This window comes from Cognatundibacterium rugosum (genome assembly GCF_014284365.1).
GTDB classification, from domain to species: domain Bacteria; phylum Pseudomonadota; class Gammaproteobacteria; order Burkholderiales; family Burkholderiaceae_D; genus Undibacterium; species Undibacterium rugosum.
On sequence record NZ_JACOGG010000016.1, the window covers coordinates 1 to 82,838 of the forward strand.

70 protein-coding genes, 5 tRNA genes and 2 riboswitches are annotated in these 82,838 nt (G+C 51.3%); of the genes, 30 read left to right on the plus strand and 45 right to left on the minus strand.

Annotated elements, in window-relative coordinates; all coding sequences use genetic code 11:
* Window positions 1-199: 199 nt before the first annotated feature.
* From lon to H8K47_RS14250, 7 genes are all read right to left on the minus strand, one after another.
* Entirely contained in the window at window positions 200-2,605 is a 2,406-nt protein-coding gene (gene lon / locus H8K47_RS14220; RefSeq protein ID WP_186882074.1) for an endopeptidase La, read from the minus strand.
* A gap of 228 nt (window positions 2,606-2,833) precedes the next feature.
* Window positions 2,834-4,099 carry an ATP-dependent Clp protease ATP-binding subunit ClpX gene (gene clpX, locus H8K47_RS14225; RefSeq protein WP_186882075.1) on the minus strand — a complete coding sequence of 422 codons (1,266 nt, stop codon included), beginning with the start codon at window positions 4,097-4,099 and terminating at the stop codon, window positions 2,834-2,836.
* Between the two features lie 175 nt (window positions 4,100-4,274).
* Window positions 4,275-4,901, minus strand: a complete 627-nt coding sequence (clpP, locus tag H8K47_RS14230; RefSeq protein WP_329604175.1) for an ATP-dependent Clp endopeptidase proteolytic subunit ClpP — start codon at window positions 4,899-4,901, stop codon at window positions 4,275-4,277.
* A 16-nt stretch (window positions 4,902-4,917) separates the two neighbouring features.
* Complete coding sequence (tig, locus tag H8K47_RS14235; protein WP_186882076.1) at window positions 4,918-6,267, minus strand: trigger factor; 1,350 nt, start codon at window positions 6,265-6,267, stop codon at window positions 4,918-4,920.
* A gap of 28 nt (window positions 6,268-6,295) precedes the next feature.
* Window positions 6,296-6,382, minus strand: a tRNA-Leu gene (locus tag H8K47_RS14240).
* A 234-nt stretch (window positions 6,383-6,616) separates the two neighbouring features.
* Window positions 6,617-9,706, minus strand: coding sequence for an efflux RND transporter permease subunit (locus H8K47_RS14245; RefSeq protein ID WP_186882077.1), 3,090 nt, complete (start codon window positions 9,704-9,706; stop codon window positions 6,617-6,619).
* On the minus strand, window positions 9,703-10,839 hold the full coding sequence (locus H8K47_RS14250) for an efflux RND transporter periplasmic adaptor subunit (protein WP_186882078.1): 1,137 nt from the start codon (window positions 10,837-10,839) through the stop codon (window positions 9,703-9,705). Before H8K47_RS14250 ends, H8K47_RS14245 begins: the two co-directional genes overlap by 4 nt.
* Window positions 10,840-11,211: 372 nt before the next feature.
* Here H8K47_RS14250 and hpnC point away from each other — a divergent pair, with 372 nt between their 5' ends.
* From hpnC to H8K47_RS14265, 3 genes are all read left to right on the plus strand, one after another.
* Window positions 11,212-12,021, plus strand: a complete 810-nt coding sequence (hpnC, locus tag H8K47_RS14255) for a squalene synthase HpnC (RefSeq protein ID WP_186882079.1) — start codon at window positions 11,212-11,214, stop codon at window positions 12,019-12,021.
* 118 nt (window positions 12,022-12,139) lie between these two features.
* A complete protein-coding gene (locus tag H8K47_RS14260; RefSeq protein ID WP_186882080.1) occupies window positions 12,140-12,337 on the plus strand; it encodes a hypothetical protein in 198 nt (65 codons plus the stop codon).
* A 32-nt stretch (window positions 12,338-12,369) separates the two neighbouring features.
* On the plus strand, window positions 12,370-13,074 hold the full coding sequence (locus H8K47_RS14265) for a M24 family metallopeptidase (RefSeq protein ID WP_186882081.1): 705 nt from the start codon (window positions 12,370-12,372) through the stop codon (window positions 13,072-13,074).
* Window positions 13,075-13,142: 68 nt separating this feature from the next.
* Here the strand turns inward: H8K47_RS14265 and H8K47_RS14270 are convergent, their stop codons facing one another.
* Window positions 13,143-14,018, minus strand: a complete 876-nt coding sequence (locus H8K47_RS14270) for a hypothetical protein (RefSeq protein ID WP_186882082.1) — start codon at window positions 14,016-14,018, stop codon at window positions 13,143-13,145.
* 248 nt (window positions 14,019-14,266) lie between these two features.
* Here H8K47_RS14270 and hpnD point away from each other — a divergent pair, with 248 nt between their 5' ends.
* Both hpnD and hpnE read left to right on the plus strand, forming a co-directional pair.
* Entirely contained in the window at window positions 14,267-15,100 is an 834-nt protein-coding gene (gene hpnD / locus H8K47_RS14275; RefSeq protein WP_186882083.1) for a presqualene diphosphate synthase HpnD, read from the plus strand.
* Window positions 15,093-16,445, plus strand: coding sequence for a hydroxysqualene dehydroxylase HpnE (hpnE, locus tag H8K47_RS14280; protein ID WP_329604176.1), 1,353 nt, complete (start codon window positions 15,093-15,095; stop codon window positions 16,443-16,445). Before hpnD ends, hpnE begins: the two co-directional genes overlap by 8 nt.
* Before the next feature lie 5 nt (window positions 16,446-16,450).
* Here hpnE and radA read toward each other — a convergent pair whose 3' ends face one another.
* Complete coding sequence (gene radA, locus H8K47_RS14285) at window positions 16,451-17,827, minus strand: DNA repair protein RadA (protein ID WP_186882084.1); 1,377 nt, start codon at window positions 17,825-17,827, stop codon at window positions 16,451-16,453.
* Window positions 17,828-17,975: 148 nt separating this feature from the next.
* Here radA and lplT point away from each other — a divergent pair, with 148 nt between their 5' ends.
* Entirely contained in the window at window positions 17,976-19,238 is a 1,263-nt protein-coding gene (lplT, locus tag H8K47_RS14290) for a lysophospholipid transporter LplT (RefSeq protein WP_186882085.1), read from the plus strand.
* On the opposite strand, the gene H8K47_RS14295 is transcribed toward lplT, so the two are convergent.
* From H8K47_RS14295 to tsaB, 4 genes are read right to left on the minus strand one after another with little or no spacing between them, the layout of a single operon-like run.
* Window positions 19,235-20,287, minus strand: coding sequence for a DUF1853 family protein (locus H8K47_RS14295; RefSeq protein WP_186882086.1), 1,053 nt, complete (start codon window positions 20,285-20,287; stop codon window positions 19,235-19,237). The genes lplT and H8K47_RS14295 overlap by 4 nt on opposite strands.
* On the minus strand, window positions 20,288-21,133 hold the full coding sequence (locus H8K47_RS14300) for a uracil-DNA glycosylase (RefSeq protein WP_186882130.1): 846 nt from the start codon (window positions 21,131-21,133) through the stop codon (window positions 20,288-20,290). It abuts the gene before it with no gap.
* Window positions 21,134-21,135: 2 nt separating this feature from the next.
* The gene (gene rimI, locus H8K47_RS14305) at window positions 21,136-21,594 is read right to left on the minus strand and encodes a ribosomal protein S18-alanine N-acetyltransferase (RefSeq protein WP_186882087.1); all 459 of its coding nucleotides are present in this window, start codon (window positions 21,592-21,594) and stop codon (window positions 21,136-21,138) included.
* Window position 21,595: 1 nt separating this feature from the next.
* Window positions 21,596-22,288, minus strand: coding sequence for a tRNA (adenosine(37)-N6)-threonylcarbamoyltransferase complex dimerization subunit type 1 TsaB (tsaB, locus tag H8K47_RS14310; RefSeq protein WP_186882088.1), 693 nt, complete (start codon window positions 22,286-22,288; stop codon window positions 21,596-21,598).
* Window positions 22,289-22,371: 83 nt separating this feature from the next.
* Here tsaB and H8K47_RS14315 point away from each other — a divergent pair, with 83 nt between their 5' ends.
* Window positions 22,372-22,776: a thioredoxin family protein gene (locus H8K47_RS14315; protein ID WP_186882089.1), complete on the plus strand. Its 405-nt coding sequence runs from the start codon at window positions 22,372-22,374 to the stop codon at window positions 22,774-22,776.
* 99 nt (window positions 22,777-22,875) lie between these two features.
* Here the strand turns inward: H8K47_RS14315 and H8K47_RS14320 are convergent.
* The 6 genes from H8K47_RS14320 to H8K47_RS14345 all read right to left on the minus strand — a co-directional run bounded on the left by H8K47_RS14320 (window position 22,876) and on the right by H8K47_RS14345 (window position 27,222).
* A tRNA-Arg gene (locus H8K47_RS14320) sits at window positions 22,876-22,952 on the minus strand.
* A gap of 142 nt (window positions 22,953-23,094) precedes the next feature.
* Window positions 23,095-23,171 (minus strand) — tRNA-Arg (locus tag H8K47_RS14325).
* Between the two features lie 142 nt (window positions 23,172-23,313).
* A tRNA-Arg gene (locus H8K47_RS14330) sits at window positions 23,314-23,390 on the minus strand.
* A gap of 57 nt (window positions 23,391-23,447) precedes the next feature.
* A complete protein-coding gene (locus H8K47_RS14335) occupies window positions 23,448-25,322 on the minus strand; it encodes a potassium transporter Kup (RefSeq protein WP_408057903.1) in 1,875 nt (624 codons plus the stop codon).
* A gap of 442 nt (window positions 25,323-25,764) precedes the next feature.
* A tRNA-Ser gene (locus H8K47_RS14340) sits at window positions 25,765-25,856 on the minus strand.
* A gap of 115 nt (window positions 25,857-25,971) precedes the next feature.
* Complete coding sequence (locus H8K47_RS14345; RefSeq protein ID WP_162021791.1) at window positions 25,972-27,222, minus strand: aspartate kinase; 1,251 nt, start codon at window positions 27,220-27,222, stop codon at window positions 25,972-25,974.
* Between the two features lie 146 nt (window positions 27,223-27,368).
* Here H8K47_RS14345 and H8K47_RS14350 point away from each other — a divergent pair, with 146 nt between their 5' ends.
* Window positions 27,369-27,632 carry a hypothetical protein gene (locus H8K47_RS14350; RefSeq protein WP_186882090.1) on the plus strand — a complete coding sequence of 88 codons (264 nt, stop codon included), beginning with the start codon at window positions 27,369-27,371 and terminating at the stop codon, window positions 27,630-27,632.
* A 102-nt stretch (window positions 27,633-27,734) separates the two neighbouring features.
* Here H8K47_RS14350 and H8K47_RS14355 read toward each other — a convergent pair whose 3' ends face one another.
* From H8K47_RS14355 to H8K47_RS14365, 3 genes are all read right to left on the minus strand, one after another.
* A complete protein-coding gene (locus H8K47_RS14355; protein WP_186882091.1) occupies window positions 27,735-28,304 on the minus strand; it encodes a DUF1415 domain-containing protein in 570 nt (189 codons plus the stop codon).
* A gap of 184 nt (window positions 28,305-28,488) precedes the next feature.
* Window positions 28,489-30,075, minus strand: coding sequence for a malate synthase A (gene aceB / locus H8K47_RS14360; protein WP_186882092.1), 1,587 nt, complete (start codon window positions 30,073-30,075; stop codon window positions 28,489-28,491).
* A gap of 87 nt (window positions 30,076-30,162) precedes the next feature.
* Window positions 30,163-30,840: a haloacid dehalogenase type II gene (locus tag H8K47_RS14365; RefSeq protein WP_186882093.1), complete on the minus strand. Its 678-nt coding sequence runs from the start codon at window positions 30,838-30,840 to the stop codon at window positions 30,163-30,165.
* Between the two features lie 320 nt (window positions 30,841-31,160).
* Between H8K47_RS14365 and H8K47_RS14370 the strand changes: the two genes are divergently transcribed.
* Window positions 31,161-32,066: a LysR family transcriptional regulator gene (locus H8K47_RS14370; protein WP_186882094.1), complete on the plus strand. Its 906-nt coding sequence runs from the start codon at window positions 31,161-31,163 to the stop codon at window positions 32,064-32,066.
* A gap of 102 nt (window positions 32,067-32,168) precedes the next feature.
* Here the strand turns inward: H8K47_RS14370 and H8K47_RS18510 are convergent, their stop codons facing one another.
* The 3 genes from H8K47_RS18510 to H8K47_RS14385 form a co-directional block, all read right to left on the minus strand.
* Window positions 32,169-33,881: a methyl-accepting chemotaxis protein gene (locus tag H8K47_RS18510; RefSeq protein ID WP_268977682.1), complete on the minus strand. Its 1,713-nt coding sequence runs from the start codon at window positions 33,879-33,881 to the stop codon at window positions 32,169-32,171.
* Window positions 33,882-34,218: 337 nt separating this feature from the next.
* Window positions 34,219-34,422, minus strand: coding sequence for a cold-shock protein (locus H8K47_RS14380; RefSeq protein ID WP_162021796.1), 204 nt, complete (start codon window positions 34,420-34,422; stop codon window positions 34,219-34,221).
* A 283-nt stretch (window positions 34,423-34,705) separates the two neighbouring features.
* Complete coding sequence (locus H8K47_RS14385; protein ID WP_186882095.1) at window positions 34,706-35,173, minus strand: thioesterase family protein; 468 nt, start codon at window positions 35,171-35,173, stop codon at window positions 34,706-34,708.
* A 156-nt stretch (window positions 35,174-35,329) separates the two neighbouring features.
* Here H8K47_RS14385 and H8K47_RS14390 point away from each other — a divergent pair, with 156 nt between their 5' ends.
* Together H8K47_RS14390 and H8K47_RS14395 are read left to right on the plus strand one after the other, a co-directional pair.
* Complete coding sequence (locus H8K47_RS14390; RefSeq protein WP_186882096.1) at window positions 35,330-35,770, plus strand: hypothetical protein; 441 nt, start codon at window positions 35,330-35,332, stop codon at window positions 35,768-35,770.
* On the plus strand, window positions 35,767-36,837 hold the full coding sequence (locus H8K47_RS14395; RefSeq protein WP_230405257.1) for a CapA family protein: 1,071 nt from the start codon (window positions 35,767-35,769) through the stop codon (window positions 36,835-36,837). The genes H8K47_RS14390 and H8K47_RS14395 overlap by 4 nt, the downstream gene beginning before the upstream one ends.
* Here the strand turns inward: H8K47_RS14395 and H8K47_RS14400 are convergent.
* Window positions 36,782-37,102 carry a 2Fe-2S iron-sulfur cluster-binding protein gene (locus H8K47_RS14400; RefSeq protein ID WP_186882097.1) on the minus strand — a complete coding sequence of 107 codons (321 nt, stop codon included), beginning with the start codon at window positions 37,100-37,102 and terminating at the stop codon, window positions 36,782-36,784. The genes H8K47_RS14395 and H8K47_RS14400 overlap by 56 nt on opposite strands.
* Window positions 37,103-37,254: 152 nt before the next feature.
* On the opposite strand from H8K47_RS14400, the gene H8K47_RS14405 reads away from it, so the two are divergent.
* Window positions 37,255-37,608, plus strand: coding sequence for a hypothetical protein (locus H8K47_RS14405; protein ID WP_186882098.1), 354 nt, complete (start codon window positions 37,255-37,257; stop codon window positions 37,606-37,608).
* 53 nt (window positions 37,609-37,661) lie between these two features.
* Here H8K47_RS14405 and H8K47_RS14410 read toward each other — a convergent pair whose 3' ends face one another.
* From H8K47_RS14410 to H8K47_RS14420, 3 genes are all read right to left on the minus strand, one after another.
* Complete coding sequence (locus tag H8K47_RS14410; protein WP_162021800.1) at window positions 37,662-37,958, minus strand: SCP2 sterol-binding domain-containing protein; 297 nt, start codon at window positions 37,956-37,958, stop codon at window positions 37,662-37,664.
* A 94-nt stretch (window positions 37,959-38,052) separates the two neighbouring features.
* The gene (locus H8K47_RS14415; protein ID WP_186882099.1) at window positions 38,053-38,706 is read right to left on the minus strand and encodes a class I SAM-dependent methyltransferase; all 654 of its coding nucleotides are present in this window, start codon (window positions 38,704-38,706) and stop codon (window positions 38,053-38,055) included.
* An 11-nt stretch (window positions 38,707-38,717) separates the two neighbouring features.
* On the minus strand, window positions 38,718-39,659 hold the full coding sequence (locus H8K47_RS14420; RefSeq protein ID WP_162021802.1) for a CysB family HTH-type transcriptional regulator: 942 nt from the start codon (window positions 39,657-39,659) through the stop codon (window positions 38,718-38,720).
* Between the two features lie 353 nt (window positions 39,660-40,012).
* On the opposite strand from H8K47_RS14420, the gene H8K47_RS14425 reads away from it, so the two are divergent.
* Window positions 40,013-42,184: a patatin-like phospholipase family protein gene (locus H8K47_RS14425; protein WP_186882100.1), complete on the plus strand. Its 2,172-nt coding sequence runs from the start codon at window positions 40,013-40,015 to the stop codon at window positions 42,182-42,184.
* A 95-nt stretch (window positions 42,185-42,279) separates the two neighbouring features.
* Here the strand turns inward: H8K47_RS14425 and H8K47_RS14430 are convergent, their stop codons facing one another.
* Window positions 42,280-43,263 (minus strand): fumarylacetoacetate hydrolase family protein, encoded by a 984-nt coding sequence (locus H8K47_RS14430; protein ID WP_186882101.1) that lies wholly within the window; start codon window positions 43,261-43,263, stop codon window positions 42,280-42,282.
* A gap of 298 nt (window positions 43,264-43,561) precedes the next feature.
* On the opposite strand from H8K47_RS14430, the gene H8K47_RS14435 reads away from it, so the two are divergent.
* A complete protein-coding gene (locus tag H8K47_RS14435) occupies window positions 43,562-45,391 on the plus strand; it encodes a DUF885 domain-containing protein (RefSeq protein WP_186882102.1) in 1,830 nt (609 codons plus the stop codon).
* A gap of 220 nt (window positions 45,392-45,611) precedes the next feature.
* Window positions 45,612-46,493, plus strand: a complete 882-nt coding sequence (locus tag H8K47_RS14440) for an HDOD domain-containing protein (protein WP_186882103.1) — start codon at window positions 45,612-45,614, stop codon at window positions 46,491-46,493.
* Between the two features lie 87 nt (window positions 46,494-46,580).
* On the opposite strand, the gene H8K47_RS14445 is transcribed toward H8K47_RS14440, so the two are convergent.
* The 7 genes from H8K47_RS14445 to prpB all read right to left on the minus strand — a co-directional run bounded on the left by H8K47_RS14445 (window position 46,581) and on the right by prpB (window position 56,065).
* Window positions 46,581-47,177: a hypothetical protein gene (locus H8K47_RS14445; protein ID WP_186882104.1), complete on the minus strand. Its 597-nt coding sequence runs from the start codon at window positions 47,175-47,177 to the stop codon at window positions 46,581-46,583.
* A gap of 113 nt (window positions 47,178-47,290) precedes the next feature.
* The gene (locus tag H8K47_RS14450) at window positions 47,291-49,249 is read right to left on the minus strand and encodes a propionate--CoA ligase (protein ID WP_186882134.1); all 1,959 of its coding nucleotides are present in this window, start codon (window positions 49,247-49,249) and stop codon (window positions 47,291-47,293) included.
* An 83-nt stretch (window positions 49,250-49,332) separates the two neighbouring features.
* The gene (gene prpF / locus H8K47_RS14455) at window positions 49,333-50,517 is read right to left on the minus strand and encodes a 2-methylaconitate cis-trans isomerase PrpF (RefSeq protein WP_186882105.1); all 1,185 of its coding nucleotides are present in this window, start codon (window positions 50,515-50,517) and stop codon (window positions 49,333-49,335) included.
* A gap of 333 nt (window positions 50,518-50,850) precedes the next feature.
* On the minus strand, window positions 50,851-53,442 hold the full coding sequence (gene acnD / locus H8K47_RS14460) for a Fe/S-dependent 2-methylisocitrate dehydratase AcnD (protein WP_186882106.1): 2,592 nt from the start codon (window positions 53,440-53,442) through the stop codon (window positions 50,851-50,853).
* 13 nt (window positions 53,443-53,455) lie between these two features.
* The gene (locus H8K47_RS14465; RefSeq protein WP_186882107.1) at window positions 53,456-53,935 is read right to left on the minus strand and encodes a GNAT family N-acetyltransferase; all 480 of its coding nucleotides are present in this window, start codon (window positions 53,933-53,935) and stop codon (window positions 53,456-53,458) included.
* A 15-nt stretch (window positions 53,936-53,950) separates the two neighbouring features.
* Window positions 53,951-55,105, minus strand: coding sequence for a bifunctional 2-methylcitrate synthase/citrate synthase (gene prpC / locus H8K47_RS14470; protein ID WP_162021812.1), 1,155 nt, complete (start codon window positions 55,103-55,105; stop codon window positions 53,951-53,953).
* Between the two features lie 69 nt (window positions 55,106-55,174).
* On the minus strand, window positions 55,175-56,065 hold the full coding sequence (prpB, locus tag H8K47_RS14475; RefSeq protein ID WP_186882108.1) for a methylisocitrate lyase: 891 nt from the start codon (window positions 56,063-56,065) through the stop codon (window positions 55,175-55,177).
* A 317-nt stretch (window positions 56,066-56,382) separates the two neighbouring features.
* Between prpB and prpR the strand changes: the two genes are divergently transcribed.
* The 8 genes from prpR (at window position 56,383) to phnE (ending at window position 63,622) form a co-directional block, all read left to right on the plus strand.
* On the plus strand, window positions 56,383-58,005 hold the full coding sequence (prpR, locus tag H8K47_RS14480; protein WP_186882109.1) for a propionate catabolism operon regulatory protein PrpR: 1,623 nt from the start codon (window positions 56,383-56,385) through the stop codon (window positions 58,003-58,005).
* A gap of 94 nt (window positions 58,006-58,099) precedes the next feature.
* Window positions 58,100-58,465, plus strand: coding sequence for a response regulator transcription factor (locus tag H8K47_RS14485; RefSeq protein ID WP_186882110.1), 366 nt, complete (start codon window positions 58,100-58,102; stop codon window positions 58,463-58,465).
* Window positions 58,462-59,076, plus strand: a complete 615-nt coding sequence (locus H8K47_RS14490) for a chemotaxis protein CheX (RefSeq protein ID WP_186882111.1) — start codon at window positions 58,462-58,464, stop codon at window positions 59,074-59,076. Before H8K47_RS14485 ends, H8K47_RS14490 begins: the two co-directional genes overlap by 4 nt.
* Window positions 59,076-60,071 carry a GGDEF domain-containing protein gene (locus H8K47_RS14495; protein ID WP_186882112.1) on the plus strand — a complete coding sequence of 332 codons (996 nt, stop codon included), beginning with the start codon at window positions 59,076-59,078 and terminating at the stop codon, window positions 60,069-60,071. The genes H8K47_RS14490 and H8K47_RS14495 overlap by 1 nt, the downstream gene beginning before the upstream one ends.
* A gap of 200 nt (window positions 60,072-60,271) precedes the next feature.
* Window positions 60,272-61,105: a putative selenate ABC transporter substrate-binding protein gene (locus tag H8K47_RS14500; protein WP_230405263.1), complete on the plus strand. Its 834-nt coding sequence runs from the start codon at window positions 60,272-60,274 to the stop codon at window positions 61,103-61,105.
* The gene (locus H8K47_RS14505; RefSeq protein ID WP_186882114.1) at window positions 61,105-61,971 is read left to right on the plus strand and encodes a phosphonate ABC transporter ATP-binding protein; all 867 of its coding nucleotides are present in this window, start codon (window positions 61,105-61,107) and stop codon (window positions 61,969-61,971) included. Before H8K47_RS14500 ends, H8K47_RS14505 begins: the two co-directional genes overlap by 1 nt.
* An 8-nt stretch (window positions 61,972-61,979) precedes the next feature.
* Complete coding sequence (locus H8K47_RS14510; RefSeq protein ID WP_329604177.1) at window positions 61,980-62,828, plus strand: PhnE/PtxC family ABC transporter permease; 849 nt, start codon at window positions 61,980-61,982, stop codon at window positions 62,826-62,828.
* Entirely contained in the window at window positions 62,825-63,622 is a 798-nt protein-coding gene (gene phnE / locus H8K47_RS14515) for a phosphonate ABC transporter, permease protein PhnE (RefSeq protein ID WP_186882115.1), read from the plus strand. The genes H8K47_RS14510 and phnE overlap by 4 nt, the downstream gene beginning before the upstream one ends.
* A gap of 93 nt (window positions 63,623-63,715) precedes the next feature.
* Here the strand turns inward: phnE and H8K47_RS14520 are convergent, their stop codons facing one another.
* On the minus strand, window positions 63,716-65,092 hold the full coding sequence (locus H8K47_RS14520; RefSeq protein WP_186882116.1) for a choice-of-anchor X domain-containing protein: 1,377 nt from the start codon (window positions 65,090-65,092) through the stop codon (window positions 63,716-63,718).
* Window positions 65,082-65,966 carry a hypothetical protein gene (locus H8K47_RS14525; protein WP_230410219.1) on the minus strand — a complete coding sequence of 295 codons (885 nt, stop codon included), beginning with the start codon at window positions 65,964-65,966 and terminating at the stop codon, window positions 65,082-65,084. Before H8K47_RS14525 ends, H8K47_RS14520 begins: the two co-directional genes overlap by 11 nt.
* 466 nt (window positions 65,967-66,432) lie before the next feature.
* Between H8K47_RS14525 and H8K47_RS14530 the strand changes: the two genes are divergently transcribed.
* The 4 genes from H8K47_RS14530 (at window position 66,433) to H8K47_RS14545 (ending at window position 70,402) form a co-directional block, all read left to right on the plus strand.
* Complete coding sequence (locus H8K47_RS14530; RefSeq protein WP_186882117.1) at window positions 66,433-66,984, plus strand: lipocalin family protein; 552 nt, start codon at window positions 66,433-66,435, stop codon at window positions 66,982-66,984.
* A gap of 136 nt (window positions 66,985-67,120) precedes the next feature.
* Window positions 67,121-67,930: a mechanosensitive ion channel family protein gene (locus H8K47_RS14535; protein ID WP_186882118.1), complete on the plus strand. Its 810-nt coding sequence runs from the start codon at window positions 67,121-67,123 to the stop codon at window positions 67,928-67,930.
* A 148-nt stretch (window positions 67,931-68,078) separates the two neighbouring features.
* The gene (locus H8K47_RS14540; protein WP_186882119.1) at window positions 68,079-69,764 is read left to right on the plus strand and encodes a hypothetical protein; all 1,686 of its coding nucleotides are present in this window, start codon (window positions 68,079-68,081) and stop codon (window positions 69,762-69,764) included.
* Between the two features lie 176 nt (window positions 69,765-69,940).
* Window positions 69,941-70,402, plus strand: coding sequence for a cache domain-containing protein (locus H8K47_RS14545; RefSeq protein WP_186882120.1), 462 nt, complete (start codon window positions 69,941-69,943; stop codon window positions 70,400-70,402).
* Between the two features lie 142 nt (window positions 70,403-70,544).
* Here the strand turns inward: H8K47_RS14545 and gcvP are convergent, their stop codons facing one another.
* From gcvP to H8K47_RS14565, 4 genes are all read right to left on the minus strand, one after another.
* Window positions 70,545-73,424 carry an aminomethyl-transferring glycine dehydrogenase gene (gene gcvP / locus H8K47_RS14550; protein WP_186882121.1) on the minus strand — a complete coding sequence of 960 codons (2,880 nt, stop codon included), beginning with the start codon at window positions 73,422-73,424 and terminating at the stop codon, window positions 70,545-70,547.
* 133 nt (window positions 73,425-73,557) lie between these two features.
* Entirely contained in the window at window positions 73,558-73,935 is a 378-nt protein-coding gene (gcvH, locus tag H8K47_RS14555) for a glycine cleavage system protein GcvH (protein WP_186882122.1), read from the minus strand.
* 88 nt (window positions 73,936-74,023) lie between these two features.
* The gene (gene gcvT, locus H8K47_RS14560; protein WP_186882137.1) at window positions 74,024-75,154 is read right to left on the minus strand and encodes a glycine cleavage system aminomethyltransferase GcvT; all 1,131 of its coding nucleotides are present in this window, start codon (window positions 75,152-75,154) and stop codon (window positions 74,024-74,026) included.
* Between the two features lie 66 nt (window positions 75,155-75,220).
* A riboswitch (glycine riboswitch) is annotated at window positions 75,221-75,334 on the minus strand.
* A gap of 10 nt (window positions 75,335-75,344) precedes the next feature.
* Window positions 75,345-75,433, minus strand: a riboswitch (glycine riboswitch).
* 227 nt (window positions 75,434-75,660) lie between these two features.
* Window positions 75,661-77,055 (minus strand): DUF2799 domain-containing protein, encoded by a 1,395-nt coding sequence (locus tag H8K47_RS14565; RefSeq protein ID WP_186882123.1) that lies wholly within the window; start codon window positions 77,053-77,055, stop codon window positions 75,661-75,663.
* A gap of 152 nt (window positions 77,056-77,207) precedes the next feature.
* On the opposite strand from H8K47_RS14565, the gene H8K47_RS14570 reads away from it, so the two are divergent.
* The 3 genes from H8K47_RS14570 to H8K47_RS14580 all read left to right on the plus strand — a co-directional run bounded on the left by H8K47_RS14570 (window position 77,208) and on the right by H8K47_RS14580 (window position 81,216).
* Window positions 77,208-79,040: an ABC transporter transmembrane domain-containing protein gene (locus H8K47_RS14570; protein WP_186882124.1), complete on the plus strand. Its 1,833-nt coding sequence runs from the start codon at window positions 77,208-77,210 to the stop codon at window positions 79,038-79,040.
* A gap of 67 nt (window positions 79,041-79,107) precedes the next feature.
* Window positions 79,108-79,482, plus strand: coding sequence for a VOC family protein (locus H8K47_RS14575; RefSeq protein ID WP_186882125.1), 375 nt, complete (start codon window positions 79,108-79,110; stop codon window positions 79,480-79,482).
* Window positions 79,483-79,755: 273 nt separating this feature from the next.
* Complete coding sequence (locus H8K47_RS14580; RefSeq protein ID WP_186882126.1) at window positions 79,756-81,216, plus strand: transglycosylase SLT domain-containing protein; 1,461 nt, start codon at window positions 79,756-79,758, stop codon at window positions 81,214-81,216.
* A 61-nt stretch (window positions 81,217-81,277) separates the two neighbouring features.
* On the opposite strand, the gene H8K47_RS14585 is transcribed toward H8K47_RS14580, so the two are convergent.
* A complete protein-coding gene (locus H8K47_RS14585; RefSeq protein WP_186882127.1) occupies window positions 81,278-82,525 on the minus strand; it encodes a tetratricopeptide repeat protein in 1,248 nt (415 codons plus the stop codon).
* A gap of 186 nt (window positions 82,526-82,711) precedes the next feature.
* Window positions 82,712-82,838, minus strand: a 127-nt coding sequence (locus tag H8K47_RS18435; RefSeq protein ID WP_408057904.1) for an ExbD/TolR family protein, incomplete at its 5' end; no start/stop codon positions are given.

Consider the following 82,838-nt stretch of genomic DNA (forward strand, 5'->3'; position numbering starts at 1 on the left):
AGAGCGCAGCCAGCGTTCTCCTGCAGATAGTACTCAACAACCTGTACTTTGAATTGCTTTGTATATTTACTCATGAAAACACCCCAAAAGTATGGACGGGTGTCCAACTTTTGGGGTGCAGTTCACTATCCAGGGCGTTTTTTATTACAAGAACCTCAACAAAACTTACCCTCAACGGTATTGAGGGGCTTACATATCATCAATGCTTCACGACGCCAGACTCAACCGGTGTCGGTGCAGAGGATGAGGCAAGTGCAACCTCCTCGTCCGACAAGGCAACCGGCTGACGTTCCAAAGCGATTTCCAGAACACGATCTATCCAACGCACTGGAATAATTTCCAGTTTGTTTTTGACATTATCCGGAATCTCGGTCAGATCCTTGGCATTTTCTTCCGGGATCAACACCGTTTTAATACCACCACGGTGCGCCGCCAGCAGTTTTTCTTTCAAACCACCAATTGGCAACACCTCACCGCGCAACGTGATCTCGCCCGTCATCGCCACATCCGCGCGGACTGGAATACCGGTGAACACAGATACCAGAGCTGTCGTCATCGCGATACCGGCAGAAGGACCGTCTTTCGGCGTAGCTCCTTCCGGCACGTGAATATGAATATCCGACTTCTCAAACACATCCGCCTTGATACCCAGACGCTTAGCCCGGCTACGCACCACTGTACGCGCTGCCTCTATCGACTCTTTCATCACATCACCCAGAGTACCGGTACGTATCACACCACCTTTGCCCGGCATGGAGACAGCTTCGATCGTCAGCAAGTCACCACCAACTTCAGTCCAGGCCAAACCAACTACCTGACCTACCTGATTCTCCTTGACTGCCACACCAAAATCATAGCGACGCACGCCCAGATATTTATCCAGATTTTTAGAAGTGATCGTTGCTTTTTTCTCGGTCTTCTTCAAGAGCAGCATTTTGACTACTTTGCGACAAATCTTGGAAATTTCACGCTCAAGTGAACGCACACCGGCCTCACGGGTGTAGTAGCGGATAATGTCGCGGATCGCACTTTCAGCCACACTGATTTCCTCCTCTTTCAAGCCATTATTCTTGACTTGCTTAGGTAGCAGATAGCGTTGCGCGATGCTGGTTTTCTCATCTTCAGTATAGCCTGACAGGCGTATTACCTCCATTCGGTCCAGCAAAGCTGGCGGAATATTATAAGAATTCGAGGTCGCAACAAACATCACATCCGACAGGTCGAAATCCACTTCTATGTAATGGTCAGAGAAAGTGTGATTCTGCTCCGGATCCAACACTTCCAACAATGCTGAAGATGGATCACCACGGAAATCAGCACCCATCTTATCCACTTCATCCAACAGGAAAAGCGGATTGCGCACCCCAACCTTGGACAGGCTTTGCAGGATTTTTCCTGGCATAGAACCTATGTAAGTACGGCGATGCCCCCGGATCTCAGCCTCATCCCGGACACCACCCAAGGCCATACGCACAAACTTGCGATTCGTCGCACGCGCAATGGACTGGCCCAGCGAAGTCTTACCCACTCCAGGAGGACCAACCAGGCACAAAATAGGTGCTTTGAGCTTGTCAACACGCTGTTGAACCGCGAGATACTCGAGGATGCGCTCTTTAACCTTATCGAGTCCATAGTGCTCATCTTCCAACACCTTCTCAGCATTGCTCAGATCATTATTCACCTTGGATTTCTTTTTCCAAGGCAAACCAACGATGGTGTCGATATAGTTGCGCACGACGGTCGCTTCAGCCGACATCGGCGACATCATTTTCAGTTTTTTAAGCTCAGCCTGCGCCTTTTCACGCGCCTCTTTCGGCATCTTGGCAGCGATGATCTTTTTCTCAAGTTCATCGATGTCCGCGCCCTCATCACCCTCGCCCAACTCCTTCTGGATCGCCTTGACCTGCTCATTCAGGTAGTACTCACGCTGCGACTTCTCCATTTGGCGCTTAACGCGACCACGGATACGTTTTTCAACCTGCAGGATGTCGAGTTCCCCTTCGAGCTGACCTAACAAGTGCTCCAGGCGCTTACCGACACTAAAGATCTCAAGTATGACTTGCTTCTGTTCCAGCTTGAGCGGCAGGTGCGCAGCGATCGTGTCAGCCAGGCGCCCGGCATCATCTATCCCGGATAAGGAGGCGAGGATTTCAGGAGGAATTTTTTTATTCAGTTTCACATACTGATCAAACTGCTGGACGATAGCGCGACGCATGGCCTCGACCTCAGAATCATCCTCTTCATCGGATTCCACTGGCAGCAAATCAGCACTGAAATGCGATTCAGAATCATGGATCTGACTGATTCTTGCGCGCTGGCTGCCTTCGACCAGCACTTTGACTGTGCCATCCGGCAGCTTTAGCATCTGCAGAATATTGGCAACACAGCCAATCTCGTAAATATCATCGGCAGACGGTTCATCTTTAGCGGCAGCTTTCTGCGCCGCCAGCATGATACTTTTACCTTGATCCATCGCAGCTTCCAAAGCCTTGATAGACTTAGGGCGGCCTACAAATAAAGGTATGACCATATGAGGAAATACAACCACGTCACGCAATGGCAGTAACGGCAATTGAGTTTGCCCGGTAATCAGAGTAGTCGTCATGGCGCACCTTTCAAAAATACTGGTTAACAATGTTGGCGCACAAGGCTAAAACACAAGCCCACCATCAAAAAAAAAAAATAAAAAAAGCCACGCAGAGCAGTCTCCGGGTAGCTTTACGATTGAAGCCCTTGATTTAAATACATTCTACTGTGAAACGGAAAATCCCGCTGCAAACAAACAAAAAAGGGGAGTTAGCTCCCCTTTTTTGCAACAACTGTGACGCGCAGATCAGGCGCCGGCAACTTTGGCCTGCTCATGATAAATCAACAAAGGTTTAGCGCCATTGACGATGGTGTTTTCATCAATCACTACCTTCTCCACATTCTGATGGCTAGGCAAGTCATACATGATATCCAACAGCGCATGCTCAAGAATAGAACGCAAACCACGCGCACCAGTCTTACGTGCAATCGCTTTCTTGGCAATCGCCTGCAACGCAGCAGGACGAATCTCGAGCTCCGTACCTTCCATCTCCAGCAGTTTCGCATACTGCTTAATCAGTGCATTCTTAGGCTCAACCAGAATCTGAATCAGCGCCTCTTCAGTCAGCTCGTTGAGCGTCGCAATCACCGGCAAACGGCCAATTAACTCAGGAATCAGGCCAAACTTGATCAAATCCTGCGCTTCCACGTCCTGCAAAATTTCGCTGGCTGACTGATCACTCTGACTCTTCACGCTGGCCGCAAAGCCGATACTGCTACGCTCAGAGCGATCCGAAATAATTTTCGCCAGGCCATCAAACGCACCGCCACAAATAAACATAATATTGGTGGTATCGATCTGGATGAAGTCCTGATTCGGATGCTTTCGGCCACCCTGCGGGGGCACCGAAGCCATGGTACCCTCAACCAGTTTCAGCAAAGCCTGCTGCACACCCTCACCTGACACATCGCGGGTGATGGAAGGGTTATCCGATTTGCGCGAAATCTTATCGATTTCATCAATATAAACAATACCTTTTTGCGCCTTTTCAACTTCATAATTGCAATTTTGCAGCAATTTCTGAATGATATTTTCGACGTCTTCACCCACATAACCGGCCTCGGTCAGTGTAGTCGCATCCGCAATCACAAACGGCACATTCAGCATACGCGCCAGGGTCTGCGCCAACAGAGTCTTACCCGACCCGGTAGGACCAACCAAAAGGATGTTACTTTTGGCGAGCTCAACATCATCCTTTTTACCCAGATGCTTGAGGCGCTTGTAATGGTTGTAGACAGCAACAGCTAAAATCCGCTTTGCATGCTCCTGACCAATCACGTACTGATCCAGCAGGCTGGTGATTTCTTTTGGCGTGGGCAATTCGGTCTTTGCATTCGCAATATTATCGACCTCAGATACCTCATCACGGATGATATCGTTGCACAGATCTATGCATTCATCACAAATGAATACAGAAGGCCCGGCAATCAGCTTTTTCACCTCATGTTGGCTCTTGCCACAGAAAGAGCAGTAGAGCAGTTTTTCACCACTGGAGGATTTTTTATCGGGCATGGTACGAATAGAAAATAATCAAAATTAAAGAGGCTGAACGGATTGCATATTACCCGTAAAAAGCTATTTCGTCACCGAAACATCACTACTGAATGGGGCAGACTCCGCATTTTCCATTCCATAATAAAAAACGCCCGAACCTGAGAGGAACGGGCGCTTACACAACTCGTAGAAATCAGGCGCGGTGAGTAAGGACTTTATCGATCAAACCGTATTCTACCGCCGCATCTGCTGACATGAAATTATCTCGGTCAGTGTCTTTGGCTATTTGCTCAAGACTACGTCCTGTCTTTTCTGCCAGAATTCCATTCAGACGCTCACGCAGATAAAGAATTTCTCTGGCCTGAATCTCAATATCTGAAGCCTGGCCCTGAGCGCCGCCCAAAGGCTGGTGTATCATAATACGTGAGTTTGGCAAGGAAAAACGCTTACCTTTTGCGCCGGCAGCAAGCAGAAAGGCACCCATCGAAGCCGCCATGCCAGTACATAGCGTGGACACATCCGGCTTGATAAACTGCATCGTGTCATAGATCGCCATACCGGCCGAAACCGAACCACCCGGCGAGTTAATATAAAGTGAAATATCTTTTTCAGGATTTTCACTTTCCAAAAACAGCAACTGAGCCACCACCAGATTGGCAGTCTGATCATTGACCGGACCAACCAAGAATATGACACGTTCTTTCAGCAGACGCGAGTAAATGTCATACGACCGTTCACCACGTCCACTCTGCTCTACCACCATAGGCACCATGCCCAGCATATTTGTATCCAACGCCGAATTACGGATGATGCCTGTCATGTGATTTCCTTTTAAATTAAGCCTGAGCGTTATTACCCATCAGTTCGTCGAAAGGCAATTGCTTATCAGCGACCTTGGCTTTACCTAAAACGTAGTTAACGACGTTTTCTTCTAAAACAAGGGCTTCCACTTCTGCCAGACGATTACGATCACTGTAGTAATATTTTACTACTTGCTGAGGATCTTCGTAGCTCTGCGCGAAATCTTCAACCTGCGCTTTGATCTGGTCTGCAGTTGCCTGCAAGCTGTTGGTTTTTACCAGTTCAGCCAGAATCAGACCCAGACGTACGCGGCGCTCTGCCTGTGCAGTGAACAACTCTTTAGGAAATGGAACGTCTTTAACATTCATGCCACGCTGAGCCATATCCTGACGTGTCATTTCAGCCAGACGCTCGGTATCCTGAGCAACCAGAGATTGTGGCACATCAAAGCTCACCGCTTTAACCAGTGCATCCATGACGCTTTCTTTGGTTTTCGCTTTTACGCGGCCACGCACTTCACGCTCCAGATTTTCTTTGATGTCAGAGCGCATTTTTTCGATGTTGCCATCTTCCACACCCAACATTTTAGCGAAATCTGCATCAACTTCCGGCAGATGTGCCCATTCAATTTTGGATACAGTGATTGTGAACTCTGCAGTTTTACCAGCAACATCTTTGCCATGGTAATCTTCTGGGAAGGCCAGCGGGAAAGTTTTGGATTCGCCAGCTTTCAGACCCAGCGTTGCAGCTTCAAACTCAGGCAACATGCGGCCTTCGCCTAATACAAACACAAAGCCTTCAGCTTTACCGCCAGCGAATTCAACGCCATCGATCTTGCCAACGAAATCGACTGTTACACGGTCACCGTTTTGTGCGGACTGATCTGCGCCACCGTCACCATGTGCGCCCTGCTCGCCTTTGACATGGAAATGTACGCGTTGCTTACGCAGAATATCGATCGTTTTATCGATTTCAGCATGAGTCACGTCGGATTTAACTTGCTCAACTTCTGCACCGGACAAGTCGCCAATAACGATTTCCGGATACACTTCAAAAGTTGCATCGAATGCCACTTCACCCTCAGCAACACCTTCGCCAGCTTTTGGCGCGATGCTAGGGTAACCTGCTACGCGCAGATTATTTTCATTCGCAGCCAGCGCGAATGCCTGGCCTACTTTATCGTTCAGGACTTCAGTCTCTACCTGATAGCCATATTGCGCAGCCACCATTTTCATCGGGACTTTACCAGCGCGGAAGCCAGGCGCTTTTGCTGTACGGGCACGCACTTTCAAACGCTTTTCAACTTCTGATTTCACATCAGCGATAGGAAAAGAAATCGTGAGGCGGCGCTCCAATTTATCTAAAGTTTCGACTGCAGTTGCCATGAAAATCGTCCAAATAGTAAAAATTCTGTGGTGCGAGGAGGGGGACTCGAACCCCCACACCATTGCTGGCGTCAGGACCTAAACCTGGTGCGTCTACCAATTTCGCCATCCTCGCGGGATGAGTTAAGTTACATACCGACACAAAAATCTTGCATCAGCAAAAAAGCAAAGGGCGACCCGAACTTCAAGCGTCGCCCAAAACTAATGCATGTGGCATTACAACTCCAGCCCGATATTGTACTGGATTTTGTATTGCCGTGTCTTATTTTTTAAAGCATTTTAAAAAAAACGCGGCAAATCAATGCTAACGCGCTGATTTGCCGCGCACGCATGCGCAGATCAAGTTGGTTCAGGTCGGTTTTTTGACCCGGAACCAGATTGCATAGAGAGCTGGCAAGAACAACAAAGTTAAGGCCGTTGCGATAATCAGCCCGCCCATAATCGCGACCGCCATTGGCCCCCAGAACACTGACCTGGACAAAGGTATCATCGCCAACACTGCCGCTGCAGCCGTCAGAATAATCGGACGGAAGCGGCGTACGGCAGACTCAACGATCGCGTCCCAGGCTGGCACACCCTCCTGTATATCGTGTTCAATCTGATCGATCAGAATGACCGAGTTACGAATAATCATGCCAAACAAAGCAATCACGCCGAGCTGCGCCACAAAGCCGAACGGACGATGCAACAGCAGCAAAGCCATGGCTGCACCCGCCACACCCAGCGGACCAGTCAGGAACACCAGCAAAGAACGTGAGAAGCTATGCAGCTGCAACATCAACAAGGTGAAGATGATAAAGATCACCAGTGGCACATTCGCCGCGATAGATTGCTGCGCCTTACCACTGTCCGCTGCCGCACCAGCCAGCTCAACCTTATAACCTGCCGGCAAAGCCGCCTGCAAATCTTTGAGTTTAGGCGCAATCTGTGAAGACACTGTAGGCCCCTGTATACCATCGGCCACATCAGATTGCACCGTGACTGCCCACTCACGCCCCTCACGCCACACCACACCCGGCTCCCAGACCAGACCAATTTTCGCCAGTTGAGATAAAGGAACCGCTTTACCGGCTGCAGTTGGCACATTCACCACGCGCAACGCCTCGATGGTTGCAGCTTCATTCACAGGCTGACGCACTACCATGTCGATCAGCTTATTACCATCACGGAACTGCCCCACCGTCGTACCAGACAATACCGTATTGGTGACCCGCATAACAGCTTGCGACGTGACACCCAGTGCCCGCAATTTATCCTGATCGAGATCGATGCGTATCACTTTGACCGACTCATTCCAGTTGTCGTTGACGCCGACCGTGTTTGGATTGGCGCGCATGACTTCCTTGACCTGATCAGCGATTTCACGCACTTTCGCAACCTCCAGGCCCGTCACACGGAATTGCACCGGATATGGAACCGGTGGCCCATTCGGTAACAACTTCACACGTCCTCGCACTTCCGGAAATTCAGTCTTAAATGCATCGACAATTTTCAGGCGCAGGGCCTCCCTCGTCTTCAAATCTTTAGGCAACACCACAATCTGCGACACGTTTGTTTGCGGGAAAATCTGATCCAGCGGCAGGTAGAAGCGCGGACTGCCGGTGCCGACATAACTGGTCACACTCTCCACCCCATCCTGTTTTTGTATGAAGGCTTCAAATTTCTTAACTTGCGCCTCAGTAGCCTTGAATGCGGATCCCTCCGGCAACCACATTTCAACCATCAATTCCGGGCGACTGGAATCGGGGAAGAATTGTTGTTCAATAAATTTAAAACCAAACACGCCCAGGCCAAATACACCGAGCGAAACCATGATGGTCGTTTTACGCCATTCCACACACCAGTTAACAACCCGTCTGAAGCGACTGTAAAACGGACTGTCAAAAATTTCGTGTGAGTGATCGCCAATCGCATGCGCCTTGGTTTTCAGCAGCAGGTAGCCAAGATATGGCGTAAACAGCACAGCTGCCAGCCAGGAAATCACCAGCGCCAGCGCATTTACAGAAAACATAGAGAAGGTATATTCACCGGCAGCAGATTTCGCCAGGCCGATAGGCAGGAAACCAGCCGCGGTAATCAACGTGCCCGTCAGCATAGGCATCGCTGTCGACGTATAGGCAAACGTAGCTGCATCAAATCGGGAAAAGCCCTCCTCCATTTTGCGCACCATCATCTCAACCGCGATGATCGCATCATCCACCAGCAAACCCAGCGCGATAATCAAAGCACCCAGCGAAATCTTATGCAAATCAATATCCAGAATATGCATGAACAGGAAGGTAATCGCGAGCACCAGTGGTATCGTCAGCCCCACCACCAGACCAGGCCAGATATCCAGCCGCAGCGGCTTGGTATGCAAGCCAAGCGACAGGAAGCTGACGGCTAACACAATCACCACTGCCTCGATCAAGGTGTGTACAAACTCGCCCACCGACGCCTTCACCGCATCCGGTTGATTCGTGACCTGCTCCAATTCGATACCGACCGGCAGTTTGGCTTTCAGATTACCCACCTCAGCCTGCAAATTCTTACCCAGATCAATAATATTGCCGCCTTTCTCCATCGAAATCCCAAGGCCGACCACTTCTTTTCCATTGAAGCGCATCTTGTCTTGCGGCGGATTTTTATACTCGCGTTTGACGGTGGCAAAATCGCCAAGGCGGAAGGTAGTTCCATTCGCACGCAATTGCAGATTTTCCAGATCCTTGACGGTCATCAGCGCACCGGACACTCTGACCTGCAGGTTATCCGTGGAAGTGGTTAACACCCCGGTACCTTCGACACCGTTCTGAGAATTTATCTGCGAAACAATCGCATCAAATGACACGCCCAGCTGGGCAAATTTCTGATGCGAAAAAACGATATTAATCTTTTCATCCTGCACACCAAACAGCTCCACCTTGGAAACCGAAGGAATACGCAGGAACTGCTGACGTACAAAATCAGCATATTCTTTTACCTCTTCATAGGTAAAACCATCACCCGACAACGCAAAGATGGACCCATAGGTATCACCAAATTCGTCATTAAAAAATGGCCCGATCACACCGGCAGGTAAAGTGGATTTAATATCCCCGATTTTTTTACGCACCTGATACCAGGCCTGCGGCGTTTCCTTAGGCGGCGTAGATTCACGCAATTGCAGGATGATGACGGTTTCACCTGGCTTGGAATAGCTGCGGATTTTGTCTATGTAAGGTGTTTCCTGCAGCTTTTTTTCCAACTTATCCGTGACCTGATCCGCCATCTGTAAAGCGGATGCACCCGGCCAGATCGCACGTACTACCATGGCACGGAAAGTAAAAGGCGGATCTTCATCCTGCCCCAGCTTACTGTAACTAAAAATGCCGCCCAGCAGCAGCACCACGATCAGATATCGGGTCAGCGGAATATGCTCCAGTGCCCAACGTGATAAGTTAAATCCCCTGGATGAACTCATTTAGCCACTCCTGCCGATGCGGCGCCAGCGTCAACCGTGTTCACAGGTTTAGCAACAGCACCCAGAATGCTGACTTTCTGACCTGGCTTTAACAAGTTAACGCCAGCAGTGACTACGGCCTGTCCTTTAGTAATGCCATTTGCGATGATGACCGTTTCGCCGGAAGTGCCTCCCAGTTGCACTGGCACCAGCTTCGCCACACCGTCCTGCACTACCCAAACAGAGCTCACCCCTTTTTCCTGAAACAGTGCAGTCATCGGTAAACGAATCACGTCCCGTTCAGAACCGGTACGCAAACTTACGGTTGCCGTCATCCCCAGGCGTACATCCTGCACATCGGCAGGCAAGCTGATTTTTGCCAGATAGGTGCGGGTCGCAGGATCCGCCAGCGGCGATAATTCACGGATTTTTCCGGCAATCGCCTTCCCGCTATCGGCCCATAAGCGGATCTGTATGTCGCTGAACTGCTTAATTGCATTAATCGCGTTTTCCGGAATACCAACCACCACATCCATCGCGCCCGACTGAGCAACCCTGACCACTGGTGTACCTGCCGCCACAACCTGTCCGATCTCGGCCTCCAGTGCGGTCACCACCCCATCGATATCCGCCACCAGACTGGTGTAGGAAGACTGATTTAACTGGTTTTTATAGGCTGCCTGCGCCTGCTCAAACGTCGCCTGAGCAGCTTTATAGGCGACTTCTTTGCTACCTAACACAGAAGCAGCAACAAAATTTTTAGTACGTAATTCCTGGTAACGTTTTAATTCAGCAGCAGCCAGATCGCGATTGCTTTCCGCAGATGTCAGCGCAGCCTTGGCCTGCATCTGGGCCAGCGCAATGTCCTGAGGATCCAGCTGCATCAGCACCTGACCACGTTTAACGGCGGTACCCAGCTCCACTTTTCTTGCCAGAATTTTACCTGGAACACGAAAACCCAATCTGGATTCAATATGCGGCCTCACCTCGCCAGATAACTCCAGCGACGCAGAGCTATCACTGACACCTGCGACAATGACGCGGACAGGGCGTATTACCTCTACCTTTTCAGGCGCTTTAGAGCAGGCCCCCAGTCCCAGCGCGGCAGTCAGGGCAAGAGCAATCGGCAAGCGCAGAGGTGCGTAGCCTTTCATGAGATTTGGTTTTTCTGGTGTTAACACTGGAATTTTCCTTTACTATGCTGGCTGAATGACGCACCTGTATCAAAATAACAAGGTAACTTATTTATAGGACTTACGCAAAGCTGTCCCGGCAAGACCAAAGCCTGTCGGGGTGGTAGAAGACATCGTTGGTAAGCGATGCCCCTTACTCCAGCAGGCGACATATTGCCTGACACCCTGGCTACACTCTGGCGGCGCAGGTAGTACGAACTGCGAGACAGGGAACCATCACACCACAGGGCAATTTTGCGTAAACTTCAAATTACTGACTCAAAGGTTAGTTATTATATGTATCCCACTTGTCTTTGCCAATGACTTTTCAGTCATTAAAAAATATCGCACACCATGTCTGTTGATCATTACGAGAATTTTCCTGTTGCATCACTGCTAATGCCCGCGCACTTGCGACCGGCGGTACAGGCTATTTATGCATTTGCGCGTCATGCTGATGACATCGCCGACGAGGGTAACTACTCCTCTGACTGGCGCTTACAACGCTTGCAAGAACTGGATGAGGACCTGGACCGCCTGCAGCATGGCGGGACGTGCAACCACCCACTGGTAAGCGCCTTAGTGCCTCATATACTGAAACACAGATTGCCCGTACCAGCCTTGCGCGACTTACTCTCCGCATTCAGTCAGGACGTGATCAAGAAACGTTACCAGGATTTCTTTGAGCTCAGCGATTATTGCGCGCGCTCTGCCAATCCGGTAGGCAGACTGATGTTGCATCTGTATCAGCACGTGAGCCCACTGAATTTGCAGCAATCCGATGCGATTTGCAGTGCTTTGCAATTGATTAATTTCTGGCAGGATGTTGCCATCGATTGGGATAAAGACCGCATCTACCTGCCGCTGGACGACATGGGCAGATTTCAGGTTTCTGAGTCAGATATACAAACACAGAATGTCAATGAGTCCTGGCAAGCTTTATTGCGCTTTCAGGCACGGCGCGCGCGCGAGATGCTGTTGGCTGGCAGTCCGCTATGCAAGGCATTGGGTGGCCGGATAGGCTGGGAATTGCGTTTCGTCGTTCAGGGCGGTTTATTAATACTTGAACGCATAGAGCAAGCTAACTGTGATATTTTCCGGCGCCGGCCAGTCATCAAAAAAGCAGATTTCCCTCTGCTAGCCTGGCGCGCGCTGCGTATGTAATACATCTCAGCCTGACTTTACGAACACAATGCACCAACTTGACAGGCAAATCTTGCTGTTCATCATCATTCAGTGCACACTATCTTACCAAGCAAATTACACGCTAAGAAAGCCATCAATGAAAACCACGATTCAACGCCTGACCCTGCTCGCCTGTGGTCTTATCGCACTCAATGGATGCACCGTTATTGCGATTGCGGATGCTGCAGTCTCCACTACAGTCAAAGTAGGCAGTGCGGTCGTAGGCACTGCTGTTGATGTGACTGCAGCCGGAGTGAAAGCGGTCACGAACAGCAACGAAAAACCCGCTAAATAAGCCCCTCTACTCAGCCCTCCCTCTTCAGCGCCATGCCAAGTGAACAAAACATCGCCAGGCAACGAACCGTGCAAAACGCGGCCAGGTCTGCAATGGCGGCGCTGACTGCGCTGATAGACGCCGGCGACAGTGAGCAAACGATCGCTGACAAGGCAAAAAATTTATTGCGGCAGCAAGGCTATACAGACACCTGGTATTACGATTGCCACGCGCTGGTATTGCTGGGTTCACGCAGTTGCATGTCGGTTTCGGGGAAAACCTACCAAGCGCAGACTGAGCCTGTTGGTCAAACCAATCTGATCACGGTTGATCTGAGTCCGCTTGATGAAGAATGCTGGGGTGATTTTGCACGTTCCTTTGTAGTGGAAAACGGCAGAGTCATTTCCCAACCTCAGTCACTGGAGTTTCAGAATGGGCTGCGCTTTGTACAAGCCATGCAGACTCACCTGCTGCGCATCGCACGCCCCGATTACACGTTCGGCCAGTTATTTGACTGGGCCAATTTACGCATCAGACAAAGCGGCTTCGTGAATCTCGATTATCGTAACAATGTCGGCCACAGCATCGCAACGTCGAGAGAAAACCGACAGTTTATTGAGGCGAACAATGAAGCCCCGCTTTCATCGGTTGATTTTTTTAGTTTTGAACCCTTTGTGCGCCTGAAAGGTGGGCATTGGGGTTTCAAGCACGAAGGAATTTTTTTCTTCAATCAAGCCGGACTACTGGAAGAACTCTGAAGCCTTCCCTCAAAAAAAAGCAGTTGCGCTGGCAACTGCTCCTTCTTTACCCGGCCAGTGACCTGGTTTTACACGCAATTAACAATGATATTTGTTGCAGCCGGATTGCTCATACTGACGGTACCAGTCGGATTTTGAATCGTGCACGTCTGCCCCGTTGGCTGCGTATCCACCTTCACTGAGTAGGCTGTACCATCCAGCAAACTCCAGTTGAAGTAATAAATACCGATTGCGCTCACCAGTCGCTGATCCACTTTGCTACCGAATGTGTTCGACAAAGTCAGTGAAGAACCTGCATTCAAGCCCTTGACCGTAAAGCCGACCGGTACTGCCGGAACGCAGCTAACGCCAATATTGGCGGCGGCGTCTGGCGTGGTATTGTCGGCAGTTCCCGTGCCGTTCGACACCGTGCAATACCGAGCTGCAGGCGGAATAGAAACCGTGACTACATATGGCTTACCATGTGCAACATATTTACCTGCGAGTTGAAAAGCACCATTGGCAGAAACGATTTCCACGTAATCCTGCAAGGTATTTTTAACTGTGTCTGTTGTATTGGTGTTCAGCGTCAAATTACCCCCATCTGGCAGACCGCTGAGAGTACCTTTTAACTGCACATTTGGTACGCAAGTGACAGCAACCGAATTATTGACGCCTTCCCCGCTCATTTTTCCAGTGCCGCCAGCGATATTGCAGTTAACGTATTTAGGCTGCGCAGCTGCAGTAATCGAATAGCTCGCATTACTGGCAACATCAAAAGCGAAAGTCCCGTCAGCAGTCAAGGTCTTAAAAAAACCGCGCTCATTCTGCAGAGTCAGACTATTTGTACCACTTGTCCCCAAACCGGTCACCGTGCCACCAATTGATGTGTAGACAAAACCACCACATCCTGCCAATACAATACTGAGGCCACACGCCATGCCAAAAAATTTCGTTTTTTTCAAGATCTTCATCCAGATGAGTAAAATTGGTGAAAACACGCCTGACAAGATGAGAGGCATATGACTTTTTACAGCCCGATATTATACGTTCTATATGAATTTGGTCGAATAATTCTACAAACTAGCTGTAAGTGCTACTAAAAGTACCGGCTAATCTTCCAGAATCAGCAGTTCGCGTTTGTTGTTCTGTTTGCAGTTTGCTAGGATAGCGGCTTTATCCGGCATTGTGCCGACTACTTACCCGATACAGCATGTCTCCTGACGAATATTGCCAGCAAAAAGCGGCGCAAAGTGGCTCCAGTTTTTATTACAGCTTCCTGTTCTTACCGACAGAGCGCCGGCATGCAATCACCGCCTTATATGCATTCTGCCGCGAGGTCGATGACGTGGTCGACGAAAGCACAGACGACATGGTGGCCAGATCCAAACTCAGTTGGTGGCGCAAAGAACTGCAAGCCATGCTGGATCAGCAACCGACACATCCGGTCACCAAAGCATTGCTCCCACACATGGCGACCTATCAACTGGATAGCAAGCATCTGTTTGCCATCATCGATGGCATGGAAATGGATCTGAATCAGACCCGTTATCTGGATTTTGCTGGCCTGCAAACCTATTGCTGGCATGTTGCGGGGGTCGTCGGTGTACTGTCCGCCAGCATTTTCGGCATCACCCATCCACAGACCAAAGAATTTGCTGAGAAACTGGGGCTCGCCTTCCAGATGACTAATATCATTCGCGATGTGGGTGAAGATGCACGTAAAGGCCGCATCTATCTTCCTGTGAATGAATTGCAGGAATTTAAAGTCACCGCCGCTGACATACTCAATGCCAGACATAGCGCACAATTCGAGGCGCTGATGCAGTTTCAGTACGAGCGCGCGCAAAGGCTGTATGACGAGGCATTTGCCCTGCTACCGCCACAAGACCGCAAGGCGCAACGAACTGGCCTGATCATGGCGGCGATTTATCGTGCCTTACTGATAGAAATCCAGCGTGATGGCTTCCATGTGCTCACACAACGCATTTCACTGACGCCAATCCGTAAGCTCTGGCTGGCCTGGAAAACCTATATCCGTGGCTGATTCCACACTTCAGATCGCCGTGATAGGCGCAGGCTGGGCCGGTTGCAGCGCCGCGGTCAAGCTGACGCAGGCCGGACATACAGTATGCCTGCTGGAGGCCAGTGCCCATGCCGGCGGACGCGCGCGACGTGTTGACCTGCAGGACTATGCACTGGATAACGGCCAGCACATCCTGCTAGGCGCTTATCGTGACAGTCTGGCCCTCATGCGTGAACTGGGGCTGCATCCTGAGCAATTGTTCAAAAGACTGCCGCTGCAAATGATTTATCCGCCAGCGACTGACGGTATGCATTTTCTGGCATCTGGCTGGCCTGCCCCCCTGCATCTGTTGATGGCATTGTGGCGCGCGCGCGGCCTGAGCCGCGAAGACAAACAGGCGCTGGCACGCTTCTCGACAACAGCGCGCTGGATGAACTGGCAGCTACACCAGGATTGCAGCGCAGAAGAATTACTGGTTCGCTTTGAGCAAACACCGCGCTTAACCGAGTTGATGTGGAATCCCTTATGTGTCGCGGCACTGAACACGCCGCCAGCACTGGCTTCGGCGCAAGTGTTTTTGAATGTGCTCAGAGATAGCCTGGGTGCGAGTCGCAGCGCTTCCGACATGCTGCTGCCGGTGCGCGATCTGGGTAGCTTATTGCCTCAGGCTGCGATCGACTACCTCGATAGCAGAGCAGCAGAAATCCGCCTCTCTTGTCCTGTGCGACAAATTCAGAAGTCAGACAACGGCAAATGGACATTACATACAGGCGCAGGCAGCGTCTGTCTGGCAGACCAGGTGGTGATTGCAACTGACAGTAAGAACGCAGCGCGCCTGCTGAACCCGCTGACAGGGCCAGAATTCAGGTCGATACCCGATTACGACTATGCGGCCATCACTACAATTTATTTGCAATATGGACCGGAAATACGCCTGGAGCGTGCCATGTTTGCATTACGCGAACTGCCAGAGCGCGCGCATTGGGGGCAGTTTGTATTTGATCGCGGTCAGTTACATGCTGAACAGGCGGGCTTGCTGGCAGTCGTGATCAGCGCGCCAACCAAGACGCTGGAACTGACGCACGAAGAGCTTGCAACACAAGTCGCACTCCAGTTGGCTGAATCACTGCAAAACCCGGCGTTACAGCAGCCAGTCTGGTTCCAAATCATCACAGAAAAGCGCGCAACCTATCTGTGTCGCCCGAATTTGAACAGACCGGACAACCGCAGTACTGTGCCTGGCATTTATCTGGCCGGCGACTACACGGCTGGCGATTATCCTGCGACCTTAGAAGCTGCCGTCCGCAGCGGGATAGCAGCAGCACACCTGCTCATTGCTGATGCAAAAAAACGCATCAGGAATTAATCAGTTCACAGATCATCCAGATCACGGATTTTGCTCATGGCCTCGTCAATACGGTCAACGCTGATGATCCTCAACCCCTCAATGCCTTGTTTAGGCGCATTTGCTTTTGGAATCATCGCCACAGTGAAGCCCAGTTTTGCGGCTTCGCGCAAACGCTCCTGGCCACGCGGTGCAGGTCGGATTTCACCGGCCAGTCCGACCTCACCAAACACCACCAGATGACGCGGCAAAGGCTTATTCCGCATCGACGAGTTGATCGCCAGCAGCACAGCCAGATCGGCCGCTGGCTCGGCAATCTTCACGCCTCCCACCGCATTGATAAACACGTCCTGATCAAAAGCTGCCACTCCGGCATGTCTGTGCAATACTGCCAATAACATCGCCAGCCGGTTTTGCTCCAGACCGACGGACAAGCGACGTGCATTCGGCGCATGCGAACTGTCAACCAAGGCCTGAATTTCCACCAGCAAGGGCCGGGTTCCCTCCTGTGTCACCATCACACAAGAACCGGCGACCTGGGTATCATGCTGGGACAAGAACAGAGCTGAGGGGTTGGAGACACCACGCAAACCGCGTTCGCTCATGGCGAACACGCCCAGCTCATTGACTGCACCGAAACGGTTTTTGATCGCACGCACCAGTCGGAAGCTGGAGTGCGTATCGCCCTCAAAATACAAGACCGTGTCAACGATATGTTCCAGCACACGCGGCCCGGCCAAAGCGCCCTCTTTGGTCACATGCCCGACCAGAATCATAGTGACATTCATGGTTTTCGCGACACGCGTCAGTTGTGCTGCACATTCACGCACTTGAGCTACTGAACCCGGTGCAGAACTCAATGCATCCGAATACAGCGTCTGTATCGAGTCGATCACCACCACCTGGGGCTGATGATCCGATAAAGTATTGAGGATTTTTTCGAGCTGAATTTCGGCCTGTAAGGCCAGCCCTGCCGTTTCTATACCCAGCCTGTGCGCACGCAAGGCAATCTGGGCACCGGATTCCTCACCGCTCACGTATAAAACTTTTTTCGAGCGTGCCAAGTTGGCCAGGGCTTGTAATAGCAACGTGGATTTACCTATGCCCGGATCGCCACCGATTAATACCACACCGCCCGGAACCAGGCCACCTCCCAGTACGCGGTCAAACTCTTCAATACTGGTGCTGAAACGCGGCACGTCGGCTGCCTCAATATCCGACAAATTGAGTACAGGCGCGGTCTGCGCCAGACTTTGCGGTTTCGCCGAGTAACGGTTGCCAGCACTTTCAACCAAGGTTTCCACCAGCGTGTTCCACTGCCCACAGGATGGACACTGTCCGGCCCATTTATTGACGACACCACCGCACTCGGTACAGGTGTAATTGGTCTTCGCTTTTGCCATATATTTTGCTGTAACTTTCAGGATTCCCGAATAAACACTGATATTTTAACCAGTATTGAATAATTCGCCTGCGCTATTTCAGCCGATGCTACAGATTTTCATGGTATAAAGCAGACCGATAACACTTTGTAACAGGCACATAACAAGCATGAAACGCGGTTTCTATACGATTATGGCGGCGCAGTTTTTTTCTTCGCTCGCCGACAATGCGCTGCTAATCGCCTCTATGGCATTACTGATCTCCATGCAAGCCCCGGGCTGGATGACGCCCTTGCTCAAATTGTTTTTCGTTCTGTCTTACGTCATCCTGGCCGCATTTGTCGGTGCATTTGCAGATGCACTGCCTAAGGGCAAAGTGATGTTCATTACCAACCTGATTAAGATAGCCGGCTGTACGCTGATGTTCTTTCATGTGCATCCATTAATTGCGTATGCGGTAGTCGGATTTGGTGCTGCGGCATACTCACCCGCAAAGTACGGCATCCTGACCGAACTGCTGCCCGCCGAAAAACTGGTGGCTGCAAATGGCTGGATTGAGGGCTTAACCGTTTCTTCCATCATTTTGGGGACTGTACTGGGAGGCGCCCTAGTGACGCCACATGTGTCAGCGACCTTACTGAACTTTGACTTTCCATTCATCGACTTTCCTATCTCCACACCGACTGAAGCAGCGCTTTGCGTGATTACTGCATTTTATGTCGTTGCGGCCTTGTTTAATCTGCGCATCCCTGACACCGGTGCTTGCTACGAACACCAAAAGACTAATCCGTTTCAGTTGGTGGCAGATTTTGCACAATGCTTTACCACCCTGTGGCGCGATAAGCTGGGACAGATTTCTTTAGCCGTCACCACCCTGTTTTGGGGAGCCGGTGCGACACTTCAGTTTATTGTATTGAAATGGGCCGAAGAATCGCTGCAAATGCCACTCAATAAAGCGGCGGTATTGCAAGGGGTGGTGGCAATCGGAATTGCGATTGGCGCGGTAGCAGCAGCACGTTTCATCCCCCTGAAGAAGTCTCTGAGCGTAATGCCTCTGGGTGTCGCAATGGGCCTGGTGGTTACCACCATGATTTTTGTTCACAACGTCGTCATCGCTTACCCGCTGCTGATATTGGTTGGCGCCCTGGCCGGTTTTTTTGTCGTACCGATGAATGCCTTGTTACAGCATCGTGGTCATGTATTGATGAGTGCCGGGCACTCCATCGCGGTTCAGAATTTCAATGAAAACCTGTCGGTACTGGTCATGCTGGGCTTATATGCTTTGATGGTGTCACTGAATCTGCATGTAAAAACCGTCATCGTCTTATTCGGCTTATTTGTCGCTGGCACCATGCTGCTGGTGATGAAGCAACATGCGGCAAATCAACGAGAATTTGATTCGCTCTCACTGATAGGCGAACACAAGCACTAATTCCCGCTCCGCACCGACTCGGTCCATGCTGGCATGCCTGAGTCGATGCCGGCTTCAGGCTGAGCTACGACCCCATCCCGTTCAAAACGAAGAGTGCGCGCAGTTGCGGCACGCTCTGTCCAGTTATCCGGAACCACGAAGCCACGCTCGTACTCCCAAGCATAACCAGCCGCATCACGCCTGAGTTTAGCCAACATCAGAGGTGCATCAGAAAGCGCAAATTGCGTACTGATCATCTCGATGACATCCACACCACAGACCGATCGTGCAGCGTCAACCCTGGCGGGTGCCAGCCACTCCAGGCGATCCAGCAAACAGCCTTCCCAGGCTGCTTGATGGCGCAATTCCTGTAATGTCCAGATTTTCCCCTTGCAGTGATCTGGCGCCACACCCGGGAGTGGCAACAAACAATGCGAGTCTGCCTCGCGGTAAAACAACCAGCCTTTAATCAGCGCACCGACCTGATCCGGTGCCTGCCCCAGCTTTACCACAGCCTGAGGCTGCTGCCCGAGGCGCATTTGACTGTGAATAATTTTATGCATCTTGGCACCCAGACTGTCTGCCAGATTGGGGCCCAGATAATCATACACATCCGGCTGCTGCCCATCACTGTCGCTTGTGGCGGGATGAAATAAATAAAATTTAGTTGCCAGCTCACAGTGTGTCCAGCGCGTGCCTTCTGGAATCAGGAAATCAAACTCCCCTATTGTTCGGCCTTGTGCATCATGGATCTGCAAGCCACGCCTTGAACCTGGAAACACCAGCTGAAAATAAGCATGCAGCAGATTTTCCGCATACAAGCCCAGGCGACGCGTTGCTGGTCCGACAAGCAAGCTCTTGAAAGTTTGAGGTGCGTCGACGATACGCCGGATATCTGACAGCAGATCCCGCTCCGATAAAAAAGCAGCGCTTACATCCGCACCATACCAACACGCCTCTGAACTCAATAAATGCGGAGAAGTCAGCAACCAGATCAACGCACGCAAATCTGGATCAGCAACATCTCCCCAGTCTGCGTGAAAAGCTTGCTGAAATTGGATCGCGGTCATTCAGCTCTGCTGCATGACTTGCATCGCCATGCACAAGTCCTGCCAGGCCTTACTTTTATCCAGCGGTTTTCTAAGTAAGTAGGCGGGATGATAAGTCGCAATCAGCGGTACGCCCTCAAACGCATGCTGTTTAGCGCGCAACTGTGCAACCGGCGTATTCATATCCAAGCCCAACAAAGCAACTGCGGCAGTCTTGCCAAGCGCCACGATCACCTGCGGCTGTATCAGCGCAATCTGTCGTCGCAAATACGGCAGACAGGCAGCAATCTCTTCTGCACTGGGCGGTCTGTCCTTGCCCGCATCGTCGGTCGGTCTGCATTTAACGACGTTAGCAATATAAGCGCGCTGTCCACGCTGAACGCCAAGCGCTTTCAGCATATTGTCCAGCAATTGACCGGCTGCGCCGACAAAGGGTTGACCCTGAATATTTTCGTTGTAACCCGGGCCTTCGCCGACAAACAGCCATGGCGCACGCTGGTCACCAACGCCAAACACTGTTTGCTGACGACCTGCACACAAACCACAGGCACGGCAACCAGCAACCGTCTGCTGCAATTCAGCCCAATCCATTTGCAATACTGGCGTAGTCAGCACATCAGTCGCTGTCGCCATGGCATCACGCGTCGTCTGTTGCAGCGCCAAACTGATCTCAGCGTCGACACCAGCATCTGCATCCGCTGACGTGGCAACGGCAAGGCTAACATCCGCTACGTCCTGCGTCTGCATATGGAGCAGTCCGGTATGCACAACTGCCTCAGGCGCTGTTGCGTTCACACTGACCGGTAACCAGACTGGTCCCAGCCCCATTTCATTCAAATATTTTATTTGCAACAGCGAACTGGTCATGTTCACGTCTGACTCCTGCGCATAACAATCGCATCTTCGCGCGTATTTTGCTGCGCCGGATAATACGCTTTCCTGCGACCTATCTCGACAAAGCCAGCCTGCTGATACACGTGAATAGCACGCAGATTACTGACGCGGACCTCCAGCAACACGGACCCCATACCAGCCTGTACAGCGTGACTGAATATATGATCCAACATCTGACGTGCCAGACCTCGGCCTTGATAGGCACTCGCTACCGTTATATTCAGCAAATGCAGCTCATCCACTACTTCCATCACGACGCAATAAGCAATGATGTTTGCATCCGTATCGCGCAGGCAAAATGCATCATATCCACTGGTAAACGAGTCTGTAAAATTTCCACGCGTCCAGGGATGGGGGTGCAAGTGCTCTTCAATGGGCAACAGACTATCCACATCCGCCAAGCTCAGGCGGGAAAGCGCGTATTGCGACACCATCTCAGACCTGCCCCTTCAATGCCCGCTCCGCAGTAGTGAGGGCAATTTTATTACGAAGATACAAAGGTTGTGCCTGCGTGGCGGGTTGTGCCAGGCCATGCTTCAGATCCTGCAATGCCAGTTCCGCCACTTCACGTGCATGCGGCATCACAGACAGTACCGGATAAGGAAAACCATCTGGTACCTGAATACCATTGCCGGCCACCACAGCGACGGCGCCCAGCGAAGCACAGCGACCTGCCAACTCCCCCTCTTCCAGACGCAATAATTCAGGCTGAGCCGTTACACTCAGTACACCATTTACATTTCGGTACTGCGCCCAGTAAACTTCCCCCATGCGCGCATCAAGCAGACACACCAATTCGCTGTCTGGTGCATGACTGCTGGCAGCCTGCGCCATGGCACGCAAACTCACCACCGGCAGCACGGGTAAATCGGCCGCAAAGGCCATGCCCTGAACAATTCCGCAAGCGGTACGAATTCCGGTGAAGGCACCTGGACCACAGCCAAATGCCAGCGCATCACATTCGCTCAGTTGTACGCCAGCCTCTGCCAACAAACTCTGCAATGCGGGTATGATGCCTTTCGAATGCGTTTCTACGCCTGATAATTCACGGATAAAGCGGCCACGCGCGCTGATAATTGCGGCTGACGCAAACTCTGTTGAGGTTTCTATTGCTAAAATCGTAGTCATACGCTTATTTTACTGTGTCCGGGCGGCGCAGGTGGGAATTTCAAGCCTGCGCTAGCCCCGAATTATTTTCCGAAACCATACCCATGCAAGAACTCAAGGATTTACCAACCCAAATTCGACAATCGCGCTGGCTGGTTGCCTGCCTGTGCGCTGCCTGGTGCGATACCTGCAATGCCTATCGCACGCAATTTGACGAGCTGGCAAAAAAGCACCCCGATAAATGCTTTGCATGGATAGACATAGAAGATGATGCCCATCTGGTCGATGAAGTCGAGATTGAAAATTTCCCCACCCTACTCATACAGGTAGATAGCAACGTGGAATTTCTCGGCACGATGTTGCCCGATACCGTGCAACTGCACCGGCTGCTGAGCTCCATCGCCAGTGAACTGCAACCTGACCAGATCAGATCCTACAAGCGCAGCTCCCTGAATCAGAGTGCCCCCGACCACTGGAACCTGAAGCAACTGATACTGGATCAAGAGTAAGCAGATCTCCCCCTAGTCGAACTCGCACGGGGGGAGATTCCCTGAATATAAACTCAGAAACGAAAAAAGGGACTAGATTTGCATCTAGTCCCTTGAATCTGGTGCGGCTGGCAGGAATCGAACCCACGACCCCTTGGTTCGTAGCCAAGTACTCTATCCAGCTGAGCTACAGCCGCGAAGACAAAGAGTATAGCACGATGCTGAGCTCAATTACCAGCCCCAGCACCCAAAATTCAGAAAATCCACCCCTACCATATACAAGCCCAGTGCGCAGCACAACGAAAAAAGGGACTAGATTTTCATCTAGTCCCTTGAATCTGGTGCGGCTGGCAGGAATCGAACCCACGACCCCTTGGTTCGTAGCCAAGTACTCTATCCAGCTGAGCTACAGCCGCGAAGACAAAGAGTATAGCACGATGCTAAGCTCAATTACCAGCCCCAGCACCCAAAATTCAGAAAATCCACCCCTACTACATACAAGCCCAGTGCACAGCACAACGAAAAAAGGGGTTAGATTTTCATCTAACCCCTTGAATCTGGTGCGGCTGGCAGGAATCGAACCCACGACCCCTTGGTTCGTAGCCAAGTACTCTATCCAGCTGAGCTACAGCCGCGTAAGCCGTGATTATAGCAAAGACCCTCACGAAAAGTAAGTCTTTGCACCAACTAATTTAGATTTCGACCTGCGCACCTACTTCGATAACACGGTTGCTTGGGATCTGATAATAATCCGCTGCATCACGTGCATTGCGCGACATCGCCACAAACAAGCCCTCACGCCATGCTGCCATACCACTGCCAGGACTGGAGATAATCGTCTGGCGGGAGATAAAATACGAGGTCTCCATAGGCTCAAACGTCAAACCATGTTGAGCACATAATTCCAGCGCAGCAGGAATATCCGGTTCATTTTTAAAGCCATAAAACACATCAACCTGATAGCAGGCGTTACCCAAGCTGGTGACCTTCACGCGCTCAGAAAATGGCACCCATGGGATTTCACGGTTATACAGGGTCAGGAACACCACGCGTTCATGCAGGATTTTATTGTGCGAGAGATTGTGTAATAAGGCATGCGGCACACCATCCGCCTCACCGCGCAAGAACACAGCCGTACCATATACCCGCGTTGGTGGCGACACAAATAAGGATTGCAAAAACTCTTCTAGCGGGATCGCATGCTTTTTCAGATTGTCAAACACCAGCTCACGCCCACGCTTCCAGGTCACCATCACCGTGAACATCACAATACCCAATACCACCGGGAACCAACCACCGTGGAAGAACTTAAGCGCATTAGCCGAGAACAAAGCTAAATCGATGAACAGGAAAAAGCCTGTAGCCAAAATACACAGCAACAAATTATATTTCCAGCCGTAGCGAATCACAAAGAATGTCAACAGTGAAGTCACCAGCATCGTGCCCGTCACAGCAATACCATAGGCCGATGCGAGATTGGAAGAAGATCCAAAACCCACCACAGCAGCGACCACAACAATCAGCTGCATCCAGTTCACAGCCGGAATATAAATCTGACCGATTTCTTTCGCTGATGTGTGCATGATTTCCATGCGTGGCAAAATCCCAAGAGAAATTGCCTGCTTAGTCATGGAAAAAGTGCCAGAAATCGTCGCCTGGGAGGCAATCACCGTCGCCACAGCAGACAAGGCCACCAGAGGATAAATACTCCAGGCACCCAATTGCTGATAAAACGGGTTTTCCGCAGTCGCAGGATTAGACAGCAACAATGCACCCTGCCCCAGGTAATTCAAAGCCAGCGCCGGAAATACCGCAACAAACCAGGCGAATCGTATTGGTTGACGGCCGAAATGCCCCATATCTGCATACAAGGCCTCAGCACCGGTAAATGCCAGCACAACCGCAGCAAGCGCAGGGAAAGCCAGATGATAATTTCCCATGAATTGCAGCGCGTAAACCGGATTCAACGCTGCCAGTATCTGTGGCATCTTCAGAATGTTGTACACACCCATCGCGGCTAATGCAGCAAACCAGATGACCATAATAGGTCCAAACCATTTACCTATCCCGGCAGTTCCTTTGTATTGAACCGCATACAGCAAAATCAGCACAACCAGCGTAATTGGCACCACAAACGGTTGGAATGCTGGTGTCGCCACTTCCAAGCCCTCTATCGCAGAAAGCACTGAAATTGCAGGGGTAATGACCCCATCCCCATAAAACAGTGCGGCACCAAACAAACCCAGCACAAACAGGGTGAAATGCCACTTCGATTTTTTACCGACCGATTCCAGTGCCATCGCCGTCAAGGCCATGATGCCGCCCTCGCCGCGGTTATCCGCTCGCAAGATCAAGGTCACATATTTCAGAGCAACAATGATGATGAGCCCCCACAAAATTAAGGAGACCACACCAAATAGATTTGCTTCCGTGAGGGGGATTCCATGCTCTTTCGAAAACATCTCTTTCATCGTATAGAGCGGGCTGGTGCCGATATCACCATAAACAATACCGATTGCAGCCAGCGTCAATCCAGCCATGCTGCTTTTTGCGTGTTGATTTTCCAATTGCGTACCTTGTAATTATTGGTGCATTGCACAATAGGTGATTCCGGTTTGAAATTCAATAGTACAGAATAAAAAAACAAATATATGAAATATTTACGCAACACTGCAAGAAATTAACTTTACTTTTACATCTGGTAAGCAGCCTAAGCCTGAGGCTGAGATGAGATCAGGATGTAAGCGCTGCACCGGCAACAGCACTAAGCCAGAAACATGCAGGGATTCACACCTTCACAGGCATCATTGATGAACGCAACAATACATTCCTGAGGATTTAAAATCACAATGAATTCAAAAACAGTTGGCAATGCCGGACCTAACTCTGTGCGAATGACTACATACTCAGAGCAAGATGAGGAGAGGAGGAATTTAAGATGACGAAAAAAGAAGGTAGCCAGCAATACAAATAAAAATGCCCGCATCAGCGGGCATTTTTACGAATCACTGGCGGAGACGGTGAGATTCGAACTCACGATCCAGGTTACCCCAGATGCTTCCTTAGCAGGGAAGTGCCTTCGGCCACTCGGCCACGTCTCCACACTATCACTACAAAGCTGGCGCCTTGCAGCAATCGAGAGCAAGATAATATCTGCTACACCGCTTTTGGTCAACTAGCTGTCAACACAAAAACAAGTTTTTTTGCAAACGTGGATCAGGCGCTTTCCAGTTCAAATGCTTTATGCAGAGCACGCACTGCCAATTCCATGTACTTCTCATCGATCAACACCGAGATTTTGATTTCCGAAGTCGAAATCATCTGGATATTGATACCCTCTTCCGACAAGGTGCGGAACATTTGCGATGCGATACCTACGTGGCTGCGCATACCAACGCCCACCACAGACACTTTAGATACCTTGGAATCACCAACAATGCTGGTTGCACCAATGTGCTCTTTGACACTACCCTCCAGTACCTGCATCGCTTTCGCATATTCATTGCGCGGCACAGTGAACGTAAAGTCTGTCTTTCCTTCGACTGACTGGTTTTGGATAATCATATCCACTTCGATATTGGCGTCAGCAACTGGCCCCAGGATCTGATAGGCGATGCCTGGGCGATCAGGTACGCACAGTACAGTGATTTTTGCTTCATCACGATTAAATGCGATGCCAGTGATGGTAGCTTGTTCCATATTTGTATCTTCCTCAAACGAAATCAGTGTGCCGGAAGTTGCTTCCTCTTCCAGCGGCATTAATGGATCCGTCAGCGACGACAGAACGCGGGTAGGCATACGATAATTGCCTGCAAATTCGACCGAGCGGATTTGCAGTACTTTGGAGCCCAGCGATGCCATTTCCAGCATCTCTTCAAATGTCACAGTATTGAGACGACGCGCCTCAGTCACAACACGCGGATCAGTCGTGTAGACACCGTCTACATCGGTATAGATCAGGCATTCTTTTGCCTGCAGTGCTGCAGCAACTGCGACCGCTGAAGTATCCGAACCACCACGACCCAGCGTCGTAATATTGCCCTTCTCATCCACGCCCTGAAAGCCGGTAATAATCACTACCTTGCCCGCATCCAGATCTGCCTTGACTTTGGCATCGTCGATGGATGCAATGCGCGCCTTGGTATGGGCGGAATCAGTTTTAATAGCGACTTGCCAGCCAGCATAAGAGACTGCCTGCTTGCCGATAGCCTGCAAGGCCAGCGCCAGCAATCCTACCGATACCTGCTCACCGGTGGAGGCGATCATATCGAGTTCACGCGGATCAGGCTGTGCATTGAGTTCTTTCGCCAGACCTAACAGACGATTGGTTTCGCCGGACATAGCTGACGGCACCACGACTATCTGGTGACCGGCATCATGCCATTTGGCGACGCGCTTGGCGACGTTCTTGATGCGTTCAGTTGAACCCATCGAAGTACCGCCGTATTTGTGGACGATTAAAGCCATAGATATAGAAGACGTAAGGGTGAAAAATGAGGTAGAACAACCCCTTACTCTACATGCTGCCCTGCAAAATAACAAGGCAATCAAAAGCAAATTTTCTTAAGTTATTCGTTCAACGCATACTGTTTTTTCGAATTTTCTACAGAAATATGGCAGAAAAGTTCATTTTCCAAAGAGGAAACTATGCATTTGGTGCGGCGCAGTGCGTGCTTACTCAAATCAGTGATAACAATAAGGCAAAAAGAAAAACAGGAAATGCAGGCAAGCACACGCGATTTGCATACATTAATCGCTTTAGCACAGTCAGAATGCCGCATCTTTTTGAGGGAAAGCAGAAACAATTGCTCGCCCATAGCCTCAGCGAGCAGTTCAACGGATATCCGGACAGTAGCCCTGCTCCATATTACTTTTAAGTATATTTATATAAATAATTTATTGAAAGCTATGTGCACCGTTGTGCCGCTGTTCCACAGATGCACTGACTTTTTTACTTACATCAGTGCTAATTTGAGTGCTTACTTACTTTTTGGCTGATCGGCAAACATCTCATGCCAACCCTCGTGACCAAGTTTGCGCATGGCGTCCATATTGCGTTCGTAAATCTCGTCTGCGTCGGGAAATGCTTCAACTGCCTTATCAATACTGTCTTCGCGCAATAAATGCAGGGTGGGATAAGGTGAACGATTAGTATAGTTTTCTATATCTCCGACTTCGCTATCCGCAAACTGGTAATCGGGGTGGAAATTCGCAATTTGCAAAATACCAGCCAAATCCAGCTCTTCCAGTAAGGCATCTGCCACATCCAGAAAATCATTGAAATCCATGAAATCCTGCAAAACATCGGGACAAATCAGCAAGGTAGTTTCGATTTTGTCCGGATTCGCTTCCGCCAGCACCTCCAGTTCGCGGCGCAAGTCTTCGACCAAGTCCTGCTCGGTCTTGGCCTCGCTCACCACATAGCGGATTTGCTGCTTCACATGCACAGCTTTAGCGAAAGGACAAAGATTCAACCCGATAACGGCTTTTTCCATCCAGTTGATGGTTTGAGCAATCATAGATTCCTGAGTGACGGGCAAAGTAGACATAGACTATATTCCTGAAAAATAAGCGCGCAAGCATAGCACAGCACCCTGCCGGTTTTCCTGGTATCTGCACCTGATTTTGGGGTAACTTAGATTATGCTCCGCCCTGCTGCAAAAAACAAAAAGCGACACCATCAAAATGGCATCGCTCTTCGCTACATCAACAACACAACTGAGATAGAACGAATCAGATTTCTTCGTACAATGGCAGCGTGAGGAATTCCGCAAAATCACCGGACGTCGACATTTCCTCAAAAATCTGCGCTGCACGGTCATAGGTTGCACCGTCGCCAGCAACCGTCTTCACCTTGCTTAATTCTTCCGGGATCATCGCGCGCACCATTTCTGCCGTGACCTTGCGACCATCCTCGAGCTTGCCTTTGGTAGAACGTATCCATTGCCAGACTTGCGAACGGCTGATTTCTGCAGTTGCCGCATCTTCCATCAGATTGTGGATAGGCACGCAACCGTTACCTGCCAGCCAGGCACCCAGATAGTGAATGCCAACATTGATGTTATAACGCAGGCCAGCTTCCGTGATCGGGGTTTCAGGCTGGAAGTTCAGCAAATCCTTGGCGGATACTTCCACATCCGGACGCTGCTTGGAAATCTGATTCGGCGCATCACCCAGTACTTTTTTGAATTCAGTCATCGCCAGCTCAACCAGACCAGGATGCGCCACCCAGCCACCATCATAGCCGTCCGTCGCATCACGTGCCTTGTCGTTGCGCACACCACCCATCGCAACTTCATTTTTTTCCGGATCATTTTTAATCGGAATCAAAGCAGCCATACCACCGATCGCAGGTGCATTACGCTTGTGGCAAGTCTTCAGCAAGAGCAAGGCGTAAGAACGCATGAAAGGCGCAGTCATGGTCACTTTGGCACGGTCCGCCAGGCAAAAGTCCTGGTCGTTTTTGAATTTTTTGATGCAAGAGAAAATGTAATCCCAGCGCCCTGCATTCAGACCCGAGCTATGCTCGCGCAGCTCATACAGAATCTCATCCATTTCAAACGCAGCAACGATGGTTTCTATCAGCACTGTCGCCTTGATGGTGCCTTGAGGAATCCCAATTTCATTTTGTGCCATGACAAAAATATCATTCCACAAACGCGCTTCCAGGTGGGATTCCATTTTCGGCAGATAGAAATACGGTCCTGCACCGCGTGCCAGCTGCTCTTTCGCGTTATGAAACAAGAACAATGCAAAGTCAAAAATACCACCGGAAATACGCTGACCATCGACCAGCACATGTTTTTCATCGAGATGCCAGCCACGTGGACGCACAACCAGCGTGGCAATTTGATCGTTTAACTGATAAGACTTTCCGTTCTGCTCCAGGCTGATCGTGCGACGCACTGCATCGCGCATATTGATCTGACCCTGCAGTTGATTGTCCCAATTCGGTGTATTCGAATCTTCAAAATCTGTCATGTAACTGTCAGCTCCGGAATTGAGCGCATTAATGACCATTTTGCGTTCCACCGGACCGGTAATTTCTACCCGACGACATTCCAAGGCCTGAGGAATCGGTGCAATTTTCCAATCACCTTCACGAATGTGGCGGGTCTCAGCCAAAAAGTCTGGCCGCTCACCGGCGTCCATACGCTTGGCACGCGCAACCCGCGCTGCCAGCAATTCCTGCCGACGCGGCTCAAATGCGCGGCTCAGTTTTGCGACCAGTGCCAATGCTTCCGGGGTCAGGATTTGTTCGTAACCTGGCTTGATTGCTCCGGTAATCTCCATACCTTGTGGCAATATCAACTGACTCATCGTGCTCTCCATAAAAAGAAACGCATTGAACGCGACTCAATGCAATAAACAAGGAAAATAAAATTCAAGACATCACAGCAAATTTAATCACTGCGATGTTTCAAGAAAATGTAAGACATCGCTCAAAGTACGACCCGTGCCATGTGGCATCACCCCCAACTCTTCCAGTGGCACATGATCGCGATTGACCCAGAAGGTGGTGTAACCAAACCAGGTAGCACAACAGACATCCCAGGCATTACTCGAAACAAACAACATATTTTTTGCCGGCACGCCAAACATATCCGGACCCAGCTGATAAGCTTCCGGCGCCGTTTTATAGACTTTCACAGCATCAACCGAGAGCAGGTGCTGAAATAAACCTTGCATACCAGCGTGCTCAGTCACCGCCTGTAACATCTGCGGCGTGCCATTGGACAAAATCGCCAGCTTATAAGCCTTGTCCCGCAAGACCTGCAGCACATCCTTGTTTTCAGGAAAAGCACTCAGTCTTGCATACTGACCCATTAATGCATTTTGTGCATCCAGATCCAAGTTCAACCCCAAATAACGGCACGTGAATATCAGTGCATCCTGGGTCACTTCCCAAAATGGCTTATACATACAACACATAGTACGCAATTGAGTGTACTCAATCTGTTTCCTGCGCCACAATTGCGCAAGCTGTTTCCCATAGCCGGGAAACAACTTCTCTGCGAGTTCAGTGACCGAATACACATCAAACAATGTGCCGTAGGCATCAAACGCAATTGCATGTATCGCCATCACCTTACCTCTGCATACCGTTTTGATCAGGAAACTACAGAGTATATTCAATTAAAATAAACATAAATAAGAGATTTATCACTTTATCTTTTACTTTTTCGCAAAAATAAAAGATGAAATAGCGTATATTCGGTCGATAAATACGGCAAACAGGACAAAACTGCCTATAAGTGCGCATAGTCGCACCATGGGCAAATGCAAAAGCGAAGGGACGCGCCTATGCAAAAAAAAATACATCCGTCCATTAACCCGATCAGATCATACCGAAGATTGCTTACGTGCTAAATCAACAATAAAACTCTTTGGGGGAATGATTCTTCATGGATCAATTTAAACAAATCAGCACCTTTGCTGAGGTCGCTGTTCGCGGTAGCCTGTCGGCAGCGGCCAGAGCAGAAGGTGTGGCGCCAGCCATGATTAGCCGTCGTCTGGATGCATTGGAGGAAAGATTAGGCGTCAAATTATTACAAAGAACCACGCGCAAAATAGCGCTGACCAATGAAGGCAGTTCGTTTCTGGAGGACTGTCAGCGGATCTTATCGGAACTAGAAGAAGCAGAATCATCTGTTGCTGAACGAAATTCCAGCGCCAGCGGCATACTGACGATTTCAGCACCAGCCGGTTTTGGACGACAGCATGTGGCGCCACTCATTCCAGATTTCTTGAGCCAGCATCAGCAATTAAATTTAACATTGAGCCTGAATGACCGCGTAGTAGACCTGATCGGTGAAGGTGTGGACGTGGCGATACGAATAGCCGCCTTATCAGACTCCAGCCTGATAGGTGTCAAACTGGCCGACAATAAGCGGGTCGTGGTGGCAGCACCCGCTTATGTGCGACGCCACGGCGCACCGAAAACGCTGGATGAACTCAGCAATCATAATTGTCTGGCCTTCAGTAGCGACGGCAGCCAGCGCGGTTGGACTTTCCGTCAAAACGGGAAAAATGTGACCATTAAAGTTGAAGGCAATATGGTCTGTAATGATGGAGAAGTACTGCATGATTGGGCGATATCCGGACAAGGCCTGGCATGGCGCTCTATGTGGGAAGTAGGTACGGAAATTGAATCCGGCAAACTGGTCACAGTACTGGATGAATATACTGCGCCTGGCAATGATATTTATGCCATTTTTGCACAGCGACGCCACCTCCCCTTACGGATACGCGCTTTTGTTGATTATTTGCGCCAAGCCTATAGCGCTTCCGATTATTGGAAAAAAGGCTGAATCCGGTCCATACGCCATCGCTCAAAATAAAAGCAGGGAGCACGTCACCGACGCACTCCCTGTTTTATCTGAGGGATGAACCGCCACCGGCAGACATTCACATCAAAACTCTTCCCATTCATCAGCTCGTGGCTTACTGACTTTGGCAGCAGACTTTGCTGCAGAGGCGGGAGCAATCAATTGTGAGCGGACAGGTGAAGATGCAGGTTTAACTTTCGCCGGAGCAGCTTTCACCACAGGCTGAGCAGCCAGGCCTTCGTATTGAGAACTTCCCGCTTCCAGCTTAAAGATGCCGACAGCCTGATTCAGATTGCTGGCCTGATCACGCATACTGCCGGCAGCGGCAGCGGCCTGCTCCACCAAAGCTGCATTTTGCTGAGTCGCCTCATCCATCTTGGTAATGGCCTGATTGACCTGCTGAATTCCTTCTCGTTGCTCCTCACTGGCGGCGGTAATTTCAGCCATGATGTCGGCCACACTCTTGATCGATACTACAATCTCGTTCATGGTTTTACCTGCATCATCGACCAGACGTGCCCCCTCTTCTACCTTATCCACCGAATTCGCGATCAATTCTTTAATTTCTTTTGCAGCATTCGCGGAGCGCTGCGCCAGACTCCTGACTTCACTGGCGACCACTGCAAAACCACGTCCCTGCTCACCTGCACGCGCTGCTTCAACAGCAGCATTCAGCGCCAGAATATTGGTTTGGAAAGCAATGCCGTCAATGACTGCAATGATGTCCACAATCTTGCTTGAACTTTCTTTAATCGAAGACATTGTGTGCACAACATCACCGACTACCTTACCACCTTTGGAGGCAACATCGGAAGCTGTCAGCGCCAGTGTATTGGCCTGACGTGCGTTATCCGCATTTTGTTGCACGGTAGAAGTCAGCTCTTCCATTGATGAGGCAGTTTCCTGCAGGCTGGCTGCCTGTTGCTCAGTGCGAGAGGATAAATCCATATTGCCAGATGCAATCTCATCCGAAGATACCGCGATGGAACCGCTGCTCTGACGCACCATTGTGACCGTCTGCACCAGGCTTTGGCGCATGTTTTCAAGGCCGGAAATGAGCTCTCCCATTTCATCCTTAGATTCCGGTTTCAATTGCCGGGTCAGATCACCGTCACCGATAGCCCGGAACTGGCGCAGAGTCTGATGCAAAGGATGAGAAATAGCGCGCAATAAAAAATGAGCTGAAATAAACACCGCAATCAGGCCACCCACGACACCAAACACATCGATCCAGACAAACCATTTGAAAGCAGTCTGGCTTTGTAAATAATTTTTTTCAGATGTTTTTAGTTGTAGTTCATTTAACTCTGAAATTTTGTCGGAATAAGCAGAGAATAATTTTGCAACGATCGTCATGTTGATGCGATCCGCTTCGTCACGATTGCCTGCCCTTATCGCCTCGGTCATTTTCTGATGTGCTTCGTTAAGGTACTGATCACGTACAGCAACCACCTGGTCTGACAATTTCTTTTCTTCCTCATCCTGAGGGAGTGCCAGATATCGCTTAAATGCTTCATCCGATTTCGTTTTGAAGTCTTCAGAGCGCTTTAACGTTGCTGCTAAGTCAGGAGCGTCCGGATGTGCGATAGCGCGGTCTATCGCGGTACGCGACCGCAACAGATCAACCCGGGATTGCTGAAGTGCGTCAACGGATGGTAATTGATTGGTGAAAATCTCTTCGATGATGGCATTGCTGTTCTTCACACCAACGACACCCATAGCACCACCAATCGCCAGCATGATGGCCATAAAGGACATGGTACCGATCAGCCGCATTCTGATAGTCAGATTCAACATTATTCCCTCACCTAATTAATTCCGGAGCACAATTGACAGAGGATACAAATTTTTCGCAGCACAAGCTTGATCCCCAACAATGACTGACACAATTTCCTGGTTAAATGCTGACACGCATATCCTGTCACAGTATCTGATGACATTGCGATTCGCATCTGTCTGGCACGTCTCCTAGCGTCACTGCAGATTTTACCCGAGAGAAATGTGTAATTTGAGGCAAAATCAATTTTGTTAAAAAATGTTGTTTTCTGACGAATATCTTTTAGCAGGCAAAAAAAATCCCCGACGAATCGGGGATTTTTATCAGCTTGGCTTTACTCCGCCATCAAGCTCTGAATTACAGAGGCTGGATGTTGGAAGCTTGCTTACCTTTAGGGCCTGTAGTTACTTCGAAAGAAACGCGTTGGTTTTCTTTCAAAGATTTGAAGCCGGAAGATACGATTGCGGAGAAATGTGCGAACAAATCTTCGCCGCCTTCGTCTGGAGTAATGAAACCAAAACCTTTAGAATCATTGAACCATTTAACAATACCTGTTGCCATTACAATTTCCTATTTCAGTGAATTTGGGCAGTTGCCCGATAGATCGTTTCAACCTCAGTAAGAAATGACAGACTGATACTGCAAAACCACTTTGAATCTCAACGACGATCTGATTATACGCACAAAATCTGAGTGGAAGTAAAATAAAATCTGAGTTTTCTGCATTTATCTGGCTTTTTTGAGGAATTTATCAAAGTTCCGTCTGATCTATAACGCACATTAAGCAAAATACCACACTCTTCAACGTGCAATCAGCACGAGATGCCAGCCCACCGCAGACAACTCAGGCTCGGCCATGCAACATAAATGCTGCTGCTCCGGTCGCAATTCTCTCCCCTTCCTCATTGCGCAATTCCATCAATACGTTCGCCACCCGCTTCCCCAGCCGCGTCACCTCCGCACTCGCAATGAATGCACGGCCTTTACCCGGTTTCAGATAATCGATGCGTAAATCGATGGTACTCATCAATCCAAATTCACGTATTTGCGCATGGGCATCTTCGCGCGGCTGGGTCTGCGCCAGCTTTAACAAAATAGCGACCCCAGCCACACTGTCCAACACCGACGCAATAACCCCGCCATGCAACATACCCTGAGCAAAATTCCCCAATAAGTCATCACGCATTGCAAGTCTTAATTCTGGTCTGTCGCTGGTAAAGCTCCGCACCTGCAATCCGATCAACTTGCAAAATGGTATGGCCTGCTCCACCACTTGCTTCAACAAAGACTGAAATTCAGGATTTTGCGACATATCATTTGCCATATTTGCTCACTCAGTAATTAGTCAATCGTTTAATTTGCTCAATTGAGGTTACATTAATTGCTTATTCCACACAATCTTTCCATCGCACTAATGTTTGTGCTATTTTCAATATCTGACCAGATAATTAAAATGAAAATGATGCAAATGATTGCCACCCAAATACAACGACACTCTCCTACACTGGCTGGCATTTTCGTCTTACTAAACGCACTGCCCGTTTCGGCGCTGAACACCAGCCCCGCCAAAGAGCCGCTACTTGCATGCTTTGTCACCTATGCCGGCAGTACCGAAGTGATAGAAACCGGCCTAAGTGCAAACCCTTACCAGATCGAGGCCAAAGATATCCAGGGACGCTTTCGCTTTAAGCCAGTGATGATTGGTGAGCAAGGGCATATCCGTTACATCAAAATTTATGCCTATTTCCAAACCAGTAAAACAGATTTACCTATCCATCAGGCAAGTTACTTCCCACCATTCCGGCGTAGCAAACAGGCTTATCTGCTGACCCCATACAATGCACTCTATGCGGGCGAGGTTGAGCGTGAACTGCAATATCACTGCACATTAAAGAATATAGCATCATGATTCCATTCATTTCCGGCGTCGCGATGCGCGCTATTCACATCACTTTTTTAGTCACGGCGATATTGTTGAGCAGTACTGTCAGTGCTGCAGAAAACGAAGCTAAAGTCAGCCTCTTGTTTGCAGGTGACGTGGTACTCGATGGTCAGCCCGGAAAGTGGATAGCAAGAGGTAAAGATCCATTTTCCGCATTTGCCGCTATTTTTGCCTCGACCGATATCCGGATTGCCAATCTTGAGTGTGTCGTTGCCAAAGAAGGCCAGGCGGCAGATAAGAACTTTACCTTCCGCGCAGAGCCGGAAAGCCTGAGCGTATTGAAGCGCCACGTCGATGCAGTATCGATCGCAAATAATCATTCCGGAGACTTTGGACGCGCAGCATTTTCTGAAATGCTGACGCATTTACAAACAAATCAGATTCAGTACTTTGGCGGTGGAAATAATCTGAGCGAGGCACACCGCCCCCTCATCATAGAACGCAAGGGCTTGCGCATTGCGCTGCTAGGCTATAACGAATTTATGCCACGCAGTTTTGAGGCGGGTGCAGCATCCGCAGGAATAGCCTGGAGTGAAGACGAACAATTGCTACTCGACATACAACAGGCAAGGAACGCCTATAAAGCGGATCTGGTCATCCCTTTCATGCATTGGGGCTGGGAAAATGAACTGCACTCTAATCAACGCCAGCAACTCCTCGCAAAAAAAATGATCGATGCGGGTGCGGATGCAGTGATAGGCGGGCACCCACATGTACTGCAAGAGACCGCCGTCTATAAAGGTAAGCCGATCATTTACAGCATAGGGAATTTTATGATCGATGCGCTGGACAATGACGCGCAAACGCTGGGTTGGGTGATACGGCTGGAGCTGGATAAACAGGGAGTGACAGTATGGGATAGCCGCATTGCCAAAATCAGCAATGATGGGATACCCGAGCCGCAAGCCCGGCAGTCAAGTGCCTGCTGGGTGCGCGGCGATAAGCAGAGCAGACTTTGCAGCAATGCCGATTCCATGTTCAGCCCGGCTCAGATACGACATGCAGGCGCTTCGCCAAAGGCTGCAGCAAACTAAGATCAGAACTCGCTACGGTTACACAGGGCAGTATCCAGCCATCCTGCTTCTCTTCCAGACTCAGTCCTGGCCACTCTATGGTAAATCGATACTGCCCATGCAGGGATTGACACAAACAAGCACGGCATGTGCCATTGCGACAGGAACTAGGCAGACTGATGCCCTGTTCCTGCGCATTTTCCAAGACAGTCTTATCAGGCTGTAGTTCACAGCAAATCCCACCTGGCACGAGCATGAGCTGATACTTAACATTATTTTTCGTCATAGTTTCCGTGCTCACATTGCGTTTAGAAACCAATACAGCTAAAACGACTAAAACCTACAAAATTTGCCGCCTGGCCTAAAGTGTCGCCTCTGCGCATGATCAGGAAACTCTGATACTGCACCAGAGCGACCAACATATCAGGAGACCGTCGTATGAGCACCATCAACCAGCCTGCAACTGATAGCGTCACGAATACGCCAGAACGCAGAAATCACTCCTCAACACAACTACGCTTAGTTGAACTGGACCCCAGGCTCGCAATCGCGGGAGAAATCATAGGCGATTACTTGCTATTGCCAGACATACAGTCGGTCGGCAGCATGCGCGAATGCTGCCCCTTCTGTGGTGACGAACCTTTACAGTTACACCTGCGCTACCGCCACGTCAAGCGCTCACACCTATTCTGTAACCGCTGCCATCGCTGCTACGACGCACTGCATCCGGACGGCAGTTCTGCTATCGCCAACTACGCACTGCTCACTATCCCGTCTGTGACAACGCCATAAAAAAACGCGGCATGACAGCCGCGTTTTTTCTGCTACCTTGGCTTGCTGTCCGATTACACGACAGTTTGCAAACGCATCGCGATACCCATATCGCCGGATACTTTGAGTTTGCCCATCATAAAGCCATTCATAGGATTAAGCTGGCCAGTCAGTAAAGCACCCAGATCCGCCAGTGCGATGGTTATCGTACAAGCTGCATCCTTGTTTTCATTCGACACCGTATTCGGTGTGGCGCTCGCATCAACAAATACCACGCCATCACTGCCGCAATCAAATTTCAACGTTGCGTTCAACCCGCTATCATCGCCTACTTTAGTACGAATTGCTTCTGTGCATGCTTGCAAGTCCATGTCTGCTGCTCCGAGAGTTAAAAAACGGATTGCAATGTAGCATGCATTCCCTTCGAGGAACAATACTAGAACTGGTAAGCCAACAAATACCCGATTAACGCAATACGCAACTCAGCATCCAGTAGTACTCATTGCGATAAATACGGATGTCGCGCGCAACCGCTGCAAACTTTTTACGCATATAGCTATCTGTCGGGAAATTTTTGATAACTTCTACCCGGCTGCCATCCGGCATGGTGTGAATATGAAAGGTATTGCCTTCCAGGTCAGTACGCGCCACAGGCAAAGTGTCGCCTTCCACTTCATTATCATCAATCAATATCAACGTACTGCCACTGCCTATTGCCGCACACCATTGCTTCAAGAGCTTAGTCTGATCTTCACGCTTAACATGCGACCATAAAAATCCTGCGAACGCCGCGCTATAGCGTCCTGCAGCGGCAACCGGCAGCGCAAATGCATCGGCAAGCGCAAATTCTACGTTATCGTTATCAAATTCCTTGGTTTGCGCGATTTCCAGCAATTCAGGACAAAAATCGGTTGCGTGTACGGATTCGGCGAAGTCCGCGATTTGCTGGGTCCAATAACCGGTACCGCAAGCCAGTTCCAGCACCTTTTGCCCCATCAGCATCTCACAGACGCGCTCTTCCATCTCTTCGAGATCACCTTCACGCTCTTCAATCGCGTAGTCCTGCTCCAGAACCGGAGCACGTTGTGCGTAATAGTCGCGCAACTTCAAATCAGTCATGTTATTTCCGTTTATAAATCGTAAGTATCTTTATTGCCCTGCATCACACTATCGACCATTTTCCGGTTTAAGGTGGGGTTAAGCAATTCGATAAAAGTGTAGACATAGCTGCGCAGATAAGCACCCTGCTTGATCGCAACACGTGACACATTCATCCCGAACAAATGCCCGACCGGCACTGCGCGTAAGCTCTTATCGCGTTCTGCATCGAAAGCCATACCGGCGATAATGCCTATTCCCATACCAAGCTCGACATAGGTCTTAATCACATCAGCATCAATCGCTTCAAGCAAAATATCAGGTTTCAGATTTCTGATCTGAAATGCATGATCAATCTTGCTGCGACCGGCAAAGGCCGCATCGTAAGTCACCAACGGATAATGGGCGATATCTTCCAGCGTAATATTCTTCAGTTTCAGTAAAGGATGCTCCAGCGGCAACACCAGCACATGCTCCCACTGATAGCAAGGCAAGGAAATTAAACCATCGTAGCCAGCAATTGACTCCGTCGCGATCACCAGATCCGCCTGATCGCGCATGACCATATCAGCGATCTGCTTAGGATTTCCTTGCAACAAGGAAAGCCTGACCTTGGGATATTTCTGCATGAAAGCCTGCACCACTTTAGGCAAGGCATAGCGTGCCTGCGTATGGGTGGTAGCAATCGTAAAACTGCCACTATCCTGCGCCGCATACTCCTTACCGATACGTTTCAGACCATCAATTTCCTGCATGATCAGCTCAACCGACTTCAGCACCGCCCGGCCAGGCTCAGTCAAACCGCGAATACGCTTACCGTGGCGCGTAAAAATATCCACACCCAGCTCTTCTTCCAATTCAATAATCGCTTTGGAAACACCGGGTTGTGAGGTAAACAAGGCTTTTGCTGCCTCAGTCAGATTAAAATTCTGACGGACAGCTTCACGTACAAAGCGTAGTTGATGTAAATTCATGAATGACAATATTCTGTGAAAGTGGCGCAGACAGTCGCGGCATTCGCCAAGCTCTCAGGAAAAAATCTGCCATCAATAGCAGGTAGTTATCCCGAAAGACCCTTGCCACTAAAAACAATTCGCACCATCATGGGCTGCAATCAGCTGAACTAGCTTATGCCGCTAACCTTTAGTAAAACTGAATTGATATACTACCAGCAGTATATAGAGACCTAGAAAAGAATTCCATGCTCAAATTTCACTTCGCACCTAAGTTACGCAAGAAACTTAGCTTTTACTCTGCTCTGAGCCTCTTATTCTCGCTATTTATTCACGACCCTGCCCTTGCACAGTCGGTGACAGACAAGCCTGCAATGTCCAAATCACCCAAAATTTGTGTAGTGCTATCCGGTGGCGGAGCACGCGGCTTCGCCCATATTGGCGTACTCAAGCAATTGGAAGCCATGCATATCCCCATAGACTGCATCGCAGGTACCAGCATGGGAGCTGTCATTGGTGGCCTGTATGCATCAGGCATCCCGGCCACAGAAATTGAAAAACGCCTGGAAAAACTGAAACTCAATGACATTGCCCTGGATCGCATAGACCGGCGCCAGCTACCACAAAGCGTACGTGAAGAAGATGAGCAATATCCGCTCGGCGCCACGCTGGGTCTGAGCGAAAACGGGGTAAGGCTGCCAAGCGGCGTGGTGCAAGCCAGTCAGTTTCAGGAACTGATACAGAACTGGACCTCACATCTGGCACCTGACATCAAATTCGACCAATTACCCATTCCCTTCCGGGCGGTCGCAACCGATCTCGAAACCGGTCAAATGGTGGTATTCGACAAAGGCGCACTGCATAAAGCGATACGCGCCAGCATGGCTGCGCCCGGCGTCTTTGCCCCAACTGAAATCGACGGCCGCTTGTTATCGGATGGTGGACTAGTGCGCAACCTGCCGGTAGACATCGCCAGAGACATGGGGGCGGACGTGATTATCGCGGTCAATATCGGCACCCCGCTAATGCCTCGCAAACAGTTACAAACACTGTTTAATGTGAGTCAGCAAATGGTCAATATCCTGACCGAACAAAACGTGAATGCGCAGAAAGCCAGCTTAAAGGAAAGCGACATTTTGATCGAGCCTAACTTGGGTAACATCGGTTTCCTGGACTTTGGACGCTCCAAAGAAGCCACAGAAATAGGTCAAGCGGCAGCCCTGCAATTGCAAACCAAACTGGCCGGCCTGGCCTTACCGGATCAGGCGTATCGGGTCGCGCAAAACAAACGTGAGAATCCTCAACTGCCACCAATACAAATCAGCTTTATCGAGATTGACAACAATACCGCCATTCCCGAAGCCGACATCCGGCGCCTGATAGGATTTGAAATCGGCAGCTTTTACAATGCAGAAGAAGTGAATGCCAAGCTGGCTGCACTGGGCACAACCAGAGAATTTGATAATCTAAGTCATGAGCTGGTACAAAAAGACCAACGCTATGGCATACGGATACAGGCCAATGGAAAAAACTGGGGCCCGCATTTTCTGCGTTTTGGTCTGGCCTTATCCAGCGGTTTTGATGGTGCGGGCGGCTACCGCCTACAAGTCGGACATCGCCGCCCCTGGCTGACCGAGGGCGGATTGGAATGGCGTAATGATGTGGAGCTTGGTAACACACTCAAGTTCCGTACCGAACTGCGCCAACCCTTGTTTGAACGCGAAGGCAGTTATCTGCTGCCCTTTGCCCAGGTCAGCGAAAATACAGTCAACTTTTACAAAGACAATGTACGACTCGCTGAATACAGTCTGCGCGCCCAAAAAGCTGGTGTCGAAGTCGCGTACCGGCTGGGCAATCTGGGCACGCTGGGCGAAGCCCGTTTAGGCTTGAATTACAACCGTTACAGTATTATTCCAAAGCTGGGCGGCGTGCTCACGTCAAACGGCGTGGATATTACCAGCTCAATCGACAGCTTGCCTAGCGCAAGTATCCAACAGTATGGACTCAAAACCGGTGTCGTGATCGATCAGCTCAGCGACCCCAGCTTTCCGCGTGAAGGCTATAAAGTGGATACGGGTCTGTTCCTTGGCATGGACCGTTCGCGCGACAGCTACCAAGAGTTCAACCTCGATACAGTCTGGGCCAAAAGTTACGGCAGCCACAGCCTGAATCTGAAATTCAGCGCAGCCGGACTCTTTCAGAAAAACGACAACAAGATACGCGGCATCGGTTCTATGCTGGGTGGTTTCCAGCGCTTGTCTGCCTATCAGCAAGACCAGTTCCTGGGCAATTACATGCTATATGGCAGCGCCACCTATCTGCTACGCGCCATCAATTTTGAAATGGCGGGACAAAGCCTGTTCTTTGGATCTTCACTGGAAATGGGCAATGTCTGGAATGAAAAGAAAGAGATTTCCGTCAACTCGCTGCGTAAAAGCCTGAGCGTGTTTGGCGGCGTCAACAGCTTTATGGGCCCCATCTATCTGGGCTTTGCGATAGGCCAGAATGGCGCACGCACGGTATTTTTCCAGTTAGGACGCCAGTAAAGCCTGTTGAATTGATGCGATAAAAAGAGCCCGAATCTTTGCGCAGATTCGGGCTATTGACTAAGACTGACGGCTTACCTGACATAGGGCTGCAATTAATCCGGTTCAACCAGACTTTGATCAATCGCACCAAAGATAGATTTACCATTTTTATCCAGCATTTCTATCTTAATGCTGTCGCCATACTGCATAAACGGCGTGATAGCTTCACCGGTTGCGATCATCTCCAGCGCACGCTTTTCAGCAATACAGCTATAACCTTTGCCAGCATCCTTATTGGATACGGTTCCCGACCCGATGATGGTACCGGCACGCGCGCGGCGGGTTTTACATAAATGCGTAATCAGTTGCGGGAAAGAGAAAGCCATGTCGATACCGGCATTTGGCTGGCCAACCAGATTTCCATTCCAGCTCGATCGCAGTGCCAGATGTACTTTGCCATCACGCCAGGCGTCGCCTAATTCGTCAGGCGTCACTGCCACCGGAGAGAAACTGGAGGCTGGCTTCGATTGAAAAAAGCCAAAACCCTTCGCCAGTTCTGCAGGGATCAGATTGCGCAATGAGACATCATTGACCAGCATGAGTAAGCGGATATGCTCAGCCGCCCTGTCGGGGCTGACGCCCATCGGCACATCGTCAGTGATGATCGCTATTTCACTTTCAAAATCAATGCCCCATTCGACAGCCCCCAGCACGATGTCATCACAAGGCCCGATGAAATCATCACTGCCGCCCTGATACATCAGCGGATCATGCCAGAAGCTTTCAGGCATTTCGGCCTGGCGCGCTTTTCTGACCAGCTCCACATGATTCACGTAAGCGGAACCATCGGCCCACTGAAATGCGCGTGGCAGAGGCGCCATGCACTGATGCGGCTGAAAATCAAAGCTATAGGCGACTTTACCTGCATTCAAACGCTGATACAGCTCTTCCAGTTGTGGCGCCATGAATTGCCAGTCATCCAGCACGCGTTGCAAAGTCGGCGCTATGCCATTGGCGATGCAGGCCGTTTTCAGGTCGCGTGAAACCACGATTAATTGTCCGTCACGGGACCCGTCTTTTAAGCTCGCTAACTTCATATTTCCTCTGTACAGTCAGGTTTGCCGCATTGTACCTGATCAGCCACGCTGGCTGCGATAGGCCCAAACCGCAGATTTTTCTTCAGCAGTGAACTATGCAAGCCCGGCGCACTCCAAGCAGCTCAGACGGCAAGCCAGCAGGTCTGCACAGCGAAGCCGGATTTCTCAAGTCCTTGTGTATCCATCTGGTACTCCTGCCTTAAAATGACAGCATAGTCCGCGCAGCTGAACTTTTTCCTGCAGCGGATATTGATCCAATCGACGTGACATTTAGTGAAAGCTTATTGTGAATAAATCCATGCGCACTTTACGCATTTTGCCCGCCCTTTTGCTGGGACTGGGAGTACTCAACACTGCCTATAGTCTGCCTGCCGCAGCCCAAAGCAACACCACGCTGAGCAGTAAATCTGCCAGCCCAAAACAAAAATTACTGGCACTGGCAGATCGCTACTATGTCGCAAGTGCTGAATTCAATCCGCTGGAAGCGACTTACCATGGCGATGCCGGCTATGACGATAAATTACCGATGACCTTAAAGCCTGAAGTACGTGCGCGTCAGATCGCATTTTGGAAAAACATGGTCAAAGAGCTCAAGGCCTTACCTGTCGGCCAGTTATCCGGACAAGACCGTGTGACTTACGACATCCTGCTGCATGAGCTGGACGGCAATCTGTCGCTGGCAGCCTACCCTGACTATTTACTGCCCATCAATCAAATGGACAGCATTCCGCTGACACTCGCGCATTTTGGCAGTGGTCAAAGCGCGCAACCGCTGAATACTCCGGCACAATACGACGCTTATCTGAGCCGTATCGCGCAATTGCCAGACTGGCTGAATCAGGCCACCAGCAATATGCGGACAGGTAAAAAGCGCCACATCACGCTACCGATGGCATTAGTGAACGCTTTACTGCCACAGTTTAAACAACTGGCTTCCGGCAAAGTCGAAGATCATCCTTACTACCTGCCGATTATCAATCTACCAGCCAGCTTCGCTGACGCCGATAAGACCCGCCTGCGCGAAGCCTATCAACGTGAAATCACACAAAAAACCCTGCCAGCGTTAAAGGAGTTTTATCAATTCCTGCATGATGATTATTTGCCTTCGGCCCGCCCAAGCACGGGCTGGGGCGCACTACCTAACGGCGCCGCCTGGTATCGCGCGTGGGTCGCGGAACAAACCACCACTAACCTGACGCCGGAACAAATTCACGCCATCGGCCTCAAAGAAGTCGCGCGAATTCAAAGTGAATATGCGATTCTTGGGCCTAAACTGGGCTATCACGGTGATGCGCAAGGCTTACCAGGCTGGATGGAAACGCAAACCACTTATCGCACGTTTAAAACCGAAAAAGAAATTCTGGATGCCTATAAAGCGATCGATCAGGAAATCCGCAAACATCTGCCTACCTATTTCGGCAAAATCCCGAAAGCGCCACTGGAAATCCGCCCTGAGCCTGAAATCAGCCGCGAAACTGCATCCGATCACTACACCTCACCCGCATTGGACGGTTCGCGTCCCGGCGTGTTCTGGGCCGTCATCAATAATCCTGCAGATTATGCAAGTACCGGCATGAAAACCCTTTATCTGCACGAAGGACAACCCGGACATCACTTCCACCTGGCCAGCCTGCAGGAACTGGATGTGCCTAAATTCCGTCGTGTCGGTGGAAATGTCGCCTACACCGAAGGCTGGGCGCTGTATGCAGAAACCCTGGGGAAAGAAATGGGTCTGTTCGCCAATGACCCGCCAGCTTACTACGGTCATCTGAGCGATGAAATGTTGCGCGCTACACGTCTGGTGGTCGATACCGGCATGCATGCCAAGGGCTGGAGCCGTGAACAGGGTATTAAGTATTTGCAACAGACCCTGGGCTATACTGAAGCTGCCTCACGTCAGGCGATAGAGCGTTATATGGCCTGGCCAGGTCAGGCACTCGGTTACAAAATAGGATCGCTGAAAATCATGGAATTGCGCCATCTGGCTGAAGCTGAATTGGGGCAGCGCTTTGATCTGCGCCAGTTCCATGATGCGATTTTGAGCGATGGCACGCTACCTTTATCGCTATTAGAGACTAAAATGCGAAAATGGATTACTGAACAGAAATCTGTTAACGCAAACAAATAAGTTCCATTTTTGCAACTCACTGATTTGCCTTTCTGCTCACGACCGGATTTTCCGGTCGTTTTCTGGTACAAGCCGCACTGCCTGATTGACCTGAGAGACTAAGTCAAGCAGAATGAAACCCTATTGGGCGGCGTTGCCTATTTGCATTATTTTTCTTTTTTGAACTATTTTATGTAAGTGCAATGCCTAAGCCATCATGAACTCACAGTGAAATTCTGCGATGAACCGACAAAAAGCACTCAAATGCATCGTTGAGCAGGCCCACAAGGGTGACCTGGTCTTTCCAGCCAATGTAGCCGCCTCTCTGAAGCTGCAGCAAACGCTGGACGATCCGGATTGTTCTGTCGATACGGCAAGCAAACTGGTCCTCAATGAACCGCTGTTGGCTGCAAAAGTAGTGGCGATTGCCAATTCCGCCGCGTACAACCGCGGTGGCGATGTCACCAATGTCAAAGCAGCTATCAACCGGCTCGGTTTCAAGACACTGCTGGCAATCGTGTCCAGCCTGATCGTACGCCAGTTGGCCGGATCGAGCAAAGACAAAGCGATCCAGGCAAAAACGCAAAGCCTGTGGGAACACACGGCCCAAGTCGCCGCCTTGTCTCAGGTGATCGCGCGCCGTATTACGCGGCTAGACCCGGACACCGCCATGTTTGCCGGCATCGTCCATGAGGTCGGTAATTTTTATTTGCTGTCCCAGGCAGAAGAATTTCCGTCTTTGCTGGAACCAGACACATTTGGCGTCGGCGAAGTCGATGACGAATTACCTGAATTTGAAGATACCTTGGTCGACCTGGAATCCTCCGAAGCCATCATCGGTCGCGCTGTGATACAGAAACTCTGCCTGCCCGGCTCCGTGGTCCAGGCCTTGGAATCAATGTGGTACGGCTTACGTGCTATGCCACCCGAAACCCTGGGTGATACCCTGTTACTGGCCAATGAGCTGGCCGCAACAAAATCACCGCTGGACTTCAATTCCTATGCAGAGTCTGAACGCTTTACATCGGAAATTGATTTCGTCGTCGGCGATGGCACACTCAACAGCATACTGGAAGAATCAGACGAAGAATTACGTACCTTGACTTCTGCATTGCTGGCCTGACGCGCAACGATCATACCCACGACAAGAATCCCCTGTCAGCGCTGCTGCACAGGGGATTTTTTTGCCTGGTTCGATACGGACTTATTTCTATGTCAGACTGACTTCGGTCAGCCAGCGCCCCTCGCTGATATGATGTGTGACTTGTCCTATACGATGCGCACCATCAAACCGGCGACCGCAGCCTCTTAACACCAATAGCCCGCCGGGTTGCGCCGCGATACTGCCACTGCACTGTACCTGACCGGAAACACTGAATTCGCTTTGTGCAGGTTCGCCTGGCCGCAACTGCAGCGTTAAATCTGCCGCCAGCAACGATTCACCCATGATCAGCACCAGCTCAGACTGCTCCGACGCGCTTGGATACAGCACTTGCGCAATCTGGCATTGCAGCTCCAGCGTAGGCGGCAGATTTGGCTGGAGACGCAAACGCAGGCTGAGTATCTGTCCAGATAAACGTAACTGATTCAGTCCACCCGGCCCCAGCCCCAACTCTATCGCCGAACCTGGCAACAGTAACTTTTGAGTCGACGGCACGAGTGCACTATCCAACACCATACTGGCACTGGCCCGGCCATCCGCTTGCAGTTGCAACTCTATAGTCAGGCAGCGTATCGCTTCAGGCAGCGGCTGCGCATTGACCGCTATCGTAAAACTGACCAGTTGTGATAAATCGACAGACTGCATACCTTAGGGCTTTCTGAAATCAGGGTTAACGTGAGATGCCCACATCCTACATCATTAACAATCAGGCCCGGCATTACCGGGCCTGATTCTAACTTACCCCGAGAAAAATGCATTTAGCGTGGGCTGGCCAGCGCTGCCTGTATCTGGGTCAGTGAAGACGGATCTTCTATCGTGGTCAGATCCCCGGCATCCCGCCCCTCACAAATTGCCTGTATAGAGCGGCGCAATAATTTGCCAGAGCGGGTTTTGGGCAGGCTATTTACAAAATGCACGCGGGCCGGACGCGCCACCGCACCCAACTGCTTATCGACCACGGCCATCACCTCAGCCTCCAGTGCACGTTTTTCAGCCTCCCCCGGATATAACTCCGGCCTCTTCAAAATCGCAAACGCAACCGCGACCTGGCCTTTGAGCTTATCTTCGACCCCAACCACGGCCACCTCAGAAATTTGTGCATGACTAGACACGCTCTCTTCGATTTCACGCGTACCTAAGCGATGCCCCGCGACGTTAATCACATCATCAGTGCGTCCGAGTATGAAGAAATAGCCATCGGCATCGCGTATGCCCCAGTCAAAGGTCGAATACAGTTGCTCATGCGCGAACTGACTCCAATAGGTATTTACAAAACGTGCATCGTCACCAAATACGGTCTGCATACAGCCGGGCGGCAGCGGCCCGCGTATTGCCACCACGCCTTTTTCATTGGCGGCACATTCCTGTCCGGTAGACTCATTGATGATGCGTACATCATAGCCATACATGGGGACGCCGGGGCTGCCGAGCCGGGTCTCTTTATGCTCCACGCCACGTGCAATTGACAGGATGGGCCAGCCAGTTTCGGTCTGCCAGTAATTATCAATAATCGGCACGCCGAGTTCAGTGGCGATCCAGCTGGAAGTGGTTTCGTCCAGCGGCTCACCGGCCAGATACAGAGCTTTTAGCGAAGACAAGTCATGCTGCTTCATCAGTTCAGGCGGATGCTTTTTGAGTACGCGAATCGCGGTAGGCGCAGAGAACATGCGGCTCACACGATGACGCGCCACGATACTCCACCAGATGCCGGCATCCGGCCGTATCGGCGTGCCTTCATACATGATGGTCGCCATGCCGGCGATCAGCGGGCCATACACGATGTAAGAATGGCCAACCACCCAGCCTATATCCGAGGTGGCAAAATACACCTCACCCGGATTTCCGCAAAAAATATGCTTCATCGAGGCCGCCAGCGCCACCGCATAACCGCCCACATCGCGTTGCACACCTTTAGGCTTACCGGTAGTGCCCGAGGTGTATAACACATAGGACATCGCATTCGATTCCAGCCAGGTCACGGGCACCTGCGCTGTCAGATGTTGTTCACGCGATGCGGCATAATCCACATCACGCCCAGCCACCAGTTGCATCGGCTCCAGCCCGCGATCCACCAAGAGGACGTGGGCGGGCTGATGGCTGGCGGCAGCAATCGCCTCGTCTAACAGAGGTTTATACGGCACCGCTTTGCCGGCGCGCATACCCGCATCGGCAGACACGATCAGCACCGGCTGCGCATCATCTATACGGGTCGCCAGACTTTTCGCAGCAAAGCCACCAAACACCACGGAATGCACGGCACCAATACGGGCGCAGGCCAACATCGCAAATGCAGCCTCAGCAATCATGGGCATATAAATCAACACCCGATCCCCTTGCTTCACACCCAGACTCTGCATGATGGCGGCCATGCGCTGTACTTCGCGATGCAAGTCAGCGAAGCTATACACCTGCTCCTGACCAGTCTCAGTAGAAATCGCTATCAGCGCGGGCTGATCAGCTTGGGTACTTAACCAACGGTCTACAGCGTTATGGCAGAGATTGGTTTCACCGCCGACAAACCAGCGTGCAAACGGTGGGTGACTGTGATCCAGCACCTCAGTGTAAGGCTTATGCCAGTCGATGAGTTGCGCTTGCTGATCCCAGAATTGGGCTGGTTGCTGCAGAGATGCCTGATAAAAATCCTGATAGTTCATGATGTCTCCAGTCTGATTGCGTAAATGCTGCTGTTTTTGATTTTTGTGTTTTCTGTCTGTCAGTTTGGTGTAAGCGAATAAAAAAAACGCTGCCGTTTTAAGGGGCAGCGTTGTTTAACTTAGTGCTTGCGTCATCCATGATGGCGTCAGAAAGTGTCACCGGGAATTCTGACCCAGCCTTCCATCAACACGCGCGCGCTGCGGCTCATGATGGCTTTTTTTACTACCCATACACCATCCACCTGAGTCGCTTCGGCACCCACACGCAGCGTGCCGGATGGATGACCAAAGCGCACGGCGCTGCGCTTGCCGCCACCAGCTGCCAGATTCACCAGTGTGCTGGGAATCGCGGCTGCAGTACCAATCGCGACCGCCGCCGTCCCCATCATCGCATGATGCAATTTGCCCATAGACAGCGCACGCACCGACAAATCGATATCGCTGGCGCTGACTGACTTACCGCTGGACGACACATAATCCAGTGGAGCCGCCACGAAGGCGACTTTAGGTGTGTGTTGACGTTTGGCCGCCTCATCGGGATGCGAGATCAGCCCCATACGCACAGCGCCATAGGCGCGTATGGTTTCAAACTTAGCCAGTGCTGCCGCATCGCTGTTAATCGCTTCCTGCAATTCTGCACCGCTGTACCCGAGCTGTTCTGCCTTGATGAAAATAGTAGGAATACCAGCATTGATCATGGTCGCCTGCAAAGCCCCTACACCCGGCACATCCAGCGTATCGACCAGATTCCCGGTTGGGAACATGGCACCGCCGCCACCCTCTTCCTCGGCGGCAGGGTCCATAAATTCCAACTGCACTTCAGCAGCCGGAAAGGTCACGCCATCGAGTTCAAAGTCGCCGGTTTCCTGCACTTCACCATTCGTGACCGGAACATGCGCAATAATGGTTTTACTGATATTGGCCTGCCAGATGCGCACTACGGCAATACCATTCTGTGGCACCTGATCAACCAGACCCATTTGGATAGCACACGCCCCAACCGCGGCCGACAAATTGCCACAATTACCGCTCCAGTCGACAAAGGCCTTGTCTATGGCGACCTGACCAAACAGGTAATCCACATCATGGTCTGGCTGGCTACTCTTCGCCAGTAGCACCGTTTTAGAGGTACTGGAAGTCGCACCGCCCATGCCATCAATTTGCTTACCATATGGATCGGGGCTGCCGATCACACGCAACAACACGGCATCACGCGCCGGGCCCGGCTGCTGCGCCGCTTCGGGCAAATCCTGCACCCGGAAAAACACACCTTTACTGGTGCCACCACGCATATAAATAGCGGGGATTTTAATTTGAGCCGGATAAGTCATACTTCGTCCATTTCTGTTGAATACCTGACTGAGATTAAACACGCTGAAAAGCGCTAAACACGGAGACACAGAGAACAAGGAAAACTGCAGGAGCTAACACATCAGATTCATCCAGCTTTTCTCTGTGTCTCACCCCCTCTGTACTCTCTGTGTTAAATCAGCCCATCACATCAGCTTTTCGCTGTCTCCAGAAAATTCTGGGAAAGCGTTTAACACAGAGGCACAGAGAACAAAGAGAAATGCAGGAGCAAGCACATCAAATTTGTATCGCTTTTCTCTGTGTCTCACTCCCTCTGTACTCTCTGTGTTAAATCAGCCCATCAAATCATCACATCAGCTTTTCGTCGCTTCCAGGAAATCCTGGGCAAAGCGTTGCAACACGCCACCGGCTTCGTAGATAGAGACTTCTTCTGCGGTATCCAGACGGCAGGTGACCGGCACTTCCAGGTGTTCGCCATTTTTGCGATGGATATGCAGGATCAGGCTGGTACGCGGTGTGCGGGCACCAGTCACGTCATAGGTTTCTGTACCATCCAATCCCAATGTAAGGCGATTCACCCCCGGCTTGAACTCCAGCGGCAACACACCCATACCAATCAGATTGGTGCGGTGTATGCGCTCAAAGCCTTCTGCCACAATCACTTCCACACCGGCCAGACGTACGCCTTTGGCAGCCCAGTCACGTGAAGATCCCTGACCGTAATCCGCACCGGCGATGATTATCAACGGCTGCTTACGCTCCATATAGGTTTCTATCGCTTCCCACATGCGTGTAACCTTGCCTTCCGGTTCGATACGGGCCAGCGAGCCGGCCTTCACCTTACCTTCTGCATCGCGCACCATCTCGTTCTTCAGAGTGGGATTAGCAAAGGTCGCACGTTGCGCCGTCAGGTGATCGCCGCGATGGGTCGCATAGGAATTGAAATCCTCTTCCGGCAAACCCATTTTGGCCAGATATTCACCCGCCGCACTGTTCAGCATGATGGCGTTTGAAGGCGATAAGTGATCGGTCGTGATATTGTCACCCAGCACAGCTAGCGCGCGCATGCCACGCATCGTGCGTTCACCGGCCAACGCACCTTCCCAGTAAGGTGGACGGCGAATATAGGTCGATTGTGCACGCCAATCATACAGTGGCGGTACACTGGCGGCCTGCTCAGTGGAGATCGCGAACATCGGTTCATACACCTTGCGGAACATTTCAGGTTTGACGCTGGATTTCACAATCGCATCGATTTCTTCATCCTGAGGCCAGATGTCTTGCAGACGGATTTCTTTGCCATCCACCACAGCCAACACATCTTTTTCTATATCAAAGCGGATAGTACCTGCGATCGCATAGGCCACGACCAGGGGTGGCGAGGCCAGGAAAGCCTGTTTCGCATAAGGATGGATACGGCCATCAAAATTGCGGTTACCGGATAACACAGCCGTGGCGTACAAATCGCGCTCTATGATTTCCTGCTGTATCACCGGATCCAAAGCACCCGACATCCCATTGCACGAGGTACACGCATAAGCGACCACACCAAAGCCCAGTTTTTCCAGCTCAGGCATCAGGCCTGCTTCTTCCAGGTACAGGGTAACGGCTTTGGAGCCCGGTGCTAAAGAAGATTTGACCCAAGGCTGACGGACCAGACCCAGGCGATTGGCGTTACGCGCCAACAGGCCAGCAGCAATCACATTGCGTGGATTGGAGGTGTTAGTGCAGCTGGTGATCGCAGCAATAATCACTGCGCCATCCGGCATCTGGCCAGGTACATCCTGCCACGCTGCGGCTATCCCTTTGGCAGCCAGATCAGCAGTCGCAACCCGCGCATGCGGATTGGATGGGCCGGCCATATTGCGTACAACGCTGGACAAATCAAACTTCAGCACGCGTTCATATTCGGCATCAACCAGGCTATCCGACCACAGGCCAGCGGTCTTGGCATAGGTTTCCACCAGCGCGACCTGTTCTTCACTGCGACCGGTCAGTTTCAGATAATTGATGGTCTGCTCATCGATGCTGAACATCGCTGCGGTGGCGCCGTATTCCGGCGCCATATTGGAAATCGTGGCGCGGTCACCCAGTGTCAGCGCAGCGGCACCGCTACCATAAAATTCGAGGTAAGCGCCGACCACTTTGGACTGACGCAGGAATTCTGTGAGTGCCAGCACCACGTCGGTTGCAGTAATGCCAGGCTGAGGCTTGCCGCTCAATTCAACCCCGATAATATCCGGCAAACGCATCCAGGATGCACGGCCCAGCATCACATTTTCCGCTTCCAGACCACCGACACCGATCGCGATGACACCCAGTGCATCTACGTGTGGTGTATGGCTGTCAGTACCTACCAGGGTATCCGGGAATGCGATGCCGTTCTGCGCATGGATCACCGGCGACATGCGTTCCAGATTGATCTGATGCATGATGCCGTTACCTGGCGGGATGACATCGACGTTTTTGAATGCCAGCTTAGTCCAGTTAATGAAGTGGAAGCGGTCTTCATTGCGACGGTCTTCGATTGCACGGTTTTTTTCAAACGCCTGAGGATCAAAGCCACCGCATTCAACCGCCAGCGAGTGATCGACGATCAGCTGCACCGGCACCACAGGATTCACCTGAGCCGGATCACCGCCCTGCTCTGCAATTGCATCACGCAGACCGGCCAGATCGACCAGAGCGGTCTGACCCAGGATATCGTGGCACACGACACGGGCCGGAAACCAGGGAAAATCCAGCTCACGCTTGCGCTCTATCAGCTGCTTTAAAGAATCGTTGAGTGTCGCAGGATCACAGCGACGTACCAGATTTTCTGCCAGTACACGTGAGGTGTAAGGCAGTCTGGCATAGGCACCTGGCTGTATCGCTTCGACTGCCGCACGGGCATCGAAATAGTCCAGCTGCGTGCCGGACAGATGTTGACGAAATTGGCTATTCATAGGTTTTTCTTTCTCATGACAACGCGAGTTTAAATCCCTTGTGACTGGCAACAAATCCGAGGCTGCCGTAAAACCGGTGCGCCTCCTGTCTTTGTTTATCACTGGTCAGCTGCACCAGGCGGCAACCACGCTCACGCGCTTGCGTGATTGCCTGCTGCATCAGCCAGCGGCCTATGCCCTGACCACGCAATGCACTGCTGACCCGCACACTTTCTATCAGCGCGCGCCAGGCACCGCGCCGGCTCAGGCCAGGTATGAAAGTCAGCTGCAACATCGCGATGACTTCCCCTTCCTGCCCTTGCAGTTCGGCCACCAGCAATAACTGGTTAGCGTCCTGATCGATGGCCTGGAAGGCCTGCACATAGCAAGCCTGATCCGGGTCGCCGTGATCGCGGTTTTTACCCAGCACATCGTCGGCAATCAGCGCCAGCAACCCTGGCAGATCAGATTGCCGCGCACGCCGGCACAGCAAAGCAGGTACGTCAGAATTCACGAGGTCTCCGGATGATTACTGACGCTCGCTGATAGGAACGAATTTCAAATCTTCCGGCCCCACATAGTTGGCGCTAGGACGAATGATCTTATTATCGATACGCTGTTCAATGATATGTGCTGCCCAGCCTGAGGTACGGGCAATCACAAACAATGGTGTAAACATCGCAGTCGGCACACCCATCATGTGGTAGGACACGGCAGAGAACCAGTCCAGATTCGGGAACATTTTTTTGATATCCCACATGACCGTTTCCAGACGTTCTGCGATATCAAACATTTTGGTGGAACCCGCTTCTTCCGATAACTGGCGCGCGACTTCTTTAATCACTTTGTTACGCGGATCAGAAATGGTGTACACAGGGTGACCGAAACCGATCACCACTTCTTTATTTTCCACGCGCTTCTTGATGTCTGCTTCGGCCTCATCAGGATTGTCATAGCGCTTCTGGATTTCAAATGCGACTTCATTCGCACCGCCATGCTTAGGACCACGCAAGGCACCGATCGCACCAGTGATGGCAGAATGCATATCCGAGCCTGTGCCAGAAATTACACGACCAGTGAAAGTCGAGGCGTTGAATTCGTGTTCTGCATACAGGATCAGCGAAGTATGCATCGCCTTGACCCAGGATTCGGACGGTGCCACACCGTGCAACAAATGCAGGAAGTGACCACCAATGGATTCGTCATCGGTTTCTACATCGATCCGCTTGCCGTTATGGCTGAAGTGGTACCAGTACAGCAGCATGGAGCCCAGCGACGCCATCAGACGGTCAGCGATATCGCGTGCACCCGGCGTGTTGTGATCATCTTTTTCTGGCAAGGCACAACCCAGTGCGGAGACGCCGGTACGCATCACGTCCATAGGATGAGATGCTGCTGGCAGGCATTCCAGCACGGCCATCACACTGACTGGCAAACCACGCAGGGCTTTGAGCTTGGCCTTATAGGCTTTCAGTTCAGCGGCGGTCGGCAGTTTGCCGTGTACCAGCAAATGGGCGATTTCTTCAAACTCACAGGCATCTGCCACATCCAGAATATCGTAACCACGGTAATGCAGATCATTTCCGGTTTTACCTACGGTACACAGCGCGGTATTGCCTGCGGTGACGCCGGACAGGGCAACTGATTTTTTTGGTTTGAACGTTGGGTTATCTTGAGTACTCATGCTGATCTCCAGTCGGTTTTTATCTGATTGAATTAGTTTTGGCTGTAAGGTTTATTTTGCCTGCTGCGCTTATTTTGCTTTTTGCTGTGCAAACAAGGCATCGAGCTTTTGTTCAAAATCGTGGTAGTTAATGCGTTCGTACAATTCCATGCGGGTTTGCATGGTGTCGACTACCTGCTGCTGGGTGCCGTCGCGGCGGATCGCGTGATAGACATTTTCAGCGGCTTTGTTCATCGCACGGAATGCGGACAAGGGATACAACACCAGGCCCACATCCGCCGATTTCAATTCCTCGACGGTGTACAGCGGTGTGGCGCCAAATTCCGTGATGTTGGCCAGAATAGGTACTTTCACCGCATTGGCGAATTGTTTGTACATATCGAGCTGGGTAATCGCTTCCGGGAAAATCATGTCAGCACCCGCTTCCACACAAGCCAGCGCACGGTCTATCGCGGCTTCCAGACCTTCCACTGCGAGCGCATCGGTGCGTGCCATGATGACGAAGTTTTCATCAGTACGCGCATCAACCGCAGCCTTAACGCGATCGACCATCTCTTGTTTGGACACGATTTCCTTGCCCGGCCTATGGCCGCAACGCTTGGCACCCACCTGGTCTTCGATATGCATGGCGGCAGCGCCAAATTTGATCATGGACTTCACAGTACGTGCGACATTGAAGGCGGAAGAACCGAAACCGGTATCCACATCCACCAGCAAAGGCAAATCGCACACATCGGTAATACGACGCACATCGGTCAGCACATCATCCAGATTCGAAATACCCAGATCCGGCAAACCGAGTGAACCGGCAGCAACACCGCCACCGGACAGATATATCGCTTTGAAACCGGCACGTTTCGCCAGCAAAGCATGATTGGCATTGATGGCACCGACTACCTGCAACGGGGACTCTTCTTGCATCGCCTTGCGGAAGGCGGCTCCTGCGGAATATTGACTCATCTGGTTTCTCTCAGTGACCGGCGTGATGCCACAGCCGGATGTTGTTGAACAAGTGTAGCCACTCCATTGCAAAGCCTGTGCCAGTCCAGATGGCACAGCGGCTCTGTCAGCCCCAGCTTAGGCGTGAAGCAATAAAAATCAAGCACTTAGCGAGCAGATTTGCGCCAGATCAGATGACAGACAGCATGACAAGTTCCACTATTTGCCCCATAATTGCGTTTCAATGAAACACTAAATGAAACAACGAAACAAGCATTGAAACATATGGATGTAACAGCTGACTGCACGCAACAGCCCAAACGAAAGATGAACTCCACATGAAATATCCAGCCGCCAGCCGCGACCAGGAAAAACCGGTGATCTGGACCGTCTCGATCTCGCGCCTGTTTGATATGTTTCGCGACATCATGGTCGAGTACGATGCCAATGCCGATATCGTGCCGCTGCAGATGGGCTTTGAAGATGCGGTACAGCACATACGGGAACGCCTGCTGACGGTACGCTGCGACGCCGTGATCGCCGCTGGCTCCAACGGTGCTTATCTGAAAAGCAGGCTGCCAGTACCGGTCGTGATTGCTAAGGCCAGTGGCTTCGACCTAATGCAGGCGCTGGCCCGGGCGCGCCGTGTTTCACCGGAAATCGGCCTGATTACTTACCAGGAAACCATGCCTGAACTGGCCGAATTCAAAACGACGTTTGGGTTTCAGATTGCGCAACGCACTTATGTGACCGAAGAGGATGCACGCGCCCAAATCAGCGAACTGAAGGCGGCTGGCATCAAAGCCATCGTCGGCGCCGGTTTGATTACCGATTTATCTGAAGAGGCCGGGCTGACCGGCATCTTTATGTACTCAGCAACCTCGATCCGGCAAGCGTTCAATGACGCGCTCGAAATTGCACGCCTGACCCGGCTGGAAAGCAGCCGAGGCCGCAATCATGCAGCCGCAGACGCACTCAAGGCGCGCCACAGCCTGAATGACTTGCGTGGCGACTCGGCCGCGATGCAGGCCACCCGGCGCGCCGTCAGCCTGTTTGCGCGCTCCCCCGCCACCGTATTAATTCAGGGTGAAACCGGCACCGGCAAAGAACTAGCCGCACAAGCCATGCACAGAGAGAGCCCGCGTGCGCGCCAGCCCTTTGTCGCCATTAACTGCGGTGCGATCGCAGAAAACCTGCTCGAGTCTGAATTATTCGGCTATGAAGAAGGCGCTTTCACCGGCTCAAAACGGGGTGGCCATGCAGGTCTGTTTGAAACCGCGCATCGCGGCACCCTGTTTCTGGATGAAATCGGTGAAATGCCACTTCAGTTGCAGACCCGGCTATTACGTGTACTGGAAGAACGTGAAGTCGTGCGGGTAGGCGGTGTACGACCAGTACCGGTAGATGTGCGCATCATCAGCGCCACCCATTGCGATCTGGAGCAGCGTGTCGCTCAAGGCCAATTCCGCGCCGACCTGTTTTACCGGCTGGCCGTATTACGCATGAACATGCCCGCATTACGCGAGCGGCCAGAGGATGTGCTGCCGCTTGCAGTCTGGTGTCTTAAACACGCGTTGGCCGCAATGGGTGCGCGCCCACACGTGAATCTGCATGCAGAAATGCTGAGTTGTCAGTCTTTGCTGAATGCCTATCACTGGCCAGGCAATGTGCGCGAAATGCGCAATATGATGGAGCGCCTCGCTTTATTTCTGGCAGCCGAGCCATTGCAGGCATTAAGCCCACATTTCATTCAGGAAATTTTGCCGGAAATTTCAGTAAAGAAACAATCTTTAACCTTAGTGACGACCACAAATATGGCAACATCTGACAGCAATACGACAGATAAAATTTCCATAGAGAAAGCATTGAACATGTTCCAGCAAAACCGTGAAGCCACTGCAGCCTATCTGGGTATCAGCAGAACCACTTTATGGCGAAAATTGAAATCACCGGACAAATGAAAGATTGTATCTTTTCGTCACAATTTTACATACACTGTAAGGTAAAATGCCGCGTGGAATCTTACTTAACGGCAAATCAAACTTAGTACTCACTATGAAAAAATTACTCATTGTTGACGATAGCAAAGTATCTCGTATGGTCATTCGTGCTCATATCAAAGCCGTTCAGCCGGACTGGGAGTTTCTGGAAGCCGCAACGGGTGAAGAAGCCTTGAAAATTGTTGACGAAGCTAAGCCGGATTTCTGTACTATGGATATCAACATGCCCGGCATGCTGGGTACAGATGCTGCCGAGCAGATATTGGACAAACACCCGCATATGCGCATCGCCATTTTCTCGGCTAATGTTCAAGATATGATGCAGACCAGAGCCAATTCGATAGGCTCCATATTTGTCGCTAAACCAGTTACAGAAAAATCGATTGCCATCGTACTCAATTACTTTGCGAGCGCCGCATGAACATTCTGAGCGAATTACATCTTGATGCACTAAGCGAAGTTTTCAACGTCGGCGCAGGTCGGGCCGCGGCCAGCCTGTCAGAAATCGTCGGCGATGAAGTCCGTTTATCCGTGCCATCAGTTGAAATTCGCAAATCCTCGGAAATTGACCTTTCAGTCATGGGACTCCGTGGTGAGCGCTTTGGCGCCGTCCACCAAACCTTTACTGGCAGTTTTGAAGCCGAGGCGATCTTACTGTTCACAGAAGAGCACGCACTGGAAATTGTCCGTGACATGATGGGTTCGCAAATCAGTCTGGAAGAACTGGCTGAATTTGAGCAGGAAGCCATGTGTGAACTCGGCAATATCATCCTCAATGCCTGCCTGTCAGCGATGGCGGATATGCTGGGCATACCAATGAATTGCTCGCTCCCAGATTACTCAGTCGCGTCTACAGAAGAAATCCTGCGCCGTTTCAATAAAGAAGATGTCGATCATTCTTACCTGTTATTGCTGCATATTGATCTCGCGATAGAAAAACGACGCTCACAAGGTCATCTGATTTTCCTGTTAAGTTCAACTTCACTGAAAGACCTGATCACCCAAATCGAACGCTTTTTAGGGGAAATTTAATGTCGTTGCCGGTGCCAGCTACGCCATCGATTTCTGCAATGGAAGTCATCCTGAACACCATCAGTCTGGGACTGATTGTGGTGGATAGTCAGCAAACAGTCACCTTGTGGAATGACTGGGTAGCGCGACATAGTGGCGTCGAAGCAAAACAGGCTATTGGCAAGCCCATCAGTGAAGCCTTCCCCGAACCACCCAGCCGCGCCTTTTCTTTGGCACTGACAAATACACTGAATTATGGGCTGCCAGTGGTGCTGTCTAATGCCTTACACCGTTCGCCGCTGGCACTGTTCGAGCGCATGTTAGATGCGCCCGGCGCAGTCAGACTTCATCAGTCAGTGACACTGACGCCGATACAAATAGGTGATAGCCGTTGTTGTCTGATACAGATTTCTGACTCCACAACCTCCATCAAGCGCGAAAAAATCCTGCGCTCTCACTCAGAGCTGCTCAAAAAAGAAGCGACCACCGATGGTTTGACCGGCATTTATAACCGACGCTTTTTTGACGAACACCTCAAAATGGCACTGGGGCACTCTACCCGCCAGAACAGTTCGATTTCTATATTCATGGTCGACATCGACTTCTTCAAAGAATATAACGATTTTTATGGTCATGTCATCGGTGACAAAGCACTCATCGAAGTCGCCAACACGCTGAAGCAGCAATTATTGCGCGCCAGTGATGTCGTGGCCCGCTTTGGCGGTGAGGAATTTGTGTTGATGTTACCGAATATGGCACAGGATTCTGCCGTACAGTTTGCAGAGAAATTACGCCTTGCGATCTGGAACAGCGACATCCCGCATGCGCGCTCCAAAATTGCAGATCGTGTCAGTATCAGCATAGGCTACAGCCATTTCAACAAAATGGAAGGCACCGATCCGAATGCCTTACTGAGTACGGCTGATGCCGCGCTGTATGAAGCAAAAAAACAGGGACGCAATCGCTGTTTTTACAAAAACTTACCACAGCTGAGCTTTCCCAAACCTGGAAACTGAGCCACTGGTGCGGCTTTACGCTGCCCGACCAAAGCCACCGTAAATTACTTTATACTTAGCGCTGGCAGAATTCTCCATTACGTTGCGTTCCGGAATTCTCCGAATTCCGCTCACGCACGTGCTGCGCCTCCCTATTGACACTCTCAGGTACAACCATGACTAAGACTATGAATTTCACCCGTCGCCAACTCACACTGCTGATGACTGCCAGTCTGCTTGGTTTATCCGGCCTGGCATCTGCCCAAAACCAGCAAGTACTGCGTGTTTCAGCGATTCCGGACGAAGCACCAACTGAATTACAGCGCAAATTCAAGCCGCTGGGCGCTTATCTGGAAAAGAAACTGGGCATGAAAGTCGAGTTCACGCCCGTCACCGATTATGCCGCATCGGTCGAAGGCCTGATCAATAAAAAACTCGATATAGTCTGGTTTGGCGGCTTCACCTTTGTACAGGCAAAAGTACGCAGTAAAGATCAGGTTATTCCGCTGGTACAGCGCGAAGAGGATGAAAAATTCAAATCTGTCTTCGTCACGACCCACAAGGACATCAATAAACTGGAAGACCTGAAAGGCAAGACCTTCAGCTTTGGTTCTGAATCCTCAACTTCAGGCCATCTGATGCCACGTTCATTTTTACTGGCAGCGAAAATCAATCCGGATAGCGACATGAAGCGCATCGCATTCTCGGGCGCACACGACGCAACCGTGGCTGCGGTCGCCGGTGGCAAAGTCGATGCCGGTGCGCTCAATATCTCGGTTTGGGAAAAACTGGTGGCACAAAATAAAGTCGATACCCGTCAGGTCCGCGTGTTCTACACCACACCAGGGTATTTTGACTATAACTGGACAGTGCGCACTGACATGCCAGCCGACTTACGTAAAAAAATCACTGAGGCCTTCCTCGCATTGGACGCGTCTAAACCAGAAGATAAAGAAATCCTGGATTTACAACGCGCGACACGCTTTATCCCGACTAAAGCTGAGAATTACAAAGCCATTGAAGCGGCCGCACACAATGCGGGCTTACTCAAGTAATGTCGGTCACACCTGCCTCAAACGCAGCACCAGCCACACAGCTCAGCCTGCACAAGCTGTGTGTACACCATGCTGGTGCCGCGTCATCCAAGCCTGGCGCTGATCTGCAATTAGCGCTAAAAAATATCTCTTTACAGATCAAGTCAGGCGAACAAATTGCCATCATCGGCCCTTCCGGTGCTGGCAAAACCAGCCTGCTACACACGCTGGCCTGCGCACACCAGCCACTCAGTGGCGAGCTAATCTGGAACGGCCGCCATCCGTGGCAAAGCACAGATACGGAGCGCCATGCGATGCGCAGGCAATTATTCCTGGCACCGCAAAGCCCCCCTTTGCCGGCACGCCAGCGCGTCATTACCAGCGTACTGGCTGGCCGCCTGCCGCAATGGTCGCTATGGCAGTCTTTACGTAACCTGTTCCTTCCGTCTGATCCGGTCGCCGCCTACGACGCATTGGCGCACTTTCACTTGCAGGACAAACTGTATGCGCGGGTGGACCAGTTGTCCGGCGGTGAGCGTCAACGCTGCGGTTTAGCCCGTCTTTGTCTGTCGGATGCGCGCCTGCTGCTGGTGGACGAACCACTGTCAGCACTCGACCCCACCCTGGCCTTGCAGACGCTGAACAACCTGCAACAACTGGCCCGCCAACGTCAGGCCACCCTGATTTGCAGCCTGCATCAGGTCGAACTGGCACGCGCGCATTTCCCGCGAGTGATAGGTTTGCGTCAGGGGGAGATTCTGTTTGATACCGATCACGTCACCGATACCATGCTGACCGACTTGTATCGTAATGCGGGCAGCACCTGCATGCCTGCCACCGCCGCAGCGCCAGACGCTGCGCTGGCCGATACCATGCGCTGTTTCTGAGGTGAAGTGTGAACACTGAAACATCCGCACCGCTGCACGCTGACGCCCTGCGCGACCCTGCCTGGAAGTCACGCCTCAGTCTGCTGCTACTGACCCTGGTGCTCCTGTGGCCCATGCTCAGCATGACCGAGTTCCGCCCCTGGGATTTGATAGATGCGCAAAGTCTGCAGGCGAGCTGGCAATTCCTGAAAAACTTTTTCCCGCCAGCGCATGATGCTGAATTCCTGCAGCTAGTCTTGATCGCGACCTGGCAAACCATTGCGATGGCAACGGCTGGAGTCACGCTTGCGCTACTGGCCGCCATCCCGATGGCCCTGATCGTGAATGCACAGCTGTCGGTTTCCGCCATCGGCAAATCCAGTATGGCGCATCTGCCCTGGCTGTGCCGTCAAAGCATACGATGGCTGTTGGTGTTGTTACGCAGCGTACCCGAGCTGGTATGGGCCTTGTTATTTGTGCGCATCGTCGGTCTGGGACCCAGTGCCGGTGTACTCGCGATCGCACTGACCTACTGCGGCATGCTGGGTAAGGTGTATGCAGAAATTTTGGAATCCACCGATGGCAGTTGCAGCCACCCATTGCTGGAAAATGGCAGCTCGCGCTTACAGGCGTTTTTGTATGGGAGTCTGCCAGCTGCTGCATCTGAACTCGCGTCCTACACCATCTATCGCTGGGAATGTGCGATCCGTGGTTCGGTGATCATGGGTTTTGTCGGTGCTGGCGGACTGGGGCAGCGCATGGATGAGTCAATGAAAATGCTGGCGGGCGCGGAAGTATCGACGATGCTGATCGTCTTTATGTTACTTGTCAGTCTGGCCGACAGTTTCAGCCTATGGCTGCGCAGGAGTCTGGCATGACACACCCTGCCTATCAACACACTCAGCCGTTACTGCGCTGGCAAACCGCGCTGGTACTATTGTTGCTGACAGCCCTGATCAGCGCCAGCTTCCTGAGTCTGGACATGCACTGGGCCGAGCTATTCAGCGATCAGTCGCTGCAAAGCAGTCGCGACTTTTTGGCCGGGTTTGCGCCTCCGGATATGCAAGCCAGCTTTCTACACAAAACGGCCATGGCAACGCTGGAAACACTGGCGATGTCAGCACTGGGCACCGTGCTGGCTGCGCTGGCAGGTATGCTGCTGGCACTGCCTGCCAGCAAACAGTACGGCACCTTGCTATATCACTGCAGCCGCCTGTTACTCAATTTGGCACGTGCAATCCCCGAACTGGTGTGGGCATCAATTATGCTGATCGCAGCGGGACTCGGACCTTTCGCCGGGACCATCGCCCTGGCTGCACATACCACCGGTGTACTGGGTCGCCTGTTTGCTGAAACGCTGGAAAATCTGCCACCAGAAAACGCGCAGACGCTGAAGCTCAATGGCGCCAGCCGCGCGCAAATATTTTTTTACGCCAGCTTACCGATGGGGCTGCCGCAAATGCTGTCTTACACCCTGTATCGCTGGGAAAACAATATACGTGCAGCCTCTATCCTGGGGGTGGTCGGCGCAGGCGGTCTGGGACAAATGCTGAAATACCATCTGTCTCTGTTTCAGATGCATAGCGCGGCGACAGTCATCATCGCCATGCTGTTACTGGTAGCGCTGGTCGACGCACTGAGCTTCGCTATACGGCGCAGACTGACGCGCTAAAGACACTCGTCTCTTCACATGCACTTAGTCATCGTGATCACCAATCGCTGTCACGCAAAAACCTGTGCGGCCAGCCTGGCTCAGCCCAGCAAATCAGCGCACCAAACGTTGCGGGCTTGTACCGGCTGTGGTAGCGGTATTTGAGTTGCCTGCAGTACGACATTCGCTTTGCGGATAGCCGTTGCGTTCCACCTCCGGATCGAGCTGGCGCAGAGCATTTTTTGCCTGTTGCAAGTCTTTGCCAAACTCCATCAGATAGCGCTGCCGCTCGTCGCTCTGCCATTCCTCGCTCGAAAAAATATTCAGTGCATAGGTCTTACTGACTGCCACCTGCCCTTCCAGCCTGGGCATCAGCAAACGGTCGGGATCGACATTTTCACGCAGCAGATAAGCGTCCACATCGCGCAGACGTAAGGGCATCTGCGCCTGACCATCACGCAGTAAATTACCCGCAACGATAAGCGGAATATCATTCAAGCCTTGTGGCAGCACGTCATTAAAACTCAGCAAGGCAAACGGTTTTCCTTGCGCATCGTCCAGTCTGGCGCTGACCAGATAGCGTCCAGGCAGGCGCACATTGGCGCGCAGCGTAAAGCGCAACTGACCTGCTTCAGTGCTTTCCCTGACACCCGCCACCCAGGTGGCGGGCAATTCCGGCGAATACACCACATCGAAGAAGATACGTCCTGGTTTACCAGCGACCGTATAGCTGACTTCGGTACGCAAGGTGCCGTGAAAGCTGGCAAAGCCGCTTTGTGCAGGCTGCAGCGTCGCGCTGTATATCCCATCGGCGGCACGGGTATCACCATCCTGCCCGCTGTCATTCATGTTCAGCGCCAGCGCGGCGCTTTCTTTTTGGCCGGCAAAACTCAAACCTTTGGCAACTGCTTTCTCTACCTGTAATGCCAGCGGCTGTCCCTGCGCATCACTGGCGCGCACCGTGAACACTGCTTTTTCACCGGCGGCCAGATACACATGCGACTGCGTCGTGGCAATCTGCACCGCCTTATCCGCGGTACCGTCAGGCTTGCGCATCGCATGCGATTCGGCGACTGGCTGATTCGGATAGATCTGATCCGGATGCTGACTGACGGGGCGCGAACCTGGCGGATAACGCGTTCCGCTCTGATACTGACACAAAGCCTGATCCGCCTGAACTACTTGTTGCACCAATTGCTGGCGCTGTACGGCTGCTGTCTGCGGCATGCTAGCTGTGCTTGCGGCAGCAGGCATAGACAGGAATTCACGGCCACCACGCCCACCATCTGTAGCCTGTGTAACATCGCCAGATGGGCTAGGCTGACTACCATCCCAGACCAGCACACCCAACAACACAGCCACCACCAGGATGGCCACTACAGGCTTGCGATAAAGTGCCCAGCCATCCCGCGGCGACTTCACTGCACCAGCCGCCTTGGCGACCGATGCAGCGGTGCGCGATGTTCCTGCTTTATCCTGCTTACGTGGCATTGTTGACTACCGCAGTGCGCACCACAGAAATAATGCCCTGCCAATTCCCATTGGCATAATGATTGTAGGCCTCAGCATCATCTCTGAAACTCACAGAATGATAGGCCCACTTGACTGAGCCGCCTTCGTTGGCCGCAGTGCCCAAGGTCAGGTCGTTGCAGAACCAGTCCGAAGGATTGCAGAGTGCCTGTCCACCGGAACCTGCCACCCCACCACTGCTATGGTACGCCACGGCTTCATCGTCCTGGCCAGGCAAGATACCCGAGTAAAAGGTCCCCTTGGCACCTGCATACATATAGAACCAGACGTTGCGGGTATCATTGTGGTTATACATGGCGCGCGCCGTGCTGGTTTTCAAATCCTTGACCAGCGGTTCGCTCATGGCCCAGGAACCCGCATCCGACAATTCCGACCCACCACCGGCGCCCGATGCAGCGCGTACCCATTTGATATTCCAACCGACCTGAGTCGTGCCGTCGCTGTTACCACACTGCCCGGAAGAATTGGAAACAGCGTTTTTCTTCATACGAGTGGAACCACCATAATTCGCCAGTGTATAGCCCATCATCAGATCACCCGCACTATGCGTCGCGACATAGCACCAGTTGTTGCCAGTGCAGAAGCAATCGAGTGCATCACGGATCTTGCCATTCTCAGACGCAATACTGTTATAGCCGTCCCAGTTGACCGCTTTTTTATTGACACCAGCGGCCGTGCTGGCTGGCCCCCAGTAAGTAAAACTAGTGTAGTCGCCGACCACACCGCCACCACCGCGGCCATTGATCCATAGCGTGTAATTCGCAGCGCTGGCGACGCTGGATAAACCGGCCATCGCTAACAGAAAAGTCGTGATCACGATACGCATTAACTTCATTATTCACCTCCCAAAATGAATTACATGAATAGTGCAAACTGAGGACCTCCTCCGCTCGCCGACCAGCCGCTGTCTCCTCCAGAGTCTGGGGATGTTTGTTGAGATTATCTGCTTAGTATGTGTGACTGATCGCAACGCAGTATCGAAACAGCATTGCAGCATGTCAATTTGCGATGCAGCACAGATTTTGATGAAAGTCGTCCCAAGGCTGTCCGCAAAAATTCCTATGGCACTCTGATCAGCTCTAAACCAACACGTCTTTATTCGGCTTAGAGTCAGCGCTCTAATCTGTTCGCATGTACCGGAATACCACAAACCCGGACCTGACCCAAGCCGTAACACAAAAGCGAAAATTGCAGGCAGCGCAGACATCAGCAATTTACCTTATCATCCCCACAGCAAGCACAACGCCATCTCGTGCAGACAACATGCTGACTTTTAGCAACCAACAACCCTCAGGAAAATCATGTCACTCCAACGCTTTGCCTGGCTCGGCACCTGTGCCCTGCTCTCAGCATCCTTGCTCACTGGGTGTAACACGCAACCCGCTGCACCGATGGATGTGGTGGCCCAGGTTGACCTGCAGCGCTATCTGGGACGCTGGTATGAAATCGCACTGATACCTAATCGTTTTCAAGCTATGTGCGCCAGCGATACCCAAGCCGAGTATCAGTTACAAGGCGAACAAATACGTGTCACCAATCGCTGCAAACGTGCCGATCAGGGTATGGAAACTGCACAGGGTGTAGCCGAGGTCGTACCGCAATCCAACAACGCCAAATTACGTGTCAGCTTTTTTCGACCGTTCTATGGCAATTACTGGATACTGGCGCTGGATCCGGATTATCAATGGGTACTGGTCGGTGAACCTGGACGTCAATATGGCTGGGTCTTATCACGTATCCCACAATTACCCGACACTGTCATGCAAGGTATCTGGCAAAAGGCAGAGCAGGCAGGCTATCAACGTACACAATTCCACCCCAGCCTGCAAACTCAGGCTATGTCACCCAAATGACACGCAATTCCCATCCATCTGTCATGATCAATCAGCATCGCAAAAGATTTAGCAAAACTTAACATCGCGCTGATTGACAAGAATGGTATAAAAACGGACATTACTTCCTGAACATTTTTCTTTGAAAAGGATGACTATGCCTAACATCGACCTCGAACACCTACTGAACACCTACATCGTCCCTTTCGGACTGAAAATCCTCGCCGCAATTGCGATCTGGATCGTCGGTGGCATCATCATCAATATGCTGGCCAGTCTGTTGCGCAAGGCAATGACTTTACGCAAGGTAGATCCTACGCTGGTTTCGTATGGCGAATCCTCACTTAAAGTCGCGCTGCGCATCGCACTGGTAATGGCGATCCTCGATGTCTGCGGTATCCAAACCACATCACTGGCAGCCTTGATTGCCGCCGGTGGTGTCGCAATTGGCGTCGCCTGGTCAGGCTTGCTGTCTAACTTCGCTGCCGGGATTTTCCTGGTACTGTTGCGTCCATTCAAAGTTGGCGATGCGATCAGTGCTGGCGGACAAACCGGTGAAGTCACGGAAATTGGCCTGTTCGCTACCACGCTGACTACCGGCGATAACCTGCGTGTTTATGTCGGCAACAGCAAAATTTTTGCCGATAACCTGGTCAACTATTCTGCCAACCCACACCGCCGGGTTGATCTGAAATGCCAGATCGCGAATGGCGTTGAGCCGCTGGCAGCCATTGCGATGCTGCAAAAACATGTCAGCCGCGTCGCCAACATCACGCTGAACCCGGCACCGACCATAGAAATTCTGGAATTTAACGCTGCCGGCACCCTGTTGGCAGTGCGTCCTAACTGCAGTAACAAGGATTACTGGCAAGTCTATTTCGATACCAACAAAGCGATTGCGGCTGCCTGTGCCGAAGCTGGCTGGCCAGTCCCGGCCCCGCATCAGATCGAGATTCATCAATCCTGATCTATCCAATACCGGTAGCACTCCCCCCCCAAAAAAACGCCTCTGAGTCAGAGGCGTTTTTATTTTGTTCCTTTTCTTTATAGCAAACATTCATACCGCATTTGCAATACAATGACAATTTACTACCCAAATGCACGAGGGATAATCAATGATTGCAGCAGAGTCGAGAGCAATAAACTTCTTATCTCGGATTGGGACGTTCGCACTATTTACATTGCTTTACGTACTCTCGACATCTCTGGTATATGCACAAGCAGTAAAGGTCAGCTTAACTTTTAACCCTGATAGTAAAAGTGTCGAAGCCCGCTTCCAATTATCAAATGCGGTTGACACGCTACGCTTCGTAGGTAACGGTGAAATACGATTAAAGACCTGGACCCCTTTACATGGTGCGCGCCTGAATGAAGACGGTACTGCACTAATATTACCAAAAGAACAAAACTGGGTTTCCGTCAAACTCAATCCGTTTGAGCGGGATGGCTTAATGGATAGGGTCTACTCACCGGTCATATTATTTGGCGATGGGCGCGCCGCGCAAATATATTCAGAATACTTACTCCCTAGACAAGGGGGCGTAATTAACCTGACTACTCCTGGCGTCGTGTTGGGACATGCCGTCGCTCAAGGGAAGACAGCCTGGGGCGCAAACGATGCTGCAACCTACATCGTCGCAGGGCAAACTGACACTACAGAGAAAAATGATTACAGCATCACTCTGGATAAAAAATTACCTGCTTGGATTGCGCGTACGCTCAATGAAAACCTAGCTGCACTGATGAATCTGTATTCAAAGAAGTTTGGCTCACAACCAAAGAAAAAACCTTGGATCGTGGTTTCATTCGACCCCAATACGCCAAATAAAAATGCTGTTTTTCGGGGAGACACCAACCCTGGTATGGTACGACTCAATTTCATGGGACGCTTGTGGGAACAAGAAAATACGGCGCAAATTAATCAGCTAAGCAGTTTCTTAGCCCATGAACTTTTTCATTTATGGAATGCTCAACAATGGAAAATTCAGCGCGAAGAACCAATCTGGTTGTTTGAGGGCGGTGCGGACGCAGCAGCGCAAGACGCATTACGTACGCTAGGAGTCATCAACGCCGAACAATATAAAAATGAACGCACTAAAAGCCTGATTGCTTGCAGCCTCGCAGAAGGTGAAACATTAGCCAGTAAATTAAATGGGCGTACTCACTATACTTGTGGAGCAGCTATTTTTTATCTAGCCGCTGCAATGAATTCAACTACCTCAAATTCGACAGGCCCTTTAGATGTATGGGCAAGTATCTTTACATCTTCTAAAACAAAAACTTATAGCACTACGGATTTTCTTCGTGTTGCAGCAAATTCCGCGCGCCATTCACCAACTACTACAAGTGCCTATCAGGCATCCCAGCTTAAGGATTTGATAAATTCAACTTTACCTTGGCGAGAAGCTTTAATTCGTGACCAGGGAATGTTTCATCTACACGAGACCCAACAAGGAGACGACCCCAATATAGTCGTTGCCAGAGTCTTATTAGATAAGCTGGTAATCGACAGAGTTGACAATGATTGCCAAGGCTCTACTAGTATTAGCTATAGGAATCAAAGCTATCAAATAGATGCGCTGCGTTCCTGCCGACGAATACAAAGCGGCGTAACACTCACACATTTAGGTAATTTTTCTATGTACGAAAATGCGCAACAGGCCTGGGCCTATGCGCGCGACCAATGTACTAAGGGGGCAGATCTGCATTTCAGCGGTAAGAATGATGTTTCACTGGATTTACCTTGCACTCAAATGCCAGCGCTGCCTCAGGGATTATTTGTATTTAATTCCGAACATTAAGCACGAATGGCCATTTCCTGCGTCCCATCTGCCCTAGATTCGCTGCAACTTGCCCACATCCCTTATAAAAACGCCTCTGAGTCAGAGGCGTTTTTATTTTGTGCTTACTTTGTACTTACTCTTTACTCAAAACCGACTATGCTGACTGGTACGTCTATCCATTTTCGGAGCGTCTCATGAATAAACTGCGCGTATTCTTTCAATTACTCATCACACTGGCACTGATATCGGCCAATATCAGTCAAGCTGCAGACAAGCCCGAAGATGCGGTGGCGATGGTAGAAAAGGGACTGGCTTATCTGCAAAAAAATGGTAAGGACGCATTGGTACGTGAAATCAATGCAAAAAATCCTGATTTCATCGTGGGTGAGCTGTATCTGTATATACGCGGCATCGACGGCACTGTACTTGCACATCCGGTCAACCCCAAACTGGTCGGCAAGAACCTGATTGAGTTGCCGGATGCAGAAGGCAAGCTATTTAGAAAAGACATCGTGGAACTGGCCAAAAGCAAGGGCAAAGGCTGGGTTGATTATCGCTACAATAATCCGGTCAGCAAACAGATAGAATCGAAGAGCACGTATCTGCAGCGGGCTGGCGATATCATCCTGGAAGCAGGGATTTACAAAGGAAAATAGCGCCTCAGCCTGACCGAAGCGACAAAAAAAGGCTGCTGTTCTCAGAACAGCAGCCTTTTTTGACCAATTTCAGCAACTAAGCCCGGCACCTAAACTCAGCAATCAACGCTGCGGTATTAGACGCAAGGCCGATTAGCTGTGATTACTGATACTCGCTCAGCGGTATGCAAGAGCAGAACAGGTTACGGTCACCGTAGACATTGTCAGCACGGCCGACTGGTGCCCAATATTTCTGCTTACGCAAAGAACTGACCGGATAAGCGGCCACTTCGCGGCTGTAAGCACGGGTCCATTCGGCAGACACCAGTGTTTCTATTGTGTGTGGTGCATGCTTCAAAGGATTGTCTTTAGCATCGAATTCACCGCTGGCGACCTTAGCGATTTCTTCACGGATGGTGATCATCGCGTCGATAAAGCGATCCAATTCTGCCAGCGATTCGCTTTCAGTCGGTTCTATCATCAGCGTGCCCGGCACCGGGAAGCTCATGGTCGGCGCATGGAAGCCAAAGTCGATGAGGCGCTTAGCCACGTCTTCATTGGAGATGCCGGTTGCATCGGTCAGTGGACGCAGATCCAGAATACATTCATGCGCCACCAGACCGTCGTGCCCAGAGTACAACACCGGATAGTGTGGTGCCAGGCGTTTAGCGATGTAGTTCGCCGCCAGGATCGCTGTTTCGGTTGCTGCTTTCAAGCCTTCTGCCCCCATCATTGCGATGTACATCCACGAAATAGGCAAGATAGAAGCGGAACCGAATGGCGCAGCACTCACGGCGGAAATACCGTCTTCACCGCGCACATAGCCAGTCGATTTCTGATTGGGAAGGAACTTCGCCAGATGCGCACCAACGGCCACCGGACCGACACCAGGACCGCCACCACCGTGAGGAATACAGAAAGTCTTGTGCAAATTCAGATGGCTGACGTCGCCGCCAAACTGCCCCGGTGCAGCAACACCAACCAGTGCATTCATATTGGCGCCGTCGACATAGACCTGACCACCATGACTATGGACGATCTCGCACAGCTGCTGTATGCCTTCTTCGAACACACCGTGGGTGGACGGATAGGTCACCATGATGGCAGCCAGATTGGCACTGTGTTTTTCTGCCTTGACCGCCAGGTCCGCCAGATCCACGTTACCACGCTCGTCACAGGCAACGACGACGACATCCATGCCTACCATGGCGGCAGAAGCAGGATTAGTACCGTGTGCAGACGATGGGATCAGACAGATATTGCGATGTCCCTCACCACGTGACTCATGGTATTTTTTGATGACCAGCAGACCCGCATATTCGCCTTGCGAACCGGCATTCGGCTGCAGGGAAACGGCCGCATAGCCAGTTGCTGCGCACAGCATGGCTTCCAGCTGAGCGATCATTTCGCGGTAACCCACGGTCTGATCCTGCGGCGCGAATGGATGGATATTGGAAAATTCTGGCCAGGTGACCGGAATCATTTCCGACGTCGCATTCAGTTTCATGGTGCAGGAACCCAGCGGTATCATGCTGCGATCCAGCGCCAGATCCTTATCTGCCAGGCTGCGCAGGTAGCGCAGCATTTCATGCTCGGCATGGTAACGGCTGAACGTAGGATGGGTCAGGAAGGCGCTGCTGCGTACCAGTTTAGCTGGAATCGCATCTGTGACTGTCGCTTCTACCGCCGCAAAATCCGGTACCGGTTTAGCCTGCGCAAACATTTCCCAAACACGGATCACGTCATCACGATTCACCGTTTCATCCAGCGACACACCGACCTGATTGGCGCTGATCTGACGCAGGTTATAGCCTTTTGCCTGAGCTGCTGCGTGCACTGCAGCAGCATCTGCCACATTCACAGTCAGCGTATCAAAATAAGTGCTGTTGGCCAGGCTCAGACCCATCTGTTGCAGACCCGCTGCCAGCACTGTGGTGTAACGCTGTACACGTTGCGCTATACGACGCAGGCCTTCCGGGCCATGGTAGACCGCGTACATAGACGCAATCACGGCCAGCAATACCTGTGCGGTACAAATATTGGACGTCGCTTTTTCACGACGGATATGCTGTTCACGTGTTTGCAAAGCCAGACGGTAAGCAGGCTTACCTTGTGCATCAACGGTCACACCGACCAAACGGCCTGGCATGCTGCGCTTGAATGCATCACGGGTAGACATATAGCCTGCGTGTGGACCACCAAAACCCAGCGGCACACCGAAACGCTGGCTGTTACCGACCACCACGTCAGCACCCCATTCGCCCGGTGGCGTGATCAGTGTCAGCGCCAGCAAATCAGCAGCAACGATGACCATGCCGCCTTTAGCGTGGACTGCAGCAGCAAATTCTGCGTAATCGCGAATTTCACCATTAGCAGCAGGATATTGCAGCAGGACGCCGAAACATTCGTTGTCGATCGCTTCGTTACCGGTGCAGGTACGGACTTCGATGCCCAGCGGCGTTGCACGGGTTTCGATGATCTCGCGGGTTTGAGGCAATACGTCGTCTGCCACGTAGAACACATTGGAGTTCGATTTGCCGACGCGCTGTATCAGCGTCATCGCTTCAGCCGCTGCAGTGCCTTCATCCAGCATAGACGCATTCGCGATATCCATGCCAGTCAGATCGGTAATCATGGTCTGGAAATTCAGGATCGCTTCCAGACGGCCTTGAGAAATTTCTGGCTGATATGGCGTGTATGCGGTGTACCAGGCAGGATTTTCGAAAATATTACGCAGGATAACGCCTGGCGTATGTGTGTTGTAATAACCCTGACCGATCAGGGATTTCAACACCTTGTTTTTACCAGCGATGGTTTTCAGCTGAGCCAGCGCATCCTGTTCGGATTTAGCAGCGGTGAACTCCGCCAGCGGCAGCACATCGCGGCGGCGGATATTGGCAGGAACGATCGCATCGATCAATGCTTCACGGCTGGCATAGCCCAAGGTTTCAAGCATTTTTGCCTGTTCAGCAGCAGACGGAGCAATGTGACGTGCGATGAAAGCATCGTGTGCTTCCAATTCATTAAGAGAAGGACGTGTCATGATTTTTGCGGACAAGTGGGGGTCTTGATGCAGACATCACAGCACAGACCGTCAAGGGAGTGCTGCGACATCTGCTCAGGGCTGAACCAAGGCTCAGCCCTGAGCCGGATAAAGGGTGTTACAGCTGGAACAATCAGCCGATGTTTTGTGCGTAGGCTTCTGCACTCAGTAAACCGTCGATATCAGCCGCATTGGCTGGCTTTAGTTTGAACAACCAGGCATTGAAGGCAGCAGAATTGATCGACTCTGGCGCATCTTTAACTTCTTCATTGATGGCAACCACTTCACCGGACAACGGTGCGTAGATATCACCAGCGGCTTTGACAGACTCCACGACGGCGCAGTCTTTACCTGCTTCCAGCTGGCTACCAACTTTTGGCAAGTCCACGAAAACGATATCGCCCAATGCATCCTGAGCAAACTCAGTAATGCCAACGGCAACTGTGCCGTCTGCTTCTACGCGTACCCATTCGTGGGATGTGGTGTATTTCAGTTCTGCTGGAATGTTCATGCTGGACTCCAAATTGATCAGTTATTGTGTTTAAAATCAGGTCTAAAAAATTCGGGCGTGTGATGCGAAATCACACGCCCCTGCTACTTTATGCTGCCAGGACTTTTCCGTTACGGACAAAAGGCAGTTTCACGACACTGGCCGCCAGTTGTTTATCACGGATGACGACGTGTACCGTGTCTCCCACTGCCACACCCAGAGGCAGACGGGCCAGTGCAATCGCTTCCTGCATACTAGGGCTGAATGTGCCGCTGGTAATTTCCCCTTCACCTTGTGCGCAAATCACTTTTTGGTGCGCACGCAGAATGCCACCTTTTTCACGCAAAATCAAACCGAGGAATTGTGCTTTTTGTCCTTGCTCCAGCAAAGCCTGTTTGCCAACGAAATCGCGTTCGCTCACCAGATCAATGGTCCAGGCCAGACCGGCGTCGAGCGGGTTCACACTCTCGTCCATATCCTGACCGTACAAATTCATACCTGCTTCCAGACGCAGCGTATCGCGTGCACCCAGGCCAGCTGGTTTGACGCCAACTGCGGTCAACGCATCCCAGAACGCAACAGCCTGTTCGGCCGGCACGGCGATTTCAAAACCATCTTCACCGGTATAACCTGTGCGGGCCACCATGACTTCACCGAATTTTGTACCCTCAACGATCACCGCATTGAAGGGTTTGATGTCAGCGGAAGCAGCCTGAGTTTCTGGCAGCACTTCCCATGTTTTGGCACGCGCATTCGGGCCCTGCACTGCGACCAGCGCAAATGCACCCTCGCCGTTACGGCGTTGAGTGATCGTCAGGCCACTCTGGGTTTCTGCATTGCGCGCATTCATCCAGGCGATGTCTTTTTCTGCCGTACCGGCATTCACCACCAGACGGAACCAGTTTTCACTGAAAAAATAAATGATGAGGTCATCGATGACGGTGCCTTCCGGTTTCAGCATGCAGGAATAAAGTGCTTTGCCTGGAACCTGCAGCTTATCGACGTTATTCGCGACCAGACCGCGCAGGAAGCCGCGTACATTGTCGCCACGGATATCGACCACGCACATGTGGGAGACGTCAAACATGCCGCAATCTTTGCGCACAGCGTGATGTTCTTCAATTTGGGAACCATAGTTGACCGGCATATCCCAACCGCCGAAATCAACCATTTTTGCACCAGCCGCGCGATGGGCTGCATTGAGGGGAGTTACCTTGAGAGATGTCGCTGTTTGCGTCATGGATGCCTCTTTACCAGTTGAGTAGGAACGAAAACGCACGCAGACGCCGCTGCATGCGATGCAATCGCTGACCCCTCTGTCCTGGTACCTGAGAGATTACGGCGACAGTATCTGTCCTCCGTGCGCACCTTCGGTGGGTAGTGCAGTTCTGAACCGCTACCGCTCTCCAGAGTGTGGGGTGTGTTTTACGCCCCGTTGACCGGTCCTTTTGCCTGAGAGTTTGTTGGGTATTAGCCCCTTCGGCGGCAACCGCTGGTTGCTCTCTCCCGATCAAGTAGCGCGATTATATAAGGCTTGGATGAGGTTGGATATATTCAAAAGCAAATATTTGGTGATTTCGCGCACGCTGCAGTCATGAACGACATCCAGCGCTGATGGCTCAGGCACAGTTCTTTGCCAGATGTGCAAGTTTGTCTGGGTGACTCAAAAAAATGCAGCTGACTTCCGGCTCAGGGCAGATGTCAGCGGCACAGTCAGCCAATGAGTGACCGCTAAAGCTCAATCAGTTACAGATAAATATCGCGCCGCAAGCCGTCCATTTGCTGTTGATAACGGAATTCCCAGGAGCGCAGCTCATCGATACGGCGACGCAAAGACTGCAACTGATCGCGCAGCTCATTCTTATTCCGCTCATTGCGGCTATCGATGTTTTGATTTTCCTGCGTATTCGGACGATTCTTATCTTCCCGGTTTTTCCTGATCTCAGCCTCCACCTGATTCAACTGACGCTCCACATCGCGCGCTCTGCGTTCATGATCGCGTAAATCTCTGTGTGTACTTTCCAGCCTGTATGCCAACTGCTCATAATCACGGCCACTGATCAGGGCGCGCTGTAAACGTCCCTGAATCGCAGGCTGACATACTTCCACTGCCATGCCTTTGGACTGACGGCCCCATTCAAACGCGTTATCGACGGTGCAGTAAGCTGCATTTTGTTTTTGCCAAGCCTGGGTATACGCATCGCGGGTCTGCGCAATCACAAACACTTGATTGCTGCGCGCGCTGGCCATGCGCTGATCAAGCTGGAAAGGCTGTCCAAAACCATCGGCTGCGCCTACTTCAGTCCAGTACTCAATCAGACGCTGTTCCCATTTTTGTTTATATTCTGCTTCTAAAAATTTTAGACCGCGCCGTTTGGCATCGTCACGGCGCGTGTTTATATCACGCCCACTGACTGCATCTGCCCAAGCCAGCTGACGCCAGTATTCAATGATTTCCCGGTCCCAACCTACGCGGTAGGCTTCAGGACGTGCTAACAAATCTTTTTCTTTGGCTGCTTGCAGATGCTGCTCCAGATGGCTGTCCGGAATACCGTCATGTGCATCCTGGTAACCAAGATTTTCCCAGTATTTGTAATTCCCATCCTGCCAGCCCTGACGATAAGAGCCTTGCCGGAAGCCGATTTCAGCGCCGGTACGCGCGCGGAATTGCTCTTCAGCCGCAGTCTTACCCGCTTTACCATCGTCAAAACCGGTCTGATACCAGTATTCGTGATTTCCCTGCTGCCAGCCTTGTTCATAGTAAGCCGGGTTCAGCGGCGTTTTGTTTTCAACAACCTTGTCGGATATCAGTTGCTGCTGATAATGCACAACACCGAGTCCGGTACGCCCGTCAACCCGCCCCAGCTGAAACCAAAACTGCTGATTACCCAGCACCCAGCCCTGCGCATATTGAATAGCAGATTCTTCCCTGATTTTGTCACTGTCTACAAAGGAGCAGAAACGCTTTCTGTCTTCAAATTGCTGCACCAGTCCGTCACCGCCGTCTTTTTTCCCTATCAGTTGCCAGTCACCGGTTTTACAGTCATTCACGCGGTTCATGGTACTCTGGCAGGCACTCAGCGTCAGCACAGCCAGCATCAGTAACAGCGCTGGAATACGTCTCTCAATCATTTTTTTCATAGCGTCTTTTTTTAATGGGAATGACAGCTCAACAACGCCTGTCAGCAAGAAGGCGTTGACGCAAGGAATGTAGGCAGGCAAGAAAGCTCGCCACCAACTTGAAAAGCACAAGGCAGACATCATGTAGGTGACTGCCCACCACAATAGCCAAGATGAACAATCCAAACCCACCCCAAGCTGCACGCAGCAGTATACGCACTCTGGCCGCACTGCTGCCATTTTTACGCCCTTATCGCAGGCAGTTTGTGCTGGCAGGTATCGCCTTATTGCTAGCTGCAGCGGCAACACTCGCCATCCCGGCTGCATTCCGTCAAATGATAGATCTGGGTTTTGCCAGCAAAGCCGGAGCGAATCTGAGCCGTGTGAACCTGACTTTTCTGGCCCTTTTTGGCGTTGCCATCCTGCTAGGCATAAGTACTGCAGCCCGGTTTTATATGGTGTCCTGGCTGGGTGAACGGGTCACTGCCGATATCCGCAACCGCGTGTATGCACATGTAGTGACCCAGAGTCCCGAGTTTTTTGAAACCACACAAACCGGTGAAGTCCTGTCGCGCCTGACCACGGATACAACGCTGATACAAACCGTAGTCGGCACCAGTATTTCCATGGCACTGCGTAATGTCCTGTTGTTTGCCGGTGGCCTGCTAATGTTGTTCGTCACCAGCGCCCAGCTGACACTGATGATACTGGTGATGCTGGCGGTTGTGGTGCTACCTATTATTGGGTACGGACGACGCGTCAGGCAATTGTCGCGTGACTCACAGGATAAAATTGCGGATGCGTCGGCCATCGCAGGTGAGATCTTGAATGCTATGCCTACCGTACAAGCCTACGCCCATGAACAGCTGGAAGCACAGCGCTTTGCCAGCTCAGTCGAGTATGCATTTCGTAGCGCAACCCGCAGAATACGTGCACGTTCCCTACTCACGCTGCTGGCAATCTTGCTGGTATTCGGTGCAATCGTTCTGGTGTTATGGCTGGGCGCTCAACGCGTGATGCAGGGAGAAATGAGCAGCGGCCAACTCGGGCAATTTATTTTGTATGCGGCGATTGTAGCCGGGGCGCTCGGCGCACTGTCTGAGGTACTGGGCGATGCACAGCGCGCAGCCGGTGCCACTGAGCGATTGCTGGAGTTGATGGAAGTACAGTCCAGCATACAGAATCCCGCACAAGCATTACCGCTGCCTGACGTAGCGGGTGCGGCACACCATGGTGCCAGCCTGGCATTACAACAGATTCAGTTCTCTTATCCATCACGACCACAACAAGCCGCGCTGACTGACATCAATCTACAGATCGCACCGGGCGAAACCCTGGCCCCGGTTGGCACCTCAGGCGCAGGCAAAACCACATTGTTTCAATTACTGTTGCGCTTTTACGATCCCCAGCGAGGCAACATCCTGCTCAACGGAGTCGATATTCGCCAACTTAATTTGCAAACTCTGCGCGACGCGATAGGCATCGTGCCTCAGGATGCAGTCATTTTCTCAGCCAATGCAATGGAGAATATCCGCTATGGCGATCCGGATGCCAGCGATGAAGCGGTGATCGCAGCAGCAAAGCTGGCAGCCGCCCACGAGTTTATAGAACGCCTTCCCGAGGGTTATCAGTCATTTCTGGGGGAGCGTGGTGTCAGGCTGTCTGGCGGCCAGCGGCAGCGGATTGCAATTGCACGCGCACTGTTGAAAAATCCACCTTTGCTATTACTGGACGAGGCAACCAGCGCACTTGATGCAGAGTCAGAACGCCTGGTGCAGGAAGCACTGGAACGCGCCATGCAAGGCCGTACCACACTCATCATTGCGCATCGTCTGGCGACCGTGCAACGTGCAGATCGCATCGTCGTGCTGGAACATGGCAAAATTGTTGAAACTGGCAACCACCAGTCCCTGATTGCACAAGGCGGCATCTATGCCCGGCTGGCTGCACTGCAATTCAATCTGGAAGCCGACGCCGCGCAACAGGCGGAGGCTGTGGCAGAATAAGTTCAATGCAGAGCGCCTGCTACACTAAGCGCACAAATTTTTCATCCCTCATCAGACAGGAGACAACATGATAGGTTACGTTACTTTAGGTACGAATCATTTCGAACAGGCTGCTGCGTTCTATGACACCTTGCTGGCAGAAATAGGCGCGCGCCGCATCATGGAAGGCGAGCAATTTATTGCCTGGGGCGTCAGCCCGGCTAAACCCAGTCTCGGCATCATCAAACCGTTTAACGGCCAGCCAGCCTGCGTCGGTAATGGCAGCATGGTAGCACTGGTAGTTGACTCAGCAGACAAAATCAAAGCCTTACACGCAAAAGCCCTGGCACTTGGCGGCAGTGATGAAGGTGGACCGGGTCCGCGCGGCACCAGTGGTTTTTATGCTGCTTACTTCCGCGACCTGGACGGCAATAAACTCAATGCATTCTGCATGCAATCCTGACCCTGTTTCAGCAGAGAGAAATGGCCGGAAAGCCAAGACAGGCAAGGGAAAACACCTTGCCTGCCCCTACAAACATAGCCTGTCCGACCCAGCAGAAATAGTCGCATATTCGCGTTTCTGTTGCGATTATTGAGAAATCTCACCCTTATTTTCGCTCATCACTCAAGATGTCAATCAGATGACATTTTCCTTGACGAGGTCTTCTGCACTTGCGTACACTCTCACGATCCTGAAATCAAAGTCGACCAAGGTCGATGAGCCATCATCTTGCCTATGAAACGATTAAGACACCCTTTCCAACCCTTATTGCTCAGCGCATGGATAGCATTCGCGATTCCTCAGCTCTGTCAGGCAGAAAGCCCCGCTCCGGACGCACTGAACTCCACACCGGAAACCAGCCTCTCCAGTTCGACGCCCATTGATAGCTCGCTCAAAATTTCTTCCTTCAGTTACGAAAATAAAGAACTGGATTTATGGGAGCGTATCCGCGCCGGCTATGCCATCCCAGACCTGGACAACAAACTGGTTGCGGGCCAGACCACCTGGTACAGCTCGCGCAGCGACTACATGCTGCGCACAGTGCAACGTGGTTCACGCTACCTCTACCATGTGGTTGAAGAGCTGGAAAAACGCGGCATGCCGACAGAACTGGCCTTGCTCCCTTTTATCGAATCCGCTTTCAATCCCCAGGCTATCTCCACCGCAAAAGCCAGCGGCATGTGGCAATTCATGGCGGCGACAGGAAAAGACTTCAATCTGAAGCAAAACATGTTCAAGGACGACCGTCGTGGCGTACTTGACTCTACCGATGCCGCACTGAATTACCTGGAACGTTTGTACGGTATGTTTGGTGACTGGCAACTGGCGCTGGCAGCCTATAACTGGGGCGAAGGCTCAGTACAACGCGCAATCAAGAAACAACAGGCTGCAGGCCTGCCTGTCGATTACGACAGCATGTCTTACCTGATGCCGCTTGAGACCAGAAATTATGTGCCCAAGCTGCAGGCCGTGAAAAACATCATCACTCATCCTGAACAATACAATATCACCCTGCCTGCACTGGAAAACCAGCCTTACTTTGTTCCCATTGAAAAAACCCGCGATATCGATGTACGTGTCGCAGCGCAACTCGCTGAATTACCCTTGGCAGAATTCAATGCGCTCAATCCGCAATTTAACCGCCCAGTGATTACCGGTAGCAGCAATACAAAAATCCTGCTTCCGACTGAGAATGCTGCGCTGTTCAAGGAAAATCTGAGCAAATGGCAGGGACCGCTATCGAGTTGGGCCACCTACATCGTTCAAAAAACCGAAAAAATTGAAGCGCTGGCGATTAAGCTGGGCCACAAGGTTGAGGCTTTGCGGGACGTCAATATGATCCCCGCCAAAATGCTGGTCAAAGCAGGCTCCACCTTACTGGTTCCGAAATCCGCGCATGCAGAAGATAAAGACATTGCCCCTGAAGTCGCAGAAAAAGCCCAGCTAGTCATAGAAAAGGCGATTACCACACGCCAGATCAGCTACAAAGTAGGCAAGCGCGACAATCTGAACGGCATTGCAAAACGCTATCATGTCAGTGTCGCGGATATTAAATCCTGGAATAAGCTAAAGTCAGAACAAGTCAGCTCTGGCCAGACTTTGCACCTGGAAATCCCAGTTGGTAAATCCAACGCACGCCAAAAAGTTGCACATCACAATAGCAGCCACAAACACAGTAAAAAGCATCACGGCTAATCAGCGCGTAGCATAAAAAAAGGCACCGCGAAGGTGCCTTTTTTTTTCGATCAGAACAAGCTTATTTCTGACCTGCGTACAGTACCCAGTAACGGGCCAGATCTGCGACACCATCTTTACCCTGAACCGACTTCAGCGTTTTGATCGCTTCCTGTTTTTTGCCCGATTGCAACTGTGCAATGCCCAGATGCAGTTTCGCATCCTCAGGATGTTTGAGGCCGCCTTTTTTGATGCCCTCTTCCATCATCGCAATACCTTGCTGAGCCTTGCCGGAAGTGGCTGCAGCGAAGCCCAGGCTAACCAATGCATTACCGTCCTTAGCCTGCTTTGCATCTGCTTCTGCAGTTGCAGCTGCTTTAGTTGCTTCATCCACAGCTTTAGCAGCCATATCGCGCAAACGCTTATGACGCTCAGCATCGTTGCCAGCACCTAAAGCACCCGCTTTGTAGCCTGCATCAATGATCTTGGTCGCTTCGCCAGGATAACCAGCCTGAATCGCCATCAGCGAGGAATCCATATAGTCAGATGTTTTGCTAACCTGACCCAAGGCCAGTTTCAGGCGATACAGATCAAGTTTCAGACGTTCAGAATAACCTGGCTTACGCTCTACGTTATTCAGCAGATTCACCCAGTATTCTTTTTTACCGTGGTAAGCAACCAGCTTTTCCAGCGCAGTCGTGTAGCCTGCCATGTCTTTTTGCTTCAATGCTGCATTCGCATAGAATTCCAGATTGGACAAGCTAGGTGTACGTCCGGCCTTTTCATCTGCAGCCAGATCATTCATCACTTCCTTCATCGCTTTCGCGCTGTCGCCACCCTGATTCATCGCCTGGATCATATATGGGCGCAGGGAAGGATCAGTACCGCCATCAGCGTAGTAACGGCTATACCATTGGGATGCCTTGGCATAGTTACCAGCTTTAAAATACGCATTTGCCAGTACCTGTATCATCTGCAACTGATCTTTCGACGGCAACTTACCGGCAGAGATAATTGTTTCCGCAGAACGGATCACTGTGTCGTTATCATTGGCAGCGGAAGCAATCGACAAGCGCATACGTTCGATCGTGAAATTCTCATTCACAGTCTTACCACCTACACTGTCAGCCTCATGAATCTTAGCCAGTGCGTCTTTGTACTTCTTCGCTTTAAATAACTCACCTGCAGACTGAACGATACGACCGATCTCCGGACGCATTGCTTCCTGAGCATACGCAGTGTTTGCAGCGATATTGGTTAATTCTGGCGCGGCAGCAAAGCCGATCGCTGCAATCAATACAGCGGTACGAGACAAGCGAAGTTGCATCATATGTTGATCTCTCAATCAATAAAATAAATAATCTATGGAATCAGTAGCCGCTGAGGCAGTCTGAGACTCTTCCTGATTCCAGCAAATATAAAAAACGGCAGGAACCAGCCTGCCGATTTTCAATCATACATCAAGTGCAGCTGAATGAAGTGCTTAACTTGCATGAATTCTGCAGTACAAGCAAGCTTACTTCATAAACTGCTCATTCCCAACCATACCGATCTTGGTCACGCCCAGACGCTGGGCTGAGGCCATCACCGCGGCCACCGATTTGTATGGCACCACCGCGTTAGGACGCAGATGCACCTCAGGC

What these genes read in the sequence shown, in the direction of transcription:
- lon (WP_186882074.1), bottom strand. Translation starts at nt 2,605, where the DNA reads ATGACGACTACTCTGATTACCGGGCAAACTCAATTGCCGTTACTGCCA.
- clpX (WP_186882075.1), bottom strand. Translation starts at nt 4,099, where the DNA reads ATGCCCGATAAAAAATCCTCCAGTGGTGAAAAACTGCTCTACTGCTCT.
- clpP (WP_329604175.1), bottom strand. Translation starts at nt 4,901, where the DNA reads ATGACAGGCATCATCCGTAATTCGGCGTTGGATACAAATATGCTGGGC.
- tig (WP_186882076.1), bottom strand. Translation starts at nt 6,267, where the DNA reads ATGGCAACTGCAGTCGAAACTTTAGATAAATTGGAGCGCCGCCTCACG.
- H8K47_RS14245 (WP_186882077.1), bottom strand. Translation starts at nt 9,706, where the DNA reads ATGAGTTCATCCAGGGGATTTAACTTATCACGTTGGGCACTGGAGCAT.
- H8K47_RS14250 (WP_186882078.1), bottom strand. Translation starts at nt 10,839, where the DNA reads ATGAAAGGCTACGCACCTCTGCGCTTGCCGATTGCTCTTGCCCTGACT.
- hpnC (WP_186882079.1), top strand. Translation starts at nt 11,212, where the DNA reads ATGTCTGTTGATCATTACGAGAATTTTCCTGTTGCATCACTGCTAATG.
- H8K47_RS14260 (WP_186882080.1), top strand. Translation starts at nt 12,140, where the DNA reads ATGAAAACCACGATTCAACGCCTGACCCTGCTCGCCTGTGGTCTTATC.
- H8K47_RS14265 (WP_186882081.1), top strand. Translation starts at nt 12,370, where the DNA reads ATGCCAAGTGAACAAAACATCGCCAGGCAACGAACCGTGCAAAACGCG.
- hpnD (WP_186882083.1), top strand. Translation starts at nt 14,267, where the DNA reads ATGTCTCCTGACGAATATTGCCAGCAAAAAGCGGCGCAAAGTGGCTCC.
- radA (WP_186882084.1), bottom strand. Translation starts at nt 17,827, where the DNA reads ATGGCAAAAGCGAAGACCAATTACACCTGTACCGAGTGCGGTGGTGTC.
- lplT (WP_186882085.1), top strand. Translation starts at nt 17,976, where the DNA reads ATGAAACGCGGTTTCTATACGATTATGGCGGCGCAGTTTTTTTCTTCG.
- H8K47_RS14295 (WP_186882086.1), bottom strand. Translation starts at nt 20,287, where the DNA reads ATGACCGCGATCCAATTTCAGCAAGCTTTTCACGCAGACTGGGGAGAT.
- H8K47_RS14300 (WP_186882130.1), bottom strand. Translation starts at nt 21,133, where the DNA reads ATGACCAGTTCGCTGTTGCAAATAAAATATTTGAATGAAATGGGGCTG.
- rimI (WP_186882087.1), bottom strand. Translation starts at nt 21,594, where the DNA reads ATGGTGTCGCAATACGCGCTTTCCCGCCTGAGCTTGGCGGATGTGGAT.
- tsaB (WP_186882088.1), bottom strand. Translation starts at nt 22,288, where the DNA reads ATGACTACGATTTTAGCAATAGAAACCTCAACAGAGTTTGCGTCAGCC.
- H8K47_RS14315 (WP_186882089.1), top strand. Translation starts at nt 22,372, where the DNA reads ATGCAAGAACTCAAGGATTTACCAACCCAAATTCGACAATCGCGCTGG.
- H8K47_RS14345 (WP_162021791.1), bottom strand. Translation starts at nt 27,222, where the DNA reads ATGGCTTTAATCGTCCACAAATACGGCGGTACTTCGATGGGTTCAACT.
- H8K47_RS14350 (WP_186882090.1), top strand. Translation starts at nt 27,369, where the DNA reads ATGGCAGAAAAGTTCATTTTCCAAAGAGGAAACTATGCATTTGGTGCG.
- H8K47_RS14355 (WP_186882091.1), bottom strand. Translation starts at nt 28,304, where the DNA reads ATGTCTACTTTGCCCGTCACTCAGGAATCTATGATTGCTCAAACCATC.
- aceB (WP_186882092.1), bottom strand. Translation starts at nt 30,075, where the DNA reads ATGAGTCAGTTGATATTGCCACAAGGTATGGAGATTACCGGAGCAATC.
- H8K47_RS14365 (WP_186882093.1), bottom strand. Translation starts at nt 30,840, where the DNA reads ATGGCGATACATGCAATTGCGTTTGATGCCTACGGCACATTGTTTGAT.
- H8K47_RS14370 (WP_186882094.1), top strand. Translation starts at nt 31,161, where the DNA reads ATGGATCAATTTAAACAAATCAGCACCTTTGCTGAGGTCGCTGTTCGC.
- H8K47_RS18510 (WP_268977682.1), bottom strand. Translation starts at nt 33,881, where the DNA reads ATGTTGAATCTGACTATCAGAATGCGGCTGATCGGTACCATGTCCTTT.
- H8K47_RS14380 (WP_162021796.1), bottom strand. Translation starts at nt 34,422, where the DNA reads ATGGCAACAGGTATTGTTAAATGGTTCAATGATTCTAAAGGTTTTGGT.
- H8K47_RS14385 (WP_186882095.1), bottom strand. Translation starts at nt 35,173, where the DNA reads ATGTCGCAAAATCCTGAATTTCAGTCTTTGTTGAAGCAAGTGGTGGAG.
- H8K47_RS14390 (WP_186882096.1), top strand. Translation starts at nt 35,330, where the DNA reads ATGATTGCCACCCAAATACAACGACACTCTCCTACACTGGCTGGCATT.
- H8K47_RS14395 (WP_230405257.1), top strand. Translation starts at nt 35,767, where the DNA reads ATGATTCCATTCATTTCCGGCGTCGCGATGCGCGCTATTCACATCACT.
- H8K47_RS14400 (WP_186882097.1), bottom strand. Translation starts at nt 37,102, where the DNA reads ATGACGAAAAATAATGTTAAGTATCAGCTCATGCTCGTGCCAGGTGGG.
- H8K47_RS14405 (WP_186882098.1), top strand. Translation starts at nt 37,255, where the DNA reads ATGAGCACCATCAACCAGCCTGCAACTGATAGCGTCACGAATACGCCA.
- H8K47_RS14410 (WP_162021800.1), bottom strand. Translation starts at nt 37,958, where the DNA reads ATGGACTTGCAAGCATGCACAGAAGCAATTCGTACTAAAGTAGGCGAT.
- H8K47_RS14415 (WP_186882099.1), bottom strand. Translation starts at nt 38,706, where the DNA reads ATGACTGATTTGAAGTTGCGCGACTATTACGCACAACGTGCTCCGGTT.
- H8K47_RS14420 (WP_162021802.1), bottom strand. Translation starts at nt 39,659, where the DNA reads ATGAATTTACATCAACTACGCTTTGTACGTGAAGCTGTCCGTCAGAAT.
- H8K47_RS14425 (WP_186882100.1), top strand. Translation starts at nt 40,013, where the DNA reads ATGTCCAAATCACCCAAAATTTGTGTAGTGCTATCCGGTGGCGGAGCA.
- H8K47_RS14430 (WP_186882101.1), bottom strand. Translation starts at nt 43,263, where the DNA reads ATGAAGTTAGCGAGCTTAAAAGACGGGTCCCGTGACGGACAATTAATC.
- H8K47_RS14435 (WP_186882102.1), top strand. Translation starts at nt 43,562, where the DNA reads ATGCGCACTTTACGCATTTTGCCCGCCCTTTTGCTGGGACTGGGAGTA.
- H8K47_RS14440 (WP_186882103.1), top strand. Translation starts at nt 45,612, where the DNA reads ATGAACCGACAAAAAGCACTCAAATGCATCGTTGAGCAGGCCCACAAG.
- H8K47_RS14445 (WP_186882104.1), bottom strand. Translation starts at nt 47,177, where the DNA reads ATGCAGTCTGTCGATTTATCACAACTGGTCAGTTTTACGATAGCGGTC.
- prpF (WP_186882105.1), bottom strand. Translation starts at nt 50,517, where the DNA reads ATGACTTATCCGGCTCAAATTAAAATCCCCGCTATTTATATGCGTGGT.
- acnD (WP_186882106.1), bottom strand. Translation starts at nt 53,442, where the DNA reads ATGAATAGCCAATTTCGTCAACATCTGTCCGGCACGCAGCTGGACTAT.
- prpC (WP_162021812.1), bottom strand. Translation starts at nt 55,105, where the DNA reads ATGAGTACTCAAGATAACCCAACGTTCAAACCAAAAAAATCAGTTGCC.
- prpB (WP_186882108.1), bottom strand. Translation starts at nt 56,065, where the DNA reads ATGAGTCAATATTCCGCAGGAGCCGCCTTCCGCAAGGCGATGCAAGAA.
- prpR (WP_186882109.1), top strand. Translation starts at nt 56,383, where the DNA reads ATGAAATATCCAGCCGCCAGCCGCGACCAGGAAAAACCGGTGATCTGG.
- H8K47_RS14485 (WP_186882110.1), top strand. Translation starts at nt 58,100, where the DNA reads ATGAAAAAATTACTCATTGTTGACGATAGCAAAGTATCTCGTATGGTC.
- H8K47_RS14490 (WP_186882111.1), top strand. Translation starts at nt 58,462, where the DNA reads ATGAACATTCTGAGCGAATTACATCTTGATGCACTAAGCGAAGTTTTC.
- H8K47_RS14495 (WP_186882112.1), top strand. Translation starts at nt 59,076, where the DNA reads ATGTCGTTGCCGGTGCCAGCTACGCCATCGATTTCTGCAATGGAAGTC.
- H8K47_RS14500 (WP_230405263.1), top strand. Translation starts at nt 60,272, where the DNA reads ATGACTGCCAGTCTGCTTGGTTTATCCGGCCTGGCATCTGCCCAAAAC.
- H8K47_RS14505 (WP_186882114.1), top strand. Translation starts at nt 61,105, where the DNA reads ATGTCGGTCACACCTGCCTCAAACGCAGCACCAGCCACACAGCTCAGC.
- phnE (WP_186882115.1), top strand. Translation starts at nt 62,825, where the DNA reads ATGACACACCCTGCCTATCAACACACTCAGCCGTTACTGCGCTGGCAA.
- H8K47_RS14520 (WP_186882116.1), bottom strand. Translation starts at nt 65,092, where the DNA reads ATGCCACGTAAGCAGGATAAAGCAGGAACATCGCGCACCGCTGCATCG.
- H8K47_RS14525 (WP_230410219.1), bottom strand. Translation starts at nt 65,966, where the DNA reads ATGAAGTTAATGCGTATCGTGATCACGACTTTTCTGTTAGCGATGGCC.
- H8K47_RS14530 (WP_186882117.1), top strand. Translation starts at nt 66,433, where the DNA reads ATGTCACTCCAACGCTTTGCCTGGCTCGGCACCTGTGCCCTGCTCTCA.
- H8K47_RS14535 (WP_186882118.1), top strand. Translation starts at nt 67,121, where the DNA reads ATGCCTAACATCGACCTCGAACACCTACTGAACACCTACATCGTCCCT.
- H8K47_RS14540 (WP_186882119.1), top strand. Translation starts at nt 68,079, where the DNA reads ATGATTGCAGCAGAGTCGAGAGCAATAAACTTCTTATCTCGGATTGGG.
- H8K47_RS14545 (WP_186882120.1), top strand. Translation starts at nt 69,941, where the DNA reads ATGAATAAACTGCGCGTATTCTTTCAATTACTCATCACACTGGCACTG.
- gcvP (WP_186882121.1), bottom strand. Translation starts at nt 73,424, where the DNA reads ATGACACGTCCTTCTCTTAATGAATTGGAAGCACACGATGCTTTCATC.
- gcvH (WP_186882122.1), bottom strand. Translation starts at nt 73,935, where the DNA reads ATGAACATTCCAGCAGAACTGAAATACACCACATCCCACGAATGGGTA.
- gcvT (WP_186882137.1), bottom strand. Translation starts at nt 75,154, where the DNA reads ATGACGCAAACAGCGACATCTCTCAAGGTAACTCCCCTCAATGCAGCC.
- H8K47_RS14565 (WP_186882123.1), bottom strand. Translation starts at nt 77,055, where the DNA reads ATGAAAAAAATGATTGAGAGACGTATTCCAGCGCTGTTACTGATGCTG.
- H8K47_RS14570 (WP_186882124.1), top strand. Translation starts at nt 77,208, where the DNA reads ATGAACAATCCAAACCCACCCCAAGCTGCACGCAGCAGTATACGCACT.
- H8K47_RS14575 (WP_186882125.1), top strand. Translation starts at nt 79,108, where the DNA reads ATGATAGGTTACGTTACTTTAGGTACGAATCATTTCGAACAGGCTGCT.
- H8K47_RS14580 (WP_186882126.1), top strand. Translation starts at nt 79,756, where the DNA reads ATGAAACGATTAAGACACCCTTTCCAACCCTTATTGCTCAGCGCATGG.
- H8K47_RS14585 (WP_186882127.1), bottom strand. Translation starts at nt 82,525, where the DNA reads ATGATGCAACTTCGCTTGTCTCGTACCGCTGTATTGATTGCAGCGATC.